Origin of the sequence: Rhodococcus erythropolis NBRC 15567 (assembly GCF_001552595.1) — a bacterium.
In the GTDB taxonomy this organism is placed as follows: domain Bacteria; phylum Actinomycetota; class Actinomycetes; order Mycobacteriales; family Mycobacteriaceae; genus Rhodococcus_F; species Rhodococcus_F erythropolis.
Genome location: NZ_BCRM01000029.1, coordinates 1 through 81755, shown reverse-complemented (window position 1 = coordinate 81755; position 81755 = coordinate 1). Strand labels below are relative to the sequence as shown.

76 protein-coding genes and 1 pseudogene are annotated in these 81755 nt (G+C 61.0%); 32 read left to right on the top strand and 45 right to left on the bottom strand.

Annotation, left to right across the window (positions count from 1 at the left end):
• Positions 1-474 precede the first annotated feature (474 nt).
• Positions 475-1674, top strand: coding sequence for an IS110 family RNA-guided transposase (locus RE4_RS26725; RefSeq protein ID WP_196232054.1), 1200 nt, complete (start codon positions 475-477; stop codon positions 1672-1674).
• A gap of 36 nt (positions 1675-1710) precedes the next feature.
• Here the strand turns inward: RE4_RS26725 and RE4_RS26720 are convergent, their stop codons facing one another.
• The 8 genes from RE4_RS26720 to RE4_RS31115 form a co-directional block, all read right to left on the bottom strand.
• Positions 1711-2163, bottom strand: coding sequence for an HIT family protein (locus RE4_RS26720; RefSeq protein WP_024488120.1), 453 nt, complete (start codon positions 2161-2163; stop codon positions 1711-1713).
• 153 nt (positions 2164-2316) lie between these two features.
• The gene (locus tag RE4_RS26715) at positions 2317-3291 is read right to left on the bottom strand and encodes an SMI1/KNR4 family protein (RefSeq protein WP_024488119.1); all 975 of its coding nucleotides are present in this window, start codon (positions 3289-3291) and stop codon (positions 2317-2319) included.
• A 663-nt stretch (positions 3292-3954) separates the two neighbouring features.
• Positions 3955-5229, bottom strand: coding sequence for a helix-turn-helix domain-containing protein (locus RE4_RS31120; RefSeq protein WP_127160079.1), 1275 nt, complete (start codon positions 5227-5229; stop codon positions 3955-3957).
• 405 nt (positions 5230-5634) lie between these two features.
• The gene (locus tag RE4_RS26705) at positions 5635-5964 is read right to left on the bottom strand and encodes a hypothetical protein (RefSeq protein ID WP_024487950.1); all 330 of its coding nucleotides are present in this window, start codon (positions 5962-5964) and stop codon (positions 5635-5637) included.
• A complete protein-coding gene (locus tag RE4_RS26700; protein ID WP_024487951.1) occupies positions 5961-6521 on the bottom strand; it encodes a hypothetical protein in 561 nt (186 codons plus the stop codon). The genes RE4_RS26705 and RE4_RS26700 overlap by 4 nt, the downstream gene beginning before the upstream one ends.
• A complete protein-coding gene (locus tag RE4_RS26695) occupies positions 6518-6973 on the bottom strand; it encodes a hypothetical protein (RefSeq protein ID WP_024487952.1) in 456 nt (151 codons plus the stop codon). The genes RE4_RS26700 and RE4_RS26695 overlap by 4 nt, the downstream gene beginning before the upstream one ends.
• Entirely contained in the window at positions 6970-7278 is a 309-nt protein-coding gene (locus tag RE4_RS31705) for a hypothetical protein (protein ID WP_080666668.1), read from the bottom strand. Before RE4_RS31705 ends, RE4_RS26695 begins: the two co-directional genes overlap by 4 nt.
• On the bottom strand, positions 7275-7970 hold the full coding sequence (locus RE4_RS31115) for a hypothetical protein (RefSeq protein WP_127160080.1): 696 nt from the start codon (positions 7968-7970) through the stop codon (positions 7275-7277). The genes RE4_RS31705 and RE4_RS31115 overlap by 4 nt, the downstream gene beginning before the upstream one ends.
• 228 nt (positions 7971-8198) lie before the next feature.
• On the opposite strand from RE4_RS31115, the gene RE4_RS26680 reads away from it, so the two are divergent.
• A complete protein-coding gene (locus RE4_RS26680) occupies positions 8199-8663 on the top strand; it encodes a helix-turn-helix domain-containing protein (RefSeq protein ID WP_080666669.1) in 465 nt (154 codons plus the stop codon).
• Between the two features lie 251 nt (positions 8664-8914).
• On the top strand, positions 8915-9271 hold the full coding sequence (locus RE4_RS26675; RefSeq protein ID WP_019749738.1) for a helix-turn-helix domain-containing protein: 357 nt from the start codon (positions 8915-8917) through the stop codon (positions 9269-9271).
• Between the two features lie 3 nt (positions 9272-9274).
• Here the strand turns inward: RE4_RS26675 and RE4_RS26670 are convergent, their stop codons facing one another.
• Genes RE4_RS26670 through RE4_RS26660 form a run of 3 tightly spaced genes read right to left on the bottom strand, consistent with a single transcriptional unit; the run spans position 9275 to position 11432 of the window.
• A complete protein-coding gene (locus RE4_RS26670; protein WP_024487957.1) occupies positions 9275-9877 on the bottom strand; it encodes a phosphatase PAP2 family protein in 603 nt (200 codons plus the stop codon).
• On the bottom strand, positions 9874-10953 hold the full coding sequence (locus RE4_RS26665) for a hypothetical protein (protein ID WP_024487958.1): 1080 nt from the start codon (positions 10951-10953) through the stop codon (positions 9874-9876). The genes RE4_RS26670 and RE4_RS26665 overlap by 4 nt, the downstream gene beginning before the upstream one ends.
• The gene (locus RE4_RS26660; RefSeq protein WP_024487959.1) at positions 10950-11432 is read right to left on the bottom strand and encodes a hypothetical protein; all 483 of its coding nucleotides are present in this window, start codon (positions 11430-11432) and stop codon (positions 10950-10952) included. Before RE4_RS26660 ends, RE4_RS26665 begins: the two co-directional genes overlap by 4 nt.
• Positions 11433-11619: 187 nt before the next feature.
• Between RE4_RS26660 and pgfA the strand changes: the two genes are divergently transcribed.
• Entirely contained in the window at positions 11620-12609 is a 990-nt protein-coding gene (gene pgfA, locus RE4_RS26655; protein ID WP_049941023.1) for a cell envelope lipid trafficking protein PgfA, read from the top strand.
• Positions 12610-12649: 40 nt separating this feature from the next.
• Here pgfA and RE4_RS26650 read toward each other — a convergent pair whose 3' ends face one another.
• The 8 genes from RE4_RS26650 to RE4_RS26615 form a co-directional block, all read right to left on the bottom strand.
• Positions 12650-13237, bottom strand: coding sequence for a hypothetical protein (locus RE4_RS26650; protein WP_024487961.1), 588 nt, complete (start codon positions 13235-13237; stop codon positions 12650-12652).
• Between the two features lie 157 nt (positions 13238-13394).
• Complete coding sequence (locus RE4_RS31700) at positions 13395-13982, bottom strand: hypothetical protein (RefSeq protein WP_024487962.1); 588 nt, start codon at positions 13980-13982, stop codon at positions 13395-13397.
• Positions 13979-15550 carry a peptidoglycan DD-metalloendopeptidase family protein gene (locus tag RE4_RS26640; protein ID WP_024487963.1) on the bottom strand — a complete coding sequence of 524 codons (1572 nt, stop codon included), beginning with the start codon at positions 15548-15550 and terminating at the stop codon, positions 13979-13981. The genes RE4_RS31700 and RE4_RS26640 overlap by 4 nt, the downstream gene beginning before the upstream one ends.
• Entirely contained in the window at positions 15547-16365 is an 819-nt protein-coding gene (locus RE4_RS26635) for a hypothetical protein (RefSeq protein WP_024487964.1), read from the bottom strand. Before RE4_RS26635 ends, RE4_RS26640 begins: the two co-directional genes overlap by 4 nt.
• Positions 16365-18476, bottom strand: coding sequence for a hypothetical protein (locus tag RE4_RS26630; protein WP_230544145.1), 2112 nt, complete (start codon positions 18474-18476; stop codon positions 16365-16367). The genes RE4_RS26635 and RE4_RS26630 overlap by 1 nt, the downstream gene beginning before the upstream one ends.
• A complete protein-coding gene (locus RE4_RS26625; RefSeq protein ID WP_024487966.1) occupies positions 18473-21520 on the bottom strand; it encodes an ATP-binding protein in 3048 nt (1015 codons plus the stop codon). Before RE4_RS26625 ends, RE4_RS26630 begins: the two co-directional genes overlap by 4 nt.
• A complete protein-coding gene (locus tag RE4_RS26620; RefSeq protein ID WP_024487967.1) occupies positions 21517-21915 on the bottom strand; it encodes a hypothetical protein in 399 nt (132 codons plus the stop codon). Before RE4_RS26620 ends, RE4_RS26625 begins: the two co-directional genes overlap by 4 nt.
• A 40-nt stretch (positions 21916-21955) precedes the next feature.
• On the bottom strand, positions 21956-22282 hold the full coding sequence (locus RE4_RS26615) for a hypothetical protein (RefSeq protein ID WP_024487968.1): 327 nt from the start codon (positions 22280-22282) through the stop codon (positions 21956-21958).
• A 1265-nt stretch (positions 22283-23547) separates the two neighbouring features.
• Between RE4_RS26615 and RE4_RS26605 the strand changes: the two genes are divergently transcribed.
• From RE4_RS26605 to RE4_RS26575, 8 genes are all read left to right on the top strand, one after another.
• Positions 23548-25650, top strand: a complete 2103-nt coding sequence (locus RE4_RS26605; protein WP_024487970.1) for an FtsK/SpoIIIE domain-containing protein — start codon at positions 23548-23550, stop codon at positions 25648-25650.
• A gap of 57 nt (positions 25651-25707) precedes the next feature.
• On the top strand, positions 25708-26064 hold the full coding sequence (locus RE4_RS26600; RefSeq protein WP_024487971.1) for a hypothetical protein: 357 nt from the start codon (positions 25708-25710) through the stop codon (positions 26062-26064).
• Complete coding sequence (locus RE4_RS26595) at positions 26064-27404, top strand: CpaE/TadZ family protein (protein ID WP_024487972.1); 1341 nt, start codon at positions 26064-26066, stop codon at positions 27402-27404. Before RE4_RS26600 ends, RE4_RS26595 begins: the two co-directional genes overlap by 1 nt.
• Positions 27405-27472: 68 nt before the next feature.
• Positions 27473-28705: a hypothetical protein gene (locus RE4_RS26590; RefSeq protein ID WP_060939663.1), complete on the top strand. Its 1233-nt coding sequence runs from the start codon at positions 27473-27475 to the stop codon at positions 28703-28705.
• 108 nt (positions 28706-28813) lie between these two features.
• Entirely contained in the window at positions 28814-29473 is a 660-nt protein-coding gene (locus RE4_RS26585) for a DUF8176 domain-containing protein (protein WP_024487705.1), read from the top strand.
• A 36-nt stretch (positions 29474-29509) separates the two neighbouring features.
• A complete protein-coding gene (locus RE4_RS26580; RefSeq protein ID WP_024487704.1) occupies positions 29510-30307 on the top strand; it encodes an N-formylglutamate amidohydrolase in 798 nt (265 codons plus the stop codon).
• Between the two features lie 346 nt (positions 30308-30653).
• Positions 30654-30812, top strand: coding sequence for a hypothetical protein (locus tag RE4_RS31105; protein WP_155250631.1), 159 nt, complete (start codon positions 30654-30656; stop codon positions 30810-30812).
• A gap of 137 nt (positions 30813-30949) precedes the next feature.
• Positions 30950-31459: a hypothetical protein gene (locus RE4_RS26575; RefSeq protein WP_024487703.1), complete on the top strand. Its 510-nt coding sequence runs from the start codon at positions 30950-30952 to the stop codon at positions 31457-31459.
• 358 nt (positions 31460-31817) lie between these two features.
• On the opposite strand, the gene RE4_RS26570 is transcribed toward RE4_RS26575, so the two are convergent.
• Positions 31818-34973 carry an SIR2 family protein gene (locus RE4_RS26570; protein ID WP_080666664.1) on the bottom strand — a complete coding sequence of 1052 codons (3156 nt, stop codon included), beginning with the start codon at positions 34971-34973 and terminating at the stop codon, positions 31818-31820.
• A gap of 799 nt (positions 34974-35772) precedes the next feature.
• Here RE4_RS26570 and RE4_RS26560 point away from each other — a divergent pair.
• The 3 genes from RE4_RS26560 (at position 35773) to RE4_RS26550 (ending at position 37756) form a co-directional block, all read left to right on the top strand.
• Positions 35773-36483 carry an McrB family protein gene (locus tag RE4_RS26560; RefSeq protein WP_080666662.1) on the top strand — a complete coding sequence of 237 codons (711 nt, stop codon included), beginning with the start codon at positions 35773-35775 and terminating at the stop codon, positions 36481-36483.
• 269 nt (positions 36484-36752) lie between these two features.
• Positions 36753-37055: a 5-methylcytosine restriction system specificity protein McrC gene (locus tag RE4_RS31205; RefSeq protein ID WP_049941007.1), complete on the top strand. Its 303-nt coding sequence runs from the start codon at positions 36753-36755 to the stop codon at positions 37053-37055.
• Positions 37052-37756 (top strand): 5-methylcytosine restriction system specificity protein McrC, encoded by a 705-nt coding sequence (locus RE4_RS26550; protein ID WP_049941006.1) that lies wholly within the window; start codon positions 37052-37054, stop codon positions 37754-37756. The genes RE4_RS31205 and RE4_RS26550 overlap by 4 nt, the downstream gene beginning before the upstream one ends.
• A 326-nt stretch (positions 37757-38082) precedes the next feature.
• On the opposite strand, the gene RE4_RS26545 is transcribed toward RE4_RS26550, so the two are convergent.
• The 7 genes from RE4_RS26545 to RE4_RS26510 form a co-directional block, all read right to left on the bottom strand.
• Positions 38083-38958, bottom strand: coding sequence for a slipin family protein (locus RE4_RS26545; protein ID WP_021344818.1), 876 nt, complete (start codon positions 38956-38958; stop codon positions 38083-38085).
• Positions 38955-39509, bottom strand: coding sequence for a DUF5994 family protein (locus RE4_RS26540; RefSeq protein ID WP_021344819.1), 555 nt, complete (start codon positions 39507-39509; stop codon positions 38955-38957). The genes RE4_RS26545 and RE4_RS26540 overlap by 4 nt, the downstream gene beginning before the upstream one ends.
• A gap of 420 nt (positions 39510-39929) precedes the next feature.
• Positions 39930-40835 (bottom strand): universal stress protein, encoded by a 906-nt coding sequence (locus tag RE4_RS26530; RefSeq protein ID WP_024487699.1) that lies wholly within the window; start codon positions 40833-40835, stop codon positions 39930-39932.
• The gene (locus tag RE4_RS26525; protein WP_024487698.1) at positions 40832-41350 is read right to left on the bottom strand and encodes a flavodoxin domain-containing protein; all 519 of its coding nucleotides are present in this window, start codon (positions 41348-41350) and stop codon (positions 40832-40834) included. Before RE4_RS26525 ends, RE4_RS26530 begins: the two co-directional genes overlap by 4 nt.
• A 192-nt stretch (positions 41351-41542) precedes the next feature.
• On the bottom strand, positions 41543-44758 hold the full coding sequence (locus tag RE4_RS26520) for an HAD-IA family hydrolase (RefSeq protein ID WP_037249471.1): 3216 nt from the start codon (positions 44756-44758) through the stop codon (positions 41543-41545).
• A gap of 26 nt (positions 44759-44784) precedes the next feature.
• Complete coding sequence (mgtA, locus tag RE4_RS26515; protein ID WP_024487697.1) at positions 44785-47448, bottom strand: magnesium-translocating P-type ATPase; 2664 nt, start codon at positions 47446-47448, stop codon at positions 44785-44787.
• A complete protein-coding gene (locus RE4_RS26510) occupies positions 47448-48446 on the bottom strand; it encodes a zinc-binding alcohol dehydrogenase family protein (RefSeq protein ID WP_031333598.1) in 999 nt (332 codons plus the stop codon). Before RE4_RS26510 ends, mgtA begins: the two co-directional genes overlap by 1 nt.
• 432 nt (positions 48447-48878) lie before the next feature.
• Here RE4_RS26510 and RE4_RS26505 point away from each other — a divergent pair, with 432 nt between their 5' ends.
• From RE4_RS26505 to RE4_RS26490, 4 genes are all read left to right on the top strand, one after another.
• Positions 48879-49145 (top strand): DUF4342 domain-containing protein, encoded by a 267-nt coding sequence (locus RE4_RS26505; protein ID WP_021344829.1) that lies wholly within the window; start codon positions 48879-48881, stop codon positions 49143-49145.
• A gap of 243 nt (positions 49146-49388) precedes the next feature.
• On the top strand, positions 49389-50336 hold the full coding sequence (locus tag RE4_RS26500; RefSeq protein WP_021344830.1) for an ABC transporter ATP-binding protein: 948 nt from the start codon (positions 49389-49391) through the stop codon (positions 50334-50336).
• Positions 50337-50398: 62 nt separating this feature from the next.
• Complete coding sequence (locus RE4_RS26495) at positions 50399-51172, top strand: hypothetical protein (RefSeq protein WP_218001061.1); 774 nt, start codon at positions 50399-50401, stop codon at positions 51170-51172.
• A gap of 55 nt (positions 51173-51227) precedes the next feature.
• On the top strand, positions 51228-51503 hold the full coding sequence (locus RE4_RS26490; RefSeq protein WP_148127449.1) for a hypothetical protein: 276 nt from the start codon (positions 51228-51230) through the stop codon (positions 51501-51503).
• An 810-nt stretch (positions 51504-52313) separates the two neighbouring features.
• On the opposite strand, the gene RE4_RS26480 is transcribed toward RE4_RS26490, so the two are convergent.
• Positions 52314-52697, bottom strand: coding sequence for a VOC family protein (locus RE4_RS26480; protein ID WP_306305304.1), 384 nt, complete (start codon positions 52695-52697; stop codon positions 52314-52316).
• A gap of 842 nt (positions 52698-53539) precedes the next feature.
• On the opposite strand from RE4_RS26480, the gene adhP reads away from it, so the two are divergent.
• The gene (adhP, locus tag RE4_RS26470; protein ID WP_024487693.1) at positions 53540-54550 is read left to right on the top strand and encodes an alcohol dehydrogenase AdhP; all 1011 of its coding nucleotides are present in this window, start codon (positions 53540-53542) and stop codon (positions 54548-54550) included.
• Between the two features lie 118 nt (positions 54551-54668).
• Here adhP and RE4_RS26465 read toward each other — a convergent pair whose 3' ends face one another.
• The 4 genes from RE4_RS26465 to RE4_RS26450 all read right to left on the bottom strand — a co-directional run bounded on the left by RE4_RS26465 (position 54669) and on the right by RE4_RS26450 (position 57264).
• Entirely contained in the window at positions 54669-55433 is a 765-nt protein-coding gene (locus tag RE4_RS26465) for a VIT1/CCC1 transporter family protein (protein WP_021344837.1), read from the bottom strand.
• The gene (locus RE4_RS26460; RefSeq protein ID WP_021344838.1) at positions 55430-56221 is read right to left on the bottom strand and encodes an acyl-[acyl-carrier-protein] thioesterase; all 792 of its coding nucleotides are present in this window, start codon (positions 56219-56221) and stop codon (positions 55430-55432) included. Before RE4_RS26460 ends, RE4_RS26465 begins: the two co-directional genes overlap by 4 nt.
• 40 nt (positions 56222-56261) lie before the next feature.
• Positions 56262-56765 (bottom strand): DUF2231 domain-containing protein, encoded by a 504-nt coding sequence (locus tag RE4_RS26455; RefSeq protein WP_306305303.1) that lies wholly within the window; start codon positions 56763-56765, stop codon positions 56262-56264.
• A gap of 250 nt (positions 56766-57015) precedes the next feature.
• Positions 57016-57264, bottom strand: coding sequence for a hypothetical protein (locus RE4_RS26450; RefSeq protein WP_044480459.1), 249 nt, complete (start codon positions 57262-57264; stop codon positions 57016-57018).
• A gap of 334 nt (positions 57265-57598) precedes the next feature.
• Here RE4_RS26450 and RE4_RS26445 point away from each other — a divergent pair, with 334 nt between their 5' ends.
• Together RE4_RS26445 and RE4_RS26440 are read left to right on the top strand one after the other, a co-directional pair.
• The gene (locus RE4_RS26445; protein ID WP_021344841.1) at positions 57599-58243 is read left to right on the top strand and encodes a response regulator; all 645 of its coding nucleotides are present in this window, start codon (positions 57599-57601) and stop codon (positions 58241-58243) included.
• A complete protein-coding gene (locus RE4_RS26440) occupies positions 58240-59928 on the top strand; it encodes a sensor histidine kinase (protein WP_021344842.1) in 1689 nt (562 codons plus the stop codon). Before RE4_RS26445 ends, RE4_RS26440 begins: the two co-directional genes overlap by 4 nt.
• A 183-nt stretch (positions 59929-60111) precedes the next feature.
• On the opposite strand, the gene RE4_RS26435 is transcribed toward RE4_RS26440, so the two are convergent.
• The gene (locus RE4_RS26435) at positions 60112-62511 is read right to left on the bottom strand and encodes a phosphoketolase family protein (RefSeq protein WP_021344843.1); all 2400 of its coding nucleotides are present in this window, start codon (positions 62509-62511) and stop codon (positions 60112-60114) included.
• A 348-nt stretch (positions 62512-62859) separates the two neighbouring features.
• Here RE4_RS26435 and RE4_RS26430 point away from each other — a divergent pair, with 348 nt between their 5' ends.
• Both RE4_RS26430 and RE4_RS31100 read left to right on the top strand, forming a co-directional pair.
• Positions 62860-63501 carry a DUF5994 family protein gene (locus tag RE4_RS26430; protein ID WP_306305305.1) on the top strand — a complete coding sequence of 214 codons (642 nt, stop codon included), beginning with the start codon at positions 62860-62862 and terminating at the stop codon, positions 63499-63501.
• A 174-nt stretch (positions 63502-63675) separates the two neighbouring features.
• Positions 63676-63990 carry a hypothetical protein gene (locus RE4_RS31100; RefSeq protein ID WP_155250630.1) on the top strand — a complete coding sequence of 105 codons (315 nt, stop codon included), beginning with the start codon at positions 63676-63678 and terminating at the stop codon, positions 63988-63990.
• Between the two features lie 4 nt (positions 63991-63994).
• On the opposite strand, the gene RE4_RS30845 is transcribed toward RE4_RS31100, so the two are convergent.
• The 5 genes from RE4_RS30845 to RE4_RS26405 form a co-directional block, all read right to left on the bottom strand.
• The gene (locus RE4_RS30845) at positions 63995-64228 is read right to left on the bottom strand and encodes a ferredoxin (RefSeq protein WP_080666660.1); all 234 of its coding nucleotides are present in this window, start codon (positions 64226-64228) and stop codon (positions 63995-63997) included.
• A complete protein-coding gene (locus tag RE4_RS26420) occupies positions 64225-65442 on the bottom strand; it encodes an NADH-ubiquinone oxidoreductase-F iron-sulfur binding region domain-containing protein (protein ID WP_230544106.1) in 1218 nt (405 codons plus the stop codon). The genes RE4_RS30845 and RE4_RS26420 overlap by 4 nt, the downstream gene beginning before the upstream one ends.
• A 1-nt stretch (position 65443) precedes the next feature.
• On the bottom strand, positions 65444-66001 hold the full coding sequence (locus RE4_RS26415) for a ferric reductase-like transmembrane domain-containing protein (protein ID WP_024487688.1): 558 nt from the start codon (positions 65999-66001) through the stop codon (positions 65444-65446).
• A 2-nt stretch (positions 66002-66003) separates the two neighbouring features.
• On the bottom strand, positions 66004-66879 hold the full coding sequence (locus RE4_RS26410; protein ID WP_230544107.1) for an FAD:protein FMN transferase: 876 nt from the start codon (positions 66877-66879) through the stop codon (positions 66004-66006).
• Between the two features lie 62 nt (positions 66880-66941).
• Positions 66942-67217: a hypothetical protein gene (locus RE4_RS26405; RefSeq protein WP_024487686.1), complete on the bottom strand. Its 276-nt coding sequence runs from the start codon at positions 67215-67217 to the stop codon at positions 66942-66944.
• Between the two features lie 179 nt (positions 67218-67396).
• Between RE4_RS26405 and RE4_RS26400 the strand changes: the two genes are divergently transcribed.
• From RE4_RS26400 to RE4_RS26380, 5 genes are all read left to right on the top strand, one after another.
• A complete protein-coding gene (locus RE4_RS26400; protein WP_230544105.1) occupies positions 67397-68059 on the top strand; it encodes a response regulator transcription factor in 663 nt (220 codons plus the stop codon).
• Positions 68056-69291: a sensor histidine kinase gene (locus tag RE4_RS26395; protein WP_024487684.1), complete on the top strand. Its 1236-nt coding sequence runs from the start codon at positions 68056-68058 to the stop codon at positions 69289-69291. The genes RE4_RS26400 and RE4_RS26395 overlap by 4 nt, the downstream gene beginning before the upstream one ends.
• Positions 69292-69354: 63 nt before the next feature.
• The gene (locus RE4_RS26390) at positions 69355-69852 is read left to right on the top strand and encodes a DUF2231 domain-containing protein (RefSeq protein WP_024487683.1); all 498 of its coding nucleotides are present in this window, start codon (positions 69355-69357) and stop codon (positions 69850-69852) included.
• Positions 69853-69887: 35 nt separating this feature from the next.
• Complete coding sequence (locus RE4_RS26385) at positions 69888-70535, top strand: HemK2/MTQ2 family protein methyltransferase (protein ID WP_024487682.1); 648 nt, start codon at positions 69888-69890, stop codon at positions 70533-70535.
• Complete coding sequence (locus tag RE4_RS26380; RefSeq protein WP_024487681.1) at positions 70532-74905, top strand: non-ribosomal peptide synthetase; 4374 nt, start codon at positions 70532-70534, stop codon at positions 74903-74905. Before RE4_RS26385 ends, RE4_RS26380 begins: the two co-directional genes overlap by 4 nt.
• A gap of 213 nt (positions 74906-75118) precedes the next feature.
• On the opposite strand, the gene RE4_RS31890 is transcribed toward RE4_RS26380, so the two are convergent.
• The 3 genes and pseudogenes from RE4_RS31890 to RE4_RS31880 form a co-directional block, all read right to left on the bottom strand.
• On the bottom strand, positions 75119-75283 hold the full coding sequence (locus tag RE4_RS31890) for an ATP-binding protein (protein ID WP_169801352.1): 165 nt from the start codon (positions 75281-75283) through the stop codon (positions 75119-75121).
• A 118-nt stretch (positions 75284-75401) separates the two neighbouring features.
• Positions 75402-75656, bottom strand: a pseudogene (locus RE4_RS31885) (ATP-binding protein); the annotation flags it as partial.
• Positions 75551-75859 carry an ATP-binding protein gene (locus tag RE4_RS31880; protein WP_024487680.1) on the bottom strand — a complete coding sequence of 103 codons (309 nt, stop codon included), beginning with the start codon at positions 75857-75859 and terminating at the stop codon, positions 75551-75553. The gene RE4_RS31880 and the pseudogene RE4_RS31885, both read right to left, overlap by 106 nt.
• Between RE4_RS31880 and RE4_RS31875 the strand changes: the two genes are divergently transcribed.
• The gene (locus RE4_RS31875) at positions 75840-76223 is read left to right on the top strand and encodes an ATP dependent DNA ligase (protein WP_367187216.1); all 384 of its coding nucleotides are present in this window, start codon (positions 75840-75842) and stop codon (positions 76221-76223) included. The two genes, RE4_RS31880 and RE4_RS31875, sit on opposite strands and share 20 nt — an antisense overlap.
• 48 nt (positions 76224-76271) lie before the next feature.
• On the opposite strand, the gene RE4_RS26370 is transcribed toward RE4_RS31875, so the two are convergent.
• The 4 genes from RE4_RS26370 to RE4_RS26355 form a co-directional block, all read right to left on the bottom strand.
• Complete coding sequence (locus RE4_RS26370) at positions 76272-76748, bottom strand: DUF5956 family protein (protein WP_127160084.1); 477 nt, start codon at positions 76746-76748, stop codon at positions 76272-76274.
• 426 nt (positions 76749-77174) lie between these two features.
• Complete coding sequence (locus tag RE4_RS26365; protein ID WP_024487678.1) at positions 77175-77432, bottom strand: hypothetical protein; 258 nt, start codon at positions 77430-77432, stop codon at positions 77175-77177.
• Positions 77433-77963: 531 nt separating this feature from the next.
• Complete coding sequence (locus RE4_RS26360) at positions 77964-79175, bottom strand: sensor histidine kinase (protein WP_024487677.1); 1212 nt, start codon at positions 79173-79175, stop codon at positions 77964-77966.
• Positions 79172-79936, bottom strand: a complete 765-nt coding sequence (locus RE4_RS26355; RefSeq protein WP_024487676.1) for a response regulator — start codon at positions 79934-79936, stop codon at positions 79172-79174. Before RE4_RS26355 ends, RE4_RS26360 begins: the two co-directional genes overlap by 4 nt.
• 134 nt (positions 79937-80070) lie before the next feature.
• Here RE4_RS26355 and RE4_RS26350 point away from each other — a divergent pair, with 134 nt between their 5' ends.
• Positions 80071-80334: an SHOCT domain-containing protein gene (locus tag RE4_RS26350; RefSeq protein WP_024487675.1), complete on the top strand. Its 264-nt coding sequence runs from the start codon at positions 80071-80073 to the stop codon at positions 80332-80334.
• Between the two features lie 55 nt (positions 80335-80389).
• Positions 80390-81755, top strand: a 1366-nt coding sequence (locus RE4_RS26345; protein ID WP_044480450.1) for a multicopper oxidase family protein, incomplete at its 3' end; no start/stop codon positions are given.

Here is an 81755-nt window from a genome sequence, read left to right as displayed (position 1 = left end):
CCCCACGGCCAGCCGCGACCGCAGCGCAGGTGTTGACCCGACGTAATCAACGGTGCTGGCTGTGCGAGCAGCGCCGCACCTGTACCCGCTTCGGTGGTCAGTGGGAGTGCCGCGACTGCACGCTGCCGGCGGAAAGGTGACGCCTGCCCGGCGGCCGGCCACCTTCGGTGTCCCCCGAAATGAACTCCGCTGCGCTCCGTTCTGTGAAAAGCATTGATTTGTTTTCCTTAACGTCTTTGAGGGGCGGTTTCCGGTTGTTGCTCGTAGGTTCGGAGCTGCCTGGGGACGCTGCGGTATGGCTTATTTGTTTTCGCTGTTCGTATGGCCGGAAGTGAGTGGCCGCCGCGGTGTTCTCGACGACTCGACTGCTTATTGAGAGATGCGACTCGATCGCTGTTTAAGGACACGACAGAGAGGTCGTCCACCCAGGTGCAAGCCCGATCCATGACGGAACGAGAGTGAAAGGGAGCGCTCGTGAGGCAACTATGGGCAGGAATCGATGCAGGCAAAGCGCACCACCACTGTGTGGTGATCGACAGCGAGGGAACGCGATTGCTTTCGCATCGCGTCGCCAACGACGAAACCGAACTCAGCGATTTGATCGACGACGCCCTCTGCCTCTCGGGTGGAGGTGTGGTGACGTGGGCGGTGGATCTCAACAACGGTGGTGCTGCATTGCTGATCGCGCTGATGGCCGAACGAGAGCAACGGTTGCACTACATCCCAGGCCGGGTGGTCCATCACGCCGCTGGTGGCTATCGCGGGGACAGCAAGACCGACGCGAAGGACGCCGCGATTATCGCCGATCAGGCGCGGATGCGCCGCGACCTGCACCCGATGCGGGCCGGCGACGAGATCAGTATCGAACTGGGCATTCTGACCTCGAGGCGTACCGATCTGATGCGAGACCGTACCCGCACCATCAACCGACTCCGTGCACTACTGGGCACCTACTTTCCGGCCCTCGAGCGGGCGTTGGACATCAGCAACGTCAAAGCGACGTTGATCTTGCTCTCGGGCTATCAGACGCCGGACGGGATCCGCAGGCTCGGCCAGGCACGGTTGCAGGCATGGCTGCGGAAACGTAAGGCCTACAACGCCACCCAGATCGCAGCGAAGGCGATCGCCGCGGCGCAGTCACAACATGTGAGAGTTGCCGGCCAGGACGTAGCAGCGACCACGGTCGCGAAATTAGCGGTGCAGGTCATGAACATCGATGCGGAGATGGCCGAGCTCGATCGTGATATCGAGGAACGGTTCCGCAGTCATCATCATGCGGAGGTGATCGAGTCGATGCCCGGTTTCGGGCCGGTACTCGGGGCGGAAGTGCTCGCCGCCACCGGCGGCGATTTCACCGCATTCGGGACCGCGGACCGATTGGCCGGGATCGCTGGACTTGCCCCGGTACCACGTGATTCGGGTCGGGTGAGCGGAAATCTGCGGCGCCCACGCCGATACGATCGTCGACTGTTGCGGGCGTTCTATCTCTCCGCGCAGTTGAGCGTTCGAAGTTGCGTGCCGTCGCAGACCTACTACGCGCGTAAACGTGCGGAAGGGAAACGGCACACCCAAGCCGTTCTGGCGTTGGCCCGGCGGCGGTTGAATGTGTTGTGGGCGATGCTCCGCGACAACGCGGTCTATCGGCCGGAGCCGACTGTTGCATCGGCCGCCTGAGTAACAGATCCATGCGGAGACGGTGCACAGCCCGAGTCAATCCAAGACGGTGGAAAGCTGCCCGTCCGGGGCGGTGAAGAGTCGACTGCCCAGAGTGGCGATCGCCTCCATGTCGCCGGGGGTTCCCGGTTGCCAGGGCAGCACCAGTCGATCCTTGGCTTTGTCGACGTAACGCGGAATCACGTGCAGGTGGAAATGGAACACTGTCTGCCAGGCGTCGGCGCCGCAGCAGTTGAGCAGGTTCACCCCGTCTGCACCGAATTCCGCGACCGCTGCCTTCGCGATTCGCTGCGCGGCCAGAGTGACATCGGTCAGGTCCTCGGCCGGGATCTCGAACAGATCTTTACTGTGCTGCTTGGGAATAACCAGTATGTGACCGTCCGAGCCCGGATTGATGTCCATGAAGGCATACGTCGTCTCGTCCTCGGCCACTTTCACGCTCGGGACTGTGCCGGCAACGATGCCGCAGAACAGGCAATGATCGCTCATGGCCACGGAGTTTAGCCTCAGCAACATGGGCGCGGCCCTCTCAACCGCAGTTTGGGCCGTAGATCAGACCGCACTGCGGGCGTCACTGGGATGAGCTGATTTCAGTTCTGGCTATCCGGTCCACGCGATGCGTGTCCAGTTGGAGCGACTCGGTCACGGGGTGTGAGAGTTGGCTTGCAACACACACTGCCTGAGTCGCCAGGTGCGGTCAGGTTCCCATTCGAGCGCTCCGTTGTCTGTCGTCCAGTACCAGCCGTCGTGGAACGCTTTCGAGGTGGTCAGGCTGTCGGCGAGATCGGTCAGCATGGCGCTGATCGAGACCCACTGTGGTCCAGGCTCGTCCGCTCCCGTCTTATCGAATTCGGTCACGCAGCCGTGCATGGGTCCAGGTCGGGTGTCAACGCACAAAAAGTTGCTGTCGAGTCCCGCGAAGGGGACGAAAGCCGGAATGAAGGTGTCGGCTTGAAATCCAGCCTCGGCAGGCGCGTCAACAGGCCCACCGCCGTACAAGCGAGCACTCTCGTCCCAAATCCGAGTCGATGACTCCCAATGCCAGATGGCATCGTCCAACGTGAGAAACGCGAAACGGTGGAGCAACCCCAGCAACCGGTCGTCGGAAACTCCGTCGACCAAGGTGTAAAGCTCGATCAACTCGGCCGGCCAACTTTGTCCCGTCTTCGCCATCGCGGCATCGACACTGTCGCGGTCGGCTCCAGTGATCGTCGTGCCGGGAAAGTGGACTCGCAGCCAATCGGAGATCCGGCTCCACTGATCACGAACCGAACCCGCCGTCGTTGAATGCACGGCGCTTCGCGCGTGCGAAGAACCCTCGATCATCGCCTCGACAGCAGCGCGGCGCTGTGCGTTCTCTTCCTCGGTGACACACCTGCGGATATCGGCTTCGAGTTCAGCGCGGTCAAGACTCTGATCGCCGAATCCTGGCACACGGGCATGTGCGCTTCCCAAGGACACCCAGATCATCGGCCGCGATCCGTCCTCGGACACAGCCAACTGCACGCCTTCCTCGGCGATCTGCGCGATCGCAGCATCATCACCAACGACGTAACCATCGCGTAGGAGAACCTCGCCGGAACCCGAGCCTGGCCGAGCAACCGCCCAATAGGTCACGGAGCACTCTCTTTCATCTTCATCCGATGCTGGAAATCGATTATTCGTTCTGAGAGATTGTCTCAGTCAAGCGGGGCGACACGGTCAGGCACCTTTTCGTTACTAGTAGCGGACGCGTTCGGGGCATTTGCCCCGCGCCGCGTGCCGCGCCGGAGATGGGAACGGCCTTCGGCCGTGCTTGACAAAAGCTATTGAGATTCACTTCTGGCCTTCCGATTCTCGTCGGCGGTGACCTGCGCGCAACCCCTGGCGGCGCGGCGCCGGCCGATGGCTCCGAGAAAATCTTCGCCACTCGCAAGCTCCTGTCAAAATTTTCTCGGCCCAGGGGTGGCACTCCGGCCCCCTCATACCGACGCGATGATTCTCCTTTTGCCAGCAGGCGAAAAAAATTGGCGGGGCACGAGGCCCGGTCACTTTCACAGCAAGGGGAACGACATGCAGAACATCCGTTTGGTCGGAGGCGTTGAGCGCGTCCGGGTGTGTACGTCGGTGCGAGTAGCGGAGCTACCGCAACCTCGCGCCTTCGCCGTTGGGATCTTTCGGCCACGACCATTCGTGAAACATGCTTCAGTGGAGATGCATTCGGCTTTTCGGATCGTTGATGCGGCCCCCGCGGGATCTCTTTCGAGTGGAAGGCGTTTACGTGGCTTCGATGGTGGCGCATCATGCCGGCCGCAGATCGGCCGTAGGGGTAGAAGCGCTCCGGAGTGTCTGGAGTGCTTTTGTTCGGGTTGCGTCAGAGGCGGCGCGTTCCTCGCGTGCGCGTAGTTCCGCGTGTCGGGTGAGCTGGTCAGCGCGTCGAGTGCGGTTGTGTTCGTCGTTCCGCTCGGTGGGGGTGGGTGCGGCCCAGTCGATGTGGGTTAGTCGCCAGCGTAGGAATGCGGACGGTCGTGGGATGTGGCTGGGCCACGACCAGCCGCGTTGTTGGGTGTCTGTGGTGAGTTGGTGTGCGATGTCGCGGCCGGTCCATCGGGCGGTGTCGATTCCGGTTTGTTGGAGGGCGTCGCAGATTGTTCCGATGTGGCCGGCTGGTTTCAGTGCTGGTGCGTGGGCGATGAGTTCGGCTGCTGCGCGTTGGAGGTGGATGGGTCGGGGTGTGGTTGTTGGTTGGTGTGTCGTCTTGCCCGCGTGTGCTTGTGCGCGCGTTGGTGAGATCTTGAAAGCAAGAGCTTTAAGTGCAAATCCCCCGGAGGGGGATAGGGGGTCACGGGTGCCGGATTGTGGATGGTTCCGTGCGGTGGTTCTGGATCGGTATGCGTTGGTGCGCAGTGTGGCTCGGGTGGGTTTTCTGGGTTTTGTGAAGGGAGGGGTGATGGTCGTGATTACTGGATGGGGTGTGGTGAGTGCCCAGGTGGAGGCTGCACGGAATTGGCGGTGGCCGTGGTGTGATTCCGCGGCCATAGCTTCGAGGCGGCTGAGGTAGCGGCCGCGGACGAGTTCTACCGCGACTCCGAGGGCTGTGAGGACTCGTCGGGCGCGTTTGACGGTGGAGGTGCTCACTCCTGCACGGCGGGCGATGGTCTCGCGTGAGGCGGTCACTGATCGTCCGGTTGCGCTTTCGGCGAGGGAGGCGTGGATGACGGCGACGGCGAAGACGGCTTCGGTGCTGATGGTGTGGGTTGTGCAGAGTGTTGTGCCGGTGGGGGAGTTGAGGAGGGTGCGGACTTGGTGTTGCCAGTGTGTGCGGCTGGTCCAGGTGGGGGTACGGCTGTAGGTGCCGTCGGGGGTGGGGAGGGACCAGGAGTTTCCGCGTTGGTTGCTTGTTCGGTTGAGTGTTTCGATGCGGGCGACGTTTTGGGTGGCTTGTTGTACGGCGTGGGCCCATTCGTCGTCGGAGACTGGGGCGTGGCGCGTTGAGGGTGAGCGGTCGGGGATTGTGTTTTGTGGAAGTGTTGAAGCTGGTTCAGGGTGTGCGTTACCCTGAGATGTACCTGTCACAGGTAAATCCCTTCATGTGAGTGAAGAAGTAGTGCAGTACAGAAGGCGGAGTGGTTTCTTCGGCTTCATCAGTGACAGCGAGCCGGGCCTGGCTTGCTGTTGATTCGGCTCAGTGTGTGGCGAACCCCCGTAAGGGGGTTTCGTCGTTTCTGGACTGCGTCTATGGAGTTGTGTGTCAAGGTTTTTCGGATGTCATGCTGGGTGGTGGCGTTGCCTCTCTTTTCGGCGGTGTTCGGGTCAGGCCTGGTGTTTATTGAAGTCAGTTGCCGCTGGCGGTCTGTGACGGACGCTGGCCCCGATGTGCGGATCTGTCGGGTTTCGAATGTCAGGAGCGTGTGGGGCGAAGCGAAAACACTGCTCCCACAACACCTGCACACCCCAACGCGACAGCGAGAACGAGCGCAATCACGAATGGTTCGCGTGAACGTGGATGTGCAGATCCAGAAGCCCGCGCAGTGCAACCGCGACTTCGTGAATCTGATCGACCGACGCAGTTTCCGGATCGGAGGCAACGAGATCTGCCACGTCGATGAGGTTGTCGCGCAACCCGACCGACAGATCGCGAGGGCCGGCGAGTGCGTCGACGGTGTCCCGGACGATCGTTTCGGCGAGTTGTCGTACCTCGGTCAGCTCGGCGTCGGTGGGGAAGGTGATGCCTACTTCTTTCAGGAGCGCTGTGGAGGCGGTGCTGATCATGGATTCGATCAGCGGTGAGCGATGCGGTGTTTTTGTCATGATGCTGCCCCCAACTGTGTGGAAACAGACGATGTGGTGGTGTGTGTGGGATGAATCCAGTGTTCGACGGCCGCGGTGATACTTGCGCGGGCGGTGGCAGGGTCCTGTGTGGTGATGACGGCGGTGAATGCTGAGGTGACTGCTTCGATCGCGGAGGTCTCGAGTCCGTTGCAGTGGTCGAGTCCGTCGGTGATCAGCTCCAGTGCAGTGTTGAGGACTTCCCAGTGACCGTCCGCGTGCGGTGAATGCGCTGCGATGAGTTCGGTGGTGGGGAGTTGTTCTGCGGCCCACAGTTCTCGCACGTTGAGGGGGTGGATGGGGTGGGCGGTGAGTTGGCACAGTCGGGCGACGGGGGCGCAGACGTGGTCGAGTCCGTCGACGATCGCGGTCATTCCCCAGAGCGGGTGGGTGAGGAGGTGCGCGAGCCATTGCCATCGTTCGGAGGGAAGGCCGGTCGAGGCAGGGGAGGGGAGGGCCCCGGTACTGATCCCGTAGATGATGTCCGGGAGGGGGCGGTGGGGGTTGTTCAGTTCGTCGAGCAAGCGGTGTGTTGTCATGTGGGGCAGTCCAATCGGGTGACGTCGAACGAGACTGATGTGCAGGTGGGAAGGTGCGCGGAATCCGTCGCACCGGTACGGAGAGGTGCGAGGACCGGGGCATGGGAGGGGTCGACCCGCAACGGGCCGTGGGCGTCGATCAGATCGCGGGCATGAAGAACTGCGCGGGAGTCCACGTCGATCAACCCGTACACATCCGGTGAGTCACCGATGTGCGGATGATCGTGAATGAAGGTGCGGCGACTACGCAGGCGGCCGGCGACTTCGACGAGGATCCACAACCGGTCATAGCAGTCGCGTACCGGCACATGGCCGTGCGTGTCGGCGAGGACTCCGTACACGGACCACGCTGATTCGAATGTCCTCAAGATCAGTGCCGCGGATTCTTCCGATGCCGGCGTGTCGAGCGGCGGTGTGAAGACCGGATCGAACGACCCCATTGTCGGGGTCACGCAGCGGTCCCACGAGAAGTGCCGCGATGCCCGTCGACCCGCCGGTAGTACGAACGCAACATCGCATCCGAGGTGATCGGCCGGCCACGATGACTGAACGGCACACCCGCCCAAATCATCGACCGAGGCGGAGTATCCGCCGCCACCATCGACGACAACTCCTTCCGGCAATCCGCCAAACGCGGGCACCGGAAACACTCAGCCTGCGCATCCACACCCGCGCGATACGAACCCTCATCCAGATCCCACGATTGAGGATCGACCGCGCACGCCAACACAGTCGGCGGCGGCACCGTGGCCCTCACGCGGCCACCTCCGAATCTCGGCGACGGCGCGTTGCTGTCGTCAGCGACTCGTACAGGCCCAAGCGTTCACCGTCGACGATATTGCCGTGACTGTCATACGCATTGCCCGCCATGATCATTCGCTGCGGGCCATCCCCACGTTCCGCCGACGCGGCCGCATCGATGCGGCACTGCGCCAACAACGGGCACGCCTCACACGAGGAGATTGCGCGGCGCCACTCCACCACCGTGCGGCCATCCATCTCCCACGACGGTGACTTCCCCGCGCACAAACCCTTGCCCGGCTCGGCACCACGAATCGGCACCACGCCCCGAACTTCCAACTCCACACGAACGGCTCGCACAGTCGGGCACACATCGCACTCCGGCGAGAAAACGAACCCGCACCGCGCGCACCGACCAACCCGATCAGGATGATGCGAAGCAGCAACCCGAAGAAGATCGTCAGTGCTGAACTGCGGCAACTCGACCGCAGATGTTCCCCTGCCCTCACGGTGCGTCAACTCACGCAACGCGGCCGCAGCCTCCGGGCACAACGGAACAAGCTCCGAAACACTGAAACCGCAACCATCGCAACGCCCGCCGATCGACGAATGCCGCGCAACAAGCCGACGAAGCGTCAACGTCGATAACGCGGCATACCGATTGCGGAACACGTCATCCGGACCTGATGGGTCCACTAAGATAGACATCGCAGAATCCTTTCTGCATCTGAAGAAAATGCTGGACGGGTTGCATCCCGTTTGGTCTGGTCCCTCGGTCGTTGGCGCGACTGGGGGACTCTTCCGTTTTTTGCTCTAGTTGTCTCCCTTGAGGTCGTTGACTACGACTTGACCGCCATCTAAAACCGGTCATCTAAAAATAGCCGCGTGTGCGAATGGTATCGAGGAGGCGGCACAGTGTCTACTAATGACAACGAGATGCGAAGGGTGCTGGCTGTGAGTCGGCGAGTGATGCGGGGGTTTTCCCCGTCAAGTCTTGTGGCTGCGCGCCGCACTGCGGGGATGTCACGTGCGGAATTGGCGCGGCGGGCGGGAGTGGGTGAAACGACGATCCGGCGCTGGGAGCAGTCGAATTCCTCTCCGCAGGTTGATCTTCTGGCGACTGTGGTGGCGGAGTTGGGTGTAGAGATCGCCGATATCGTGCAAGTGCCTGAGGATGACAGGTACCCGGGTGATTGGCGCGTCTTGAAGGGTTTAACCCAACCGCAACTTGGGATGCAGGCCGGCTTGCGGACACCGATCGTTGGAGGCATCGAGCGGGGCGAAATTCCGTTGTCAGACGTCGTGGCGGAGAAACTTGCCCCGGTTCTAGGTGTCTCGGTTGACGAGTTGCTCGCTGCGCATATGCGGGTTCGTCATCGGGGGCCTGAGGCGCCCGCCTAGGTCCAGGCTTTTCTTTGGTCGCCTTCGCTGTCGTGCTGACTGATGAAGTTACGCCGTTTCGGCTGCGGTGGGTCACCGCCTGTCGGTCCTGACTCTGTAAATCATTGCTGCCCCTCACGGTCGAGGTCAGCCTAAAACCGAAAACTTACTATTGCAAGTTGCGTTGGGTAGCGGGACTTGCCAGTATTGGAAATTGAACATTGGACCAGTGCGCCCATTCGGCACGGCGATTGAGGACGGAGGGACGAACGATGAGCACATTCGCAGAACGGCTCCGACATCTCTTCGACACGGTGCACCCGAGAGATCGTGGTCCGTACACGCAAACAGAAGTTGTGGACATAATCCGCTTCGGCGGCGGCAAGATGACTACCGGGTACATGTCTCAACTGCTGAGTGGTAAGCGTCAGTCGCCAGGCATAGAAACAGTTCGCGATATCTGCAATGTTTTTCATGTTCCGATGGACTACTTCAGTGACGAAGAAACGTATGAGTTGGTCAAGCACACCATCGCCTGGATCCAGGATGTTCGCGATAGTGAAGGTCAGCAGGTTGCAGCACGTGCCTACAACCCGTTTCGGAAGATGATGCAGTCTGACGATGACTAGTTTCTAAGCGATCAATGCATATGCAATCCCCGTTGTGACCGCTCCGGCGATAGCTCCGACGATCACCTGGCCCTTGGTGTGATCTCCCAGGTGAACCCGTGACCATCCGATTAACGGAGTCAATGTGAGAGCAAGTAGCCACCAGGGTGACAGCGCAAGCGCCAAAACTATGGTGACCCCGGCTGAAACTCCAGTGTGCACACTGACTTTCCAGTGGAGAACGCTAGTGATCAATGCAGCCACCACAAGCGCCGATAAGCCGGCAGTCATGAACGCGATCATTTGAATGGGTGCGCTCGCGATAATCTGAATGATCAACCCACCCAAAGCAACTGCGAGCAGTATGACAATGAGAAGGTGTCGTTCGCTGATGCTGGTGACGTGGTGATCGCCGATTTTCGACTTTCGCATCCCGTAGAGGATGACGCCCATCGGGACCACACCTGTGCAGATCGCGACGAAGATTCCCCATCCTGGCGCCCCGATGGAACACCCGAGGATCAATGAGGTCACGATGTTGATGACCCAGGGTGCGCCAATCTCGGTGAGCAACCGCGCGATCCGGTCGTGTCCTGAGGCTTTTCCCTGTACTCGTGTTTCTGTCATTGCTCAAGGACTAACTTTCGCTCGATTTTACGGGCGTACGCATCACCCAGTTCTCGCGCCCAACGGACATCTGAAGTAGCTGCCCGTGCTCGGAGATTGTCCGATCCCAATCCCTCCGGAATCCGATCAGTAATAATCCATTCCGCAACAGCATGTGCCACCTCTGTCCGGCTCAAGGCTGCACCTTGGTTCGGTAGAGCCTGTCTCTTGGCCTCCAAGCTCAGCGCGTCCAGCAGTTCCGCTGCGCGATCGGCGGCCCGATCAGCGGCGCCGCTTCCGGCCTCGGATGGCCGTAGGGCACCAGGCCAACGGGCAAGTAGCTCGGAGCGAAGGTCGTCAAAGGCCCGAAGTTGCGCTCGTGAGACGAGCGTAGTTCCCATCGCTGTAACCAAGACTCCCGCTGCGACAAAGAGAACGCCGACAACGGCCAGGAGGCGCGAGATCGCAAAGGGTGTCGGGGTCGGATCGATCAGTCCCCACCGGGCCGACCCCAGGTAGCCAATTCGGAGTGCGGCGTATGCGCTGAGTGCAGCGGCTCCGGGGGAAATGATGATGAGCCCCCAGCCGGTTGCCGTCCGCCGGTCTGCTTGCCGAATAGCGACGATTGTCACCATCAAGCACAACAGAAACGGATAGGCCATGCCCAGCATCAGGCCCTCTGCGTACCCCGGAAGAAATGCGTATTGGTTGTCGAAAGTCCGGTTGTCGGGGTTCGATGCCGGCCACGGAGTCTTGAAGAAGAAGTAGAAAGAGAGCGCTGCGGTGACAACTGAGAGTGAAATATGTAGCCAAAGTAGCTTTTTGAGATGCCGGGAGCTGGTGACGGTTGTGAACACAATGGCGGTGCCGACGCAGATACCGCAGACGAGCAGCATTTTGATTGTGCCGGGTATTCCAGCCCCGAGTGTGACTCTGACAGCGCTCTCGACCGTTTTCACGTTGAGCGCCATATGAATCGACATGCACAGTAGAACAATGACTGCGCCTGCCAGAGTCCACGACCTGGAAAACCACCAACGCTGGATCCGGGTGGCCGCTGCAATGGCGAGTACTGCCGCCGCGAGAGCAGTGATCAACCGAGTGCCTCATCCAGTCGTGAACGAACCGAAGGATTCTGCGCGCGACGTGTGACGTGAAGCCGCCGCAGAAGCAGACTCCCGAATGCTTCAGCCTCGGCTTCTTCCGTCGAGACGGTGTCCACACAATCGCGTCGAAGCATCAGAGTTCCAAGATCACGCAACGCGGGTGGGAGGAAGTCGGTGGCCAAATCGATGGCCGGTCTGCCGGAGTGGTTCAACGCGATATGTCCCAACTCATGAGCAATCGTTCGGTCGCGAGCATGAACCCACCCTGCACAGGACACTTCATCGCGGTCGTGGTGTCGGATCCATTGACCAAATACACCGGGCGGGAGGACTGCGTCGTCCAGCACGGTCAGTGGGCGTCCGCGGTCGCGCGACAATGCTTCGGCCATACCTTCAAGGGTTCGCGCTTCGTCGCCTACGGCAATGCGGAACAGGCGCTCGACTGCTCGAGCGACGGTTTTGTCTGCCACTTCGGGGCACCTCCTCACCGAGTATCCCCTACGGCCCCAACCGAACACCGTAGTCGTTGTTGTTGGTATCGCTCAACTGGGCGCTCAAGACTAGCGCAGTCACGGGCTCGCACAGTCGAGCACAAGACACGCTAGGGTCGTCCGAATGTCGCCTAACTTGCGCCCCTCACGTCGAAGCGCTGCCTGCGTGGCTATTGCGGCGGCAGGTTTTCTGCTGACAATGAGTGCGTTGGCGCCCACCTATGCCAAGGGGCAGCTGGTGAAAATTCCGTTGAGCATCGATGCGGCAACAGTGTCGACGGGTACTGCAGTATTGCTCGATGCTGCGGCGTTAGCGAAGGGCAAATTGGTTGTGGACAGCAATGTTCCGATCACAGTCCAGCAGCGCGTCACTGCCGAAGATCCGTCGGGATCCGACGTGGTGACCCTGCAGTCGGCGGTTCAGATGGTGCGGGACGATCGGGTCGGTTCGGCAGCGATTGTGAATGCGAGCATCGATCGTTCCACTGTCGACAGGATCTCGGCGATCCCGGTCGAGGAGCCGATCGGCTCGATCCAGACCGTGATGGACAAACCGGCGGAAGTTGTTGCCCATGAGGGACTTCAATTCAAATTTCCGTTCGACACTCAGAAACGAACGTATCCGTACTTCGACTCGACACTGCGGGATACCTATGACGCGACCTTCATCGCGGAGGGTGAAATTGAAGGCGTTGACGTCTACAACTTCCGTCAGGAAATCGCGCCCGTGGAGATTGGTACGGAGATCACATTGCCCGCCTCCAGTTGGGGGAAAACAGGAACAAGCCCAGTCACCATGAAGCGTTTCTATGGCATCACGCGCGAACTGTCAGTCGAACCCATTTCCGGCGCCATAATCCAAGTGCAGCAACACTATAGTCAATATTTTGCGACATCTGCTTTAGCCCCTGAAACCATCACGATCATCGATGTAGCCCCCAAACTCGATTCCCAGACGCAGCACGAACAGATCGAACGAGCCGTCATGTATCGAGACCAAATCCGGTGGGGTACGGATTACGGCCCGGCAATCGGGGGCTCGGTCGGACTACTGCTTCTTCTTGGTGGGATATATCTCGGATGGATATCAACGAGACCCGGACCACAATCTCTGATAGTCCAAAATGAGAAGTCCGGCGATCTTGTGACTCGATAGATGCCGGAACTGATCGCGTCGGACCGCACTTTCGCTGTTGCTAGTGAGAGTTGCAATCGACATGCATGGCGAGGTTAACCTTTTCGGCTGATTTGATCACCCAGTGTGGGGGTGTTCGCTCGTTGAGTTGGATCTCCACGTCACCTGGTTGGGGGACGTCCCAGGTGACGCCTCTGAGGAACTGGTTGGTTGTTCCGAATTTTTCGTTTAAAGCGATTTCGTGGTCGAGTGAACTCTGCGAAGTCGTGAATTCTTGCGCGGCGTAGTTCAGTTGAGGGTTTTCGATGGTGACGGTTTGGGATCCGTGGGTGAGGACTGCATGCCAGCCGTTGGGCTCGGTGATGTCGACGGTGAGGTTGTCGCCTTCGCCTATGCACTGTGCGTGGACCTGGTTGGCGGCAGGGAGTGTGATTTTGTCGTCGGCTTGTTGGTCGCCGACTCCGATTACCAGGTCTCCTCGCCACGAGGAGGATTCAGCTGGTGTGACGGTGCCGGCACGACCGTTGTTTGCGCTGGTGGTGGCGCTGCCGCCGTTGTCGTTGGCGGATGTCGAGTCCGAGCATGCGGTCAGGATCAGGGGTGCTGCGAGGATCCCGGTGACTGCGATGGCGGTGGTGGTGCGCTTCATGTGTGTTTCCCTCCAATGTGGGTTCGCGGGCCTGTTCGGGTCAGTTTCTCCTGAAAACGTTTGTGCCTGAGTCTTTTTCGGTGGTTCGTTCCTGTTAGTACGAACATAGTCGATCGGTACGAATCCTTTGTCGTACAGCCACGGTGGGGAGTGGTGGTCAGTAGCGGATGGTGTCGAGGAGCCACTGGTCGCCACCTTTGGTGAGGGTCACCCAAACCGTGGTATCGGTTGCGACAGCCCTGGTTTCGTTTTCGTTGATTGCGGTTTGGTGGATGCTTGCGACTCGGTGGATGAGTGCGTCGGTGTCGGGTGGGCAGCCGGAGCATCCAAGGGTCACGTTGGCGGCCACTTTGGCGTTGTCGGAGGCCCATTGGTTCCACTGTGCTCCTGGGCCTCGTTCGGTGTGCGTGTCGACGAGCAGGGTCTGTGCCAGGGTGTCGGTGAACCATTCCCGGGCGCGTGCGTATCCGTCGGTGGGGCTACGGTCCGTTGCCGGGTACCAGGTGAACGCCACGGAAAGTGCCTGGCGAGCGATGTTTTCGGCTCGCTCCGTATCCGGATCTTCGGTGACGTCGATTGTTGTCGGAGCCGGCGAAATCGAGATGGTCAGCGGCGCCGGTGACGGGGCGGTCTGTTCAGCTGTCTCGGTTTCCGTCTCGTTGCCCCGACCGGAGAGGAAGTACACCAGCCCCCCGACGAGGAGGACAGCGACGGCAAGCAGAACCAGCCTGCGTGCGTTGCTCACAGAACCCTCCTGGCTTTCATATCGCTCTGCAGTGGAGCTTGTTTGACGACGTCCCCCGTAGTGGGAGCATGGATCATCTGGTCTCCACCGATCGCGATGCCGACGTGCCCCGGACCTGTTCCGGCCCACGAACCGAACACCAGATCCCCGGCTTGTGCTTGGTCGATAGGGATCTCGACTCCGACGTTCCACTGCTGTTCGGATGTCCTGGGCAGGGTGATCTTGTTTCCACTTCCCTGGTAGATGGCGTAACTGGTCAGTCCGGAGCAGTCGAATCCACCGCCGGTAGTGCCGTTGATGTTGCCGCCGCCCCAGACGTACGGGGTGCCGAGGAATTGGCGGGCAGCGTCGACGACCTGCGATCCGGACGCCGAACCAGGCGAGACAACCAGCTCCCCACTACCGCCGGGTGCTGCGAATTCTGCTTCGTAAGCAAGGACTTTCGCGACGTAGGGCTGTGTCTGGGTGGTGTAGTCACCGCCGCTGGGCATTCCGCCCGCATTCTTCACCGCGCCTTCACCCGCGTTGTAGGAAGCGATATAGAGCGATTTCGGATCGCCCTTGACCGATCCGTCGGCAATCCATCCGTCGACGTGCGCCGCGATAGCGCAGAAGTATCGGCCCTGAGCCATGATCGCATCCCCGTCGTCCCAGATCGAGATCTTGCCGTTGCTGTCGTCGTCCTGGCCGTAAGAAGCAAATGTTCGCGGCATGAACTGCGTGATTCCCTTAGCGTCGCTCGCGGAGGTCAGGCCACGGACCAGGCCGGATTCGGCTTTTGCATCTGCGGCCAGCAGCGAGGGCTTGATCTGGGGGCACAGCGATCCGGCCTTGCGGAACCACGGTTCCATCTCTGGGGGAACGGATCCGGCTTTGAGATCGCCGCCACCCGCCACGCCGAAGCCGCCGCAGTCGATCGCCGATGACGACGCGGCTAGCTCGATGGCAGGAGAATCACTGCCGGCTTCGCCGGCGGGGGAGGGCGCTCCGCCGAGTTTGGTCATCGGATCGACGGCGGTTCCGTCCTGCAGTCGTCCGCCGTCCCAGTATTCGAAATGCAAGTGTGCGCCGGTGGATTGGCCGTTGTTTCCGATATTCGCGATGTGATCGCCGGCCTTGACCTGCTGGCCTTCCTTGACGAGGACACCGTCGTCGAACATGTGGCCGTAGACGGTGCTCACGGGTGTTCCGCCGACGAGCGAGTCGAGCACGATCCAGTTCCCAAACCCGGATGCGGGCCCGGCCTTCACCGCAACACCGTCGAGTGCCGCGTAGATCGGTGTCCCGACGGAGCCGGCGAAGTCGACGCCTTTGTGTTCGGTTCCCCAGCGAGGCCCGAACGGGGACGTGAAAGTCGTCGTTCCCTCCTTCGTTGGCTGGGTGATCGGCCCCGATGCTTTCAGTTCGATGTTTCCCGTAGAGGATCCCTTGTCGTCTCGCTCGTTCGATGAGTTTCCGCTGCAACGGTTGTGGGGGATCACCGGCTGCTGGGTGCATCCGGACAGCCCCAGGATCGCGGCGGTGGCCGCGGTGACGATCAGGGCTACCGCTGCACGGCGGCGACTCACAGCGTTCCCGGGAGCGGTGTGTCGAGGTCGGGAATCGGGATGGGGCCAGGGACGGGAACAGGCGCCGGCTCGAGGTCCGCCGAGGGAACAGCGACCGAGGTGGTCGATGTCGGCGACGTGGTCAAGGTAGTGCTCGGCGAGGACGTCGATGTCGGCGTCGTGGTGGTTGTAGCAGCTTCCGAGGTCGGTGGGCTCGCGAGGGAAGGTACGCCGAGCTTGTCGATCTCGCTGCGGTCGAGGGTGGGCAGCGGCGTCTGGACCTGCCATGTCGACCCCTTGTCGGTGCCCGATACTTTGAGCGTGATCCGCAGATTCCCGGCCTGCGTCGGGACGATGACCTGTACGGCGCTCTCGCCGCCGGTGCCGGCCACGATCTCACTGCGCGTCGGGCCGATGATCGCGACCGGTACGAGCGGGCGGGCATTGACCACCGTCACGCCGGGCGCTTCGGAGGTGTGCACGCCCAGCTTGGTCTTCCATTCGCTGTTCGAGAGTGACTGATCGACGTAGACGTGCGCGTAGGCCATCGCTGTCGCCGGTGCGCTCTCGGCAACCGACGCGATCGACTTGCCGGCAATGGAGGATTCGGTCACTTCGGTCAACTCGTAGCTCAGATCACCCGGGGTCGCGGACGCTGCTCCTGTCGTTGATGCGGTGGAGGCGGTGTTCGACGGGGTCGGGGACTGGCCGAACACTGCTCCCGCCACGAACAGCACACCGAACGCAGAGACGATCGTGATCATCAGATTGGTGCGCGAATAGAGAACCCACCGCCGGATCGGTGCTACGACGGGATTGGCTGTGCTGGAAGGCATCAGCTGAACCTGTCGGTCGAATCGGATGAAGTGCCTGCTGAGGTCAACGACGGCGTCCACAGTCGTGCCGTCGACCGCGGAGGAGTCGCCGAGTTCGAGCGCGTCGCACCCGATCGAGGCATCGGAGTTCCGGTGGGGGCATCCCGCAAGGGCGGTGTGAACACCTTCAGCGGCGCGATACTCGACCGCGGGCCTCCGTCCCATGTCTCACTCACCGACGAAGTGCTGCGCGGTGAACCGGCTTCGGTTCCGATCAGCTGTCGAGCGAGGGTGGGGCTAGGTTTGGCAGCGGGACCGGCGGTTTGTGGTCGATCCGACATGGGCCGCTTGGTGCCCGCGGAACTCTTGGCGGTACCGGCGAGGCTTCGGCGCCGCACGTCCTGGGCGTCCTTCCGTGAATCCGTCAGACGCTGTTGGCGATCCATCGTCTTGCGTGCCTCGACACGCGATTTGTCGACCTCGTGCCGGCGTCGCTGATTCAACTCGCGTCCTTCCGGACGCACTGGTGTCACCGAATCCTTGTCGAGGTCACCACCGCGTTTGGTCGCCTTCCGAAGCGCGCCGACACCTTCCTCGACCATCGACGCTGCGGGACCGCCCACGACGGCGCTGCCAGCCTTGAAGAACTTCTGTTTCATCGACGTCTGCGCGTGACGAGCTTTGCGATTGAGTGCGCCCGCTTGGTTCTGGGTGAAGGTCTGAGTCATCCGTTTGAACGGGCGCATGATGAACCAGCACACCGCCGTCAAGATGACCATGAACCACAGCCGCCACGTGCCGTCGACGAGACCGTTGTCGGTGTCGTACAGCTTGACCAGCGCCATCAGGTACAGCGCGATGATGACTGCGCCGGCCACGCCCCACATGTAGGCGGTGGCGATCATGCGGCACACGCGCGAGAGGGTGCCGCCGTGTGCGGCGGCGATCGGAACCCAGATCGCTGCGAAGAGAATTGCGAGTCGAATGGCTAGTAGCGCAGTGAGTTTGAGGATGGATGCGCCGATCCAGAGGATGGAGGGCATGGCGAGTTTGATCATCGCCATGAACCCTGTGCCGGTGCGTCCGGAGTCCTTGCCCTGGAACTGGCCGTACGAGAGGTTCAATCCGTCGAGTTTGTCGATGATGCCTTCTTGAAAGTCTTTCGCTTTCGTGTCTGCCAGCTCGCTCGCGGCTTCGTTGTCGCCGGCCACTTCTCGCTGCTCCGCGTACGAAAACGCGAGGGAATTCCGGAGCTTCGGTCCGAGTTGCAGTTCCTGGTCGTTGAAGTTCGTCCCGAACCATCCTTTGCGCCAGTCGTCGAGGAAGATCTTGTCGATCAGCACATTGCGGGGGTCTCCGGTGTTTCCGGACACGGACAGCATCTGACCTTGTGTGTCGGTGATGACCGATCCGAAGGTGTCGTCGGCGACCTGGATGGCTTTTTGCGGTGCGCCGACGAACAGTGCTCCGATGGCCATTGCAGCGCCGGCGATCGCGACGGTGCGGGTCACGGCCGCGGCATTCGATTTGAGGGCGTTCCAGATGATGATCGTCGCGACCACCATCAATGCCACACCCAGCCACGTTCCGTAGACACCGAGCATTCCGTTGGAGATCGAGGCGACGATCTGGTCGAACTGCACCATCGCCGGGGCGATCCCGGCCTCTTCGGCAGCTGCACCGGTCTTCGTCTGGTCGTCGAGCCAGAACGCGGCAGCTGCGAATCCCTTGCCGATTGCGAGGAACGTGTTGCCCAGGGTGGTGTCCGCGACGGCGTCGGGTGCGCGGACCAGGTCGTTGCCGCAGCCGAGGTCGTAGGTGTACCAGCGCAATCCGGCCCACCCGTAGGTTTCGTAGCCGGTGCCGCCCTGTTTCGGTTCGCGGTCTTTGCTCGAGGAATCGAACTCGGCAGCCATGACCGAGTTCGGGAACTCGGGGGAGGGGACGTCTTTGCAGTCGAATCCGCCGGCAGATGCGATCGGCCCACCCGGGGCGACGAGGGGCACCAGCGCCAACGCCAGAACGGCGAGAACCCGCGCCAGATTGACGGTCAGCGCCCGAACGCGCGATCGATGAGGGATTACTTCATTCAGCTCTGTAGAGGGTGGATTGAGCCTCCTGATGGTGTTCATGCGGCGCCGCCGAGAGCGTTCTTCGCCGACGAGGAATTCAGCGCCGCGAACACATGCGCGAGATGCACGTAGTGAATCCAGCTCGAACGCACCAGCTCCACGTCGTCGGCCATCCGGATCATCCAGCGCCGCGCTTCGTCCTGGTAGGAGGTGTCGGTGTCCTCGTCGAGAGTGTCCTCGCCGCCGCTGCCCAGTTCAGCGAGGAACTGCTCGAACCCTTGCCCAGTGGGAAGTTTGAGCAGTTTCAGGGCACCTTCGATTGCATGCGGATCACCGCCGACGTCACCGACGAACACCTCGTAGGTCAGGGCGGTCTTGTCGTCGCTGCCGTCCAATCCGAGGAAATCATCCGGAAGTTGCGAGCAGACCAGGGCGCGGACCTTGAATTTGCGTGAGTCGCGGGCGATTCGGAGGTTGAGGGTGCGGCCGGCACCGGTGGATTCGAGGTATTTGTTTTCGTCGAGGAAGAGCACCTTGCGCACGTGGCGAGGCTTTTCGTAGACGAGTCTGTTCGCCAGCCACGCGGCCATGTGCATCAACGGCGCCGTCATCCGTTGCTGTGGTGTCCACTGCGAGGACGGCGTGCCTTCGGGCGGTAGCTGTAGGCCTGGCATCGTCAGGATCGTCAGGCGGATGTCGGCGTCGAATGCATCCGCTCCGCCCCCGATCGTGCCTTCCTCCGGAAACAGCACACGTGCCTCGGTCAGCTCCGACATCAGACTGAGCTGCTGGTACAGCCCGTTCGCGCAGGTTTTGACGGCTTGGTCCGGATCGCTCACTCCGATGGACTGGATCGCGGCCAAGACTTCTCGGAGGTTGTGGTTGCTGTCGCCGCCGACCATGTTCGCGGCCATGTGCAGCACGGGTTCTGTGTGCTCGAGATGCAGATGCCGTTCGGTGAGCATCATCTTGAGCACCGAGACGGCGACCTCGACGCGCTCGGCGGCGGCTGCACGCATATCCGCATCGAACTTCGACTGCGCCGCCGCGAACGGATCGGCATCCCGGGCGAACTCGACGTTGCGGGCGTCGTACTCGGGATCGTCGTGACGTGGATCGGTGATCACGCGGTAGGGGTTCAAGGCGCCAGCGCGTGAATCGCGACCGGTGAGGGCGTAGACGCGGGCGATGTCGCGAAACTCCGGTAGTCCGGCCAACGCTGCGAGCGGACCGGAGGGGTCGAGGACAACGCCGTGCGCGCCGGCTCTGACGGCTTGGTAGACGATCATGCCTGCCAGGAACGTCTTTCCTGAACCGGGTACGGCGACGATCGGTGTCAGCCCGGACTTGTGCTTGATCTCGTGCGCGGCGAACAGGTCCCAGATCACCGGGCGCGGTGAGATGGATCCGGTCTCGCCCAGGACGACACCGCGGCGGTCACCGATCCGGTCACTGACGGTCGCCATCCCGGCGGCGACTGCTTCGACATCCATGTGCCGTTTGTTGGCGATGTTGGCTTGCGGCTCACCAGGTATGAACTCGCGCAGCAACTGGTATTGGCCGTGCTCTTGTTCGAGCGAGATGTGCGGTGAGTACATCTCCTGCAGATCGGAGACTTTCTGCCGCGCATCGTCGGGGTCGGTGCCGACCACCGCGAGGCGGTACCACCCGGTGGTTCGAGTCGAGAGTCCGGAATGGTCTTCTTCGACGTCGGAGATCACGTCCTGTGCGCGGGCGTGCTGCTCCGCCAACTCTTTCGGCGGGACCTGATCGTGTTCGACGGTGTAGTGGTCGAACTGCGATTCGATCTTGCCGGTCAGCGAGCGCATGGTGCGGATCGTTTTCGCTTTGTCGTGCAGTTTGATGCGATCGGACCATTCGAGAGGTTCACCGGACGGGTCCCCGATGATCTGCCACGGCAACATCCGTTCCGGAATCGGTAGGGGAGCCATGCGGCCGATCGTCAGCACGATCACCACGCCGGTGTACTTGCGGCCGTCGACGATGCCGGAGACGGTGGTGTACCCGTCGCCTGGGGTGAGGGAGAGGTCGGTGAGGTCTTCGAGGGCGGCGACGTCGGTTTCTTCCCAGTCTCCGGCGCCGGCGATCGCACCGCCAGCTTCCAGCGGTAGACCGATGGTCGCTGATCGGCGCAGCAAGTAGTCGATCGCGGCCGGTGTGGCGGGTGTTGCTTTCACACCGCGGCCGGACATGATTCGTTCGAGTGTGGCGAGGTGATCGGCAAGGGCCTTCTGCTCCCGTTCGAAGGCGTCGTCGGCCCAGCTGTTCACCCCGGTGCACACTCTGCCCAGCAGCGGCCAGTGAGCGAGGTGGCGCAGCATCCGGGCGGTCCAGTCCAACCCCTGGCCGAGTGAGGAGCGTTGCGGCAGTTCGATACCCCAGTAGCGGCCTTTGATCGTCGCGTTGGACCACAACATCGCGTGCTGCTGCCCGCGCAGGTAGTCCGCCCATGACAGTGCGCCGGGAACATCGGGAATCGGGGTTGCCCACGTGTCGTGATCGACTGCCCACTGTGCGACGGGGAACGGGGTGCGCACGAGGCGGCGATGCAGCGTGCTGACGCCGGCCTTCTGCAGGTTGGTCAGGATGATTGCTTCGTCCTGGATGAAGCGGCGCTGCTTTCCGGTGGTGCGGAAATTCCACGGCCCCTGGCGTTGGACGAACCATGCAGTGGAGGTGGTCGCGGTGCGGGTGATGTTCGCTGAGGTGCCGGTCAGTTTCAGGCGTACCGCTTTCCGTTCGCGGTCTGCACGTTTCTTCGCTGCTGCCTTGTCGCGATCTGTCGCCGACTTTGCCCGTTTCTTGCCTGTGCGGCGACGCTGACGGCCGAGCGCTTTGTCTGCGACGTGCTCCGGATCGGCCACTGGGGAGGTGTGGCCGTCGGTGTCGTCCTCGCTGTTGTCGTATTCAGAACCATCCGGAGTGTGTGCGGGTTCGGCTTCGGACCACGCCCGCACCGGATGCGGAGCATGCGACTGCACTGCCGCCCACGACGGAGGGAGGGCACCGGGAGGAATGACCGGAACCGGGTCGTCGAGCTTCGGATCGAACAGAGCCGCAATGTCGTTCTCGGGAACGGTCATCGGTGATCCTCACCGTCGAGGCGAACAGGTACGACAGCAGGTTCTCCTGTAGTCAACCGCTGAGGTAGCGAGATGAATACGGGTGCACCGCGCTTCGGTGGACGCGGTGCAACGAGGTCGTTGAGGGCGGCCTTGAGAACCGACCGCAGTGGGCGGTCCGGGGTGACGAACTTCGCGATCCGGGTCGTAAGCCACACCGTGATCACGGCCATCACCATCAGCGATTTGAACCCGAGCGGGACGTGCAGAATTCCGCGACCGATCACGAACACCACCACGAAAGCAACCACGCCGACGATGCCGGCCGTGTAGCGGATCCGCACGGGCAGTGGATAACCGGTCGGACCGAGGTAGTGCCGGTCCACGCGGTACATCAGGTCGTCGTTGTCGATCACCGAGCATCCCCTTCGAATGTTCTCTGCGCAGGCATCAGCGTTAGGTCGAGATACCGACGAGCCCGAGAAGCCAATTGCCGATCCCCGTGGCCGCCGATTCCGATGTCGCGATACCGAGGTAGGCAAGCCCGAACAACCCGAGTCCGCCGACGGTGAAGACCCGCGACAAATTGCCCTTGAGCCCGCCGACGAGAACCACACACGCGAGGGCGATGAGGATGGTGAAGACGATGTTGTCCTTGATCCACGCGCGCAGACCACCGGTATTGACGTCCGTCGACTGCGCGAAGGTCACCGCGTCTGCGGCGAGCGGTGGATGCGTCGCCGGGATCGACACGTCGATCACGGTGGAAGCAAGAGAAAACATGAGCACTCTCCAACACAGTGGTGGAACCAGACCCCACGAATGTGGTTGTGCGGAAACGTAGAAGAGTGGTGGTAGGAATTTCAATGCGACCTGTGGATAACTTTTCGGCTCCGCGGTTGGCGGTTTGTCGATCAGCGTTGGCGCGTGTCGTCGTGGGGAGTGTGTTCGGTGTCGCGATTTATCCGTCGGGGATCTCTCGGTGCTCGCGGGGAACTACTTCGAGTGTTGGGCATGCGTGTCGACGTCGTGGTCTTCGTTGCGGGTGTCCGCGGAAGTCTTCCTCACACGCCGCGGGGAGCGTTCCTTCAGTGGAGCGGCAGAGGGTCGCGAATCGGCATGGTCGAAGGACCCGCCACAGACCATAGAGATCGACACATGTCTCACTCGCTGTGCTTCGTGGCCTTCGTCCGCCTGAACAATCTGGCACAGAACCATTTTCGAACGTGTCCGCCAGCTGTGCGAGTCACCCCCGCTGGAACTTGCTCAATGCACCCGCGCCGTGGGCATGATCAGAAGTTCGAAGAACAGTTCGTCTCCACCGCCTGCGTGGTGTGCACGCTCTGCATGCATAGCGTGTTCAGCACGCACCCGCAGCAGGCTGCGCACCCCGTACTCGAACAACCCCACATCGAGGGTGCCTGCAGAGGCCGCGGGCAGAGGTGGAATTCAAGGGCCCGATTCACACTTCCCCTTCGGGGTCACTCCCCCGGCCCTTCGGGCCTAGGGGGAGTGTACTTCTCAAAATTGCTTCGCGCCAACATATTTCGATCAGCTGCTGGTCAGGGTTCTGAACGGAGTATCGCCGGGTCATTCTGGCGTGGCGCCTGCCGCGGTGTGGTCCACACCGTTCTCAGGTGTTCGCGCACTGGGTTCTGTACCTCACGACGTGAGACGTTCGAGAGCCTGAAAGGGGCCGGCAAACAGTGGCGCAAGAAGACACAAACCACCCGAGAGGAACATCGTCATCGGGCCCGCGGCGTAGGTGGTTGAACAAGTCCCCAGACGGTGTAGCGGCGATGCCGTCGCGGGGTCTTCGATCGGTAATGCGCAGCGCCACAACCAGAACCATCTGCGGGTAGAGGCGATGGGTGTTTCTCGTGCCCCGGTATCACCGCTCGGGCATGTGACACGCGCTCCAGCCACGCACCCGCGAAGCAAGTTATCCACAGGCGGGTTGAGATCGCTTCCCGCGCTCTGTGACAGTGCACCCCACACACCCCCGGCGATGACCGTCGTGGACTGGATTCGAGTGAGAGGAGTAGACGGTGAGCAGAAGCCAGCAGGACCCGCTCAAAGACTTTCTCGTCGATCTCTTCGGCTCCGACAAACCCCAATCGCGAACAAATGGTGTGGGGGAGTCCGCCATCCGTCCGTACAGGGCGTGGGCGCCTTTCGCCGTCATCGCAACGACACTCGCGTTTCTCGCGCCGCGGCTCCTCGAACTCGCCGAACAATTCTCGACCCCTCAGCTCGACGGGGCAGTCTCCGCAGTCCACGAGTATCGGTGGCCGCTGGCCGCTCTCACTCTGGGCTTGCTAGTCTGCGATATCGCACGGTTCCTCACCCGCCGTCACCGCGCCGGACTCGACGCCCAAGTCCGGCAAAGCACCCGCCATGCCCCGGTCAAAATCACCGTCGGTTACCCGCCCGGCATCACCACCCTGCGCAGCGCCACCATCACGCTGGCACGCGGCGCAATCATCCGTCCGAAAGAGCTCGACGAATTCACCACCGCAGTACGGGGTTCCGCGAGCAGGCACACCAGCAAGTGGACCTACGCCGTCGTCCACGACGCCCACCGCGACCGGATCCGCATCACCCGCGCGCTGACTCAGCCCGACCTCCGATCGCCGCGGCACAAGGCGCTGGCGAACTCCCTCAAAGACGGACCGCTGAAAGAGCCTGCCGTGAGCGTCGCCTCGCTCGACGGTGACATCGAAACCGCCTTCAAGATCACCTTCACACCCGCACTCTCCAGTGGTGCACGCGGATTTCAGAAGAAGGTCGACGAAGCCCTCGCCGCCCTCGCCGGCGAGCACGAATCCGGCCGCACCTGGGCCACCGACTGGTTTCCCTCCGAGGGCTACCTCCTGATGAGCCTGCGCGCCCCACTACCTACCCGCGTCGACCACCCTCTCGAACTCGTCGACGAGAACCTGCGGCACCTGCCCTACGCGACCGCAGCATCGGAGGTGAACATGTTCTGGGACATCTCCACCAAGTCGAACAAACCTCACTGCCTGATCGTCGGACCCACCGGCGGCGGCAAGACATCAGTGATCCGCACCCTGCTCACTGAAGCGGCACGACGAGGAATCCCGTTCCTGGGCGTCGACCCGAAAATGATCGAACTAGACGGACTCGAGGGCTACCCCGGGTGCGCCGCCATCGTCTACGACGCAGTCCGCTCCGCGATGCTCGTGCGTGCCCTGCACAGCGAAATGATGGCCCGCAACCACTACGTTCACGTGAAGAAGATCGAGCCGTCCCAACTTCCGCTCCTGATCGCCGTCCTCGATGAGTTCTTCATCCTCTCCGGCAAATGGCAGCGCCTCGCCAAAACCGGCGACGACGAAACCCGCGAACTCCTCAAAGAACTCGACCCACTCGGGGCGTGGGCCGATCTCGCCGTCCTCGCACGCTCGGCCGGTATCCGGCTCCTGCTCGGTGTGCAACGACCCGACGCGTCCCTCTTCGGCGGCGCCTCGGGCAACGCGCGCGACAACTTCGGCACCCGCATCTCCCTCGGCAACCTCTCGCAGGACGGCGCGATGATGCTGTGGGGCGACTCGCAGATCGGCCGCGAGATCGACACCTCCGTCCCCGGCCGCGGAGTCGCCCTCGGAAACGACGGAGTACCCGTCGATGCGCAGATGTGGTGGACGCCGAACGTCGACCCGCACCCCAACAAATGGAATCAACTCTCGACCTCGGAGAAGAAGATCATCGACGGGCTGCGGCCCCAGCAGGAACCGCACATCGCGTTCTACTCGACCGAACTGCGCCACTTCATCGAATCCGAACGCTCCGTCGCCACAGCGGCCCGCGCCTACGGCCGAGCTCCCGAGCCCACCGTCCTCGGCCACCACGACGACACACCTGCCGCCGACGCAGGGGATGACTTCGCCGACGCGATACCCGCCGCCGCGGTCACCGAAGGAATGACCGTCCTCGTCGACGACGGACACGGCAAGGAACACCCGGCCGCCGTCGCCGCGGTCACCGTCATTCGAGACAAAGTCAGCGGCGCCGTCACCGAAACGACCCTGACCTTCAACGGCACCGGACGGGTCAAGAACCACATCACCTACGGACCACACGAAGTCGTCCTGCTCCCTGAACCTGACACCACTGCAGCCGCGCCCTGACCCCGCGACTCGACTTCGCTGACACACCTGCACAACCCACACCCGAAAGGTCCACCCATGAGCCGCCGCATCTCCCAATCGATCACCCCCACCGCCGACGACATCACCGTGCTGCGCAACCCATTCGCAGCCCCCAAAGGCGGCGGCGACCCCGTCATCACCGAACTACGCCGCGTCCTCAAGAACGCCATCCCCACGTGGTTACCGAAACTCAGCGAAGACCAGGAACTGACCGCTCCGCGACTCGACGAAATCAAGAAAGCCGTCGCCACCCGCCGCCAGATCATCGAAGTACTCCCCGACGGCAAAGCCCGCGACGACGCCCTGGCCGCCCTCGACAAGGCCGACACCATCGTCCTCGAAATGGACACCGAACTCTCCGGCGTCGGAGCCTTCACCGGGACCACCGCGTGATGTCGACCCTTGCCATCGAAATCACCTCCGAGCGAACCGCACTCGTGAGCGGGGCAGGGGATGAGAAGGTGGAACTGTCCGCCGAGAACGGGCAGTCGATCCACGCGGTGATCGCGCAGTTCAGCCGACAGCACTCCGCCGACGCAGGCTCACCCGTCGAGGTCACCGTGCAGGAAGCGGGCCGCTCCCGCCAACTGACCGTCGCACCGGACGGGAAGGTGGCGCAATCGCTGCCCACCGGACCCATCCCCGCACCCGCCGATACACCACAGACGCAGCCGGATCACCTCGTGGACGAACCGGTCATGATGGCGGTGACACCCCTCGACGACTCACCGCCACCCGTGGGAGCAGACACCCATGCCCGGCCAGTCCCCGCGGCGCGCACACCGACCTCGACATCAGTGCTCGCAGCACCCGAGATCGCGGCAGCCTCGCACGAACCCGCCCGCACCGGACTACGCGGCCGACTCAACACCCTCCTCAACCTACGCATCGCCCCGAAACCCGAGTCCGCCGAAATGCGCCACCGCGCCGCCATCGCATCCCTCACCAGCCCCCTCCCGGGGTTCTCGATCGTGACCATCGCCAACCCGAAAGGCGGCGTCGGCAAAACCCCACTCGCGGTAGGGCTCAACGCGATCATCGCCGAACTCCGCGGCGCCGCAACCACAGTCTGCGTCGACGTCGCCGAAGTCGGCGGCAGCCTCGCCGACCGCGTCAGCACCCCACCCCGCGACGGACACGACGTGCGCTCACTGATCGCCGCCGAGACAGCCGAGCCCGGCAGAATCCGACCCTCGGCGCTCTCGCAGTACCTCACCCGCCAACCAAGTGGGGACGACATCGTCGCCGGCAACAACGGCGCCCACGGATCCAGTCTCGGCTACGACGACGCCCACGCGACGGCACAGATCTTGTCCCAGCACCGCGAGATCCTCATTGCCGACACCGGCAACAACCGCCTCGCCGGCAGCTGGCACTGGGCAACCACCCACGCGGACGTCCTCCTCGTGCCCGTCCCGCTCCGCCGCGACGCCGCCGCAGCCGCGCACCGCATGCTCCTCGACCTCGCCGCCACCGCCGGCCCGACGATGATGGCTCGCACCATCGTCGTCATCACCGACGGACCGGGAGATGCACCGATGGTCGAAATCGACGCTGTCGAGGCCTTTCTCGACGCCGGCGTCCATTCAGTCGCCCGGATGCCGTTCGAACCACTCTTCGCCTCCGGCGAGCGCATCTCGCCCTCGAAGCTTCGGCGCAGCACGACCGAATCCCTGACCGTCGTTGCGTCGACCGTCATCGATCTCATCGCCCACGCCGCTGACCGACCTTGATCAGCCGGCGCCTCACACCAAACCTCCCGCCGACACCAATCCGCACCATTCTGAACGAAAGGCACCACATGAGCATCGACACCACCGCAGGAAACCGAGCAACCCGCCGCGCACACCGGCACGGCCGACACCGCCGCCACACCCTCGCCCGCCAGAGCGCCATCGCAGTCGTCGCAGCCGCAGCAGTGGCCGCCGGAATCACGCTCGCACCACCAGCACTCGCAGCGCCCGGCCAGGCCGGCGTCACCGACGGAGGAGGACAAGCAGGCATCACCGACGGCGGCGGACAGTCCGGCGTGACCACCGAACCCACCCCGCCGCCGGCCATAGAAGCTCCAGCCCCGACCGAGCCCATCTACTGGATCGACCCACCCGCGCACTACCAGAACATCGACTACCAGCCGCTACCGAACTGGGACTACGACACCAACACCTACACACCACCCACCTACACCGACACCACACCGACCGACTACACCCAGCTCCATCTCCCCGGCCCCGGCCCCGTCGACGTCGTCGCACCGATCATCGCCCCCCGCGACACCCTCCGCATCGGAACCTTCCACATCGCACAACCGAACTGGGTCTCCGACGTCGACCTCGAACGGACCAACAACACCACCGCCATCATCGAATCCGGAGTCGCCACCGGCTGGAACTCCCTCGGTATCCCCGTCGACAAAGCCAGCCGAGACGCCGCCACCCAAGTCGGCGGTGCCGCAGCCGGAGCACTCGCCGGAGGAATCGGCCTCGCGACCCCGTTTGCCATCGGAGGAGCGCTGATCGGCGGCACCGTCGGCGGAAACATCGGCCTCGGACTGGGAAGCGTCTTCGTCCCCGGAATCGGCTGGGTAGCAGGGGGTCTCGCCGGAACCGCCGTCGGCGCCGGGACGGGCGCACTCCTCGCGGGCGCCCCCGCGTTCGTTCTCGGCGGACTGGGCGGTGGAATAGCGGGATTCACCGCAGCCGTCGCGTACGGCGCAGGTGAACTCGGCGAACCCGTCGAAATCGAGGTCCCCGACGTCGACCAACCCGCCGTGACCTCCCAGACCCAGGACACGCTCACCGACTGGGAGAACTCCGGCCCCATCGGTGAGGCCGTGGCCACTACTGTCCGCGACACCGTCGCCGCAGCCCCTGCGATCGACCAGCAGGCCCGCGACTTCGTCGCAGCACAGCCCGGAGGCGAGCAGATCATCGAACACGTCGACACCGCACTCACGGAATTCCTCACCAACGCCACCCCGGGCCTGGCGTCGTCGCTGATCAGCGACGCAGTCGGAGTGGGTATCGCGGCGTAAAGCCCGCATGATCAGAGCCGTTCAGGGTGGGCGGCAACGCGCCGCCCGCCCAGAACCTGTCCATGCGCCACTGCAGAACCAGGCATGAGCACCGAAAGGACGACACCGATGACAAACACAAAAAGACACCCCGCGGTAGTCGACCTAGTCGGCGGCACACCCCAGCGCGCAACCGCCGACACGACCCCAACAGTCACCGCACCCGTGCCCCCGACGCCGCCGAAGCGGCCGCGCACGAAGGATTCCCGATCACCTCGCCTGCACTACATCGCTGCCCTGATTGTCGTGGTCGCGCTGCTCGGTTGGCTCTCCCTGCGTCTGCTCTCCGGCAACGACGAGAGCGCACCGAAAAGAATCGCCGACGAGACAAACACCTCGGAAACGGCACCTACCCTCGACATCACCCCACCCGCTCCCGCCGCTGCTGAAACTGATCTGACCGCATGCCGCACCGACCCCGGAGACCAGAAAAGCGGCCCCGGAGTCATCGCAGCATTCGAACACGCCTACTACGTCACCCGCTCCGGACCAGCCGTCCGTGCACTCACCACCCCCGACACCTCCCTGCCGCCGGCAGAGAAGATCCAAGCCGGAATCGACACCGTCCCAACAGGAACCACCCACTGCGTGCGCATCACACCGATCACGGCCGGTATCTACTCCATCGCTCTCACCGAAATGCGACCCGGCCAACCGCCCGCACAGTTCCCCCAGACCATCACCACCACAAACATTGACGGCCGGTGGTTCGTCGACGTCATCAACTGAAACCGGCACCAGTTCCACACTCGCCAAGGAGATTTCATGAATCCCAGAACCCTGATCGCGGGCGATGCATCCTCGCCCGTCATCTTGCACGTCCCTCACGCCTCCCGCACAATTCCAGGCGAGGTTCGCTCGTCCCTGACCGTGACCGATGATCAACTCGCCGCTGAATTGGATGAGATCACCGACGCCCACACCGACGTCATTGCGCAGCACGCCGCCCGATCCGCCGGTGTCCCACCGTGGACGTTGCGTAATGACCTCTCCCGTCTGGTGATCGATCCTGAACGATTCCCCGACGAGCGCGAAGAACTCAATGCCGTCGGGCGCGCTGCGGTCTACACCCGAACCTGCAACGGAGCCGTCCTACGCAACGCCGACAACGCCACACGAGATGCACTGCTCGATAACTACTTCCATCCCTACGTCGCCGCGATGTCCGATCTGGTGACGGACCGCATCGCCGCCACTGGCCGCGCCGTGATCATCGACGTCCACTCCTACCCGACATTGCCGTCGACGTACGAGCTGCACTCCGACGGGCCCCGGCCGGCGTTGTGCATCGGCACCGACCCACACCACACGCCGCCTTGGCTTATAGAGGCCGCCTACGCCGCGTTCTCCCCCCTGACCGATATCGGCATGAACACCCCATTCGGTGGTACGTACGTGCCCCTCGACCGCTACAACACCGATCCCCACGTGTACTCGGTGATGATCGAATTGCGCCGTGACCAATACCATACCGAGAGAAGCGAACTCGTCGACATCGCCGCCGAAAACCTCGGAGCGATGCTCGGACGTCTCGTCGACGCGGCAGATCGGGGGAGCCGATAGATGTGCCAGAAGTACCCCGGCCCCCGCTGCACCCCGCACGTGCGAGCACGCCTCCACAGCGCTCGCCGACGAGTCGCTTCGGCGCAGGCATTGTTCGACGCGAACCCGGCAATCGTTCGAAATCGGAAACGATTGGACGCTGCGAAAACGAACCTCGCCGCCAGGTCCGCCCAATACGACGCGACGCGCGGCGGGCAAACCGAGTTGCACAACCAACTCAACACGGAGGACGATCCAGGTAAGCGAGAACCGCTGCAGCGTCGCCTCCGACTGGGCAAAGCGACACGCGAGCAGCAGATTAGAGCAACATCAGGTTTCACCCCTGACGACTCGAAGGACAGTAGCGATGATCGAGAACGAAATACCGACCCTGACACAGGAGCAACGCGAAGCGTTCTGGCGCCGGTGGGGATGGAGCCCGGATCTCCCAGAAACCGAGCGTTTGGCGATCGAACAGAAATGGGACGACTTGGCAATCGACCTGGCGGAGTTCCACGGCTTCTGATTGACGACCGGCGCGTCACGCCGGTCGCATTGCATCGATTGCCCGAGCAACGCGCGCAAGTGATCAGGAGCCGTGGCGACAGCGCACCCGAGTTGTACGAGTTGCACCCGCGTGATGCGCGGACATATCGTCAACAGATGGAAGCGCTGCGAGAGGGAAACCCGTACGCATCCTCCGTCTATGTCTACAACGATGACGAATACGCGGGAATGCGTCTCTTCGTGACCGACGACGGCCGCTCCGGCATTGCACTCAAGGACGACGAGATCGTCTCACTCTACGCACACCGCGACACCAGCCATCGACGCGCAGCGAATTCGATGCTAGAAACCGCAGTCGCTGCAGGTGGACGACGGTTGGACTGCTTCGACACTGTCCTTCCCGATATCTATGCGAAGTCCGGATTCATTCCGGTTGCGCGGTTGAAATGGAACGACGACTACGCCCCCGCGGGCTGGAACTACGAGTTGTATCAGCGGTACAACGGTGGACGGCCTGATGTGGTGTTCATGGCTCACGACGGGACCGCTGTTGAATCGGCGTATCAACCGGGTGCTGGGCGCTACGTCGACTCGTACGACGACGGTGTCAAGGCAGTCCACGCCCGAATAACTCGATCGAGGTCGAAATTGCCAGATGCCAGGTGATTGGGATAGTCAGGATTCCATGCTGTCAACTTCTCGCTGTTTGCCGTAGTGGCTTATATGCCGGCGGCCGACCAATTCAAGTGAGATGAGTGGCGACCATTCGAATTACGTGTCTTCTGACGCCGCACAGTACGGAATTCAAGATCGGAATTTTCGGATACCCAAGTTTTCCGGTCTTGGGGATCTAAGCGAACTCTATCATCGACTTTGTGAGTATGTTTCGAATCTCTCGGATTCGGTCAGCGAGAAGAAGGACGCCCTGTGTTCTTGGCTTCCGGAGAGGATGGGCGTGGCGCCCCCTACATCCCATATATAGCAAGCGGGCCACGTCACCATCCTCCTCGGTGCAGCGTAACTGCTACCGGCTGACCTCCAGCGCACGCTGCCTGACTGATTCGACTGCGCGGGCTTTCGCCCATGAATCGCGCAGTTGCTGGCGGTATCGTGTTTCGAGTCTTCCTCGCGCCTTTTTGCTGATTTTCAGCGGCGCTTGAGACATATAGAAATTGGTAAGAAACCGTTCGAGAGATCGGTGAAGCCCGGAGTTCTGGGCGCTCGCTATATATGACGACTTGACAAACACCCTTACGAATATCTGAACGGCCTGAATGTTCTTGTTTTCCAGAAGTACGGAATCGAAACGGCCATGCCAGTATTTCGCATCATGCATTCCGTCCAACATATAAGCCGGGAGCATGATATGCATGAGTCCCATATTCTCTTCGTTCTCGGCTATACGCTCTAGCGCTTTCCGTAGCTTTATTGTCGAAAGCTCTTCTTCGATTCCTCTGTACGCCTCATACATTGACCAGGAATCTACCAAGTTATTGGTCACGATATCCCGTCGTTCGGGATTTATTTCTAATCGGTCGCCAATGACTCTAACTATCCCTTCAATCATGGAACGGAGTTGTGGCGACCCATTAATTATATCGATATAATGACCCCAGACACTCAAAGTGCTCTTGAGTAAATCTTCTTTCAAGCTCGGATTTTCAACGAGTTCGCTATCTCGAAGGATATTAGAAACTAAGGTTATAGTTCCGGCTAGTTTCATGTCGAGCGGAGCATCTTCTAGATTGGAGGAAGGGAACGGACTGTCGTTCTGAAATATCTGAGGGTCGTACAAGGGCTCATTGGAAGCGGGGAAGTTTTTGAAAGTATTTTCTATTGGAACCTGTAGATCGATATCTTCGATTACAGCTTTTTCATCAGCTTCGGACGGATCTTCGATGCAGTCTTCCCCTGATTCTGCGTCAATCGTAAGACTCAGTCGTTCAGCGAGAATTTCAATCGATTTCTCTCGCCTGTTGGTTTCCTCAGGGTCAATGAGGCCGAACAGCCCAGACATCGGAGACTCATTTTTGTCTGCTGGTTTTATTTGATCAAAAGCCCATTGGACTAGTTTTTCGTCATCGCGTTTTAGCGCAGCATAGTGTCGAATTATTGCACCATAATACAGCGGCCGTGCGATCAATTTCGTGAGTATCTCCCTGTCTTTGACAGCGGCCCGAGCTGCGAATATGTGCATGTAGACGTTCTGCCTGAATCGGACGACGGTCCCTCTATTTACCAGAAGCCCCTTTGTTATTAAATCTCTTATGACAATATCAGGACTGTCGGACCAGTCAAGGCTTTTAACTAGTTCGGAAATATACACTATCAGCGAGGTGAGGTCTATCGAGGCAGAGTCATCTTCGATGATTTTCATCGCGATCGATTCTAGTACTCGTGAGTATCCCGCTGAGTCGATTTGCGAGTGCATATCGTCTCTAAGGTTCCCGCGCCCGAGTAACGAATCTACGAAAGCGTCAATAAAAGACGTGTTGGAAACCGTGTTGATCCAGCCATCGTCATTTGCCACGCCTGAAATTAGAAGAATTATGGCGAGCGGTGTTCTGGAGAGTCGCTCTTTTCTGGTGATGGAGAGTACTCGTGCAGCTATGGGCTGTGCCTGCTGTGGATCGATCTTCTGTGCAAGTTCTTTCGCTTGGGTAATTCCGAATTGTCCCAGATAGATCGGCTTTGGATTGCTCTTGTAGCTTGAATGGTCTCGTTGTATTCGAAGTTCAACGCCCGGGCGGCATCCTAGCAACAGAAAGGGTATTTCTAGGTCGGAAAGTTCGGAGATTATCTTCGCGAGTTTATCGTTGATAGCGGCGTTTACATTATCAATTGCCACACATAACCTGTGGAACGGTATTGGTTGAGCATCGCTGAGGGGTGCGCTCGCTCCTCTCAGTGTCTTTCGAATGGATTTGGCGACTGACTTATTTCCGCCGGAAAGTTTGGAATAGTCAATCAGCACGGGCATGTGACCGTCAAATTCTGATCTCTTGAGGATCATCCAAATCAAGGTAGTTGTTATCCCGCTTTGCTCCTCGCCGACGATTGTCAGTATTTTGTTTTGACGAATTTCGTCGATGGGTTTGAGGACTTCTATATCTGAGTCTTCATTGTCTTTTTCTTCTGAAAACTGTTCTGGAGGCACTGGAAGAAGGATTGGTTCGACAACAAGATCATCCAGTTGAATCTCTTCTTCGCGCGTCTTTCTCGATATGGCTGAGCTGTCTTTGAGTCGATCGATAAGTACTGTTCGACAGACTTGTGTTACGCGGTTGAAAGTGTGTGGATCCTCAATCTTTTCCAGTACGATTGAAATCTTTTTCGATGCCAAGGACTTTACGAAAGGCGTTAGATCCGTGTAAGTTTCTCCGTAGGGCACGGAAATTATTGGTGTCCCGCCATCTTGGGAATTTGCGTACGCTAAGTCTCCGCTTCGGCAAAGTGCGTAGTGAGTTGCCCCGGTCGAAAGGTCGGAGAGCCAACGCCAAAGGGAGGTCAAATGCGGGTCGTGTAACCCTGAGCCAAATCCAACAAAGATCATAGTCCGTAGAAGGCCAACACTCGATCGTAATGCTTCCAGGTTCTTATCATTGACAACTTTCTCGTAGTCGGTACTGGTTATTATTATGGACTCTGGTTCATTCCAGATTCCGTGTAAGTGAAGGATAGAATCATTGTCGGTGGAGACCAGCGCGCTCCTCGATCGGCGCACATCCGACCAGCAAACAGATTTCCTTCCAGTGATGTCCTCGAATACTGTGTCGTAGTTCGTTGTGATCATTGGGAGGTTGAGAGATTGAAGGGCAAGAGCGAGCGATGTTTTTGAGGAATCAGGTTTTAGGATGCCTAGAGTTGATTTTAGGAAGGATGAAAAATGCTGGGAAGAAGTGCCACCCATAGAGTTTGTGATTTTCTGTGCTGCGGTGAGGAGGAACTCGGCGTCATCTTCTTCTACTCCGATTTCGATATCGTTAAGTATGCTGTCAGTGATTCTATTGCTAGTTGCCGGTATGTTCGAAGATATGTATTCTATACCGCTGCGTAAAAGCTCAGGCCATGAGCAATTTCTTGAATCAGTGACAGAGGCCGCTGAAAACCCCGTTCCGATTACCAGAAGTGCGGTATGCTGCTCGATTGCAGTCTTCATTTCCTCGATGTGCTGACTCACCAGTGCGCCTTCCGTTTAAGTTTCGAATCTGCAGACCATGGTGCATTGATGTGGATTTAGTCGTCGTAGATTACCCTGCTCCGGGGGCATAGGCGGAAGATGTCGGAGAAGTTGGGGCATCCTGTCGACTTTCCCATCGATGTCGTATCAGTGACTGGTGTGGGGGCTTTCAACGGTGGAACGGCGTTTGGTGTTCGGCGATGGTCGCAGTTGTGGCTCCTGATCTACTTCGGCCTGCATGTGCACTCGTTGAGCGCGGAGGAACGGGAGGCCCTCGCGACGGACCCGTTGGCGTTCCGCGATGCGTTTGCGGCTGTGCCGGCGCCGAACGAGCCTGTCCAGCGTGCTGCCGTGCGGTACCTGGCGTTCCCGAAGTTCTTCCGCGCGATAGTCAACGCGGGACACCGGCGTCTGATCCGGGACACCTTTGCGTCGTATCTCCAGCGCTCGGTTTCTGACGATGTCGACGTCGACCTTGACGAGATCATCCGTGCTTTCGAAGCCGAGCAGAACGGCCCCGTCGATTTCTATCAGGAGCCGTGGAAGTCGATGTGGAAGCCGGTCAAACCGCTCAAGAAGGTTGACGCGACCGATGACGATGTCGATGAGGTCGAAGGTTCCGACGACGAATTGCTTGTTCCGACAACGGAATTCTCTATCGTGGATCCGGACCAAGAGTTGGCGGAGGCGTTGCATGTGGATCTCGGTTGGCTGGCCGGGTGTACCGATCTGCTGCGTGATCGCCCGCAACTGATCTTTTACGGGCCGTCCGGTACCGGGAAGACGTACATCGCGAAGGATGTTGGCTCGGCATCTCGCCGGCCCGGACAACGTCACCATCGTGCAATTCCACCCTGCCTACAGCTACGAGGATTTCTTCGAAGGCTTCCGGCCGACCCCGCGCAGCGATGGGCAGGTCGGCTTCGAACTCAAACCGGGTCCGATGCGCCGCTTGACCGATCGCGCCCGTAAGCATCCGGATCAGTTGTTCGTGCTGGTCGTCGACGAGATCAACCGCGGAAACCTCGCCAAGATTTTCGGTGAGTTGTACTTCCTGCTCGAATACCGCGACGAGGCAATCGATCTGATGTATTCCTCGGGCGATGCCGAGCCGTTCACACTGCCACGCAATGTGGTCATCATCGGCACGATGAACACCGCGGATCGCTCGATCGCTCTCGTGGACACCGCCATGCGCCGTCGCTTCGGATTCGCTGCGTTGCTCCCGGCGCAGGGGCCCACGAAATCGGTCCTGAGACGTTGGCTCACCGCCCGCAAGTACCCGCAGCGTGTCGCGGATCTGCATCTTGCGTTGAACGCTGCGATCGACGATCCGGGCTTCCAGATCGGACCCTCGTATTTCATGCGTCCGGCGGTTCGCAGTGATGGGGGATTGGCGCAGGTATTTCGGCAGCGCGGTTATCCCGTTGCTCGAGGAATTTTCGCTTCGGTGATCGCACCGTGGATCTCGAAGCCCGATACGGCCTTGCTGCTCTGGAGAAGTGCCTGACCGCCGGTGAATGATCCGGTTACGGTGACTCTCTTCGAGCGGCCACGATGCGGTTACGGCTGCGCCGGCTGTCTGGTGTGCCGCCCGCAGGTGGCGTTGACGCCGGAGGGTGCTGCCGCGTTCGCGGCCACTGGGCTGGTCACGGTCACACCCACGACCATTCCCGGAGTGTTCACACTGGCCGCCACCGAAGAAGATCGGTGCCGTGACCGTCGGTGCTTTCACTGTGAGGGTGGAACCGAAAACATCGATCAGCTGCGTGATCTTCGATGGTGGGATACGCCGGTGACCCTGCGTGGTGGTCGCAGCACACCGCACTCGCCGACACGGATACCGACCTGGTTGCCGCATTAGCCGAAGCGCTCGTCGCCGCTGCCGAGCGAGCGACCGCCCGTGGACTGCTCTCCGGCTACCGCGAAGTCGAAGACTCGGGCCCGGTCTTGCGCGGGCGGCTACGCGCGGGCGATCAGATCACCCGACGATTCTTCGCTCGCACTGCCTGTGGAGATCCGCTACGACGAATAGGGGCGAAGACATCGCCGAAAACCAGCTGCTGCTCGCCGCCACCGTGATTCTGCTCGATTCCGCGGTAGTCCCGCCCCGTCTGCAGACGAGGCTGGCCAGGGGTCGCCGCGCCCTCGCAGACGTCACACCGCCCACCGCTGGTGCCGAACCGTCCCCGGCGCGAACGAGATTGAACGAGCGCTACCACTGGGCATTGCAGTTGTCGGAGTTGATCACCGAGCATCGGTCCATCGAGCACCGCATCGGGACTGTCGTCGTGCGAGGCTTCGTTCTCGACATGTGGAAAGTGTTCGAGGATTTCCTGATGACCACCACCGCTGCTGCGATCGCGCGCCGCGGCGGCAGGGGAGTGCGTCCCGGATCCGGTCCGACACGCTTCCTCGATCACGGCCGCACCGTCACGATAGAACCTGACCTGACCTGGTGCAACAGCGACGGCAAGCCCGTGGCAGTGATCGACGCCAAGTACAAAACAACCGCGGCCGGCAAGAGGGGGCCGAACGCGGACATGTACCAACTGACCGCGTACTGCACTGCCCTTGGCCTCCGCGAAGGTCACCTGATCTACGCGAAAGGCGACACCGCCTCCCACGCGGTCGAGGTTGTCGGCGCCGACATCACCATCTACTGCCACGCCCTCGACCTGACCACCCCGCCAGCGGAGTTGCTGGCCTCGATCGACGTGCTCGTCGAGGCTATGAGGGCTCGGCACGGTGATGAATTCTCGGTGGTCGGGGAAGGCTCGTAGTCGTTGCAGGCAAGCAGCATTGGACGATCACGGAAGTGCTCGACGAGTGACGTGCTCCGCGGGCACCGCAGTGCTCCCATAGCCGCCGACTTTTGTCGGTTTTTCGTCCGGTATGCGCTCCAGCGTTGCCTTTATCAAGCGATGGTCGGTAGCCGGGCGACCTGTGGGTAGCGCGGGGGTATACGGGATACCTGATATGGCTTCGGCACGTCGTACCCGAACAATTTTTCATATGGGTTCGGCGTGTCAATTACGATTGAGTTTCTCAGGCTGCGTGAATCGGACACTTGTCTCGTGTCCGTGCAGCAAACCCCGGGCGAAGGTCGTCAGTGTGCAGGGATGGGCACTGGCGTCCCGTTGGTATCGGGCGGCGCCGGTGTGTGAAGAGGCGGACGGATAGCGGGTTTTTGCGTGGTGTGACCGAGGTCGGTGGAGGCTCGGGTTTCCTGGGCGAGGAAGTTGCCGAGTTCACCGATTGCGCTCATCAGGGGGGCAGGGAAGACGATGGTGGTGTTTTTCTCGACTCCGAGTTCGACGAGGGTTTGCAGATTGCGGAGCTGTAGCGCCAGGGGATGCGCCATCATCGTGTCCGAGGCGTCCCCGAGGGCTGCTGCTGCCAAGGATTCACCTTCTGCGGCAATGATTTTCGCTCTCTTTTCGCGTTCGGCTTCTGCTTCGCGGGCCATGGCGCGTTTCATGCTGTCGGGTAGTTGGATGTCTTTGAGTTCGACCAGTGTTACTTCGACGCCCCATTCGAGGGTTGCGACGTCGAGGATCTTGCGGATGTCGGCGTTGATGGTGTCGGTCTCGGAGAGCGCTTGATCGAGGCTGTGTTGTCCGACGATGTTGCGCAGGGTGGTTTGTGCGATCTGGTTGATGGCTGTGTCGACATTTTCTATGGCGACAACGGATTTCACGGCGTCGACGACGCGGAAGTAGGCGACGGCGGCGATGTCGACGCTGACGTTGTCACGGGTGATGATTCCTTGGGATTGGATCGGCATTGTCACGATGCGCAGTGATACGCGGGTGAGGCGGTCGACGAGCGGGATGATTACGGTCAGGCCGGGCGTCCGAACGTTTTGGACTTTGCCGAACCGCAGCAGTACTCCGCGTTCGTATTGGGTGATGACGCGAATCGACATCGCGAGCGCCCCGAGGATCACGACGACGATCACCGCGATGATGATCACGGCGGTCATGACCGCACCGCTTCCGGGGTAGCGCGGTCCTCGAGTGCCGAGGGATGCGGTTGTTGCAGGTGTCGGTCCATGTCGGCGCCAGTCTTTGCGATCGAGAGCAGCTCGGTCACGGGCGATTCGTTTCCGGCTTGGGCAGCGACAGTGAGGGCGCGATGCGCAGCATCAGGATCGCAGTGCGGCGGGACGACGAGTATCACGACTTCTCGCCCGTCGACGCCGGTGACGTACACGGTGCCGTGTGGTTGAAATCTGTAGCCGTCCAACCGGACCGAACGACCTGCGAAAGGAAGTCGAGTGGGGCGCGAATCCCATCCGTTCAGATCGTAGGCAACCCGATCGATCGGCCCCAGGCGTGTGATGACTGCGGTGAGCAGTTCGGGAAGCTCGGCTTCGAGGTCGGTGGAATACGGCCACCAGGCGCCGTCGACGCTACCGATCGGCGCCGAGGTGGAGTTCTGGGGTTCGGGCTTGAGCCTGAGCCGCGGAATCCGCGGCTCGTTGATGCCGTGATCGGTGTCTTTGGAGGGGATGACGGTGGACTCGTGCGTCATGACGACGCTCCTGTCTCGACCTGAGGTGGCCGAAGTAACTGCAATTCGGTGGCGACGTGAAAACGGCGATCACGTGCGGTGTGCATCCGATATCTTCGACGATACGCCCGCGAGGCTGCCGAAGCTGGTTGACGAGGGCGTACTCGACACGTTCACTGCCCACGAACCGGGGCGCGTTGGGAGCGAGAGCCTTTCGGTCCTACCGGCCGTCAGAACAATCGGATAATTCTCGAGAAAGCATGTCCTGTCTCTGGTCAGTGCGTTGTCATGTGCAATCGCCAGTTCGTCCGGGCGCCGACCCCGCAGTAGGCCGACACTGCGGTGAGCGGTTCACGAATGAAGCAGATTCTGCTGTAGCGATGTTCAACCGCGCAGCGGAAGGAGTCCCAGCTTTGGCGCGCAGCGGAGTGAAGCGTTGAATCATGGCGCCTTCGGCGAATGGACGATCAGAACGGGACAGTTGGTGGAGTGCATCAGCCGTCTGCTGGTCGAACCCAACATCATCGAGGTGAAACCACCTCGACCGCGACTGCCTACGACCACGAGTTGAGCATGTTGCGATTCGGAGACCAGAGCGTGGACCGGCCTGTCGCGTACGACGACATGTTTGACCTTCACGTCGGCGAACTTCTCACTCCATCCGGCCAAGCTTTCGGACAACACGGCACGCTCACCTGATTCGATTGCGCCCCAATTCAATGCGACCCCGTCCGGGTCGGATTGGAAGACGGTGGCGAGGTCGACGTCGGTCCATGCGTGGACGGCGACGAGTGCCGCGCCGCGCAATGATGCACTTTCGAAGGCTTCTGCGATCGCTGGTTCACTGTTGGCGGTTCCGTCGACACCGACAACGACCGGCCCGGTCATCACCGCTTTTCCCGGTCGGCTTGTTCCGCGAATGATCGCGACGGGCACACGCGCGTGTGCGGCGACGGCGGAACTGACCGACCCGAGCAGCTCGCCGGCGAGCTGCCCGGACCCGTGGGAGCCGACTACGAGAATCGAACAGTCGCTACCTTCTTTGAGCAGAACATCCACGGCGTGCCCGTATCCCAGGTGCTCGGTGACCGGGACCTTACTGCCGCTGCATTCGTCGGTGACAGCGGATCTGGCGGCGGAGAGGCGTTGTTGCCCTTCGTGATCTTGGTTCGGGAAGTTCGCGACCAGACGAAAGGCGTTACCGAAGGTCTCTGGGGTACCGAGCATGGCGGTGACGAGATGCAGTGGCAGGGACCGTAGAGAGGCTTCACGTGCTGCCCATCTCACGGCAGCAATGGAGCTGGCTGATCCGTCGACTCCGACCACGATGGGTGTTCGCGGCATCATGACGGCTTCCCTGAGGTCTGAGGAAATCCGCTCTGGTGTGCGAGCCGAATCTGCTCGGCCCACTCGTTCACGGATTCCCAGTCCCGGAAATCTCCCTCCGGTGCTCGGACAGCGCGAACCATCATCCGTTCCCCGAAACCGAGGGTGGTGCGATCGAGTTTTCCGGCGAACATTCGGTGCGCGCGGGCGCCCGTCGCCTCCACCTGAGCGCTCACATCGGGGGGATCGTTGACGGGTCGTCCGTTGTTGCCGACCGGCCCGGAGGAAAACAGCCATACCTGACGAAGTAGCAGTGCTTCCCGGAAACGTGCGATGAACTCTTTTGCCGGCGGCAACCACCGCCCGGTGTAGATCGCACTGCCGATGACGACGGTGTCGTAGTCGGTGATCTCGTGCACGTCCTCGGGCTCGAGGAGGTCCACGTCGGCGCCGCTCCTCCTCAGCGCGTCGGCGAGTGCGCCGGCGATCTCGTCGGTCGATCCATGGCGACTTGCAGCTGTGACAAGCATCTTCATGAGCGCCTCCTCAGCGATGACCACGGATGTGTGGCTTCCCTTCGCACTGTGCCGTGTCGGAGAGTTTTCGGACAGAGTCGGGTGGTTCCCATTCGAGGGTCTTTCGGCGACGCATGCCTTGGTTCGAACGAGACCGCAAACGTCCGTCAACCCGGCGGTAGTCACCTGGTGCAGACACGGCGGGGCCGCCGGTCACCGCGGCGGTGACTCCGAGGGCGGAGGCGGTTCCCGATGTGTGATTGCCGAATCGGCGGCGAGTTCGTAGGCGGTGTCGTGGATCGAGAGGGCAAGTGCTGCCGCCGAGCTGTGGCCGGAGGAAACAGAGGTCGAGGTGTGTGTGCACGTGATGTGAAGCCAGTGCCCTCGGTAATAGATGTCGAACGCCAGGGAGTCCAGTTCGGGTGGGAGCTGCGGGTGCAGCCATACCGTATCGGCGCGGAAGTCCAGTCCGGTGTAGCAGCGTTGGAGGATATCGATGCTTCCGGCCATCGCCCCCAGATGGATTCCCTCTCGGGTGGTTCCGCCCTGGCTGTCGGATAGGTCCGTCGACAACGCCTGGGTCAGCATTTCCCACGATTGTGATCTGTTTCCGCGGGCAAGGACCCAGGTGTGTGCCACTCGGCTCAGGGTTGATCCGTGCGAGGTTCTCTGCACGTAGTAGTCGACGGTGCGAGGTATGGACATGGGGTCGAACGGATAGCCCAGCCGTGTGATCAGGTCGGTCAGCACTTCCGCGGGGAACAGGTACAAGAGCATGAGAACATCGGCCTGTTTGGTGGCTTGATAATTGATGCACGAATCGCCCTCGGCTTCGAGGATCAGGTCGAGCCTGCCGATGTCGCCGTAGCGTGCGCGGTAGTCGGCCCAGTCGAGTTCTTTCAAGGATTGGAAGTTCTCGAACTGACTGAGTATTCCGTTGTCGAGGAAGGTCAGCCGGAGCCGTCGGCTGATGTGTTCCCAGTGTGCGAGCTCGCTGTCGGCAATCCGCAATCGCCGCCCGGTGGCGGAGCCGTTTGCACCTCCGATGATCGCGATGGTGTCGAGCGTTCTCACCAGAGTCCATGCGGTCATGATGTTGATGTAGCTGTTGTTGTCGATCCCTGCGCCCGCGTGTCCTGGGTAGCCGTCGTGGAATTCGTCCGGTCCCATCACTCCGCGGATGTCGTAGCGATCGGAATCAGCATCGTATTCGGCGAGACTACTCCAGAATCGGGCATTGTCGACGAGGATCTCGGCGCCGAAATCGGTGAGAAATCCAAGATCGGTGGTGGTCTGCCAGTATCGCCAAATATTGTAGGCGACAGCGAGATTGACATGATGCTGGCGCCGAGAATTATCAGGCATCCACCGTCTGGACCGCGGATTGAACAGTTCCTGCGGTGTTTCTTCGCGGCCGTCGCTGCCGCTCTGCCACGGAAACATTGCACCTGCGAGGCCGGCGTCGCGCGCGCTGCGCCGGGCGTGGGGGAGTCTGCGATGGCGATAAAGCAGCAACGAGCGCGCAAGTTCGGGCAGGCGTGTGGTGAGAAGAGGCAGGACGAAGAGTTCGTCCCAGAACACGTGTCCTCGATACGCTTCGCCGTGAAGGCCCCGCGCCGGCACCCCGACATCCAAGGGGCTTGTGTGCGCCGAGAGGGTCTGAAGGACATGAGCCATCTGGACGTTGGTTGCCAGTGCTGTCATCCCATCCCCTTCCAAGATGGTGGAAAATCGTTGCCACAGTTCGTGCCAGGCCTCGCAATGGCGTTGTGAGAGTTCGGCATTGCCGGGGGAATCCTCGAGGCATTGCCGTGCGGCGAACTCGGGTTCGGAGATGGAGCGGTCATGGGAGGTGAAAATGGTCGCTGTCTTCTCGAAGTTCAAGGCGTGACCTTGCTCGATGCGGCACGAGAGGATCTGGAACGTGGTCGAATCGACGATTTCGACTCGGCGCGTGTGCTCGACCGCTGCACCGTCGCTGCGCCGAACGCGCAGGCGTTCCGCTTGGGCGATGCGGATCTGTGATTGTCGGGTGTGCACGGTCGACGAGATCGATTCCACGCCAATAGACTTCGCACTGACCTGATCGAAATGATATCCGTCGAGCAGTGCATATTCCGGAACATTGGAATTGGTGACGCCGGCATCGATGCCCGAGCGGACTTCGACGGATCCCGACCAGTTCTCGGCGGTGAGCGTGGTCGTCAGTGCTGCCAGATGAGGATCGTCCATCGACACCAGTCGGTGCTGAGTGATGCGTGTGATCCGGCCTGCGGAATCACCGACCACACTTTCCCTCCGGAGGACGCCCCGGCGGAGGTCGAACGATTCGTGATGATGATGCACGGCATGAGTGTGGGCGCCCAGCCACGTTCCGCCAGTAGCGCGGAAGGTGAAGTGGGCCCAGTTGGGGAGGTTGACGATGCTTTCGTCGGTGCGGCTTCGATCGTCGATGTGGGAGGTCAATCTGTTGTAGCACCCTGCCACGTACACGCCGGGATAGTGGATTCCGTCAGCTGTCGTCTCTGCCAGGGCGCCCCGGGTGGCGAAGTACCCATTGCCTTGGGTCAGCAACGCCTCGCGTGTGCCGGCGGTGTCGGGATCGATTCCGCGGTATTCCAGTGACCACTCGTCTTCGCCGGACTCCTGGCACAGGGCGCATTCGGAATCGACGTTGTCCCCTGCCCTCGGTGCGGTGGGAGTAAGTTGCACATCCAGAAGATCGAGATTGTCGACGACGACATCGGCTCCGTTCGACATCAGAGCCGCGTGATCGTTCCCCAGCCCGACGGAGAGCCCGAATCCACCGTCCTTCGCGGCGCGGACCCCGGCCTGAGCGTCTTCGATCACCACGCATTGAGCGGGGTGCAATTTCAGTCGGCGCGCGGCTTCGAGGAACATCTCAGGGCTGGGCTTGCCGTCCAACGACAGCGTGGCAGCATCGATTCCGTCGACGCGAACGCAGAAGTAGTCGCTGATTTCGCCGCGTTCGAGGACCAGGCCGGCGTTTCGGCTTGCTGACACCAGTGCCGTCGGTATGCGGGCGGAATGAAGACGCTGCAGCAGCCGGACGGTGGGGGCGATGGTTTTCACCCCGATCGCCGCGATTTCGTCCAGAAAGTATCTGTCCTTGTCGTGCGCGAGTGACTCGATCGTTGGTCCTTGCGCACCGCACTCCGATGCTTTCGCAGGGAGGGTGACGCCGCGGGAGAACAAATATGCTTCCAATCCGGCGGCGCGTTCCCTCCCGTCGATGTACTCGAGGTAGTCACCTCGACTGAGGTCGACGGTGCCGAACCGTCCTTCACCGGACAGCTGGTGGAACAGTCGCCGCCACGCTGCGAAATGCAGTGAGGCTGTGTCGGTGACGACGCCGTCCATGTCGAAGAGCACACCTCGAAAGCTTCCGGTGCCGATCGTCAGGGACATCGGACACTCGTCCTGCCAGATAGTCACTACTGTGTTCTCGGCAGTGGCAGGGGCGTGCTGAACCTGGACGCTCGGCGATGGATACGGTGCATGGTCCCGCGTACACGTTCGTGCGATGTTGGATGCACAGGTTCGCTGTAGAACATCTTCTTCGCGAACTCGACGAACACGAGATACACCGCCACCATGAGGACCAGAGCGACGAAAAAGTCCAGCGGGAGGGCGGTGAACCCGAGATCGTCGGCCCACGGCGAAACAGTGAGCGCAACACCGATGGCCATGACCGCGGCCGTCGAGATGACCAGGGCCGCGCTGGGCCGGCTTCGGAAGAACGGTGTCCGGCGGGTCCTGATCGCGAAGATGATCAACGTCTGTGTAGCCAAGGACTCGACGAACCAACCCGTTCGGAACAACTCGGGACCGGCATGAAAGATGCCCAGCATCACGGCGAACGTCATGAAATCGAACAGTGAACTGATCGGACCGAATGTCAGCATGAACTTGCGGATGAACGCGATGTTCCAGTGCGATGGTGCCTGAAGTTGTTCGGTGTCGACGTGGTCGGTGGGGATGGTCAGTTGGCTCGAATCGTAGAGCAGGTTGTTCAGGAGTATCTGGCTCGGGAGCATCGGAAGGAACGGAAGAACCGCCGACGCTGCTGCAGCGCTGAACATGTTGCCGAAGTTGCTCGAGGTTCCCATGAGGACGTACTTGATCGTGTTCGCGAATATTCGTCGACCTTCGGACACTCCGGTGGCCAACACTCCCAGGTCCTTTTCGAGCAGCAGAACATCGGCAGCGTCCTTCGCGACATCTGTCGCCGTGTCGACCGAGATCCCGACGTCGGCAGCGTGCAACGCGAGAGCGTCGTTGACGCCGTCGCCGAGGAATCCCACCGCCCGGCCCCGCCGGCGCAACAGGCGGATGACCCGTGCTTTCTGTTCGGGGGATACCCGCGCGAAGATCGTGGCCAGTTGGGCATTTTCGGTCAATGATTGATCGTCCATCGCGTCGATTTCTGCGCCGAGAAGAGTTCCACCGGAAGCTAATCCGAGATCGCGACAGACTTTCTCCGCCACCTGCGCGTTGTCGCCCGTCGCCACCTTGACGGCAATGCCGAGTGCGTTCAGTTCCTTCAGTGAGGCTTTGGCCGCGGCCTTCGGTTCGTCGAGGAATACCAGGAAACCGACGAGCGTCAGGGCCGCTTCGTCCTCTGCGGTGATCTGGGTGAGACCGGGCGCGGATTTGGCGGCGACCGCGACCACACGACTGCCGTCAGCGAAAAGGGCAGTCAGAGTCCTGTGCGCCGCAGTCGACACCTCGAGACATCGATCCAAGAGAACTTCCGGGGCCCCTTTGACCACCACTTCAGGACTGGACGCCGACGGGCCGCGCACCAGCGCTGATGTCATCCTCCGCTCGTGATCGAAGGGATGAATGCCGAGGGTGGTGAACCCTGCGACGAGGCCTCGTTCCGAGTCGGACGCTTGCCACAAGGCCGCGTCCATAGGGTTCGCGCCAGGTCCGATCTGAGCGGCGTGCTCGGGGCGGGACTCGGTGGCGAGTAGTCCGTACCGCAGGACTCGGTCGTCGGCGAGGCCGTCGGGGGTCAGTGCATGTGTGAAGGTGATCTGACCGTTGGTGAGCGTGCCGGTTTTGTCGGTCACCAAGACATCCAGATCACCCAGATCTTCAATGCAGACAAGCCTTTTGACCAAGACCTTGTGTTTGGCGAGTTGGCGGGATCCCGAGGCCAAGCTCGAACTGACCACCGCGGGAAGCAGTTGCGGGGTGATACCGACGGCGATTGCCAGCGCAAAGAGTAGTGACTCGATCACAGGGCGCTCGAGAACCAGGTTGATGATCAAAATCATCGACACCAAAGCGAGCGCCACCTTCAACAACAGCATCGAGAATTTCCGCAGGCCGATCTGAAAGTCCGTCTCCGGGTGTTTCTGGCCGAGCGCGGCAGCAATTCGGCCGAACTCCGCATGATTCCCCGTTGCAATGACGACACCGTCCGCGGTGCCGGCCCGAACCACGGTACCCATGAATGCGCAGTTGACGAGGTCGGCCTGTGCGCTTCCTGGAGGTAACGGAGACAACGATTTCGGTGCTGGAAGCGACTCTCCGCTGAGCATGCTCTCGTCGCACTCGAATCCGTTGACAGCAATCAGCCGCAGGTCCGCGGGAACCACCGACCCCAAGGTGAGACGAAGGATGTCGCCGGGTACCAGATCGGCGACGTCGACCTCCGTCGCGGATCCGTCTCGTAGTGTCACCGCCGTGTGCCGTACCTGCGAATGGAGCGCTGCACTTGCCCGCTCAGCCCGGTATTCGTTGGTGAATCCGAGCCCGATGCTCGCCGTCAAGATGACGCCGATGATGACGGCATCGTTTCGATCGCCCAGGAAGAACGAGATGACCGCAGTGACAGCGAGGAGCGCAAGGATCGCGCTTTTCAGTTGACGGGCCAGGACCGCTGCGGCACTGACGCGGTGTGAACGGACGGCATTGGGGCCGTACTCGGCGAGCCGCCGTGATGCTTCTGCGCTAGTCAATCCAGCCGAGGTGGTATCCAACAACGCGAGTACTTCCGCGAACTCGGCGATGGACGCCTCAGCCGCACTGTATTCGTTGGGCGCCTTCGACGGATCGAGCGAGGTGACAGGTAACGCCGACCGGCTCATCAGTACACCAGCACCGCAGCACCGGTGACACGATCGTCAGCCAGGTCCATGAGCGCACGATCCGCGTCGGCGAGCGGATACCTCTGCACCCTGACATCCAGATGATGGTGGCCCGCAAAATCAAGGAACTCGACGGCATCGATGCGGGTGTTGGCTGTCACTGAGCGCACTTGGCGTTCGTAGAAGAGGTGCCGCTGATAGTTCATCGGCGGGATGTTCGACAGGTGAATACCGGCGATCGACAGAACACCCCCTCGATCCAAGGACTCGAGCGCAACAGGAACCAGGTCGCCGACAGGGGCGAACAGAATCGACGCATCGAGCGGCACGGGCGGTCGGTCGTGTGAGCCTTGAACGGAGGCCACGCCCAGCTCGAGTGCGAGTGTGCGCGCCGAAGGACTGCGCGTCATTACGTGCACTTCGCATCCTCGTGCCATCGCGATCTGCGCTGCTAGATGCCCGCTACCTCCGAATCCGTAGATCCCCAGACGCCCACCTTCGGGCAGATCGGTGCGTTCGAGAGCGCGGAAGCCGATGATGCCAGCACACAACAACGGCGCCAACTCGACGTCGTTGTAGCTCGAAGGCAACGCAAGCGCGAATGCTGCAGCAACGGAAATGTATTCGGCGTATCCGCCGTCGACGTCCCAGCCGGTGTACGTGGAATTCGGGCACAGATTTTCGGCCCCGCGCACACAGAATCGGCAGCTGCCACATGTGGAGTGCAGCCATGGCACCCCGACTCGATCACCGAATGCGAATCCGGATACGGAATCTCCCACTTCCTCGACCAACCCGACGACCTCGTGACCGGGGACCACACCGGATTTGTGGATGGGGAGGTCCCCTTCGCTGACGTGAAGATCGGTCCGGCAGACCCCGCACGCGACGACTTTGACGAGAAGCTCGTCAGGCCGAATCGTGGGCCGCGGAATGCGTCCGAACGTCATAGGGTGCGCATGGATCGACGTGGGTTCAAGGACGCGCCAGCCCAGCATCGTGGCCGACCCAGACGCCGACGTGTCGGCGCGTTCAGTTCCCGCTCGCGCTCTGTCCATCCTGTGATGATCGCCGGTTCAGTGACCCGGTCATAGGGTCACTGGTCACCATGACGACCAGCGGGGCCGAGTGGTGCGGACTGCCGAAAAGGCCCTGCCACTACGAGGAGGTGCCCATGGCCGGGGCGAAGGTCATCATCCGTTCGAGAGCCCCGAGCTCACTATTGCTGTGTGGGTGCTCGACATCTGCATCCGTAAAGAACTGCCCCGCAGGTACAAAGACTCTACGCACGCGATGTTCCGCCCCCGACACTGATGACGGGTAGTCGATCGGCTACCAGGCGCCCCGATATCGCGCCGCGTCCACATCGTGCGTTGGTACAGAACGGAATGTCGACTATGCAGGAACAGGGAAATTCAGTAAACGGATCCATGGGCGCCGCTCCTCCGACGAACAGCTTCCAGGTTCAGGAAGCTGAGGTCACTGATGCGGTGAAGAAGCTGCTACACGATGGCAACGTCCGACGAATTGTGGTGAAAAACGACCATGACCACACCATTTTCGAGATTCCGGTCACGGTTGGCGTCGTGGTCGCCATAGCGGCACCTGTTCTGGTCGCAGTTGCTTCCGTCGCCGCTGTGGTGAAGGACTGTCGAATCGAGGTTCATCGCGCGACCGAAGAGGTGCCGGTCCCCTGACAGCGTTGCCGATGACCACAGACCCTGTCCGCTCCCTCAGTTCCATCCCTCCGACGAAGGAACCCATATGCGTAGGCTTACAGCAACTGCGGGAGCCGAGGGGATGCGCGATCGCGGTCCGCAATTTCACGTGAGTGCCGGAGATGGGGAACGCGAGGCGGCGGCCTGTGCGATTGATACATGGCCCGGAACGATCTGCACCGCACCGTCAGCGTCTGCGCAACCGAATTCTGGTAGGCCGTGATGAGCCACACGATCGAAGTTCGAGAGCTCAGCAAGAGTTACGGCGACAAGCTTGTGATCGACAACCTGTCTTTCGACGTCGAATCCGGTTCAGTGACAGGGTTTCTCGGTCCGAACGGGTCAGGAAAGTCCACCACGATGCGATTGATCGTCGGGCTCGACCACCCCACTCATGGACATGCCCACATCAACGGCGTGAACTATGCCCAGCTCCGTCAGCCCTTGCGTGAAGTCGGCACACTCCTGGATTCCGAGGCTGTTCACGCAGGTCGATCGGCGTACAATCATCTGCTTTATCTCGCTCAAACACAGTCTATTTCGAGGAACCGTATCGATGAGGTCCTCGATCTCGTCGGCCTCCGTGACGTCAAGGGAGAACGTGCGGGTTCCTTTTCGCTCGGTATGCGCAAGCGTTTGGGAATCGCAGCAGCACTCTTGGGGGATCCGACGACCTTCATCATGGATGAACCGATCAACGGATTGGATCCAGACGGCATCTTCTGGATGCGCTCCATGATGAGGCACCTCGCAAGCGAGGGAAGAACTGTGTTCGTCTCCAGCCATCTCATGGGCGAAATGGCGCAAACCGCTGACAACCTCGTCGTGATCGATCACGGAAAACTGATAGCACAGTGCACCACCAAGGAATTGGTCGCTCGAAGCAGCCACACCTCCGTGTTGGTGAGGTCATCCGATTCGCCGGCACTCGCCGAACGTATCGCCTCGGACGGCGGGCACACTGGCGCGCGTGATGACGGCGCACTCACCGTGCGTGATACTTCCGCTCAGCGTGTCGGCGAACTCGCCAATCAGCATCACATCGCGATCTACGAGCTGACACCGGAAGTGGCTACGTTGGAGGAAGCGTTCATGAACCTCACCCACCCTGCAATGACGCCCCACGAGCGGTCGCTGATGCCTCTCGCTACAGAAAGCGCCGCGAGATGAGTATCTCCGCGTTTCATGACGAACCCGCTGCGCCTGCGCAGCACCTCAGCAGCCTGAATTTTGTGGGATTGCTGAAATCGGAGTGGACCAAACTCGTATCGCTCCGCTCGGCGATCTGGTCCCTGTCGCTGCTGGTTGTCGTCACTGTCGGTTTCACTGCGCTGTTCACGTGGTTTACCGTGGCGTACTGGGACAGAGTCGATCCGCTTGCCCAAATGCAGATTGTGGCCGACCCTACTCGCCAGATTCTCGGCGCCGGTTTTCAGCTCGGACAGCTGGCGGTGTGTGTCCTCGGCGTTCTCGTCATGACCAGCGAGTACGCCAGCGGAACGATCAGAGCGAGCCTGCTGGCGGTCCCTGCGCGGATACCGGTCCTGGCCGCCAAGTCAGGACTGTTCATGGTTGTGGTCTTCGTGGTCGGCGAGCTCGCGGCCTTTCCGGCGTTCTTTGTCGGATCGGCGGTGATGGGGTCGCGCGTATCGGTGTCGTTGGGTGATCCGGGTGTCCTGCGAGCCGTAGTCGGTGCAGGTCTGTACCTTTCGGTGCTGGGAGTGATGGCGATCGCGATCGGCGCTCTCGTCCGCCACACAGCGGGAGCTGTCACCGGCATCATCGGTTTCGTTCTCGTTTTGGCGCCCCTTGCTCAGCTGCTGCCCGGCAGTATCGGACAACACGTCCACGCCTATTTGCCCTCGCAGGCCGGGAGCTTGATCGCCTCACCGAAGCAAGCCCCCGGAGATCTGCTCTCGCCGTGGCAAGGTTTCGGCGTCGCGGTGATCTGGACCGTACTCTTGATCGGCTTCGCCGGTTACATGCTCAGACGTCGAGACGCGTAGACCGCACCCAAAACTGGTGTCGAACCGATTCGAAGACAAAGCAATTGAGGCTCCCGTGACGACCATCGACAACAGTCCTGCACATGTGCTGCCAATCGTTGTGACCACAGTATTCGCCGTCGACCCAGAAGCGCTCCACCCGCTTGCCTGGTCGAATGCCGTTTTCGCGGCAATCGGTGCGGTCGCGGATCCGACGACCACCTATGCAGAGGCGTGGCCGAAAGTCGCGTCGACGACAGCGGGGTGCACAGGCGAGTTCGGTGCCCGAGGAGCCTGTAGCGAAACCGGCCGCGTCTCGGCTGGGCAGCACGAGCATGTGGACGCGGAATGAATGAGGCTGCGGAATCGATCGGCGGTGCTGGTCTCATTGCTTTTCACATACTTGCATCGAGGCCGATGCGTCGGTGGAGAACTGGCTGGGGCGCAACGGCATCGGAGATCGCAGAGACACTTCCCGGCGATGAGTTCGTCCCGAACGCGGCATGGTCGTACACACACGCGATCACTGTCGATTCCGCAGCATATCAGTTGTGGCCGTGGCTAATTCAAATAGGCCAACAACGTGCGGGTTTCTACAGCTATCGCGGATTGGAGAACATGGTGGGATGTAACATCACGAGTGCAGCAGGTATCAATCCCGACTTCCAACTCCTCGAAGTGGGTGACAAGGTAGCTCTGCACCCGAAATCGCCCCCTCTGACCGTGACGATGATCAAACGCGGCACGACAATGGTTCTTCTCGGCGAAGGCCCAGACATAGCCGACCATGCTCTGTGGTCGTTCCATCTACGTCCCATAACCTCGGACAGAACACGACTGATCGAGCGGGGGAGATACTCACATGGACGGTCAGTGACCAGCCGCCTTGCTTTCGGATGCTCGATCATCGAACCGATAGGTTTCGTGATGAGCAGGAAAATGTTGCACACACTCCGCGCGAACGCCGAAGCGATGCCATGCTAGATCGAGCCCGCTGCTCAGCTGGTACGGCCCTCGAACCTGTCGACGAGACGACCTAACAGGCAGGGCGCCGTCAGAGAGAGTGCCCTGCAGACTCATCGCTGGCCCACCACCATCTATGGCAATTGACCGGCCAGTGGCGGTGTCGACAGCTTTCCGGTTGCGAATCATGCAAGGGTGGTTACCCGCGGAAGCGGGCAGCGATCACCTCGCGCGGGAACTGCGTCGGGCTCGGATATGCGATGACGATTCTGATTCCGTCCGGGTCGCGTCCGTCGAGAAGCGTCAGCCCGTCGGACGTCGAGACTGATGCCGACGCGTCGTGCATGCGCATCCGTTCCGCTATCTGTGTGAACTCGCCTTCACTGTCGGTGGACCACATGATGTAGAGGACTCCAGTGACGCCGGCGTCGACGGGACGAAATGCAGACTTCGCGTGCATGTAGATCTGAAATCCGTCAGGGGTCAGGAGCAACGCCGAGTCCGGCGTGCGCAGGCCCGTAGTGCAGGAGAACACATCACGATAGAACTGCACAGAACGATCCAAGTCGCGTACATGCATCATCGACGACGACACCTTCATCTCGGTCCCCTTTCTCGGACATGATCCACCAGCGGCAACTGCGGGCCACCGTCCTGTGTGAACCTTCCCTCGTCTCGCACCCGAGGACGTGAACACAGATTCTTTGCTCCGCCAACGGTGACCGGAAAAATTGTGGCTCAATGTTTTTCGGATAAACACCAAATGGACTGCCGCGCTTCCGCTCCGCGACGGCGCTCACCGCAACCCAGCGATCTCGCGATCGCAGACACCGGTGAGCGCCTTCGCAAGGTGGGCCAGCGCGTGGGTAAACGGATTGTGTTGCATGGCATGGGCGCTCGCACGCCAACGGAGGGTGTGGGAGATGTCCATCCGGGATTCCTCATCGCCGTTCTGTCGTCGTTCATCGCGTGACCGCCGTGTTCGTCCAGTGTGCTCGGTTGCTGCTTAAGTCGAGTAGGGCCGAAAGACCGCCATGGACCCATACGCCCGGAATTGCACAGCGGTTCCGGTGAAACACCGGTGTCGGCACCGCCGCACCAGTGGCAACACGCATGGCCGCACCGCCGAAGCGGCAGTGCACCTCATCGCACTTACAGTGATGCCAGTGCTCTGCTGAGGCGATTCCAGCGAGAGATTCGACGATAGACAGTGCGGAAATGGGAATCATAGGTAGTGGGCGGCCATGACTGCAGGAAATCACGGGCCCGAACTTTTTTGGGGTGTTCAGCATTCGGGGCCCTTCGACCTGCTGGGGTGACCTCTGACCCTACTTGAGCTGTCCTTGGTCGCGGGAGCATCAGTAGGTGCGGCGCCGAGATCGGCTGTCGGCTTTTCGAGTCCACCCCAATCTGAGGATGATCGCGATGAGAGCAGCAGTAGTGACAGAGTTCGGAGCACTCCTGATCGTCCAGGACATTGCGATCCCAACGCCTGGACCGGACCAAGTTCTGATCAAGATCGAAGCCTGCGGCCTGTGCCACACCGATATACACGCAGCGAAGGGCGACTGGCCTGCCAAACCCACCGTCCCCTTCGTGCCCGGTCACGAAGGTATCGGAGTGATCGAAGCGGCAGGAGAGAACGTTTCCCACGATCGTATCGGTCAACGTGTCGCGATCGCATGGCTCGGTTCCGCGTGCGGTGAGTGCGACCACTGTGTCTCCGGATGGGAGACACTGTGCGAGAAGCAGCAGAACAGCGGATACTCCATCGACGGTGCTTACGCCGAATATGCTGTGGCGCAAGCACAGTACGTAGTTCGTGTTCCCGATTCGATCTCGTCGTTCGATGCTGCCCCGCTCACCTGCGCGGGTGTGACCACGTACAAGGCGGTCAAGGTCGGTGGGGTGAGGCCGGCGCAACGTGTCGCGATCTTCGGTGTCGGCGGGTTGGGGCACATGGCAGTTCAATACGCCAGGATCGCCGGAGGTTTTGTCACCGCGATCGACATCGAGGACGACAAGCTCGAGCTCGCCGCAACATTGGGGGCGGACCACACTGTCAACTCACTGACCGAAGACCCCGTCGAAGCGATCCAGAAGCTTGGCGGTGCGGATGTCGCGATCGTGTTGGCGGTCGTTCCGAGCGTCTTCGACCAAGCGTTCCGCTCACTTCGGCGCGGAGGCCGACTGGTCTGTGTCTCGATGCCTGCGCATGGTGTGTTTCCGATTCCGATCTTCGACACCGTCGTCGGGGGTATCTCCGTTCTGGGATCGATAGTCGGCACACGTGAGGATCTGCGCGAGGTGTTCGAGCTTCATGCCGCCGGAAAAACCACCGTATCTGCAGTTTCGCGCAAACTCGACGACGTCAACGAATGCTTCGACGACATTCTCGCCGGCCGTGTCACCGCGCGTCTGGTATTCGAATTCTGATGATGGCGAAGCCGGTTCGGGCTGGCGCTCTGCTGACCAGGTGATCGGTGCGCGTTTCGGAGAGGTGTTCCACAGGCCACACACCACCTCGACGACAACGGTCGGGGTCGGAATGCTGTCAGACCCCTGCCACTCCGAGTAACTGGCCGACGGCGTAGGTGATGATCATTGCCAGGGCCCCTCCCACGACCACGCGAACCACCGCGCGGCGGCGACTGGCGCCGCCCAACTGTGCACTGACTGCGCCGGTCAGAGCCAACGCAAGCAGAACAGCGACGAACGTCACCGGCACCCGCACCCCGGGCGGTGGGGCGAGGATCGCGATCAAGGGCAGCATCGCTCCGACGGTGAACGATATGGCTGATGACAGTGCCGCCGAGATCGGGTTGGCCAATGCATCAGGGTCGATTCCGAGTTCGATGTCGACGTGCGCGGCGAAGGCATCGTGAGCAGTCAATTCCTCCGCGACCCGGCGGGCGGTTTCTTCGCTCAGGCCTTTGTTCTGGTACATCGCGATCAATTCGTCGAGTTCGGCGTCCGGGGTGTGTTCGAGTTCGTGGCGTTCTGTGGCCAGCAGTGCGCGTTCGGTGTCGCGTTGGGTGCTTACCGAGACGTATTCGCCGAGTGCCATCGATACCGCGCCGGCGACGAGGCCTGCGACTCCGGCGGTCAGGATCGGGCCGCGATCGGTGGAGAGGGCAGCGACTCCGACGACGAGGCCTGCGACGGAGACGATGCCGTCGTTGGCGCCGAGTACGCCTGCGCGTAGCCAGTTCAGCCGTGAGGACACGCCACTGGTGTGCGGTTCGTCGTGGGCCGGTTGAGAGCCTTCACTGTCGTCGTCAGGTCTGTCCGGGTTCGCGGGGTGGGGTGAGGCCGTCATGATCGTGGGCGTTTCGTGAAGTGCGCGCTGGCGCGGGTCTCGTCGCCGCACACGAACCAGGCAGTGCTGGTTTCGGTGTCGTGCACACTTCGGATCTCGACTGCCTCGTCGACGATTATGGGCTTGATGTATTCGAGGACAGCCCGATACGGCTCTGCTCGCAGACGGGTATGCATGCGCATCACCGATTCGACCGGCTGCCAGTATACGGCGTTGTTGACGTGATCGAATGGATCGATATCGCTTGGTCGTAAAGGGAATTCATCGCCCTCGGTGTTGGGTGCCGGGTCGGTGATCCATTGTCGCCAGGTGAGTCGATGTTCGTCGGTTGTCGTCGTCAGCGGCGCCAGGAAGTCATCGCTGATCCGAGAAGGCATACCGTTCTGTGGGTTGATGTTGATCCAGAATCCTTCGGTTTCGATCAGCCCTCCACCGTCTGATTCGATCCTCACCCGCATGGTGCACCAGCGGCTCGAGAGGGCCGAACACCACCGGTGTAGATGTACTGTGTCGGGCCAGATGATCGGCCTGACTACGTCGATGACCGTTCGACGAACTACCCAGAGTGGGTGGGTCTGCGCTGCGCCGTTGGCTTCGAGGTTGTCGAAACCCAGATCTTGCAGGTACCGAGCTACTGCGTCGAGTCGCAGGCTCCGATCCGGATGGATATCGCCCGTACGAACGGGCCACGAATTACTGAAGACCGCGCCCTCGGCAGGGCGCGACGGGAGTGGATCGAGTATCGATCCACTGCGATTGGCGGACGTTCGCGATCGGGGAAGTGTCATGAAGTAGCGCTCTTTTCGTTGTCTGCCCCCGGATGGTCCTCTATCCGAGTTGGTCGCTCCACACTGCTTTTGCTCCGCTCTCACCGATCCGGTACACCTGCACTATCGAACCGGCAGCGACAAACACGGACAGAACCGCCACCACGACGACGACGGCGCGCCACACGTTCGGCGAACCCGACGACTCGAGGCGATCTGCTCGCCACCGAGCGAATCGTGTCGAATGCACGACCCACCACACCGCGGCGAATACGAACACCCCGATAGACCAGAACAACATCTGATCACCGAGTTCGGAATGCGCCTGGACCAACGGATCTCGCGGCACCTGCTTCTCGAGCCATTCACCGGCATCGGTGGTCACAGGTACCGCAACCATCGTGATCAACGCGATCAACGTCGGTGCCAACCCCAAACGAAGCCGCGCGGCAGGCCAACACACCGCACACACCAACAACAGCGCTGAAACCGGCACCAGCACAACCACGAGGTGAACAAGAAGCGGGTGTACAGGAAGCCCGCCGATCGTCGTCAAACCCATCATCGACCTCCCATTGTCGTGCAAAGACGAAGAAACTGACCGTCTGGCGCTCGGCTTCGAGCCAACGTATCGACCGATTCTTGGAGAGTCCTCAGCGCCAGCCTAATTCGCGGGAGGCGCTGTCGCGACAGATCCGGGCCAAGCCGAGCAGATCGCGACGGCCATGAAGCTGTCCGGCGAGTTTGCATTGTCGCCGACACCATCATCCGTGCTCATGCTGCTGCAGGTGAATTCATGGACCGGGCCATCGGCGTTACCTGAATCCTCTGTTCTTGCTGTGGCAGTAGCTCGAGATGCGTTGACGGGCCAACCGTTCACTCAACTCGGGCATCGCTGCGTAAGACACCCAGGAAAGGTCGAGAATGCACCCGTCGAGGACGATTTCCACTCCTTCTACCGAGAACTGCCCCGCGAACTCCAACGCCAACCGTGCGACCGTCACTGCACGACGGGGGCCGTATGGATCTGCAGTCGCCTCCTCTTCGACGACTCGCGAAGCCATGGGGCTTCTTTCCTTCGCCGATCGGGTCACGGTGTGCGTCATGTGCATCGAACTTTCCTTTACGAGTGAAGAGGGGAATTCAATTACCCGCCAAGGATGCTCGGTTGATCGAACGGTCAGGTAGGGCCGAACGGCCATCAGCAGTCGCTGTTGTCCCAGAGTGCCTTAGTTGTTTTCGTACGTCGTCGCAAGGGTCTGTCGGTGCATCGTCTGTTCGAAGCACTGAGGTTGGAGGCGGAACAAGTGACGAAAGACCTCGAATATTCAGCTTCAGGGCGCCGATCGCCGGTGAGAGATCCGTAGGCTGGTGAGGGGCGGGAAGAGGAGAACAGTTGTGATCTCGGTGTTTCTCGTTGACGACCACGAAGTGGTCAGGCGTGGTCTGGTCGACTTGATCAACAATGATCCCGATCTCACCGTGATCGGTGAGGCAGGAACGTACGCGCACGCTCTGGCTCGAATCCCAGCGTTACGCCCCGACGTGGCGGTGCTGGACGTGCGATTGCCCGATGGTGACGGCATCGAACTGTGCAAGAAACTGCATTCGAAACTCCCCGACGTCAAGTGCCTGATCCTGACGTCGTTCACCGAAGACAAGGCCATGCTCGACGCGATTCTCGCTGGCGCGCACGGCTATATCGTCAAGGACATCACCGGCATGGCACTGGCGAAGGCCATCAAAGACGTCGGCCACGGAAAGTCCCTGCTGGACAACCGCGCCGCCGCTGCTCTGATGAGCAAACTCCGAGCCGCTGATGAAGCGGACAACGAGCTGAGCGAACTGACCGATCAAGAATGCAAACTTCTCGCACTTCTAGGGGAAGGTCTGACCAATCGTCAGATCGCCGAGCGCATGTTTCTCGCTGAAAAGACGGTCAAGAACTACGTGTCGCGGCTCCTGGCCAAACTAGGTTTGGAACGTCGAGCCCAAGCAGCGGTGTTCGCATCGAAACGCACACTGGAACTGAACCGCCGATGACGGAACCCACCGTACCCGCGGAGCCAGAGCAAACCGACGCCATCGCGCACTCGGAGCTGCCCGACGATCACATCGAAAGTCGAGCTGCTCGTGAGAGGACCGATGGACTACTGAAGGCGATGCTTGTCGTCGGCGCCGGCCTTGATCTTGAACAGACGCTGCGCTCGATCGTGCATGCTGCGATCGAGCTCGTCGGCGCTCGCTACGGCGCACTGGGAGTCCGCGGGCACGCCGACCAGCTCACGCAGTTCGTTTACGAGGGCATCGACGAACTCACTCGCGCCCGCATCGGTCCGCTGCCGACTGGTCGCGGCCTTCTCGGGTCTATCGTGACCGAGTCGCAGCCATTACGAATGACGACACTGTCCTCGCACCCTTCCTCCGTGGGATTCCCGCCCCACCATCCGCCTATGAACACTTTTCTCGGCGTGCCTGTCCGGGTCCGTGGGATCGTGTTCGGAAATCTCTACCTCACCGAGAAATTCGGGGGAGGCGCCTTCTCCGAGGAGGATCAGGCGGTCGTCGAAGTGTTGGCGTCCGCTGCCGGGGTCGCGATAGAAAATGCACGACTGTTCGAGGAATCCACTTCGCGGCAACTCTGGCTCGAGGCAACTCGCGAAATAGGTGAAGCGCTGCTCTCGGGAGTCGCTGTCGAGGACGTGCTCCGCCTGATCGCGTGGCAAACTCGTCAACTCACCGGCGCGGACCGCACCTTCATCGCCGAACCAGTCGACGCACTCAGCCCGGACTCCGACCTTGTCGTCACCGTCGCGGACGGCAATTCGCCGGAAGAAGTTGTCGGGCAAGTGATTCCGGCGATCGGCTCGACGATCGGCAGGTCCTTCCTCACTCGTACTTCTATCCGCGGCGAACACCTCGAATTCGACGTCAATCGTGGCTCTCATATGCAGTATGGGCCGGCGTTGGTGTCCCCACTACGGACACCGGACTCGGTCTCGGGTGTCCTGGTGGCGCTGCGAGAGCGAAACGCTGAGCCCTTCAGCGAACAACAACTTGCATTGCTGACCACTTTCGCCGACCAGGCCGCTGTGGCACTTCAAATGGCGTATGCGGCGAGGCGATTACGTGAACTCGACGTGCTCAAGGATCGAGATCGGATCGCACGCGACCTGCATGACAGTGTGATTCAACGTATCTTCGCTGCCGGCCTCTCGTTGCAGGTCACCGCCCAGCAAAGCCCTTCCGAGACTACGAAAGCTCGATTGGCGGCCACGATCGACGACCTGCAAGAAGTTGTCCAAGATGTTCGCAACGCCATCTTCGACCTGCAGGGCAGCACGCTCACGGAGTCGACACTGCGAGCCAGACTGCACGATGCCGTCGACGAAATGTCCGCGGATTCATCCGTGCGCACCACTATCCGCGTGAACGGTCCTCTGTCTGTCATCGACCAGACCATGGCCGATCACGCGGTGGCGGTGATCAGGGAGGGAGTCAGTAACACCGTTCGCCATGCCCGAGCACGGACTGTGAAAGTCGCGCTCTCGATCAGCGACGACATCCGAATAGACATCACCGACGACGGCATCGGCATCGCCGACTCGGTGGCGTCGAGTGGACTCGACAACCTCCGCAGTCGCGCCACCGAGTGCGGAGGTTCATTGACTGTCCACAAGATGCCCAGCGGTGGGACCTCACTGGTGTGGGCGGTTCCGCTGCCGTAGTCGGCACTGCGTGACCAACTACTACCGGCCTCGATTCGGTAGAAACACGTACAGATCGGGCTACCCGCCGCCGCACCCAACTTCGAGCACCCGCATTGGTGGTGTGAGTACCCGAATCCGGATTGCTCCGAGCGGTTCCGTCGAGGAGCGTCGCCGACACGTCGATCAGCGCTAAACGATCGGTCAACTCCACACCCAATCCCGGACCTCCGGCATGTCTTCGAAATGCTCGACGATGTACTGCTTGTGCCGATCCAGTTGCGATGTGCAGTATGCGGAGAGCTCGATACTGTGATCGGTGACGCGGCGCGCCCGGCGTAGAGCTTCGAGAACGAGGTGGTACCGGCTCATTTCGTTGAGGACAACCATGTCGAACGGCGTTGTCGTAGTGCCTTGTTCGTTGTACCCGCGGACGTGGAACCTTTCGGCGCCGGTACGGCCGTGCAGTAACTGGTGTACAGCTCGTGAGTATCCGTGGAAGGCGAAAATCACATCGACGCTGCGGGTGAACATGTCGATGAACGAGGCTTCCGAAAGTCCGTGAGGATGCACCTCGCGGGGGAGAAGCGCCATCAGGTCGATCACGTTCACCACCCGCACACGAAGATTCGGTATCCACCGGCGGAGAAGGTCAGCCGCAGCCAAAATCTCCTGTGTTGGGACATCACCTGCAGCGGCGAGTACGACATCCGGGTCGGTCGTGTAATTACTGTCGACAATTTCGGTGCCTGCCCACTTCCACACCGAGACACCGGCAGCGCATTGCACCCGGGCTTCGGCGAGGGTCAAGTACTGCAGATGCTCCTGCTTGTCCGCCACGATCAAGTTCACATGGTCACGGCTCACGAGGCAATGCTCCGAAACAGCCAAGAGTGTGTTCGCATCCGGGGGAAGCCATACTCGGATCACTTCCGGCGAAAGTGGGATGACGGCATCTATCACCCCAGGACCTTGATGACTGAAGCCGTTGTGATCATTTCGCCAGCATGTACTGGTCAGGAGCACATTAAGTGATGAAACAGGCTCTCTCCACTCCAACCCAGCTGCGTGCTGAAGCCATTTCGAGTGTTGAACGAGCATCGACACGCTCGCCATCGCGAATGCCTCATAGCTGGCGAAGATGCCGTGCCTACCGGTCAGAAGATACCCTTCGAGCCACCCCTCGCAGAGGTGTTCACTGAGTACTTCCATTACGCGTCCGTCCGATCCGAAGCTGTCATCGAAGTCGGCTACGGGTAGTTGCCAGCAGCGATCGGTTGCCTCGAACACGGCCCCGAGCTTGTTGCTGGTGGTCTCATCCGGACAGAACAATCTGAACGTTCCCCCGCCGTCACTGTCACCGGTGTCGAGGCGGTAGATGTCACGGATCAACTCGCCCAGTGGTTTCGTCGTGGCGTGCAGGGTAGTTCCGGGTGATTCGATGTCGAGCGCGTAGTCCTCGAGCGGCGGAACCCGCAGCGGCACACTCAGCCGCCCACCGTTCGCATAAGGGGTGGCACCGAGCCTCAGATCCCCCTCGGGCGCAAGGTCTCTCAGTTCCTTCAGGAGTGAACCGTTGGCATCGAACAATGTCTCAGGCTTGTACGAGCGCATCCATTTTTCGAGCTGTCGAAGGTGGTCCGGGTTCGTTCGCACCTGCGCGATCGGCACTTGATGTGATCGATTTGTGCCTTCGATCAGGTGTCCGTCGACGATGTGCGGGCCGGTCCACCCCTTGGGGGTGCGCAGGACGATTGCGGGCCACATGATGTCAGGGGCGGGGCGACCGGATCGCGCGCTTTTCTGAATGCGGCGGATATCCTCGTGGGACTGACGCACCGCCGCTTGCAATTTGGGGAATACAAGTTCAGGTTGATCGCCCTCGACAAAGATCGGCGACCACCCCTGGCTCGTGAGAAACCTCGAAATATTTTCGTCATCCGTGCGGCCGAGTACGGTCGGTCCTGAAATCTTCGCCCCGTTGAGATGAAGTATCGGGAGCACCGCTCCATCGCGGCGTGCGTTCAGGAAAGCCGGCAACTTCCACGAGCCGGCGAGCGGAGCAGTTTCTGCCTCGCCATCGCCGATCACGCACGCCACTGTCAGGTCTGGATGATCGAATGCAGCCCCGGCTGCGTGCATCAACGCGTATCCGAGCTCGCCTCCCTCATGCACACTCCCGGGTGTCTGAACACTGACGTGGCTCGGTATTCCTCCGGGCGTGGAGAACTGACGGCACAGCAGGCGTATGCCTGCGCTGTCGGACGAAATGCGCGGATAGACCTGGCTGTACGTGCCCTCGAGATAAATCGATGCCACAATGGCGGGCCCTCCGTGGCCAGGACCGGTCACCAAAAGCCAGTTCGAATCAGTGTTCTTGATCTGACGATTCAAAATCGCATAGATCATGGACAAGCCAGGGCTGGTGCCCCAGTGCCCAAGAAGTCGCGGCTTGATGTGTTCGACTTGCAGCGGCTCCTGAAGAAGTGCGTTCTCTTGCAGATAGATCTGTGCGACCGTCAAATAGTTGGCTGCAGACCACCACCGAAGATCCAAGTCCAACTCGTCAGCTGTGTACGCGAGATCTGTCGACACCGAGGTCATTCGCCGTCACCGCCGATGCCACCGGTGGTCGTACTGGGGCGATGCCCTTGCCGACACCCGCGGCTCGGGGCGGATGACACCTTGAGGCGCGGAAACCCCTTGAATACCAAGAGGTTGAACGAAACGGTGCGCATGAGAGTCCTTTGAGTCCGAGGCGTGTGGCGTTGATTCAGCTTGGCCTGTATTCTTCGCGGCGGTAAGGGGAGGAAGTCACCGAGATTTTCCGAAAGACCATTCGTCCGGCCATGTTCATTCACCACGAGTTTCATAGCGGCCGTCGCCAGGGTGGAAAGCCAGCGGCGCAGTCGTCACCTGGCGTCGATACTGGAAGACAGTTCTCTCACCGATATGGATGACTTCGGACCCTGCATACCAGCACGATCTGCGCATACCGTGGTGCTGAAGTGTTCATCCATCGATGAGGCGCTGCAGTGCATGATGACGAGAGCAGGACCAATGTCCATCAGATTCGCCGATCCGCAGACGCTGATTCAGGACACGGCACATACAGGCATCGATTCTGTTAGTAGAGTGCGCCTTTCGGTCCTCGATTGGAGAGGCCGTCCAGGAAACGTGGATGGCGGGTGGTGGCCACGCACAGCGGATCTGGCGGTAGAGGCAGGCCCTTTACTGTCGGCGCTCCTCGTCGCCACCGGGCCCATCGAGCGGGTTATCTACAACAGTGCCGAGTGGGAACCGTCGACAAACCGGCTTTCGTGTCACCAACGGCGAGTAAAGCTGGACGGCTACCACTTTCATCCCAGGCATACGATCTCGTTGATCGGATTGGATCGCACGCGATGGGTGTTCCTCGTCGTTCCCCCATCAACCGATGCCGCCATTGCGGCAGTACTGCTGGACGCTGCCTCGAACCCTTACTGCAATGGTGAGACGGTCCCCGAACTTCTAGGCCTTGTCCTTGGGGATGCAGCTCCCTTCACCGATCCACGCCGAGCCCTGCAACGATGGGACACCGACGGCGGCGCGTAAATCCCGCCACGATCTCGAAGGAAACGCGTTGTTTGTCGGAGATCGCCTACGATCAGCGCCACGGACGATTTAGCAGTGAACACGTGACCGATCGAGAGCGTAACAATTCGTCTCTGGGAATTACTGTTGCAAATGAGGGGTGCGTGTTCGAGAAATTCGCATTTCACGGAATCCGTGAGCACTGTGCCTGTCGTCGTGACCGAACCTGGACGTGACTGTGTCCAGGGCGGCTGTCGGCTTTTGATCACCGTGCTCGAAAGCGGCATATCGATTGCTCGACCAGAGCATGCACCCGATGAAGGTTCTTGCGCAGCCGCCGCGTCGGTGCGCGCCGCCGACGCCAATGCGGGAGCGACCGGACGCGGACCCCGCACCAGTCGCGACGCGGATTCGATACGCGCCGACAGTTCGTCGATCTTCGAATATGACTGGGCCAGAAGCGCTCTCGCCTGCACGGCATTGGACTCGTCCGCCGTTGACGTGGCCTGAGATTCTATCGGTCCGGCCTCGAGATAATCCGCAATGAGGCTTTGGGGCAGAGTTTGACGGCGCGTTGGGCGTCCGTTTTGAGTTCGGTGGGGATGTGTGGCTCACGTCGGCGATCGTATGGGAGTGGGTATCCCCATTCGTCACGCGTCAGTAGGGTCGGCAGCAATTCTGTGCAGAGTCCTCGACCTTCACACGTAGTCCAATCGATGTGTAGGACTTTGGGCGATTTTGTGCTCATGATGCGGCTCCCATCCGTGTGCCGACCTCGCAGGCTCCTGCAGCGTGCATTCGGAGATCGTGCTGGAAAACGCGAAGGGAACTCTTCACGAATCTCACTGTCCCGTCCGGATGTTTGCATGTCCCACGCCCTTCGATCAGATCCGCCAGATATCGGATCGACTCCTGGGTGTGGGCCGCCCCTGAGCGATAGGCAATATCGGACAACGCGCGTGCCATTCGGGGCATTCCGTTGATGCACGGTCCACACTGACGAGCGCTTTGATCGGCGAGATACTCAACGATGTCGGCTGAAGTCTTCAGACCACACCTTGCGTGACCCAGTACGTGAATGACTCCGGCGCCGGGCGAAGCACCGACCGTCGCCAAAGCCGTTGTTGTCATGTTTGTGGTCGGCAAGTCTTGCGCATCGACCCAACCTCCGTGAAACCCGCCGACGAGGACTGCTCTGATCGACGCAGTATCAGTACGTGAATACTGGGTCACCAACTGATCCAATGGAATTCCCATCGGGATCTCGACGACACCACTCACGGTCACATCACCTGACAGGGTGATCAAGGTGGTCCCCGACGCGTCGCCCAGCCCTCGCGTGCGAAACCACTCGGGTCCGTATCGGGCGATGAGTGCGATGTGTGCCAGTGTCTCGACATTGTGAACCACGGTGGGTCGACCGTTCAGCCCGGCCACGGTGCTGTGTACCGAGCGGTCTCGAGGGATGGGTGCTCGGCCTTCGATCGTTCCGACTACCGCGGATGTCTCGCCGCTGATGAATGTCTTCGGTGAAGCCACGAGTGTGACCGAGGACTCGGTCAGCCCGGCAGTCCTTCTTTCTTGCAACGCATTCCGTACGAATTGAAGCTGCTGCGATCCTGCGTACAGGTATGTTTCTTCGCTTTCGTACTCGTGTGCGACGAGTTGTAAGCCGTCGAGGACGAGGTGCGGCGCACGTTCGAGTAGTACTGCATCCTTGTCGCTGAGCGGTTCGCCTTCGCTGCCGTTTGCGATGACCACGACACGCCGTCCAGTTACGGAATCGAGTTTTCGCGCAGTGGAAAATGCCGCCCCACCTTTCCCGTGGAGACCCGCATCGGCGAGCTGTCGGCTCAAGGTACCTGGTGACGAGCGTGGGTTGTGGCCGTGGAGGGCCGTGTGGGTGGCTAGATCGGGTGAGCATGCGGCGAGAAGTCCGACACGGGTGGATTCGGTTGTCACGTCATGTCCTTTCTGTGAGGCGCAGGGTCGAGAATTCGACGAAGTCTGTTCGGAGTCGCCAGAGAACTGCTCCGGCCACCGCGACGGCTGATCCGATGGCGATGGTGAGAAACCACGTGTGTCCTGAGTCCGTTCCGTTTCCCAGTCCGTGTGCGAACGCGATCGGCCACAGGGCGTACGCGCTCCAATGAACGATTCGAAAAGTTTTGTTTCCTATGCGATTTCGCAGTAGTCCTGTCAAGGACACTGCGATGAGAATATCGAACGCGAGGGTGCCCATTCCGAGCCAGAAGGCACGATAGTTACCCAGGAAGGGGAAGACGAAGTCGACGAGTTTCAATTGTGCGTATGGATCGGCCAACAGTGCCAGCATGTGTACGACTACGAGGATCACCCCGATCAAGGCGGCGGCCCTGTGGACGTTCTGTACGCCGAATCGAGGTAGTCCCGCTAGAGCTCTCCCCGACCGTGTGACGATTCCGAGAACCATCGACATCGTCAGGAACACGAGAGCGGTGATACCTGTGCCTCGACCCAATGCCCACAGTGCTTCGTCCACGACTAGGGTTCCCTTCTGCCAGTGGCGACCGCATCGTCCGTCGGCCATCCGTTCAGTAGGCGGATCTCACCAGCACGGTCCACCAGTCGCGCCGGTAGGCCCGTGTTCAGGAGGTCCCGTGCCCCTTCGAAACCTCGGACGATGCAGGCGGTGCTCGCGAGGTTTGCCGACACACAACTGTCCGCGCCGACGGTGACCGTCTGCCATGCGGCATCAACGCTGGTGCCGCTCCGCGGATCGACGATGTGGTGCACGTGTCTACCGTTCTGCGACCATCGACGCTTCCTGGTGCTCGATGTAGCGATGGCTGTCCCGCCTGCAATGGCGACCGTATCGGCCGGGGCGTCGTCGCCGTCTTGGACGAGGACGATCCACCCACCGTCTGGCGCCGGTCCGGCGGTAGCGATGTCTCCGCCGAGGCACACCAGCACGCCGCAGGCGAGCGACATACTGACGGCTTGCGCACATTCGTCTGCTGCAAGTGCCTTTGCCGTTGCCCCGAGGTCGAGTTGGACGCCCGAGGGAACTGTGACCGTTTGTCCGTCGAGCCTGACCGAGGTCCACTGCGGAGTAGACACGAACGACGTCTTGATCGGTACGTCCCTGCCTTCGATCAGCGCGAAATCGCGGTCATATCCGAGCGCGACGAGCGCTGCGCCGATGGTCGGGTCGACGGCTCCGTCAGTGCGCTCGGCGCCATCGAGTGCTGTCTGGATCAGCCGGGCAAGGGTGCTGCTCACTTCGACCGGCATTCCTCCTGCATTCTCGAACGCCCGAACTTCCGAATCGTTGCGAAATCGGCTGCATGCCAACTCTATTTCGCGAAGACGCTCGTCGATGATCGACCTGGCCGATTGAATCGATTCCGGTTTTGTCACCACGACCGAGGACTCGAGGCCCCACACCCTCCATATGGAACTCGCGACGATCGGGGAGGTGGTCACGATCCGGCCGATCGAGCGTGGGAGGTGGAACTCCCGCTCGACAGCTTCGGCGCCGCCGCGGTTGGGGTAGTTGTCGATTGCGAGTTCGGAGCTGTACTACCGCCAGACGGACTGCTCGATTGCTTGGCTTCGTCCGTGGTCGCTGTGGTGGCCGTGGCCTGCGTATCCGAATAGGCAAGTACTGTTCCGCCGACAACACCGACGACTCCGAATGCCACGAGGGCCCCGGTGACGATTCGGGTGTGTCGAAATCCGTCTTCCGGTGTATCCATATGATGCCTGCTCTCGAAGATTCGATGGAGAACTCAACAATCGGCCGAGGTGCTTGTCCAGGGCTGCGTGTCTGCTGTGAAGCTGCTGGGAATCGGTAGTGCCGTCGGAGAGCTCCGAGTTCCACGATCGCGCTTCAATCTTGGAGAGTTCTCAGAACGGACGTGGCAGGCTCGCAGGCATGGGCGCGAAACCACGAATTCTCCTTGTCGAGGACGACCGTCAATTGGCCGGCATGCTCGCGGACCTCTTCGAGGAGGAAGGGCACGACGTGGACGTAGCTCATGACGGACAAGTCGGTCTGCATCTGGCGTTGACTCGCACCTACGATGCTTTCGTCTTCGATCGTGGAGTACCGGTCATCGGCGGCGTGGAGTTGCTCAAAACCCTTCGGGCGAGGGATTGCTCAGTACCGTCGTTGATCCTCACTGCTCGCGGTTCCGTTGCCGATCGTGTGGAGGGACTCGATGCCGGTGCCGAGGACTACTTGGTCAAACCCTTCGAGATCCCCGAGTTGTTGGCTCGAATGCGTGCCCTGTTGCGTCGCCGAACCTCCGTAGTGCCGATCGTGGTCGGAAGGTGGGAAATCGATCGAGCGAACCGGACGGCTACCGACACCGAGTCCGGATCGGTGACCTCGTTGTCCGAACGCGAGAGCGAACTGCTCGGATTTCTGTGCGCATCGCCTGGGCAGGTCTTTTCTCGGACTCAGCTTCTGGGGCGTGTCTTCGGAAGTGCCGATACTCCAGGCACCGTTGACACTTATGTCCACTATCTCAGGCGGAAACTGGGCAGGGACGTCGTCGCCACCGTCCACGGACTCGGATACCGGCTCGGATCATGATTGTCCGCAGCAAAAACAAGGACAGGCAGTCGTCCGTGATCGGGTTCGGTGACGAGGTGCGCCTACGGCGAGCCGGACGTTCAGCTGCGGTCCAAGCCGCCATTGCTCTCGGTGCCGTGTTGCTGATCGTCGGAGCGGTGTCCTACGTGGGGTATGCGCGGGCACAGGATCGTCAGATTCGTTCTGCACTAACCGAGGTTGCAGCCACAGCAGACGATGCGGACGATCCTCCACCCGGTATGTCGCTGGCCTTTCGTTCCAATGGTGGCGTGGAGACCGTGAGCGTGCATGCCCCCACAGGGACCGCAGAACTTTTGGATGCGCCTGCTGGGTATTCGGATTTCACCGATGGCGACAGTAACTTCAGGGCCCTCGTCTCAGACGGTGCGGAAGGTCGCGTTGTCGTGATCGCGGCACTGGGGCCTTATGAATCAGGAAGGCAGCGATTGCTTCTCGCACTCGGGTTTGCCGAACTCACAGGAATTGCTGCATCTGTGGGCGTGGTGGTGTTGTTGTCCAGACGTGCGATTCAGCCACTCACGCAGGCGCTTGAGCTGCAACGTCGTTTTGTCGCCGATGCATCGCACGAACTACGTGCGCCGTTGACCGTACTGCACACCCGTGCACAACTTTTGGCTCGACGCGGAGACTCGCTCGAGTCTTCTGAGCTTGTTTCGCAGCTCAACGGGCTGGTGGACGACACTCGGGCCCTCGGCGAAGTCATCGAGGACCTGTTGATGGCCGCATCAATGGACGACAGCGGACAACCCCGGAATCGAGTGGACATGGCGGCAGTGTGTGAGAAAGTCCGTGACAGTGTGGCCGATCATGCTCAGAAATCCGGCGTTTCCGTCGACGTGAGCAAGGCCGGAACTGGAGAGCCAGTGGTCTTGGGGATCGAATCGGCTTTGCGCCGAGGTGTTCTCGCGCTTGTCGACAATGCGCTTGCTCACGAGCGTCCAGGAGGGCACGTCGTTCTCCGCGTCGAGGGAGATCGCGACCACGTCAGAATCCGCGTGAGCGATACCGGAATCGGAATCGAACCTGAAGCGGTTCCGATTCTGTTCGACCGATTCTCACACGGCCCGACTCAACCCGCCGGTAGCCGGCGATACGGCATCGGATTGTCCTTGGTACGCGAGATCGCGCACGCGCACCGAGGGAAAGTCTTCGTCGAATCGAGACCGGATGTCGGCTCGTCCTTCGAGATTGTGCTGCCGGTAGCTCGGTGACACCGAGCACGTTCGACCACGATCCCCAGAACTCTCCAAGAAATCCTGCCTACGTTGATCGACATGGGCCTGACCACGATCGGCGGATTACCCGCTCACCCACTCCTCGTTCATTTCGTTGTCGTGTTGGCTCCGCTCTCGGCGGTTCTGGTTCTCTGCTCCGTTCTGTGGCCGAGTGCTCGGCGCAGGCTCGGCATTTTCCCACCGGCCATCGCCCTCGTCACGTTGATACTCGTTCCGATCACGACCGATGCAGGTGAATGGCTCGAACACAATTCGCCCCACAGCGAGTTGATCGAGATTCACGCCGAACTCGGTGATCAACTTCTGATCTGGTCCATCGCGGTGTTCGTGTTCGCGGCGATATGGTGGGTTCTGCATACCAACAGATTCACCGAGTGGCGAACCGCACGAACTTCACTGTCCGACAGTTCGACGCTGCTCCGAGTCGTGACAGTGGCGATAGCGGCATTGGTAATCGTGGCGGCCGTTGGTTCGATGGTCCAGGTCTATCGAATCGGGGAGAGCGGAGCGAAGGCAGTCTGGCAGGAGGAGTCGTAGACATCCACCGAGCAAGTCCACGGCAGGAGCGCAGTGTGATGATTCGATTTCCCGGTGTCTATGCGCCTCAGAGCGATACTCGCCTCATCTCCGACGCAGTACGCGCCGAGAAGTTGGATGCGTCTTCTCAGGTTCTCGATCTGTGCTCCGGTAGTGGTGCGTTGAGTGTGTGTGCGGCCAAGGCCGGGGCGGGAACGATTTTCGCCGTGGATATCTCACGACGTGCCGCGGTGTGCACCTGGATGAACGGGCGACTCCGCGGTCACAGAATCCAAGCCCGTCACGGAGATCTCCTGACCCCGTTTCACGGTCGTCGATTCGACCTCGTCGTCTCGAACCCGCCCTATGTTCCGTCCGTGGACGACCGTGCGCCGCGCACCGGCCGTGCTCGTAGTTGGGACGGCGGCAATGACGGACGCCTGTTGCTCGATCGCATATGTGCCACGGCACCGGGTGTTCTGCAGAAGGAGGGAACGATATTGCTGATCCAGTCCGCACTCAGCGGCATCGATCGCACCGTCGAACTGTTCGCCGACCACGATCTCGAGGCATCGGTGGTCTCGAGGACCTCGATTCCTTTCGGCCCGGTCTTGCTGTCGCGCAGGCGATACCTGGAGTCGATCGGCGTCATCGACCCTGACCAGGTCACTGAGGAGATCGTCGTGATCCGAGCGAGACGATGACGCCGTTGACAGCTGCACAACGCTCGTTGTGGTTCGCTCAGTCCCTTGAACCGGCGTCGCCGTTTGTCATAGCTCAGTTCGTTGATCTGAACGGTGAGCTGGACGCATCTCGGCTGGAATCATCGACAGTCGCCGCGCACCGTGAGTTCGGCGTTGCGGGCCTTCGTCTACGTGTGACGGATGGAGTGCCCGAATTGGACGAAGACCCTGATCTGACGCTGATCGGCGGAAGGCTGGATTTCCGTCGATACGACGATCCCGTCCGTGCAGCGATGACGTGGATGAATCGAGAGTGGAGCACGGCGACTCTTGCTCCGGATACTGCCCTCACCGTCGCCAATCTGTTGCAGGTCGGCCCTCATCGCTGGTTCTGGTACTACCGTGCGCATCACATCGCACTCGACGGTTACTCCGCTGCACTTCTGATGCGCCGCACCGCCGAGATCTATCTGTCCGCTGGCCCGGTGAGGCCGGATCAGGTCGACTCGGTTGTGTCGGATCGCGTGGCGGCGGTTGCCCGCCAGGAAAGCCGATACCGAGAATCACCGCGCTGTGTCCGCGATCGAGAATTCTGGCACGAGAAACTCCGGTCAGTTCCCTCCTCTCCGGTCTTGGGAGCGAGCGCGACGGGCACTTCTCGGGGAAGTACGCTGCGAGCGAGTGGCACAGTGCCACTGTCCGATCTCTCGGCAGCAACGGTGATATCGGCGTTCGCGTCATACGTCGCACTGATGTGTGGTGTCGACGACCTGTGTTTGTCTCTGCCGGTGTCCGGGCGAGTGACTGCTGCGTCGAGATCGTTGCCAGGCGCGATGTCGAACGTGGTTCCTCTGGTACTTCGCGGCGTGGGTGCATCGACACCCTCCTCGGCGGTATGCGTTGTCGAAAGCTCACTGAGCGAGGCACTTCGGCACCAACGTTACCGCCGGGAGGACATGTCCGCTCTGACTGACGGTCGACGGAAGTCAAGAGTGCAATCTTTCGGTCCGGTCGTCAACGTCATGTTGTTCGACAGGACCCTGACCTTGGGTGCGGTACGAGGTCACGTCGAGGTACTCACGACCGGACCGGTCGACGACATTGCGCTCAACGTCTACCCCGGTTACACAGGGAACGTTCGTGTCGATCTCGAGGCCAATGGTGCGCTGTACAGCTCTGCCGAACTTTCTGCGCATCATGATCGATTCGTTCGGTTTCTCGAGGCATTCGTCGACACGCCGCCGGATCATCCTGCTCCGCCCCTGTGGACGGATGCCGAGCTGGGAGCCACGAGGCCGGCGCGCGGCGATCCTTCGATCGAGCCCAGAAGTCTTGATTCTCTTCTGCGTTCCGCAGTGCACCGCGCTGTCGATTCGGTTGCCATCACCGACGGTGACAGATCGTGGACCTACGGGCACCTCGATCGGATGGCGGGACTCTGGAGTCGGCATTTGAAGTCCGTCGATGTAGGCCCCGATGATGTTGTCGTCGTGGCGATCCCGCGATCCATCGAATCGGTCCTGGCAATGTGGGCTGTGGCGCGAGTGGGAGCCACATACGTACCGATCGATCCGGCCCACCCCGCCGAACGGCTCGTGGACATGCTCGGTGTATGCAAACCGAAGATCGGGCTCACGACTTTCGGGCTGCGAAATTCGCTGCCGTACGACCTCGAGTGGCTGTTTTTGGACCGTGACCCCGATGCTCTAGGGCCGTCCTTCGACGCCGAGCCCTCACATGCCGATCATCGGGCCTACATGATCTTCACCTCCGGCTCCACCGGCCGGCCCAAAGCGGTGTCGGTCACTCACCGTGGCCTGGCCAATTTGGCCGCCGACATTCGCGAGAAATACGAGCTCGATTCACGCTCTGTCGTAATGCATTGTGCTTCAACCAGTTTTGACACCTCTGTCGTAGAGATGCTCGCTCCCGCTCTGTTCGGCGCCTCGTCGGTGATCTGCCCACCGGAGATCGTTGGTGGATTCGAGCTGGAAGACCTCATCCGCCGACACGACGTGACACATCTACTCGTAACACCCTCGGCGCTCACAACATTGGCTCCGGAACGGGTGCCCTGTTTGAAATTCCTGATAGTCGGTGGCGAGAAGTTACCGCACGAACTGATGCGCCGGTGGGCGCCGTTCGTGCGTGTTCGAAGCGCGTACGGTCCTACCGAGGCGACATGCAGTGTCACCATCACCGACGTCTTGAACGTCGACGATCGTGTGACACTCGGGCGGCTCATGCACGGAGTCGAGGCGGTGGTTCTCGACGCATCGCTCGAGCCGTTGTCCACCGGGGCCGCGGGGGAGCTCTACCTGTCGGGACCTGGTTTGGCCAGAGGATACGAGGGGAGAGCGGGGGAGACGGCTGCGCGTTTCGTTGCGTCCACTCTTTCAGCCGGGCAGCGCATGTTCCGAAGCGGCGATCGGGTCCGATGGACAGTCGACGCCCAACTCGAATTCCTCGGTCGCACAGACGATCAGGTGAAGGTGCGTGGGCGCCGAATCGAACTCGGTGAGATCGATTCCGTCCTGTACAGCCACCCGTCGGTCGAGTTCGCCACGACGTTAGTCCGCGATCTGGCCAACGGCTCGCCGGCGCTGGTGAGTTACGTGAAACTGCACTCGGGAATCTTGGACTCGGATGCGAGTATCGAACGCCTTCTGACACAGAAGTTGCCGGAATACATGGTCCCGGTCGTCGTGATTCGCATCGACGCGGTTCCGCTCACCACGAACAAGAAAGTCGATCGGGGCGCGCTCCCCGCTCCCACGTTCGAGCGGAGAGAAGCGGTACGGGTCGCAACACCGATCGAGTCCCGCATTGTCCGTACCTTCGAGGAAGTGCTCACGGCCACCGAGATCGGCCACAGCGATTCGTTCTTCGATCTCGGGGGAGACTCATTGTCTGCAACTCGAGTGATCGGCCGCCTCAACGCCGATTTCGGCATAAACCTCGGTGTTCGTGATCTGTTCGACTCGCCGAGCGCCGTCGCGCTCGCGAGTTCCTTCGGCCAACACGTCGGGTGGGTGCCACCACTGGAACAGGCCGTCGACGCCTCGACGCCGCTGCTTTCACCTGCACAGGAATATATCGGTCGAGAACTCACCTCGCCTGCTCTGTACAACCTGCCCTTCACAATTCGCGTGCGTGGCAGACTCGACCACGACGCGTTGGCTTCGGCCGTGCATGACGTAATGGTCAGGCACGAAACACTTCGAACCGTGTATCCGGATGTCGCGGGTTCGCCCCGCCCGCTAGTGGTGAATCCGGACTGGATTCCGCGCGGACTTCAAGTGGTCGAAGGGAATTCGAGCGATGCAAGAGCGATCGTTCACCAGACGCTCTCTCGGGGTTTCGATGTGCGTTCCGAGATCCCCATTCGCTTGATCGTGTGTGCATACGGTCGGGACGATCATCTGTTGGCGGCGGTTGTCCATCACATTGCGGCAGATGGATGGTCTCTCGCCATCCTCGCGCGCGACTTGTCCATCGCGTACGAGGCTCGCGCGCGGAACACGCACCCGACGTGGCCGGAGACCGCGGTGCGGTACTCGGACTACGCCATGTGGCGCACGGAAATTCTGGGAGCGCAGGAGGCGCCTAGCGACCTCGCTGTCGGTCAACTCGAACATTGGGCGACGGTTCTCGACGGGGCACCGAGCGAGATTTCTCTGCCACTCGACCACACTCGACCCTCGAAGTGGACATTCGGGGCCGGGCGAGTCGAATTCATGCTCGATCCCGAGACCCATCGCGGGTTGACGACGTCTGCAAAGCGAGCCGAAACCGGGATGTTCACTGTCGTCCACGCCGTCGTGAAGGCGACACTGAGCGCTCTGTCCGGCGACCACGACATCATCGTCGGTAGCCCGGTCGCAGGCCGGGGCCATCCGAAACTCGACGACCTCGTAGGCATGTTCGTGAACACACTCGTGCTTCGCACACACGTCGACGTTGCGGCGGACTTCGACTCTCTTGTAGCCGAGTGCCGCCGAGTAGAGCTGTTGGCGCACGATCACAGTGATGTGCAGTTCGAGCGACTGGTCGACTACCTTGATCCTCCTCGTCACGCGTCGCTGCATCCGTTCTTCCAGGTGGCAATGTCGTTCGAGAACTTCCCTGCCGCAGTGCTCGAATCCGACGGGCTTACCTTCGAGGTCACGCCGCGGCCACTCGACATCGCCAAGTGTGACCTTCATTTTCACTTCGCCGAAGTGTTCGACGAAACCGGTGCACCTGCCGGGATCGAGGCGGCACTCGTCTACTCCTCCGATCTCTTCGACGCAGCCACCGCCACCCTCTTCGCAAAGACCCTGTCCGCAACCGCAGATGCTCTCGTGAAGAGTCCGGATGCGCCGCTGCTCGCGCTGGACACGAGATCGTGACGGTCAGCGTGCGGTGTGTTCCGGAGTACAGACATGCTTGTGGATCTCCCGCGAGAGTTCCGCGACGGTACGTCAGAGCCGGAACCAGCGCGAAAGGTCCAAAATCTCTCCGGTCGGTAGACAGCCATAGCTCACGAACAACCATCTCAGTCCAGATATCGGAAACATGACCAACTCGATGAGATTTCGGACCTACCCCGTTACGGCTATCTGTCAGGCGGATTGCTGAGCTCGGGTATGGGCGAGTCGGTAGGAGCCCGTGCCGGTTTCGATGATGTTGCAGCCGAACGTGAGCCGATCCACGATCGCCGCACAAAGCCTCGGATCGGTGAACGTCTTCGTCCAACCAGAGAACGACTCGTTCGAAGCGATGGCCACGGAATTCTTCTCCTCCCGTTCCGTCAACACCTGAAAAAGGGAGCTCCGCGCCTCGCTTGTCGAGTTCCATGTAACCAAGTTCGTCCAGCAAAAGTAGATCCACTCTGCCGTAACGGGCGATCGTGCGAGTTGGTTCTCGTCGGCGGCTTGGACGAGTTCGTTCACCAGCCGGGTGGCGAGGACGTTTTTTAACGCGGTAACCGTGTTCGGCGGCCGCGGCGCCGAGCCCGATGAGTGGATGCGATTTCCCGGTTCCGGAGTCCCCGATCAGGCACAAGGGTTGGCCTTTGCGGATCCAGTCGCCGGTGGAGAGCGTGCCGATGGTGGCAGGTTGATGTTGGGGTTGGCATCGAAATCGAATTCGGCCAACCACTTTTCACGAGGGAAACCCGCTCCCTTGATTCGTTGCACCACGCTTCTGCGGTCACGGTCGTCGCATGCGGAAAGCAGCAACTCTGCCAGAAATCCGTAGTACGACAGCCGATTGGCGGCGTCCTCGACGACGGCACGAAGGGTAGGTAGTCGTAGTCGCTGGCACGCTTGATCGATCGCGGCGATGGCGGCCTCCTCGGTCAAAACCTCGTCGGCGCAACGTGGTGGAAACCGTGACGGGTCGACGAACCATGTTCGGGCCTTCTTTCACTCGGCTCGGGCGGCGAGCGGGGAGGACCGCCGCCGCGCCACCGCGTTCGGTCATCGGGATGCCCATTGGGCTCAACCGTTGCTCGTCTGCGATGTGGAGGACCGCGAATTCAGTGGCGGCGCATTACGACACCCCTCGTTCAAAGGTCTTCGCACGGACAAAGCTTTTGACGAAGTCAACCCTGCCAGGACGTCACTGAGTCTGTGCAACAGCACAATTGAGGAAGGTTCATTGTGGACAATTGGTGGTTGTGCTGGAGCCCGTTTCCGCAGCCTGTCCGTGAGTGGCTGTGGATGATCGTGTAACAGATTTGGTCTGGCTGAGACCGCAGACCGGCGGGACTCGTCAGGACGATGGCGGTATCTGGCTGATCAGTGATTCGTACAATCGCTCTGTTGCTGTGAGGACTTCGGCCGGTTCGATGTATCGGTTCTTCTCACGCAGAGCGTGTTCCAGCTCTTCACCATTGCGAATGCTCTCGGGTACCAGCACGTGCCATGTGTACCCCCGGGGTTGCAAGCGGACTCCGGCCTCGGCGAGGTAGGAGTTGACGTCGTCGTTGACCATCCGCAGGTCTTCTTCGGTATAGGGCTCGAACCAGACTTCCTCGGGTGCTTTGCTCGGGTCACCGCGAGTAACCCGTACGGGAGGGTGCGCGGATGCCGGATACGGTGTCCGGTAGCACCGGCCTGGCCCCGCAACCCACGCGGTCAGGGCTCCGTGTCCATTGGAAATGGCGCTGACGTACCGACCCGCAGGCAGTGCACTGGGCACCTGGCCGTTAATCTCGGACAGCGGATACTCGCTCCAGTACTTCGCCACGTCGTCCATTCTGGTCGACCCGAGAAGACATCGGATCAAGGTGGACAGATTCACAGCGTTCTGTCCTGCGGCTGATGAATATTGCACGTTTGGAATACTGCACATCCGCCAATCGACCTCCCCGGTCGTCACTGATCTGGAGCAGCAACGTATTCGAGGAGGCTTTCAGATGATCGCAGGTGGTTGGATCTGGTGGCTTCCACTGCCGTGGGAATGGCGGATAGCGCTCTCCGAGGTGACTCCATGCGAGCTCGGCGGAACACAGTGTTACTGACGCCCTAGGAGATATGACGAAGCCGCCGGCACCGAAAGGTGTCCAGCGGCTTCACAGGGTCGGTGCCCGTCTTGCGCCTCTCGGCAAGTGGCCGCTCGAAGCGGCATTTCTGGGGGTGGTACCCGGGGCAACGAACCGAACATCGACAGCCTCTACAACGAACACCCCCGCACAGTTATTCCACATCGCTGCCCGTCGTCGGGTCGATCATTTCTGGTGATGATCGTCCGCAGTACGAAGCGGAAGACCACAGCGGTGCCGGCTCCCACCGCGATGCCGGCCACGGCGTCGGCCACGGCGTCGGCCAGGAGAACCCCGACTGTGACACCGAGGACCGTTGCGGCCACGATCGCCAATGCGACATCAGCAGATGCCGGCCGAGGACCGTTGATCGCAGAACCCCTCTCCATGCTGCTGACGTACTCACGGAGATCATCACACGCCGCGAGAAGCGGAAGTCGGACCCACGCTGTTCAATGGGACAGGAACCGGTTACGAGGAGGTCAGGCCATGTGCGGGCGCTACGCCAGAAAAAGCTGACTGGGCATTATTGTCTGGATACAACCGGGTGTGATGAGCAAAGCGTGAGTTTTCGGATGGCATAGTGTGAATCCCGGCCCATCCCACATGGAGAAGCGGACGAGCGCGGCAATGTTTGTTCTGGAGCGGCGTTCAGCAACCAATTCGGTTGAGCTCCTCCGGGCGATATCAGTGGGGGTGTTGTGGAATGGTTTCCAACCCAGTGCGGCCAACGTGTTACTGGAAGCGTGAGTCGTTGCCTGGCTCAATACGAGTAATCGTCTTGACGTCCAGCCCTTTTGGTGGAGACTGCGGCTTCGCTTGAAGGGCGAACCTTACCTCGAGAAGAGGCCGAGGCCGCGGCCAACAAAGCCGCGTGTGGGAGTCAAGTAGATACACCTGTCAGGTCGGAGCTGGTCGGATCACTTTCTGCTACCACGGTTCATCGGTAACGGAGATGTCTGTTCTTCGTTCTGGTTTCTGGTTCGGATCGGTAGTGCAACAACGAAAGTGGTTCCTGATTCCGGACCTTCGCTACTTGCATTTAGATGTCCGCCATGTGCGTCGGTGAGTGCTTTGGCTATGGCCAAACCTATTCCGGAACCGCCATGGTCTCTATCTCGCGCCGAGTCGGTGCGGTAGAACCGCTCGAATAGATGCGGAAGATGTTCTGCAGCAATTCCTTCCCCGTTGTCGGTTACGGCGATCATGAGCTCGTCATCGCGTCGGCGCACGGAGATCTCGACGTGTCCGCCGGGCGGTGTGTGACGCTGGGCGTTGTCGAGTAGATTGCTCAGTACCTGGCCGAGCCGTTCTGGGTCCATCCACACCGGTGGTAGGTCGGCGGGCACATCGGTCGTGAGAGTGATCGCATGTGCTCGGTAATGTTCCGCTGCAGCCGCTACGACTGTCGAGACAAGCGTGTCGGGCTCGACCCAGGTGGGTTCGATGGATGCACTGGCGGCTTCGGCATCTGAGAGTGCTGTGACGTCGCGGGAGAACCGGGTGAGCCGGTGGGTTTGGCCGCGCAGCATCATGATCGTGTCCTTGTCGAGGGATGACACTCCGTCCTCGAGGGCTTCCATGAATGCGTTCAATACCGAAACAGGTGTCCGTATTTCATGTGCGAGATCTGCGAGAAGTCGGCGTCGTGTTGATTCGACCGACTCGAGGCGTGCGGCCATCTGATTGAAGGCTGCGGCGAGTGTTTCGAAGTCGTCGCCGAGGTGGGGAGGGGATACGCGGGCGTCGTAGTGTCCGGCGGAAACGTCTGCGGCAGCGGCAGAGACTGTCGCCAGGGACCGTTGCAGGCGCCGACTCAGATACCAGGTCACAGCGAGCGCGCACAATGCGGCGGCGGCGGTGGCGACGGTGAGGGAGATGACGGTGGCTGAGCGGTATGCCTGTTCTGCATGGAATTGCTCGTCGGACATCGCCGGTACACCGGCCCGGCGTAGGTGTTCACGAAACAATGCCGGACCGACGAGGCCGGCGACGACCCAGGAGGTCGCGGCTCCCGCCACCAGCACGAGTGCTTGGGCGAGCAGCAACCGGACACCGACACCGAGACCGCGCACACGCCGATGGGGCACAGATGCGTGATTTCGGTTCGACATCATTTGGGGTGCGGTCATTGTCCTGTTCCCATCTTGTAGCCGACTCCTCGTACGGTCATCACGTAGATAGGTGCGGCGGGGTCGTCGCCGAGTTTGCGCCGCAAGTGGCCGATATGCACGTCGACCAAGTGCTCGTTTCCGGTCCACGTTTCCCCCCACACCGTCTCGATGAGGGTGCGCCGACTGAACACCATGCCCGGCCTACCCGACAGAACAGCGAGTAGGTCGAATTCGGTGCGGGTCAACATCGCCGGTCGATCGGCGACGAACACCTCACGTCCCGCCGCATCGATGCTCAACCTCCCGAACCGCCGGGGTGGTTGCTCGGCCTGATGTGCGGACCTTGTCGAGTTCCCGTGCGCGGGCAGGTTTCGTGGCCTGCGCATCATGGCCCGGATACGGGCCACCAACTCTCGAGGGCTGAACGGTTTGCTCATGTAATCGTCGGCGCCGACGGAGAGCCCGATGAGAGTGTCCACTTCGTCACTGCGCGCGGTCAGCATCACCACGTAGGCGTCGGAGAAGGCGCGAAGTTCCCGGCATACTTCGATGCCGTCGAGACCTGGCAGGCCGAGGTCGAGGACCACGACGTCCGGATCCACTTCCCGCGCCAGCGTCAACGCTGTACGGCCGTCGTACGCCGCGCTGACCTGGAATGATTCGCGCTCGAGATAGCCGGCGACTATTGCTGTCAACGTGCGTTCGTCGTCAACCACCAGCGCTCGGTATCCGGGGGGATCATCGATCCGACGCGTTGCGGTGGTATTCATGGCTTCCATCGTCGGCCTTCGCTGCGCTGTCGGTGCCGATATCAGCCCGCGAGCGCGGCGATCTTCAACGAAACTTCACAGAACCCATACCGATCCCACTGGATTCACCGCTCATCCTGGAGGTCGAAGGAGAGTGAACGGCAATGATGTGGTGGAACGGCGGAACCGGTTACGGGATGGGCTGGGGTGGCTGGGTGCTGATGGTGGTGGCGATGATCCTCTTCTGGGGGATTGTCGTCGTGGGTGTGATCGCACTGTTTCGGCAGTCTCGCGCTGACGGTCCAACGGCCCAACGTGGTCCTCGGGAAGTGTTGGATGAGCGGTTCGCTCGCGGTGAGATCGATGCCGAGGAGTACCGGGCTCGAAAGGCGATCCTGGGATCCGGGCGAGAGAACCGACCTACATGACGATGCAACCTTGTTCAGGGCCCGCGCGGCCGCGATGCCGAGGAGCGGACCAGTCATGACGGATGTGAACGGCAGCGGATTGCACCTGAGCAGGCGCACCTTCCTGTCCACCGCTGCGGGAGTAGGCGCCATAGCGCTGGCTGGATGCGCCAGTCCGGCTACCTCCAACATTCCGGCCATCGACAAGGACGCGATAGCTGCGGCGGAAGCAGGTCGGCCGCACACCGGCCGCACGGCGGCGTACGCGCTGAACCCGCAGCCCACCGACATCGATCTCGGTGGGATTCGAGTGCGCACCCTCGCCTACGGAAACACCATGCCTGGTGAGGTGATTCGCGCAAATATCGGTGACGATCTCGCGGTCACCGTGACCAACGGACTCGACCACGACACCTCCGTGCACTGGCACGGCATTGCACTGCGCAACGACATGGACGGCGCCGCACCGGCCAGCCTGAACATCAAACCAGATGAGAGCTGCACCTACCGGTTCTCAGTACCTCATTCGGGAACGTATTGGGCCCATCCGCATGTCGGACTCGACACCGACTACGGACTGTATCTCCCGGTCATCGTCGACGACCCCACCGAGAAAGGGGACTACGACACCGAGTGGATCGTCGTCCTCGACGACTGGACCGACGGCGTCGGAACGAGTCCACAACAGATCTTCTCCGACCTGCACAGCGGTGGGATGGGATCGATGGGCGGATCCGGGATGGGAAACATGCCGGGCATGGGCGGCAGGCGCACCGGAAGCAGTACGCCACCGGCAACTCCTGGTTTCAGCGACCTTTTGGGTGGCGACTCCGGTGACATCAGCTACCCGTACTACCTGATCAACGGCCGAATCGCTTCAGCGCCGACAATATTCTCGGCCGCTGCCGGCCAGCGGATACGGATACGGATCATCAACGCCGGCGCGGACACCGCGTTCCGGATTGCGTTGGCCGACCACACCATGACCGTCACCCACACCGACGGATACCCGATCGTCCCGGCCGAGGTCGATGCGCTGCTACTCGGCATGGGCGAACGCTACGACGTCATCGTCACCGCCAAAGACGGGGTCTTCGCGTTGACCGCGCTGGCGGAAGGTAAGAACGCGCAGGCGCAGGCACTGCTACGCACCGGTTCGGGGCCTGCGCCGGATTCGGCGTTTCGGCCCCGCGAGTTGGATGGTCGGATAGGAGTCGCGAGCACTTTCACCGCCGCTGACAGCGTCCGGCTGCCCGTCGATGGTTCGGCGGTAGCACTCTCGGCGGATCTGGGCGGAGACATGATGAGCTACAACTGGACCATCAACGGCCGCAGCTACGACGACACCCGGCCATTGACGATCGAGCAGGGACAACGAGCCCGCCTCACCTTCACCAACATGACCATGATGTGGCATCCCATGCATCTGCACGGGCACACCT

Coding starts and splice junctions, on each gene's coding strand:
- RE4_RS26720 (WP_024488120.1), bottom strand. CDS start 2,163: ATGAGCGATCATTGCCTGTTCTGCGGCATCGTTGCCGGCACAGTCCCG.
- RE4_RS26705 (WP_024487950.1), bottom strand. CDS start 5,964: ATGACAAAAACACCGCATCGCTCACCGCTGATCGAATCCATGATCAGC.
- RE4_RS26700 (WP_024487951.1), bottom strand. CDS start 6,521: ATGACAACACACCGCTTGCTCGACGAACTGAACAACCCCCACCGCCCC.
- RE4_RS31115 (WP_127160080.1), bottom strand. CDS start 7,970: ATGTCTATCTTAGTGGACCCATCAGGTCCGGATGACGTGTTCCGCAAT.
- RE4_RS26680 (WP_080666669.1), top strand. CDS start 8,199: ATGCGAAGGGTGCTGGCTGTGAGTCGGCGAGTGATGCGGGGGTTTTCC.
- RE4_RS26675 (WP_019749738.1), top strand. CDS start 8,915: ATGAGCACATTCGCAGAACGGCTCCGACATCTCTTCGACACGGTGCAC.
- RE4_RS26670 (WP_024487957.1), bottom strand. CDS start 9,877: ATGACAGAAACACGAGTACAGGGAAAAGCCTCAGGACACGACCGGATC.
- RE4_RS26650 (WP_024487961.1), bottom strand. CDS start 13,237: ATGAAGCGCACCACCACCGCCATCGCAGTCACCGGGATCCTCGCAGCA.
- RE4_RS26635 (WP_024487964.1), bottom strand. CDS start 16,365: ATGCCTTCCAGCACAGCCAATCCCGTCGTAGCACCGATCCGGCGGTGG.
- RE4_RS26630 (WP_230544145.1), bottom strand. CDS start 18,476: ATGAACACCATCAGGAGGCTCAATCCACCCTCTACAGAGCTGAATGAA.
- RE4_RS26625 (WP_024487966.1), bottom strand. CDS start 21,520: ATGACCGTTCCCGAGAACGACATTGCGGCTCTGTTCGATCCGAAGCTC.
- RE4_RS26615 (WP_024487968.1), bottom strand. CDS start 22,282: ATGTTTTCTCTTGCTTCCACCGTGATCGACGTGTCGATCCCGGCGACG.
- RE4_RS26600 (WP_024487971.1), top strand. CDS start 25,708: ATGAGCCGCCGCATCTCCCAATCGATCACCCCCACCGCCGACGACATC.
- RE4_RS26595 (WP_024487972.1), top strand. CDS start 26,064: ATGTCGACCCTTGCCATCGAAATCACCTCCGAGCGAACCGCACTCGTG.
- RE4_RS26590 (WP_060939663.1), top strand. CDS start 27,473: ATGAGCATCGACACCACCGCAGGAAACCGAGCAACCCGCCGCGCACAC.
- RE4_RS26585 (WP_024487705.1), top strand. CDS start 28,814: ATGACAAACACAAAAAGACACCCCGCGGTAGTCGACCTAGTCGGCGGC.
- RE4_RS26580 (WP_024487704.1), top strand. CDS start 29,510: ATGAATCCCAGAACCCTGATCGCGGGCGATGCATCCTCGCCCGTCATC.
- RE4_RS31105 (WP_155250631.1), top strand. CDS start 30,654: ATGATCGAGAACGAAATACCGACCCTGACACAGGAGCAACGCGAAGCG.
- RE4_RS26575 (WP_024487703.1), top strand. CDS start 30,950: ATGGAAGCGCTGCGAGAGGGAAACCCGTACGCATCCTCCGTCTATGTC.
- RE4_RS26560 (WP_080666662.1), top strand. CDS start 35,773: ATGTTGGCTCGGCATCTCGCCGGCCCGGACAACGTCACCATCGTGCAA.
- RE4_RS31205 (WP_049941007.1), top strand. CDS start 36,753: ATGGTGGGATACGCCGGTGACCCTGCGTGGTGGTCGCAGCACACCGCA.
- RE4_RS26545 (WP_021344818.1), bottom strand. CDS start 38,958: ATGACCGCCGTGATCATCATCGCGGTGATCGTCGTCGTGATCCTCGGG.
- RE4_RS26540 (WP_021344819.1), bottom strand. CDS start 39,509: ATGACGCACGAGTCCACCGTCATCCCCTCCAAAGACACCGATCACGGC.
- RE4_RS26530 (WP_024487699.1), bottom strand. CDS start 40,835: ATGATGCCGCGAACACCCATCGTGGTCGGAGTCGACGGATCAGCCAGC.
- RE4_RS26525 (WP_024487698.1), bottom strand. CDS start 41,350: ATGAAGATGCTTGTCACAGCTGCAAGTCGCCATGGATCGACCGACGAG.
- RE4_RS26520 (WP_037249471.1), bottom strand. CDS start 44,758: ATGTCCCTGACGATCGGCACCGGAAGCTTTCGAGGTGTGCTCTTCGAC.
- mgtA (WP_024487697.1), bottom strand. CDS start 47,448: ATGAGCCGGTCGGCGTTACCTGTCACCTCGCTCGATCCGTCGAAGGCG.
- RE4_RS26510 (WP_031333598.1), bottom strand. CDS start 48,446: ATGCTGGGCTGGCGCGTCCTTGAACCCACGTCGATCCATGCGCACCCT.
- RE4_RS26505 (WP_021344829.1), top strand. CDS start 48,879: ATGGGCGCCGCTCCTCCGACGAACAGCTTCCAGGTTCAGGAAGCTGAG.
- RE4_RS26500 (WP_021344830.1), top strand. CDS start 49,389: ATGAGCCACACGATCGAAGTTCGAGAGCTCAGCAAGAGTTACGGCGAC.
- RE4_RS26480 (WP_306305304.1), bottom strand. CDS start 52,697: ATGATGCATGTACGCGACTTGGATCGTTCTGTGCAGTTCTATCGTGAT.
- adhP (WP_024487693.1), top strand. CDS start 53,540: ATGAGAGCAGCAGTAGTGACAGAGTTCGGAGCACTCCTGATCGTCCAG.
- RE4_RS26465 (WP_021344837.1), bottom strand. CDS start 55,433: ATGACGGCCTCACCCCACCCCGCGAACCCGGACAGACCTGACGACGAC.
- RE4_RS26460 (WP_021344838.1), bottom strand. CDS start 56,221: ATGACACTTCCCCGATCGCGAACGTCCGCCAATCGCAGTGGATCGATA.
- RE4_RS26455 (WP_306305303.1), bottom strand. CDS start 56,765: ATGATGGGTTTGACGACGATCGGCGGGCTTCCTGTACACCCGCTTCTT.
- RE4_RS26450 (WP_044480459.1), bottom strand. CDS start 57,264: ATGGCTTCGCGAGTCGTCGAAGAGGAGGCGACTGCAGATCCATACGGC.
- RE4_RS26440 (WP_021344842.1), top strand. CDS start 58,240: ATGACGGAACCCACCGTACCCGCGGAGCCAGAGCAAACCGACGCCATC.
- RE4_RS26435 (WP_021344843.1), bottom strand. CDS start 62,511: ATGACCTCGGTGTCGACAGATCTCGCGTACACAGCTGACGAGTTGGAC.
- RE4_RS26430 (WP_306305305.1), top strand. CDS start 62,860: ATGGATGACTTCGGACCCTGCATACCAGCACGATCTGCGCATACCGTG.
- RE4_RS30845 (WP_080666660.1), bottom strand. CDS start 64,228: ATGAGCACAAAATCGCCCAAAGTCCTACACATCGATTGGACTACGTGT.
- RE4_RS26405 (WP_024487686.1), bottom strand. CDS start 67,217: ATGGATACACCGGAAGACGGATTTCGACACACCCGAATCGTCACCGGG.
- RE4_RS26400 (WP_230544105.1), top strand. CDS start 67,397: ATGGGCGCGAAACCACGAATTCTCCTTGTCGAGGACGACCGTCAATTG.
- RE4_RS26395 (WP_024487684.1), top strand. CDS start 68,056: ATGATTGTCCGCAGCAAAAACAAGGACAGGCAGTCGTCCGTGATCGGG.
- RE4_RS26390 (WP_024487683.1), top strand. CDS start 69,355: ATGGGCCTGACCACGATCGGCGGATTACCCGCTCACCCACTCCTCGTT.
- RE4_RS26380 (WP_024487681.1), top strand. CDS start 70,532: ATGACGCCGTTGACAGCTGCACAACGCTCGTTGTGGTTCGCTCAGTCC.
- RE4_RS31875 (WP_367187216.1), top strand. CDS start 75,840: ATGGCGGCCTCCTCGGTCAAAACCTCGTCGGCGCAACGTGGTGGAAAC.
- RE4_RS26365 (WP_024487678.1), bottom strand. CDS start 77,432: ATGGAGAGGGGTTCTGCGATCAACGGTCCTCGGCCGGCATCTGCTGAT.
- RE4_RS26360 (WP_024487677.1), bottom strand. CDS start 79,175: ATGACCGCACCCCAAATGATGTCGAACCGAAATCACGCATCTGTGCCC.
- RE4_RS26355 (WP_024487676.1), bottom strand. CDS start 79,936: ATGGAAGCCATGAATACCACCGCAACGCGTCGGATCGATGATCCCCCC.
- RE4_RS26350 (WP_024487675.1), top strand. CDS start 80,071: ATGATGTGGTGGAACGGCGGAACCGGTTACGGGATGGGCTGGGGTGGC.